Origin of the sequence: Faecalibacterium sp. BCRC 81149 (assembly GCF_022750605.1) — a bacterium.
GTDB classification, from domain to species: Bacteria; Bacillota; Clostridia; order Oscillospirales; family Ruminococcaceae; genus Faecalibacterium; species Faecalibacterium duncaniae.
Window position 1 is genome coordinate 1 of record NZ_QXJA01000005.1, and the last position, 113,059, is coordinate 113,059.

Sequence of the window (113,059 nt, forward strand, 5' to 3'; positions counted from 1 at the left end):
AAACGCTGGAATACTGGCGGCAGACATGGGCGGAGCTATGCAACGCCAAGTTTGCGGAAAAGGAGCTTGACTTTCGTATCGACCACCGAAGCTATGAGCGTCAGGGCGTGGAGCTTCTTCCCACCGTTCACGAGGGTGCAACCGTCCGGGCAATGGAGAAGAAAGGCATATGCACCGAGAAAGGCGAGTTCAATCGCTGGATCAGAGCCACCAATGCCGTTATCCGGGACATCAAGAAGAAAATCGCTCTCCTGTTCGATTGGATTGCCGAAGCAAAAGCAGAGCTTGCCAAGCCGCAGGCACCCGACCTTGTTTCTCTGCTGAACGCCTATTACACCCAGCGCAGAGCCGGGGCGTATTCGCAGAAAGGCAAGGTCAGCAATCTAAAGGAGATGAACGAGACTTTCAATTATCTCCGGGCAAACGGCATTTACTCCCTTGAAGATTTGGAAAGCCGTGTCAGCGAACACAGTGCTGCCACAGAGAGCTTGAAGAAAACGCTGGACGAACAGACTGCCCGAATGAAAGCAATTAAGCAGCTCTATGACAGCTCCGCTGCTTTCCAGAGCTTGAAGCCTGTCTATGACGGCTTGCAGAAAATCAAGTTTGAGAAGCCCAGAGCCAAGTACAAGGCAGAGCATGAAGCGGAACTGATACAGTTCTACGCCGCCAGACGAAAGCTGACCGAGGAGTTCCCGGACGGCAAGGTGGATATGAAAAAGCTGTCCGACAAGTATGACGAGCTGGAACAGGCGCACGAAACCACCTATGGCGAGTTTAAGGCTGTCAGAGACGATTTGCACCGCCTTTGGAAGGTCAAGTCATGTGTAGATACTGCCGCCCGATTTAACGAGCGTACAGAGGAACAAAAGCTCCAAAATCGACCCCGAACACGACAGAAAAAGGAGGATATGACACGATGAAAAAATACGACTGGAAGAACGAGTACAACCCCATCCGCAGAACGGCAAAACGCCTTTTGAGCGGAGAAGCTTTGACCGATGGCAGACCGCTTTCCGACCTGATCGAGCTGGACGAACACACCCGGAAATGCCTTGCCTTTGAAGCCACCCTCACCGACCGCCAGATTGATATGTTGCAGGAGCTGGGCTATCTGCCTGTTATCATGAGACAGTACGGCGAGGAATGTGCGAACTGCCCCTACACGCTGGACGAGCGTGAGCATGGCATTTGCAGACGATGCGCTGTTTTCAAGAAGTAAGGAGGACGCCCATGCAGTACACCCAAGCACAGATCGACCGGGCAAACGCCGTCAGTCTGGAAGATTTTCTCCGCACACAGGGAGAGACGCTTATCAAAAGCGGACGGGAATACCGCTGGAAAGAACATGACAGCCTGACCGTCCGGGGAAACAAGTGGTTTCGCCACAGCCAGAGCAAGGGCGGCTATCCCATTGATTTTGTCATGGAGTTTTACGGCAAGTCCTTTCCCGAAGCTGTCCAGCTCTTAACCGGCGAAAGCGGTGAGGGACAGAGCGAAGCCAGCACAGCACCGCCCACAGCGTTTCACTTGCCCTTGCACAACAGGACAGCCGACAGAGCAATTCAATTTCTTTGCGAAAGCCGAGGTCTCAACAAAACGCTTGTTGAGGCTTTTCTTCTTTCCGGGGATATTTATGAGGACGCAAAGCGCCACAATGTTGTCTTTGTCGGCAGAGACCGAAGCGGCACACCGAGATACGCCCATGTGCGAGGGACGGCAGACACATTCAGACAGGACATTGCCGGGGCTGACAAGTCCTATCCGTTCCGCTATGAGGGAAACGGCAACCATCTCTTTGTCTTTGAAGCACCGATAGACCTGTTATCGTTCATCTGCCTTTATCCGCAGGATTGGCAGACAAGAAATTATCTTGCCCTGGGCGGCGTTTCGGGCAAAGCTCTTGACCGTTTTCTTTCTGAACGCAAGGACACCCGAAAAGTATTCCTCTGCCTTGACAGCGACACCGCAGGAAATGAAGCCTGCACACGACTGGCACAGTCCATTCCCGGCGAGATCGCCGTCATTCGCCTTGTCCCGGCAAGGAAAGACTGGAACGATGTTCTCCGTCAGCAAGCGGATATTCCAAACCGCAAATTCATAGCCGAGACAATCACGCTGCGAGAGCTGCCCACCGCCCAGCCTGTCCCAATGCTCTGTATGGCTGATGTGGAGCTGACGAGCGTGGAATGGCTATGGTTTCCCTATATCCCATTTGGAAAGCTGACAATTATCCAGGGCAATCCCAGCGAGGGCAAGACCTACTTTGCCATGCGCCTTGCGGCGGCTTGCACCAATCGAAAGCCTTTGCCCGGTATGGAGACACTTGAGCCTTTCAATATCATCTACCAGACCGCCGAGGACGGTCTGGGCGATACCGTCAAGCCCCGACTGATAGAAGCAGACGCAGACCTTGAACGAGTGCTTGTCATTGACGATAGAGACACGCCGCTGACCCTTGCCGATGAACGCATCGCAAGGGCAATCCGGGAAAACAACGCAAGGCTGGTTATCATTGACCCGGTACAGGCGTTTCTTGGGGCTGATGTGGATATGAATCGAGCCAATGAAGTTCGTCCCATCTTCCGCAGTCTGGGAGACATTGCACAGGCTACCGGGTGCGCTATCGTGCTGATCGGACACCTGAACAAAGCCGCAGGAACGCAAAGCACCTATCGGGGATTAGGGTCTATCGACATTACGGCGGCAGTCCGCAGTCTGCTTTTTATCGGTAAGCTGAAGGACAGCCCCACAACGAGGGTGCTTATCCATGAGAAAAGCTCCCTTGCGCCGCCCGGACAGTCCCTTGCCTTTTCTCTGGGAGACGAGAAAGGCTTTGAATGGATAGGAGCTTATGACATTACCGCTGACGAGCTTCTTGCCGGGACGGACACCGCCAAGACCGAGAGCAAGACCGCACAGGCGCAAATGCTCATTCTGGAACTGCTTGCGGACGGAAAGCGTATGCCGAGCGCAGAACTGGAAAAGGCAGTCAATGAGCGTGGGATTTCCTCACGCACCATGAGGACGGCAAAGAGCCGTATCGGGGACAGACTTGTGACCGAGAAAGACGGCACAGCATGGGTCTGCTATCTCCGAGACTGACAACAGGAACACGGCAAGCATGGCAAAGACGGCAAGGTTTTTATAGATACCTTAATGTTGCCGCCTTGCCTTGTTCCCTCATACCGACACCGCTCGATGATGAACAGTCACCGGGCATTTTTCATTTACAGGAGGATTTTGAATGAACAATACCGCAACCAACACCGCCACTTGCCCGACTGTCAGAAAGCAGATCGGCAAGACAACCTATATCGTCCGTGTCCATTTCAGCCAGACCGCAAAAGAGACGATGGAGGACAAAATCAAGCGTCTGCTCCGTGAGGAAGTCCGCAAAATGTGACTTCTTTTTGAATTTGATGAAAAAGTCCTTGACTTTTCGTCTCTGGCAAGACGGCAAAAAGCATTTTAATTTCCTGCGGTGCGCGGCTGGCTCCCTTTGACATCCCGCAGCTTCGTGAAGTCATGGCCTATGACGAATTGGAGCTTGACCGCATCGGAGATCGGAAAACGGCGGTATTCTTCATCATTTCCGATACCACGCAGACCTACAACTTTTTAGTGGCGCTTGCATTTTCGCAGATGTTCAACCTCCTGTGTGAACGGGCGGACAATGTTCACGGTGGCCGCCTGCCGCACCATGTACGGGTGTTGTGGGATGAGGCAGCCAACACGGGACAGGTGCCCCAGCTCGAAAAGCTGGTCGCGGTTATCCGCTCCCGTGAGGTGAGTCTTTGCCTGCTGTATCAGCAGTTGGCGCAGTGCAAGGCCATTTACGATAAACACGCCGAGACAATCCTCGGCAACATGGACAGCGTGGTGTTCCTCGGTGGCCGCGAAGCCAGCACCATCAAGGAAATATCCGAGAACTGGCTGGGAAAGGCCACAATCAGTATGCAGACCGACAGCCGCTCCCGTGGTCAGTCGGAAAGCTACAGTCAAAATACCCAGCGGCTGGGCCGGGAACTGATGACCCCAGCCGAACTTGCAACCATGCCGGGAGATAAATGTATTTTGCAGCTTCGGGGCCTACCCCCGTTCTTCTCTCCCAAGTATGATCTGAAACGGCATCCGAACTACCGTTATACGGCGGAGGCCGATAAACAGAAAAACGCTTTTGACCTCGACAGGCTCATTAACCGCCGCAGGCGGCCCGGTCTGAACGAGGCGTGTACGATGTATGAGGTGACTGTGCCGGACGATGCGCTCACAGAAGAGGACGAGGACATCCTCAACTATGATGACATCGACGATCCAGACGCCTTTGCATAAACGCTTCGAGACAAAGTGTCCCGAAGTTTGTAACCTGCCGCCTGCAAGGGCGGCTTTTTTGTTACCGGGAAAATCCCGGAGAAATGGAGGCTTATATGGCATTTTTCTCATCTGCAATCGACACTTTACAGACCCTCGTTATTGCTCTCGGTGCTGGCCTTGGCGTGTGGGGCGTGGTTAATCTGCTGGAGGGCTACGGCTCGGATAACCCGGGCTCCAAGTCCCAGGGCATGAAGCAGCTCATGGCGGGCGGCGGCATCATCGTCATTGGCACCACACTGATCCCTCTGCTGTCTGGCCTGTTTTAAGGTAGGCGCTTATGGATTTTCTCACCGACTGGCTCACAAACTGGCTCAAAGAGCTTCTGATTGGCGGGATCATGGGGAACCTCGAAGGTCTTTTTGATACTGTCAATACCCAAGTCGGAGAGATTGCGGCACAGGTAGGGACTACCCCGGCGGCGTGGCACGCCGGGGTTTTCTCCCTGATCCGACAGCTTTCCGAAACGGTGATCCTGCCGATTGCCGGAATGGTGCTGACCTTTGTTGCCACTTATGAGCTCATACAGATGCTTTTGGAAAAGAACAATATGCACGAGGTTGACGTTGCGAACCTCTATAAATGGATGTTCAAAACAGCCTGTGCAATCCTGATCCTGTCAAACACATTCAATATCGTTATGGCCGTGTTCGATGTCTCGCAGAGCGTCATCGCGCAGGCAGGCGGGCTCATTCAAGGCTCTACCGATGTTTCGGCGGATATGCTTGCTGAACTGGAAACCTCGCTGGAGGCGATGGACTTGGGGCCGCTTTTGGGGCTGTGGCTGCAGTCTGCGCTCATTGGCTTCACAATGAAGGCGATGGGAATTATCATTTTCGTTTTGGTGTATGGCAGGATGCTGGAAATCTATCTGCTGACCAGTCTGGCCCCCATCCCCGTTGCTACGCTTTCCAACCGGGAGCTTGGCGGCACCGGGCAGAACTACATCAAGTCCCTGTTTGCCGTGGGCTTTCAAGGGCTGCTGATCCTTGTATGTGTTGCAATTTACGCAGTGCTCATTCAAGGCATCGCAACAGGCGGCGATCCCATTGGGGCGATTTGGGGAACTGTGGGCTACACGGTTCTGCTTTGCTTCATGCTCTTTAAGACCGGGAGCATTGCCCAGCGTATCTTTGGCGCTCATTAACAGGAGGTGGTGCTTATGCCGAGAAGATACGGGGCAGACGGAACGCGCTTATGGAATGGAAAAACGCCGGAGGAGTTTACTGAGGCAGACGCTTACCGCTTTATGGCGGAAACAGAGGCCGTCCTGCAAAGAAAAGAGTTGATGGACGACCCCGCCCAGCCTGCTCCGGCAAGCGGAAAGGAGGAATTTTATCTGAGTAAGAAAGACGATGTATTGCTGACCCCGGAGCAGATTGCTGCGGAGGAACGGCGCTGGCTGTTTGATGCTCCCATCGCGGAGCTTGCGGAAGTCAAGGGCGTTAGCATTGATGAGGCAGTAAAAATGCGGACAGATGCTGTCTTGCAGGAGGCGGTTGTTCCGATCACGGTATCTGTCCGCCCGATTGAGCCGCAGGGAAAACTGATCGGCTTCGCCAGCGTCAATTTTGGCGGTGTGGTCATCGACGATTTTAAGGTTGTGGACGGGAAAAACGGGATTTTCCTCGGCGCTCCCTCTAAACCCGATCCTGCCAGCCGGACGGGATACCGGGCTACGGTTCGGATTCCTGACCGCGCCACACAGGAGCGGATCAATGCGGCTGGTGTGGAGGCGTATCATGCGGCGGTGGAACAGCTTGTTGCACGGGCCCAGGCGGTACGGCCTGCCCCGATCAAGGAGCAGATGGCCGAGGCCGCGAAACAAGCTGGAAAAGAAAATGCCGCCCGGCCTGCACCTGCCAAAGCAAAGGAGGCCCGCAATGACCGATAGCCGCACTTTGGGACAAAGTGTCCCGAAGGAGGGCTTGTTTCTCATGGACGGCATCGAGGGCCTGCGTTCTTTGCCAAAACATAGCGTGGATATGCTGCTGACTGATCCGCCCTACGGCACAACCCGGAATTATTGGGATGTGCCCCTGCCGCTCCCGGAGCTGTGGGAGGCGGTGAAATGGGCGGTCAAACCGAATGGCGCAGTGCTGTTTTTCGCACAGTGCCCCTTTGACAAGGTGCTGGGCGCATCCAACCTCGCCATGCTCCGCTATGAGTGGATTTGGTACAAGGAGCGCGGAACGGGCTTTCTCAATGCAAACCGGGCTCCACTGAAAAAGTCCGAGAATATCTTGGTGTTTTACCAGAAGTCCCCGGTCTACAATCCGCAGTTTACTTATGGCAAGCCTTATGCCCGCGTACATTCCAGAAGCGGTACAAGCTCCAACTATGGAAAATTTGAACGGCAGGGATCGGAGTCCAACGATGGCCGCCGCTATCCCGGAAATGTACTTTTTGTGCCTACGGTGTCCGGCGGCATCCACCCCACGCAGAAGCCCGTGGAGCTCTGCGAGTATCTGATCCGCACCTATACCCACCCCGGAGAACTGGTCGCGGACATTTGCGTTGGCTCCGGCACAACCGCGATTGCAGCCATCAACACAGAACGCCGCTTTGTATGCTTTGAAACGGCCCCGTCCTTTTATGCCGCCGCCAGTGAGCGCATCCGTGCGGCGCAGGCAGTAAAAAGCTCCGGCGAGAAAGGAGTGTAATTATCCAGCAGTATTCTATCATTTACGCCGATCCCCCTTGGCGCTACTCGGCTAAGAAAGTACAGGGCGCGGCGGAAAATCATTATCCAACTATGAGCATTGAGGATTTATGTGCGTTGCCTGTGGCTGATCTTGCAGCCCCGGACAGCGCACTCTTTTTATGGGCTACTTTCCCGCAGCTCCCGGAGGCGCTCCGGCTGATCGAGGCTTGGGGCTTCACCTACAAAAGCGTTGCTTTCGTCTGGCTGAAAAAGAACAAGAAGGCGGATAGCTGGTTTTACGGCCTTGGCTTCTGGACAAGGGGCAATGCAGAAATCTGCCTGCTGGCAACCAAGGGACATCCAAAGCGGCAGGCTGCCAACATTCATCAATTCATCATTTCCCCGATTGAAGCCCATAGCAAAAAGCCGGACGAGGCCCGCGCCAAAATCATTTCCCTGATGGGCGATCTGCCCCGCGTGGAGCTCTTTGCCAGGCAGACCCCGCCCGGCTGGGCTGTATGGGGAAATGAAGTAACACCAACCATCCCGGACTTTGAGACACATTGTCCCGAAGTACAGAAAGGAGTGTGATCTATGCCCTATGTAAACGTACCAAACGATTTATCCAAAATCAAAACAAAGATGGCTTTCAACCTCACCAAACGCCAGCTTGTCTGCTTCGGCAGCGCGGGCGCAGTGGGGATTCCGGCCTATCTGCTGACCCGTGGCACCCTCGGCAATACCGGGGCGATGTTTCTCATGCTGGGAATTATGCTCCCGGCGTTCCTGCTGGCCATGTATGAAAAGGACGGCTTACCCTTTGAAAAGGTGGTGCGGAACATCATCCGGGCCAAGTTTCTAAGGCCGGGGATCAGGGCCTACCGAACCGAAAACATTTATGCGCCCTTTGCCGGGCCGGGCGCTGGAAAGGAGGATGTGATTGAAAAACACAAAGAAAAAAAACGGAGCCGCCGCCAAGGGTAAAGGCCGGGCGGCCCTGTCTGCCCAACAGACAATCCCGTATCTGTCCATGCACCCGGACGGTGTGTGCAAGCTCCCGGGTGGGCTCTATACAAAAACCGTGGAATATGAGGACATCAATTACTCCGTGGCATCCACCGAGGATCAGACCGCCATATTCAGCGGATGGAGCTCATTTCTTAACTACTTTGACAGTTCGCTGCCGTTCCAGCTTTCCTTTATCAATCGCCGTTCCCATTCCCGCAGCCGCTATCAAGTCAATATCCCGAAAGCGGATGACAACTATAACAGCGTCCGGGACGAGTTTACCGGGATGCTGAAAAATCAGATTGCCAAAAGCAATAACGGCATTGAACGCTCAAAATACATCACCTTTGGCATACCCGCCGAGGGGATTGCGGAGGCTCGGCCCCGTCTGGAGCGTGTGGAGGCTGATGTCATGGGAAACTTTAAGCGGCTGGGCGTTCCCTTGGAGCCTATGGACGGGCGGGCCCGCCTTGCGCTGCTTCATAGCCAGATGCATCCGGGGAGCCGCGAGGCGTTCCGCTTTTCGTGGAAAGACATCCCACAGACCGGGCTTGGCACAAAAGACTTTATTGCCCCGGACAGTCTCGACTTCCGCCAGTCCCGCACATTCCGTATCGGCCAGTATTGGGGCGCGGTGTCCTACTTGCAGATTATGGCATCGGAGCTTTCGGATAAGCTGCTGGCGGAAATCTTGGAGCTGGATGCGGAAATGACCGTGACCATGCACATTCAGACCGTGGATCAGCTCAAGGCAATCAAGACCATCAAGGGGAAAATCTCGGACATTGGGAAAATGAAAGTGGAGGAACAGAGAAAGGCTGTGCGCTCCGGCTATGACCCGGACATTCTTCCCCCTGACCTGATTACATTCAGCAAGGACGCGGCGGAGCTTCTGGCTGATTTGCAATCCCGCAATGAGCGAATGTTTCTGCTGACCTTTACGGTGGTAAACCTTGCCCCTACTCGCCAGCGGCTGGAAAACGATGTGTTTACCGTGGGCGGCATCGCGCAGAAATACAACTGCGCTCTGCGCCGTCTGGACTGGCAACAGGAACAGGGCTTTGTTTCTTCGCTGGCCCTTGGCTACAACGAGGTAGAAATCCAGCGCGGTATGACAACCAGCTCCACAGCCATTTTTATCCCCTTTATGACAAGGGAGCTCCGCATGGCTGGACAGGCCCTCTACTATGGCATGAACGCACTTTCTCACAATGTCATCATGGCTGACCGCAAAAAGCTGAAATCGGCAAACGGGATGTACTTGGGCTCTACGGGCTCCGGAAAGAGCTTTGCCGCAAAGCGCGAGCTCTTGAATGTGTTTCTCACCATCCCGCAGGATCGGATCATCGTGGTTGACCCGATGGGCGAATACGCGCCGCTGGTGCGAAGGCTGGGCGGTCAGGTGATCGAGATTGCCCCGGACAGCCCGCACCATCTCAATCCGATGGATGTGGAGCTCAATATGGCTGCCGGAGAAAGCCCGCTTTCCATGAAGGCGGATTTTCTTTTGTCCCTGTGCGAGCTGGTGGTCGGCGGCAAGGAAGGCTTGCAGCCCATTGAAAAGACGGTCATTGACCGCTGTGTGCGTTTGGTGTACCGGGAGCAGGCGCTCGGACTGGAAACTGCCAAAACGCCGCTGTTGCAGGATTTGTACGAAGAGCTCTTACGCCAGCCGGAGCCCGAGGCCCGGCGCGTGGCAACTGCCTTAGAGCTTTATTGTACAGGCTCCCTCAATCTTTTTAACCATCCTACCAACGTCAAGACGGACAGCCGTGTGGTGTGCATCGTTCTGAAAAACATGGGCGAAAACCTTAGAAAGATTGCAATGCACATCACAAACGAGTTTGTTTCGCAGGCGGTGGATCAGAACTTCCACGAGGGCGCGGCAACTTGGTGCTACTTTGACGAGTTTCACATTCTGCTCCGTGATCCACTGACAGCCAGCTACTTTGTGGCGGTCTGGAAAATGCTGCGTAAAAAAGGATGTGTGCCGTCTGCTTTGACGCAGAACGTCAAAGACCTTTTGGCAAGCCGTGAAATCGAGAACATTCTGGACAACACGGATTTTATGATTCTGCTTTCGCAGGCGCAGAGTGACCGTACCATTCTGGCAAAACAGCTCGGTATTTCCGAGCACCAGCTTTCCTATATCACACACAGCAATTCCGGCGAGGGGCTGTTGTTCTATGGAAATGTGACCATCCCGTTTGTGGATCGGTTCCCTCGCGGAGAAATCTATGACCTGCTGACTACCCGCCCGGAGGATATGAAGAATGAAACGAAAAACGAATAAGGCCAAGGAGGAGGCTTGGTCGCAGACCGCCCACGCCCCTGACGAGGAGCAGTCCGGGCCGGAAGCTTCCGACACTTCGGGACAAAGTGTCCCAAAGTCCAAGTTCCGCAAAAAGAGCCAGCAAGAACAGGCTGCGGCAGCAAAGCTCCGTATGGAGTCCCAAGGCGAAAAGCTGGAACAGGCCCGGGAGAAGCTGGCAAAACAAAAGCCGCCGAAAAAGCCCGGCCCGGTAAAACGCATAGGCCGTGTTGCCAGTGGTTCCGTTCACAGCTTCGTGCATGGCAAGATTTTTGAAGTGGAACAGGAAAATGTCGGCACAGAAGGCGCACACCGTTCTGAGCTTGTGGGAGAAACCGCACTGCGGCATGGCTCCCGCTTTGTGCGCCGTAAAGTCCGGGAACATCCGGCAAAAGTGGTACGCAAGGCCGAGGCCCGCTATACCAAGTACACGGCGGACTACCATTTTCACACCGCCGCACAGGAGCACCCGGAGCTGACGAAAAATGCGCTTACCCGCTACTGGCAGAAGCAACGGCTCCGCAGGCAATATCGCAAGCAGGCAAAGGAGGCTGCAAAGCAGGGCGCGGCTGTGGCGGGGAAAACTGCCACAGCCACAGAACGCCTGACCGCCCGGGCAGTGGAATTTGTCAAAAGTCATCCCGCAGGTGCCGTGGTTGCGGTGCTCTGTGTGTTACTCCTGTTTGCTATGCAGTCCTGTTCCTCTACCATGCTTATGCTGGGGAACGCCGGGGCCGGTGCATTAGGGGCCAGCACCTATCCTTGCGAGGATCGGGATATGCTGGCCGCCGAAGCTGCCTACTGTGCGCTGGAAGATGATTTGCAGCATTATCTGGACACCTATGAAAGCACCCATGACTATGACGAATACCACTTCGATCTGGACGAAATCGAACATGACCCCTATGTGCTGCTTTCTCTTTTGTGTGCGCTCCATGAGGGACAATGGACAATAGACGAAGTCCAGGGAACGCTGCAAATGCTGTTTGACCGCCAGTACATTCTCACGGAGGATGTGGTGGTGGAAACCCGGTATCGCACAGAAACCGACACATGGACGGACGAGGACGGCAACTCCCATACAGACACCTATCAGGTGCCTTACGACTATTACATCTGTACGGTCACGCTGGAGAACTTTGATTTATCCCATGTACCCGTGTATGTCATAGGCGAGGATCAGCTTTCCCGGTATGCCATCTATATGGCAACGCTGGGAAACCGCCCCGATCTGTTCCCGGATTCTCCCTATGTGAACAAGTACATTACCGGGAAACCCGGTGACTACGAAGTGCCCGGAGAATATCTGGACGATGAAACCTTTGCTGCAATGCTTGCTGAAGCGCAGAAGTACATCGGCTATCCCTATGTGTGGGGAGGCAGTTCTCCTGCCACTTCCTTTGATTGCTCTGGCTACGTTTCGTGGGTCATCAATCACTCCGGCTGGAATGTGGGCAGGCTGGGAGCCCAGGGGCTCTATAACATCTGTACGCCGACCAGCTCTCCCAAACCCGGTGATCTGGTGTTCTTCAAAGGCACCTATGATACGCCAGGCGTGAGTCATTGCGGGATTTATGTCGGTGATGGAAAAATGCTGCATTGCGGAGATCCCATCGGCTACGCAAATTTGAATACAAGCTACTGGCAATCTCATTTTTACGCCTACGGGCGTTTACCGTGACAGGAGGTTTTGAAATGGCAACTACCAAAAGCATGAAAATTCAGGCCGAGATTGATAAGGTCAAGGCCAAAATCAGTGAACAGCAGGCCCGGCTCAAGGAGCTGGAGCAGAAAAAGCTGGAGGCGGAAAACAGCGAGATCGTGGACATTGTGCGCGGCATGAGCATTTCCCTTACGGAGCTCCCGCTGCTGTTTGAGAAACTGAAGGACGGCGGCACTTTGGGACAAAGTGTCCCGAAGTCCGAAGAAGAAAAGAAGGAGGAAAACTGAATATGAAACACTTTCGTATGTTGGCGGCGGGGCTTTGCTCCGCCGTTCTTTTATGCGGCTCTGCGATTCCAGCCTACGCCTATTCGGACAGTGGGAATGAGGAACCGCCTGTTGTGGAAGAAACTCCGGCCCCGGAGCCTGCACCTACCATTACCCCGGGCGAGGGCTTTTCGGAGGATGGAAACCTTGTGACCCGCGATCTGCTCTATGATGCTGCAACCAACAAACAGTTCATCACGGTGGAAACCAGCGGCGGCAACACCTTTTACATTGTCATTGATTATGACAAGCCTGTGGACGAGGACGGCGAACAGTATCACACCTACTTTCTGAACATGGTGGATGAAGCCGATCTGCTGGCGGCACTGGAGGCCGCTGGCGGAGAGCTTCCGGTCTGCTCCTGCACAGAAAAATGTGCGCCCGGAGCCATCCATACGGATTGCGAGGTCTGCGCGGTCAACATGACCGAGTGTGCTGGCACAGCTCCCGAACCCGCCCCGGTGACGGAACCTGTGGAGGAGCCGGAACCCGAACCCCAGCAAAAAAGCAATACCGGGACACTTCTGCTGATTTTGGCAGTGGCTGTTCTGGGCAGCGGTGCAGGCTGGTACTTCAAAATCTACCGCCCGAAGCATGAAAAAGCTGCTGTACCCGAAGAGGATTACAGCGAGGAACTGGCCGATTATGACGATCCCGAGGACGATGGGCCGCCTTGGGACGAGGACGATACCGAAAGCGAGGATAATGAATGAGATTTACAAATAACCCCTATGAGGGATTTATGAAAGAAAAAAGCTACTTCAAGGGTGTGCCGCCAAGCCTGCCGCCGAAGGGCTCCCGTTGTGACGGCTGCCCTTACTGGCGCGGGATCGGCTGCGTGTTCTGCTACCGGGAGCAGCTTAAACCACCGGGCAACGGGAGGTGATACTGTGGGCCGAGAACTGACCCGGACAGAAAAAGCGGCAATCCGCAGGCTGGTGTCAAAATGGTGTGCCAACTATGACCGGGACTGCGGTTGCCTGCCGCTGGATTGCGAGTGCTATATGTTTGGAAAATGCTGGACGGGGGCTTATTGCCGCTACTTCCGCGAGGCAGTTCTGCCCCTTGATCCGGCGCTGGAGGCTGCGTTGCTGACAGAGGGGCCAAGGCCGGATTTCAAGGCTTGCCCGGTATGTGGCAGAGCCGTGGCTCCTGATGGACGGCAAACCTATTGTTCGGCGGCCTGTGCAAAGGTGGCACACCGCAGACAGCAGCGGGAATATATGCGAAAAAAGCGGGGCTGATGTGTTGACAATTAGGACACCCAAAACCCGCTTGTGACAAGGCTTTTTAAGGCCCTTTTCTGCGGGAGGCGTATGTTTCTACGTCTGGCCCTGTTTCCGTGAGATGCTGTCAACATTTTAACTGCCGGGGCTTTGGGACAATTTGTCCCAAAGTTCTGGCTTTTGTGGAAGGAGATACTATGCCGAAATATTATCCGATCAACGAAGAAGCCGCAAAGCGGGCAAAAGATATGAACAGCTTTTCCGACTATCAGCCGGGCTCCGCTACGGCGGGCTACCGGGCAATGGTCGATGAAGCGTATGCAGCGGCGGAACGCCAGAAAGCCCGTGTCGATCCCATGTACCACGATAAGATTGACGCTCTGGTGGATCGCTATGCCCGGAAACTTGCGAAAAATCTGAATGAACGCAATGTGATTGATGCCCGGGTGCCCTCTATTCTGATCTCCGGGGGCGGCAATTTCCCTGTGACAAAAAAGCACAAACAGAACGCCGCCCGGGATCGCAACTATGGAGAGTATGCGGAGATTTCAAAGCTGCTTGATAAAATCCGCTCTGTTGGTATGGGTGGGATCAGCGCAGACGATGATCTGGCCGTGGAAAAACTGACAAAAAAGCTGGAGGGGCTGGAGTCCCAGCAAGCCACCATGAAGGCGGTCAATGCGTATTTTCGGAAACACAAAACACTGGACGGCTGCCCGGAGCTTACACCGGAGCAGACAGAAAAGCTCAAAGCAGATATGGCGCAGTCATGGCACTTGGACAAAAGCAAGCCGTACCCCGCCTATCTGCTTTCCAACAACAACGCCAACATCCGCCGTGTACGCCAGCGCATTGAGGAACTGAGCAGCCGCTCCGAGTTTGCTGGCTGGACATTCCCCGGAGGTGAGGCCAAAATCAACGAGGCTGAAAACCGTTTGCAGCTTATTTTCGAGGAAAAGCCCGATGCCGATCAGCGGCAGGAACTGAAAAACAACGGCTTTAAGTGGGCTCCCAGCCAAGGGGCATGGCAGCGGCAGCTCAACCAGAACGCCATCCGTGCTGCGGCCCGGATAGACTTTCTGCGGCCCGAGGACGGTACAAGCCCCTATCAGCTCCAGCCGTTTGTGAAAAGAGAAAACAAAGAAATGTCTCGATGATGGGAGGTGTACTATGGACAAAAATCAAGGCTACTCCATTTTGAAGGCGGTCATGCTGGAAAATGGACGAGGATTTGCATTGGGCGAACATCCCACCGCGCCATCCCGCTATGTCACATGGGCCTGCTATGATGACAAGGACGGCCAGCGGCAGTACGAATGGGGTCACTATGGAAATGACCGTGCCGCGATGGAGCAGGATTTTGCAGACCGGGTGCAGGACTATCAGCGTATTTATAACGTGGGGATCAGGCAGACCGAGGCTCCCGGTCTTTACAAGTATTATTCGACCCAGCGGCCTGTGGACATAGGGACATTCCCGAAGCCGCCCTATAACAAGCCGGATGAAATTTTCAATTACGATCAGCGCGTCCCGGTGGAAAATGGCTCGTTCTTAGCTTGGGGTTATCTTACCTATACCCGCCCCCTGACAGAAAAACAGGCATCCGACTATGAGCTGCGTCCTGCGCCTGATAATCCCGACAGGCCCCGTCCGATTGCCGAGCAGATGAAAAATGCGGCAAAGTTGGCGGAGGCAGATCGCGGCTCGGAGGCTCCGGCTCCCCAGCGTAGGCAGCCTGACCGTGGCGATAGATAAGGAGGTGCGTATATGAAAAAGAAATGTGAACAGGAATTGTCTGTACTGGAGGCGCTGCGCCTGCACCGTGAATTTCATTTGCCGCGCCCCGTTCCGGCAGACGAACAGGAAAAGCCGCTGGATAAGGTAAAGGAGCCGCCCCGCGCTTGCCGCAGCCGGGAGCGTGAGGAGCGATGACAAAGAAACGCCGCCGTCCGATCCATCTTCATGTAATGGTGTCGGAGGAGGAGCAGGCCCTGATTCAAGAACGTATGGCGGAGGCTGGCATCCGTAACATGGGAGCCTATATGCGGAAAATGGCCCTGAGTGGGTATGTGCTTCATGTTGACCTTTCGCCTGTTCGTGAGCTGGTTTCGCTCCAGCGGCGCTGCTCCAACAATCTGAACCAAGTGGCAATTCAAGCCAACACCTACAGCGCAATTTATCCCGAAGAACTCGCGGCCTTGCAGCGGGACTATGCCGCCTTGTGGGGGCCTCTGTCTGATCTCTTGAAACAGCTCTCCGCGCTGGTAGAGCTTTGACCCATCCGGGGAGTGGTTGATACCGCTCCCCGGCTTTTTCTACTTTGGGACAAAGTGTCCCAAAGTAAAAATACTATTTGCCGGAAGGAGGGATTTCTACGGCGACCACCTATATCCGCCCTTATAAAACAGTGGCGGGAAAAAGTGCAATTCAAACGATGGAGGATCGTTTCACCTATGGCCTGAACCCGGAAAAGCTGGGAGCCGTATCTTCCTATCTCTGCGATCCGAACACGGCCCCCGCCGAGTTTCTTCTGGTAAAAAGTCAATACCATGCAGAGACAGGCCGGGCCGTATCTCGCGGGGCCCTGTTCTTTCAGATCCGGCAGGCGTTCCTGCCCGGGGAGGTTACGGCGGAAGAAGCAAACCGTATTGGTTATGAAACGGCGATGCGCTGGACAAAGGGAAAGTATCAGTTCTTCGTCTGTACGCATACCGACAAGGCCCATATCCACAATCACATTTATTTCAATGCGACGGCCTTTGATCGCTCCCGGAAATTTCATAATTTCATCGGTTCGTCCTTTGCCCTGCGGCGGCTCTCTGACCGCGTGTGCATCGAACATGAATTGTCTGTTATCCAAAATCCGTGCCAGCACAGCAAGGGCCGTTTTCTCCACTATGGACAGTGGATCGGAGAAAAGCCACCCTCTGCCAAGCAGCGGGTACGGCTGGCTATTCTCGCGGCTTTGGAGAAAAAGCCAACAGACTTTGCCGACTTTCTTCGTCTCATGGATGAGTCCGGCTTTTCGGTGAAACAGGGACGCGGCGGTGTCATCTCATTCCTTGCGCCCGGGCAGGAAAAACCGACTCGGCTCCGGGCTTCTACACTGGGAGCCGGATTTGACCCGGAGGACATCAAGGCAGTAATTGCCGGGGAACGTCCACTCCCTGAGATGCCAGAGGAGCCCACGGTTCCGCCACGGCGAGTTAATCTCATCATCGACATTCAAGAGCGTATGGCCCAGGGCAAAGGCCCGGCCTATGAACGATGGGCCAAGGTCTACAACCTAAAACAGATGGCTGCCGCGCTCCAGTATTTGCAAGAGCATCATCTGACAGACTATGCGGCGCTGACGGCCCGCACCGAGGCTGCTGTGGATCACTTTCACAAGCTGTCTGACGAGCTCCGCACAACGGAGGAGGCCCTTTCCAAAACCTCGGAGCTGATGGCTGCCACGGTGGACTATGCCAAGACCCGCCCGGTGTTCGATGGGTACAAGGCTGCGCGGTACAGCAAAAAGTATCTGACCCAGCATGAAGCGAAGCTTGCCACTTACCGGGCGGCAAAGGATACCATGAACACCATACTGAACGGCGCAAAGCTCCCTAAGATTGAAGCACTAAAAAAATCCCGCCGTGAGCTGGCGGGACAAAAGAAAGAGCTTTATGCAGAATATCGGGAGGCCCAGCGGCAAATGCGGGAGGCCGTGGCAATAAAAGCGAACATTGATCATCTGCTCGGCATAACGGACGAGCGTGAGAATAAGGCACAGGAACGATAGTGACGGGCCGCAGACTACGGTGCAGCACACCGGGACTTTGGGACAATTTGTCCCGAAGTACAGCGGGTTTGGGGAGCTCCCCAACAAGCATTTTTGCGGGCCCTGCGCCCTGCAAAAATTTCGGAGTGTGGCCACACCCGAATTGCTTGCCAAAACGCGCAACCCGCAACATGACGCAAAAAAACGGAGGTTACGCTTTCTTTTACGTTTCCTCCATTTCTTTCGATGCTTTCATCGCTTGGATTGTAGCTTCAACGATTTTCAATTCTCTTTCGTCCAAGGCGTTCAACATGGCATCAATCCGCTTTCTGCACTCGCTCCCGCTATTTTGGGACGGGTAAAAGTATTGATCCACCGATATATCAAACATTGTGACCATCTGATAAAAGGTGTTGAAGCTTGGATGCTGACCATCATTTTCATTATACATAATGGTACGCGGAGCGCGGTCAACAATATAGGCCAGTTGTTCCTGTGTCATGCCGCTGGCTTCTCTTGCACGCTTGATGGCGAGCCCTATATCGTGAAAATCAAAGCGTCTTTCATCTCGTTCTATCTTCATAACATCACCTGATATGATTTTACATTTCATGTGATATTATTTGAACGACTTTGTATTTCATACTACTGACTATTTAATTTCACCACATTTTATAATTCAACATAAAATCAGATGAGCGCCAGAGTAAACTCTGGCGCTCATTTTACTTTCGTTGTGCGTTTTTTCTGTACTCTAATGGTAACAATCCAGTGCTTTTGCGGAATAATTCTGCAAATCGGCTTGAAGTGGAATAACCTACTGTTTGGGCAACTTGCCCTACTGTCAACTCTGTGTATGCCAGCAGATATTCTGCTTGGCTCATACGCCTCTGCTGAACATACTCTGTGATGGTGCAGTCGTAGTATTTCTTAAAACAGCTTTTAAGCTTTGTTGTTCCCATGCAGGCAATCTGTGTTAGCCGTTCCAGGGGAATATCAAAAGCATAGTGGTCGCTAAGATAAGCGGCAACTATTTGAAGATTTTCAATATCCTGTTGAGAGAGCTTATGGGCTGGTTTATCAGGATGTTTCTTCTGATATTCAACCACCATTGAAACAGCTTCTGCAACTTTACCCTCATAAAAAAGCTTTGCGGCAATCCCTTCCCCGCGATAGTCTTTGATTTCTGTGAGTAACCGTGACATTTCTGGAAAGTCGGAAGTTTGGTCGATCTTCCGAAATGCATCCACAGGATTGATCTGCGCCTCTGGGTACAGTTTTTTCAGGTAGTTTTCATAATATGCCGGTGCAATCTCAATTCCAACCGAACGGATTGGAATATTTTTATGTATCAAAGCCTTGTATGGAGCGTAGCCGCCAATAAATGTTTTGATACAACCGGCAGACAGCCTACGGTATGGAGATAATTCCTCCCCGGAAATAGAGTCATACCGAGTGATACTCAGACATTCCGGCAGGGAGCATTCCAACATGAAATCTTCGTGGAAGGAAAAGTTGTGGATTTTAATATCATATAGGTCTTTCTGTCCATAAGTCCAGTAGGTGCCTTCTCCAACTTCGGGAGAAAGTTTCCAGCAATCACCTAATGCCCCATATTGCTGATTGTCTGGGTCACGGATAAAACCGTGTTCAATCAGCAGAGGCGTATAAAATTGGTCGATAATTTCAGACATAAAACAGACCGCCTCCTTTTTGCAACGATTGGACGAACTTTTGAAAGGAACGGACGAACATCGTCGGAACCCATTGAATGTTGTTCGATAAATGCGTATTGTATTAGAGGATGGTTAGAACTATCTAACCAAAGAATATCACAAACCACTTGTTGAGTCAAGACAACGAAAGGTAGGAGGTCAAAATGAGTAATCAAGTAAATTCTATAAACAGGGGTCTGACAGTGAAAGACCTTGTAACGACAGGTATTTTTACTGCACTGTTATTTGTTTTTGTATTGGTGGGCGGCGTCTTTTTTGCAACGAATCCTGTACTTACTTTTTTCATGCCGGCAGGAGGTGGGCTGCTTGCTGGCCCCATTTATCTTTTGCTGATTGCAAAAGTACATAAGCGTTGGAGCCTTTCTATAATGGGCATTATCATGGGTATTATTTGGTTCGTGACCGGTATGCACTGGGCTTTTGCATTGGGCTACCTGATCATGGCGATTGTCGCTGACTTTGTTGCTGGTGCAGGGCAGTACAAAAGCAAAAAACTCAACAGCCTGTCTTATATCCTGTTCTCTCTCGGCGGCACTGGTTCGTATATCGTGTTCTTTGTTGACCCCAACGGCTGGGCACAGACTATGCTGGGAAACGGAACTGAACAGAGCTACATCGACACCATGCAGGCAACTGCAAATACCGGCATCCTGATTGCCATGTTCGCTGCTGTTATCATTACATCTGCAATCAGCGCTTTTGTAGGCTGCAAAATGCTGAAAAAGCAGTTTGAAAAAGCAGGTATTACAGCATGAGCGGTAAACGCCACAAGAAAGGGCTTTGGCTCGACCCACGGGCCAAGCTCTTTCTTATTCTTATGTGTGTTTTATCGTCCATGTTCGCTCCTTCACTTGCATATCAATTTGTCCTTGTTATGCTGATTGCGATATTGGGTGCTTTCTTTGGAAAGTGGAAATATGTCATTAAGGCTGTATGCTTTTATGCGGTCATCTGTGTCCTGACAGTTTGGATCATGGCAGAAATGACAGGCACGCTGCGGACAATGTTTATTGCCTTTTTAGGATTGTTTCATAAGGTCTATGCGTGCGGAACCTTGGCTGGGATTGTTCTGACTACTACAAAAGTCAATGAGTTCCTGTCTGCTATGAACCGTGTCCACGCACCCAAAAAGTTAGTAATTCCTATGGCAGTTATGCTGCGGTACATTCCAACTATTCAAGAGGACTGGCGATATATCAAGGACGCTATGCGGATGAGAGATGTTTCACCTTCTCTGGCGGGCTTTTTAGCACATCCGGGCATGACGGTTGAGTGTATTTATGTGCCTTTGTTGATGGCAGCTTCAAAAGCAGCGGATGATCTTTCTGTTGCTTCTGTCACTCGTGGAATTGAAAATCCCAATCCACGCACCTGTCTTGTCCAGATAAAATGCGGAGTTGCCGATTGGGGTGTCATGGCCGTTGCCGTAGCTTATCTGATTTTTGAATTATGTGTGCGGGGAGGTGTGATTGGTTGATTGAGTTTGAAAATGTATCGTTTTCCTATACGGGGCAGGAACATGGTGGGCTGCATGACATCAATTTGAAAATTTCGGACGGAGAATGCGTCCTGTTCTGTGGCCGCAGCGGGTGCGGAAAAACAACGATTACAAGGCTGGTGAATGGACTAATCCCTCAGTTTTATCAGGGAGAGCTTCATGGCCGTGTGCTGGTAGATGGTCAGGAAATCAGCAATATCCCTATGTATCAGATTGCCGCTAAGGTTGGCTCCGTTTTCCAAAATCCACGGACGCAGTTTTTCAATGTTGATACAGACAGCGAGATTGCCTTTGGAATTGAAAATGAAGCTCGCCCTCCTAAGAAATTGGCTGAGCGAGTAGAGCAGACAACTGAAGATTTGCGTATTCAAAAGCTACGGAACAGGAATATTTTTGAGTTGTCCGGCGGAGAAAAGCAGAAAATCGCCTTTGCTTCTGTTTATGCCATGAACCCACAGATTTATCTACTGGATGAACCATCATCTAATCTGGATATGACTTCAATCCAAGAACTAAAGGAACATTTGCGGCTGATAAAAAAACAGGGCAAAACAATTTTGATAGCGGAACATCGTCTGTACTACCTGACGGAGTTGGCTGACCGAATTGTTTATCTGGAAAAAGGAGAAATCAAAGGAATATACACCCCGGAAGAATTTCGGCAGCTATCTGAACCTGACCGTGAACACATGGGGCTGCGGGCTGTTGATCTACAGGCGGTATTCCCACCAAAAGCCCACTTGCCTGCGCCTACCCCTGTATTGGAGCTGCGGAATGTGACGCTCCGTTACAAGAAGCAAACCATTTTGCATGACATTGGACTATCCGCCGGAAGGGGCGAAGTGATTGGCGTAGTTGGACATAACGGAGCTGGAAAAACTACATTTTCCCGCGCTCTCTGTGGGCTTCACAAAGACTGTGATGGACAATTCTTGTGGGAAAGAAAGCCGATTGAGCGTAAGGCAAGGCTAAAACGCTCCTACATGGTTATGCAGGATGTGAATTATGAACTTTTCGCTGACAGTGTGGAGGCAGAGTGTTCCTTTGGTATACGCAATCCAGATCAAACACTGGTAAATGCAACTTTGGAGGAATTGGGCCTTGCCCCATACCGGAAGCGCCATCCAAACACGCTTTCCGGCGGTCAAAAGCAACGAGTAGCAGTGGCTGTCAGCATGATTTGTGGGAAAGACTTGCTTGTATTTGATGAACCGACCAGCGGTCTTGACTTTGACAGTATGACGCAGGTGGCGGGACTGATCAGGCGATTATCCGATATGGGAAAAGTCATTTTCATTGTCACCCATGATTTTGAGTTTGTCTGCCGTACCTGTTCTCGTGTCTTGCATTTTGACGAAGGCGAAATGCCCGATGACGTATCAGTTATAATGGAGGCCCTCCCGAAATTGAGAGAGCTTTTCTCTGTTTCAGATGGAAAGGAGAGGTAGTCTATGAAGCAGAAAAAAGAAAACAGTATGGCATTGCTGCTCCATTGGGCCGGAGAACAGAAATTTTGGTTGTTTCTGGCAATCCTGCTGTCCATGTGCAGCGGGCTGTGTATTATTGTCCCATACATTGGGATTTACAGGTTGATGGATGCCACATTCAACAATGCCTGCACAAAAGAACTTGTGGTGCAGACTGTGGCAATGATTGCCGCTGCTGTCACCCTGCGTTTTGTACTGTTCGGATGTTCCGGCGTGGCTGCCCATAAAGGCGCGTATGGTGCACTGTTCAAAGTGCGCTGTATGGTGGCGGAACACATGGCCAGAGCGCCTTTGGGTGCCCTAAATGAACGGCGCACAGGGGATATTAAAACGGTTCTGAATGAAGATATTGAAAAACTGGAACTATTTCTGGCGCATAATCTTCCTGACCTTGTGTGCTATCTGGTTGGGCCGGTGGTCATCTTTATTTATTTGATGACCGTTAATGTTCCACTGGCGTTGATTTCTCTTGTTCCGCTGGTTCTGGCTGTAGTTGTAATGGGGGCGATGTTCCGCAATACCGATGATTTGATGGAACGGGCCAACCAATCCATTACCACACTAAATTCTGTTATGATCGAATATATCGGCGGAATGAAATTGATTAAAGCCTATAACATGGGGAGCAAGTCCTTCCAGAAATTTTCCGGCGCAATCCATGAGGAAAATGCCATGTGGAATGAGACTTCCCGACGTATGGGGCCTCCGTATGCAGCGTTTGTCGTTATCATTGAATGTGGAATGCTGCTGATGGTTCCGATAGGCGGGATGTTTTTCCTGAAAGGTTCACTGACAGCCAGTGCGCTTCTGCTGTTTGTTTATGTCGGTTCTATGTATCTGACGGAAATTCGGCCTTTACAGGAATTGGGTACAAACTTTGCAAATGTACTGAACGCTATTACCAAGACCAAAGAGATACTGAATATTCCGATTTATGAGGGTGGAACAGACTTCCCCCAAAAACATGATATTGAACTTCAGAATGTCCGATTTTCTTATGACGGCAAAACCGATGTACTGCATGGTGTCAACCTCAAAATCAATGATGGTGAGCGCATGGCTCTTGTGGGCCGATCTGGTGCCGGTAAAAGCACTGTGATTGAACTGATTTCCCGGTTCTACGATGTGCAGGAAGGAGAAGTGCTGATTGGCGGCAAAAATGTCAAGGAGCTTGACTACGATACCATTCTGAAAAATATAGCTATCGTATTTCAAAAGACCTTCCTCACCCGTGACAGCGTGCTGGAAAATATCCGTATGGGTAGTAACGCTACTCTGGAAGAAGTGCGGGCTGCCGCAAAAGAGGCACAGATTGATGACTTTATCATGTCCCTGCCGGATGGATATGACACAAAAGTGGGCAGTTTCGGCTCCCGCTTTTCTGGCGGAGAAAAACAGCGGATCGCGATTGCCCGCGCAATTCTGAAAAATGCACCTATCTTGATTTTGGACGAGGCCACAAGTGCCTCTGACCCGGAAAATCAGATGGAGATTGATAAAGCTATTCAAAATCTATGCAAAGGCAAAACAGTCATTGTAGTAGCACACCGTTTGAGTGCTTTGAAAATGTGCAACCGGGTGGCTGTGGTGGAAAACCATACAATTACCAACGTTGGCACCCATGAGGAAGTTCGGAAGACCAACGCCTACTATCGAAAAGCGTGGGATGACTACGAAACAGCCCGGAATATCACTTATCAGTTGGAGGGAGGCGAGCAGTATGAATGAGCACGATGTATTAAAAAAGAACCACAATTTCTATATTGGTGTTGGCGGTACTGTTCTGGAAGGACTTCTCTCCGGCAGCCTATTTATGCTGCTTTACTCTGTTATGCAGTTTTTGTGGTCGGGTCAATTTGACATGAACCGCGTTCTGGCTCTGACCGGTATTATTGCAGTGGTTTTTCTTCTCCGTATCCTGATTTACAGCTACGGTTATACCAAAGCGCAGATTGGCGGTGCGGAGGTCAGTAAGAATATTCGGCTTTTTATGGGTGACCATTTGAAGCGCATCCCACTGTCCCGCTTTACGCAGGGGCAGACCGGCGATTATATCAACACCATTACAAGCGACGTAAACAACTACGAAAAAATCCTGACCCATAAAGTCGGAGATTTCGCAAAGAATTTTGCCCTGTCATTGATGTTGATTGTCTTTGTTATGACGCTCTATGTTCCGGCAGGAATTATCCTGCTGATAGCCGATCTTCTTTTAATCCCCGGCCTATGGCTTTCTTTCCGCATGGTACGGAAATATGGAAAAGCAAAGAACGATATTTGTGCGGAGAACGTCAGCAGCATTGTTGAGTATGTTTCTGGTATTCAGACTTTCCGAGCTTATGGTGTAGGCGGTATGAAGAACAAAACTGTTATCAACGCCATGCGGGAGTTTTCCCGGATCAGCTTTGTGTACGAATCAAAAGTGCTTCCTATTGGTGCGGTCTTTGGTATTTTGAGTTGGCTGTCCTGCCCGCTGGTTATCTTGCTGGCCTATGCACCCTGGGTCGCAGGGACACTGAACACGGTGGACTACCTTTTGATTTGTATGCTGCCCCTGTTCTGTGCAAAGCTGGCTAACTCGATTTTTGTAGACCTTACCAGTTATAAGAACCTGATGATCTCGAAAAACAAAATCTTGAGTGTAATGAATGAGCCGGAGGAAACTGGCAGCATGGAGCCGCTTCACACAGCTACCCATGAAATCACATTTGACAATGTAGATTTTGCATATGTTCCCGGTGAACCGGTACTAAAACACGCCACCTTTACGGTGCCAGATCAAAAGCTCACGGCCATTGTCGGAGACTCTGGCTCCGGCAAATCTACTATTTTGAACCTGATTGCAAAATATTATGAAGCAACGGGCGGGACGATTTCTATTGGCGGTAAACCCATTAACCATGTTGCCGCAGAGCGTGTACTGGAGCAAGTTTCTATGGTAGACCAGGACATATTTCTTTTTGACGATACCATCCGGGATAATATCCGACACGCTCGTCCTAATGCTACGGACACGGAAATCGAGGCTGCCTGCCGGGAGGCTAACTGTGACAGCTTCATCCGTAAGATGGAAAAGGGATACGATACGCCGACTGGCGAGAATGGAAATCTTCTCTCTGGCGGTGAGCGTCAGCGAATTTCAATAGCCCGCGCCATCCTGAAAAATAGCCCCATCCTGCTTTTGGATGAAGCAACAGCATCTCTTGACATTGAAAATGAGCTTGCCGTAAAGCAGGCCATCGCCAATCTGCTAAAAGAAAAAAAGACAGTGGTAATGATTGCTCATACCCTTTCCATTGTCAAAAACGCTGATCAAATCCTTGTAATGGGTGATGGCAGGATTGCTGAATCGGGAACCCATGAAGAATTGCTTGCGAAAGGCGGAAAATATGCTGCTATGTGGAACGCAGAGCAAAAAATATCAGCTTGATAGAAGCTAAAGAAGAATAATTGCATAGCGCATGAACCTGCCCCGACTACGGGGAAAGAAAAAAACCGCTGGCTGGGGCAGGTGATTTTGCGCGCTCATTTTAAGTTATTACCCTAACGGTGGTTTTGAGAAATCAGAGCCGCCGTTTCTTTGCGTTTACACAAACCAATGACGACTTGCAGGGACACGGTAGTCGATGGGAGGTTATTTTACCGTGTCCTTTTCTCTTTTTCGTAGTATCCATGATTTGCACCAGCTAAAAAAAGCGTAGTCCCTCCATCGGAGCAGTCCGGTTTTGAACATGAAATTAAACAGTACATAACCGATAATACTTTTTCGTGCGCTTGTGCGGCCTTGTGTCGCACAGGCGCATTTTGCTTTCCAGACTTCGAGACAAAGTGTCCCGAGGTGCGGTGCCGTTCTCCGCCGTTGCTCCATTTCGTTTCCGACCAACCCCGAACAAACTGAAATGGAGGATTTTACGATGACTACTATCAATTTGAAAGATTTTTATTATTGGTACACGCAGGATCAGCTTATCGAAGTTTCTGACGAGGTGGCCGAGGTATTCAAGGCCGATGCCCGCTATGAAATGGCCTACCAGCGGCGGCTCTCCCGGCACAAGGCGCAGTATTCTCTGGACTGCGATGACGGGATTGAATATTCCGCTTGCCTGCATGAGCCGACCCCGCAGGAGCTCCTTGAACGGATGGAAACCTTTCTTCGTCTGTGGAACGCTCTCAATTCTCTGCCGGAGATCCAGGGCCGCAGAATTGACGCACATATCATTCTTGGCAAGTCGATTAAGGAAATTGCCGAGGCCGAGGGCGTACATGAGGAGTCTATTCGCCAGTCGATCAAGCGTGGCCTTGAACGCATGAAAAAAACTTTTTGATTTTTTCTTCTTAACCCACTTGGAATTGATGAAAAAATGTCTCGGTTTATGAGAGGAGGTTTTCTTCTTAACGCAAGGGAATAACGGCAACCCTGAGTAAGTACGGGGAGCCAAACGGTGGGTGCGCGGTGACATTTCCCAAAAGGGATTGAGCGAACAACACCAACACTGTAAATGGGCCCGGCCATCCCAAGGCCATGATCCGGCGCTGAACAGGTTGGCTGCCTGTTCCTCCGGGCTTGTCGCTTTACTTTCGTTGAGAGCGCCGCACAGAAAATAACGATTGTCTTTGGACAGGCCAAGTAAATATGTGCGGCGCTCTCTAATATTCAAAAACTATAATAAACCTTGAGACAAAGTGTCCCAAGGTGGAGTAAGGCAACAGGCCAGCATCCCGGTGGTGCTGGCCTGTTGCGTTTCCCCACCAAACAGCGGGAGGCGTTCTATCAATCTGCGAAGGAGGTTTACCGTGAAATTAACTACACAGGAACTTGAACAAATGAGAAGCGTTGACATTGGCGCGGTGGCTGCCGAGTCCCTGCCTGATGTGAGCGGTATGACCTTTGACAATGCGCTTTCCCGAAAGGAGCGCATCTCTCGATTTTTGCAGACTGTCAAAAATCCATACTGCTTTTGCATCGGTGGTGTTGGCGTGAAAATTGAATTTGCTGAAAGCGGGCCATCTCTCCAAGATAAGCTGACGGATTTCCTGCTGCGGCAAAGAAGCGGGCTGTAACTTCGGCTACAGCTCGTTTTGCTTCTTCGAGACAAAGTGTCCCGAAGTGGAGGCATCCTTGTTGTCCTCCCCGGACAGAGTTATAATATAAGTGTAATGTGATAGGGAAGGAGGAACAATGGCACGAGCAAAAAACAGAGGGTATCAGCAGAGTTTCTCTCCCTCTTACACAATCCGCCGCTGGCGGCTGGGCATCTATATCCGGCTTTCAAAGGAAGATTTGAAAAAAGGAAAAGACGATAGCAACAGCGTAAAGAACCAGCGTGACCTACTGAACGATTTTTACCGACGCAACATTGACGAGTTTGAAAGCATCACGGAATATGTGGATGATGGTCATACTGGAACGGACGCCAACCGTGAAGATTTTCAACGGCTCTTGGCGGATGTCATGAGTGGTAAAATCAACTGCGTTATAGTAAAAGACCTGTCCCGCTTCGCACGAAATTATAGCGATGCCGGAAGTTTGATCGATAACCTGTTTGTTCAAATGGGTGTTCGCTTTATCAGCCTTGCTGAGAATGTGGACAGCTACAAGAACCCCGACAGCGTTTCAAATATCATCGTTCCCATTACAAACGTGATGAACGATAATTACTGCTATCAGACTTCCAAAAAGATCCGGCAGGTATTTGATTACAAACGGCGCAACGGCCAGTATATCGGAGCATTTGCTCCTTACGGCTATGTAAAGCACCCAAAGGACAAGCACAGGCTGATTGTTGATCCCGATGCTGCTGAAAATGTCAAACTCATTTTCACAATGCTTATTCAAGGGTCATCAAAACGTGCTATCGCGCTGTACCTGAACGAACACGGCGTACCGAGCCCCTCGGCTTACAAGGTACAAAAGGGCTTGCCTGTTTCGACAAGAGGGTATGACGATCCTATGTGGGGAGTCCGCATGATCCACTCCATTCTTACCAATCCGACCTACACCGGGGATTTAGCCCAAGGCCGAAGCCGGGTGAAAAGCTACAAGGTACACCAGATTGAAGCTGTTCCACGCGAGGAATGGGTAGAAGTGGCTGGAACGCATGAGGCCATTATCGACTATGAAACTTTCGACAAGGTACAGGCTCTCTTACAGCGTGATACCCGTACTTCCCCGAAAGGCCGTGAGGTACATTTATTCAGCGGCTTTCTGAAATGTGCCGATTGCGGGCGGGCCATTACCCGATGCGTTGGCAAGAACAACAATGTATATTACTCTTGCTCAACCTACAAGAACCGTTCCCGGACAGCCTGCACCATGCACTCAATCAAGCATGAACGGCTGGAGGCTGCTGTTTTGTTCGCTGTACAGCATCAGGTACATTTGGCTGTTTCCTACTCGGAAATCGTCACGCAGATCAATTCCGCTCCAATCAAAAAAAGCCAGTCTTACCGACTGGACGATCTGATAGCTGCAAAAGAGCGGGAACTGACAAAGATAACACGCTACAAGCAATCTCTTTATCAGGACTGGAAAGACGGTGAAATCACCCAGCAGGAATACCGGGATATGAAGGCTGACTATGAACGGCAGACTTCTGATATTTCCGCGGTGCTTACCCGGCTGAACGCTGAACGCGCAGAACTGGCAAACGGTGTGGACAACGAGCATCCTGCACTGGTAGCCTTTATGAAGTATCAGAACATTGAAGCCCTCAATCGTGAAATCTTGGTTGAACTTGTGGACTATATCAAGGTCTATGAAAACGGTAATATCAGCGTGAAATTCAAATTTGCTGACGAGCTCCGCAAGATTGCCGAGTACATTGAAATCAACACTACGGAAGATAACGCAGTAGCGGGCTAACCCCCGCTACAAACCCCTTTGACAGTGTGTTTTCCTAATAGGCGCTAATCATATGTTAAGGCAACCCCAAAAGATGATTTTCATTGCAGACTGTGATGTTCCGGATGTCAAGAAGAGTTTACAAAGCGGCGATGAATATAAAAACTGGTCTAATAATGTCTATTCTCTGTGCCTTCCGATTCCGAAAATAAGGCAAAAGACACCAGACATCTGCATAGAACATCTTTATAGTGATGAAGAAATAACAAGAGAATGCCATTGTGATGATGGTGAATCTAGAAGACTTTTTATAGGCAATGAGTTTGACGATGCAGGGTTCTCGGTAGGTGAAGAAAAATATTTTTGTGAGAACAGAAATAGTTGTGGTCCAGGCAAAATAAATATTATTGATGGATCCGACAAAAAGAAAGTAATTAAGCCGTGGGATGGAGGAGAAAAAAAGAATTATGCGCTTTCTAAAATGGAATTTGCTAAACGAATATTGAATAAGGAAAAACCATTTGATAATATGGATTTTTCCAACTTTATACCGCTTTTTGAAATTATTAAAAAAGTATTGAATGAACCATATGCTGAAGTTGACAAAAAATGATAAATGTGATACTATCCTGATACTAAAAAATCAGCAAGCCACATCTAGCACAGCAATCTCATGAAAAAGTGAATATTCAAGAATAGCTTTACTAAACAAATTTGTTTAGTAAGAATCCGAACCTACCGAGCTCGAGTAAGCTCTACTCAATCCCATCAAGAACGAGCAGAACCCCTGTCAGTGTGCGCTGACGGGGGTTCTGCGTATATAGGGGCAACTCTTCGGAAATTCCGAAGAGTTCGGAGCAGTTGTTAAGGAATGCTTAATAACTTGGGTGGTCTATCAACTATCCGGGATTTCCGGATGGTTCGAGTTTAGCAGTTGGAACTATTAAGAAAATCTTAATGGTTGGACGTGCCAGAGAAAATAGAATGATATAAAGATATAATTTTAAGTTAAAGCTTCTCGAAAGATACCATGGCAGAAAGAGAGTTTCTCATTTTTGCATGGCGATCTGCGGACAGAGCCTTTTCACGAGAGGTGTCGGCGTAGCCGAGGACAAGGATGTTGACCGGTTCAAGGTTGTCGGGAATCTTAAATTCAGCCTTCAGGATGTCCGGCTTGAAATAGCATACCCATACGCTTCCTAAACCTAAGTAGGTGGCTTCCATCATCATGTGGTCGGTAATGATGCTTGCATCAATATCGGTCAGCTTTTTACCATCAAAGGGACGTGTCCAGACCTTATTTGTATCGCTGCAAACGATAATTGCCAGCGGCGCACCATAGATATTTGTGGCCTTTCCAATTTTACGAAGGCCCTCATCACTCTGCACTACAATCAGGTGTTGAGGTTGGCAATTACCACCCGTGGGTGCAACGTGAGCTGCCTCTAAGATGGCATCCAGCTTTTCCTTCTCAACCTTCTGCTTTGTGTAAGCGCGTACACTATACCGTTTCTTTGCAAGTGTCAAAAAATCCATAATGTGATGGTCCTTTCTGGAAGTGTAAATTTGTGTAGGGTCTTGATAATTCAATCGGCCTATGCTATGATTTTATCAGTCGTTTTCAAAAAAGCAAGAACGCACTTTTTTGTTATATACTACCCAAAAAGATAGTGTAGGGAAGAGAAAAATGAAATGTCCAAGTACCTTTAACTGCCCGGTTGAAGCAACCCTCGATTTGATTGGTGGGAAATATAAAGCACTTATTCTGTGGCATTTGATTGATAATACCTTGCGCTTTAATGAGATAGGAAAGTTGATTCCCAAGGCTACGCCTAAAATGCTGACACAGCAGCTCCGGGAGCTTGAAAATGATAACTTAGTTATTCGGAAAGTTTATCCTGTTGTGCCGCCAAAGGTAGAATATTCGCTCAGCGACTTTGGGAGAAGCATCATTCCTATTTTGGATGCGATGTGTAAATGGGGAGAAAACTATCTGGCAGATGCAAGCAAGAAGTAATCCTTAAAAGACAGTTGCATCCTGAACGTAAATACGTTATAATACTCACAGAGATCCCGCTGGTTGCGTGATACTATCCTGATACTAAAAAATCAGCAAGCCACATCTACTACGGCAATCTCATGGAAAAGTGAACATCCAAAGATAGATACACTAAACAAATTTGCTTAGTAACAATTAAGACTTACCGAGCTCGAGTAATGGATCAAAATGCCGAAAGCCTGTATTCATGCGGGTTTTCGGCATTTGTTTTTATCAATGCATAAATAAAGGGAAGAAGGGATAAGTTATGCTGCCAACAAGAAAAGAAGCGATGACGTTGCTTCGGGATGGTCTATCAAATAATCCGGGGCCTTGGGGAAAACATTGTTTAACAGCAGCGCACTGTGCAGAAAAAATAGCAGCGGCATGTGGAGATATGGATGCGGAGAAGGCCTATGTTTTAGGCCTACTGCATGATATAGGAAGAAAATTTGGCGTAAGACATCTTGGCCATGTTTCCGATGGGTACGCATATATGATGTGCCTTGGATATGATGAGGCGGCAAAAATCTGTTTGACGCATTCTTTTAACAATCACACGATAAATGAATACATTGGAAAATTTGATGTTTCAGATGAAGAAATGAAAATGATTAAGACTGAATTGGCCAGGACAGTATACGATGATTATGACCGGTTGATTCAATTGTGTGATAGTCTGGCAGGAGCGGAAGGGGTTCTGGATATAGAAGATAGAATGAACGATGTAAAGAAACGGTATGGCTTTTATCCGCAAGACAAGTGGGATTCCAATATGAGATTGAAGCAATACTTTGAGAAGAAAATGAAGAAGGACATCTACCTTGTTTGTGAGAAAGACTCATTTGTGCCGGAAGAGATAGGATGATCGAAGGTCTTGTGAATGGGTTTCCTGATTGGAGACTTTATGCTATAATAGGCAGGCAGCGAGGTGAAGTGTATGAAAAAAACAAGAGATCTGTTCTGGACTTTTTTGAAGATCGGTGCGTTCACGTTTGGCGGCGGCTACGCAATGGTGGCCCTGCTGGAACGGGAATTTGTGGAGGACAAGCAGTGGCTGAGCCGGGAGGAATTTCTCGATATGGTCGCCATTGCGGAGTCCACGCCGGGCCCTGTGGCGGTGAACAGCGCCACCTATGTGGGCTATAAGATCGAAGGGGCAGAGGGGGCCGCGGCATCCACACTGGCGGTCTGCCTGCCCTCGTTTGTGGTCATCTACCTGATCTCACTGGTGTTTGACCGGTTCTTGCAGCTGTCGGCAGTGGCAAGCGCGTTCCGGGGCATTCAGGTCTGCGTCATCTATCTGATCCTTTCGGCGGGGATGAAGATGCTGAAAAGCCTGTCCGGCACGGCCTTCAACAGGATCATCGTTGCCGGTGTTGTGGCGGCCATGGTGGGCTGCTCGGTGGCGGCGGTGTCCTTCTCGTCCCTTTACTACATCCTGCTCTGCGGGGCGGCAGGGGTGTTGCTCTACCTGTTAAGAAAGCTGCGGAAGGAGGAGAAAGCATGATCTACCTCCAGCTGTTCCTCAATTTTCTGATGATCGGAGCGCTCTCCTTTGGCGGCGGCTACGGGATGATCTCGCTGGTGCGGGAGACCGTGCTGCGTCATGGCTGGCTGACCGAAGCAGAATTCCTGAGCTTTGTCGCCGTTTCGGAGTCCACGCCGGGCCCGCTGGCAATCAATATGGCAACCTTTATCGGGTCATCACAGGGCGGCTTTCCGGGGGCGCTGATTGCTACGCTGGGTGTGGTGCTGCCCTCGTTCTTCATCATCCTGCTGATCGCGGCGGTGCTGAAAAACCTGATGAAGTATGCGGGCGTGGAAGCCTTTCTCTCCGGCGTGCGGCCCTGCGTGGTGGCCATGATCCTGGCAACTGCACTGAATATGATGCTCTCCACACTGGGCGGCATCAAGACGCTGGCAGATGGATTTGCGCCGGACGTGAGATCGATCCTTGTGTTCGCTGTTTTATGGGCGGTGCATTTTGTCTGGAAGAAGCGGACGCAAAAAGCCCCGTCGCCCATCGGAATGATCCTGTTGGCGGCGGGACTGGGGATCCTGTTCTGGGGCGTATGAGAGATCATCGTCCTTTTTTTGTGGCTCAGTGCTCCACAAATTCGCCGCGCAGGGCGAACATGTGGTCCATGGGGCCGGAGCCTTTGCCCAGATCGAGCATGGCGGACAGGCAGCCTGAAATATATGCCTTGGCCCGCTCAACGGCGGCATCCAGGGGATAGCCCTTTGCCAGATTGGAGGCAATGGCGCTGGACAGGGTGCAGCCGGTGCCGTGGGTGTTGGGGTTGGCGATGCGCTCACCGTGGAACCATTTGCCGCTGCCGTTGCGCCAGAGCAGGTCGTCGGCATCATTTACCTTGTGGCCGCCCTTGCAGAGCACGGCACAGCCATATTTTTCGCTGATGCATTTTGCAGCAGCCTCCATCCCGGCGGCATCGGTGATGGTCATGCCGGATAGGATCTCGGCCTCTGGAATGTTGGGCGTGACCACCTCGGCCATGGGCAGAAGCTGCCCGGTCAGGATCTGGATGGCGCTGTCCTGCAGCAGCTTGGAGCCGGAGGTGGCCACCATCACGGGATCGACCACGATGTGCTTGGCATCGTACTGGCGCAGCTTTTTGGCAATGGTCTCAATGAGCGCAGACGACGACACCATGCCGATCTTGACGGCATCCGGGTAGATATCGGTGAACACCGCATCCAGCTGCTGGGCCAGAAATTCGGGTGTGGTCTCAAAGATGCCGGTCACGCCGGTGGTGTTCTGGGCCGTCAGAGCCGTGATGGCGCTCAGGGCAAACACGCCGTTGGCGGTCATGGTCTTGATGTCGGCCTGAATGCCTGCGCCGCCGCTGGAGTCGCTTCCGGCAATGGTCAATGCTGTTTTCATAAGGAAAATCCCCCTTTTTCCTCTCAGCATAGCACAGTCCGGCGGTATTTGCAAGGAAAACCGACCCGCCCTCTTTTCTGCCGGAGAAAAGCGTGATAAAATAAGGCAAAAACGAAACTGGGGGAGAATACAATGAACATCACGGTATATCTGGGCGCAAACGAGGGCAATGATCCGGCCCTGAAGCAGGCGGTGCAGGAGCTGGGAAGGTGGATCGGGGAGAGCGGGAACGCGCTGGTGTACGGCGGCTCCCGCTGCGGCCTGATGGGAGAAATCGCCGAAAGCACCCTGAACGCCGGGGGCAAAGTGACCGGCGTGGAGCCGGAGTTTTTCGTGCAGGGAGAGCTGCAGCACGAGGGGCTGACGGAGCTGATCGTGACAAAGGATATGACTGAGCGCAAAACGAAGATGATCGCGCTGGGGGACGCGTTTATTGCATTTCCCGGCGGCACCGGCACACTGGAGGAGATCGCCGAGGTAATGTCCAAGGTGTCGCTCAGGCATCTGGATGCGCCCTGCATCCTCTATAACCTGCACGGCTACTACGACGGACTGAAAGCCCTGCTTGCCCGGATGATCGAAAAGGGGCTCTCCTCCCCGGAACGCCAGCAGGGGATCTGTTTTGTAGAGGATCTGGAGCAGATCAAGGAAATTTTGCAGAAATCGTTTTGAAGATCCTGTTTAGGGTCGCTCTCTGCACACCTCCTGCCGCCCTGGCATAGACCGGGAAAAGGGGGAGTGCGATTTGGAACAGATTTTCCTGACGGCGGCGGTATTGCTGCTGCCGATGCTCTGCACCACGGCCGGTGCGGCTGGTGTGTTCCTGCTGCGGAAGACCGGGGAGCCTGCCACCCGGCGGATGCTCTGCGGCATGGCGGCGGGCATCATGCTGGCGGCCAGCGTATGGAGCCTGCTTTTGCCGGCCATTGAACGGGCAGAGCAGGGGCCGCTGCCTGCATGGGTCCCGCCTGCTGTGGGCCTGCTGCTGGGTGCGGTAGGGCTTTTGCGGCTGGAAACGCTGGCGGGCCGCCTATTGAACGCCGGGCCGGGCCGCAGTGGGCGGATGGTGCTGGCAGTCACCCTGCACAACCTGCCCGAGGGTATGGTGGTGGGCCTTGCTGCCGCGCTGGCCCTGCGGGGAGAACCGGATGCCATCAGCGGGGCGCTGGCCCTTGCGCTGGGCATTGGGCTGCAGAATATTCCCGAGGGAGCTGCGGTCAGCCTGCCGCTGGCGCAGGAGGGCAGGTCTAAGTGCCGCGCCTTTGCGGCGGGGGCTGCCTCCGGGCTTGTGGAACCGCTGGGGGGCCTGCTGGCCCTTGCACTGGCCGGGTGGGTCAGTGCGGCCCTGCCCTGGCTGATGAGCCTTGCCGCCGGGTGCATGGTCTGCGTGACGGCACAGGAGATGATCCCGGAAGCCGTGGAGGCAGACGAACCAGCGGGGGTCATCAGCGTGGTGGCAGGGTTTGCCCTGATGATGGCGCTGGATGTTGCCCTGTAACGCAAAAAGGAGACCGCGCGGTGCGGTCTCCTTTTTGTCTGTCAGTGTGCTTCGAGTATTTCGGCCTGCAGGGTATCCAGCTGCTCAAAGCTGTACAGCCGGTTCAGCGCCTCCACCAGCTCCTTTTTGGAGAGCCGGGGCGGCAGGCCCAGCGCGTTGAGCAGCTGGTATTTCCGCTCGGCACTGCCTGGGGTGCCGGAAAGCCCCCAGTTGTACAGGTCGGTGTAGGTGATCTGCCGACCCTCCGGGCGGGCAGGTGCGGCCCCGGCTTCTGCGCCCAGTGCATCCCGCAGGCATTGCAGGACGATGGCATCGTCCACGCCTTCCACGCCCAGCAGGCCTTCTTTGCCGGGCTGGGGCTTCCGCTTTTCCTTGCCATGGATGGCGGGTACATAGGCCTGCACCACGTTTTCTGCCCCCACCAGATTGGTGATGTAGGTGCGGATGCGGAACCCGGCGGCATCAGAATCGGTGAAGAGGATCAGGCCGTTTTTCTTCGCCAGGGCTTTCAGCAGCTGCTGGCGTTTTTTGTCCTTGTAGATGCCAAAGCCGTCTGTCAGCAGGATCATGGCATCGGTCAGGTGGGAAAGGCGGGCGGCATCGTATTTGCCCTCCACCACCAGCACCCGGTCGGTGTGCAGCAGTTCTCGTTCGCTCATCGTCCGCTCCCCGCCAGCGCCAGACGGCAGAGTGCTGCTTCCAGCAGGGTCTGCACATCCACGGGCTGGCTCTTCAAACTTTTATCGAGGTCCAGCAGCACCTGCAGGCAGGTCTCCAGCTGGCCCAGCGTGTAATGTGATGCCGTTTCGGCTGAGCGCTTGAGCCGGTAATCACTGCCCTTGTAGCCAAAATCCTTGAACACGGCGGCGTAGCTCTTCCGTTTGGAAGCTCCCAGCTTGACCCGGTACAGGTCTACATAGCTGCCAATCATTGCGCCGGTGATGGCAATGGGCTCCTGCTGTAAGCGCAGCAGGGTCTGCAGCTTTTTGCAGGCACCGGTGGCGTTCTTGGCGGTGATCATCCGGATCATCTCAAACACATCCGCTTCCAGGCTCACGGTGCCCATCTCAGCCACCATGGCGGCGGTAACGGTCTGGTAGCCGGAAAGGGCACAGAGCTTGTCTACCTCGTTTTCCAGCAGGAAGGGATCCTCGCCGCACCGCTCCAGCAGGGCTGCGGCAGCGCCCTCGGGCAGGGTGGTATCCTGCGCCTTGGCCCGCTCAATCAGCATCATCTTCAGCTCGTAGGGCTTGGGTTTGGAGAGCTCCTCGGCAAAGCCAAGCTTCTTGCATTCGGCGATCAGCTTTTGTGCCCGCTTGCCGGTCTTGAGCTTGCTGCGCTCCAGCTCGAACACGCTGCCCAGCACCACCACGGCATTTTCCAGGCTGGCAAGGGTGCTGCACAGTTCCTCCAGATCCTTGTCGCCGTAGGCGGCGGGGTCAAGCTCGGGCAGCACCACCACGCGCCGGGTGCCAAAGAAGGAGATGGTGCCCGCCGCCATGATGAGCTGCTCGATCTCGGGCGCGGCACCGTCCAGCACGGTGGTCTCCTCATCCGTGTCAGCGCTCAGTATCCGGACGGCGGCAGACACCGCCTGCCGGACAAGATACCGCTCGCTGGAATAGAAATAGTAGACCGGGCAGCCGCGGTCTGCCAGCTGACGCAGTTTGGCTTCCGTTGCCACGGCGGGGCCCCCTTTCAGAAAAGAATACCTTATAAGTGTACCCACCGGGGCGGGAAATGTCAATGCAGGAGGCAGAAGAAAAACACGACAGATGTCTTTTATCGTTTCTGCAAACGTGATATACTGAAAGAAAACGGCCTGCGCCGGAACGGAAAGGGAAAAATACGGATGAAACGAGCCTATTACAACTGCATCCTGCTGGACGGCACCGAACAGATGGAGCCGGCGGCGCACAAGATGGTGCTGGTGGACGGGGAGAAGATCACCGCCATCGTGGAGGATACCGCTCCCTGTGAGGGGTATGAGAAGGTGGACCTCAAGGGCGGCTACCTGATGCCGGGCCTCATCAACCTGCATGTCCATCTGGCGGGCAACGGCAAGCCCAGCGCAAAGCCCCGGGATAACGCCGCACTGGTGCGCAGGATCCTGAGCAATGGCCTGACCCGGGCGGTGGCCTACCGGCTGGTGTGCAGTTACGCCAAGCTGGAACTGCTGGGCGGCGTGACCACCATCCGCACCGTGGGCGGTCTGGCAGATTTCGATACCCGCTGCCGGGACGACGCGGCAAAGGGGAAGATCCTGGCTCCCCGCATCCTTGCCGCCAACGAGGGCATTTCGGTGCCCGGCGGGCACATGGCAGGCTCGGTGGCGGTGGCGGCCCACAACAATGCCGAAGCGCTGGCCCAGCTCCGCAGGGCCGGTGAACAGGGGGTGGATCTGGTCAAGCTGATGATCACGGGTGGCGTGCTGGATGCCACCCAAAAGGGCACCCCCGGCGAGTTGAAGATGAAGCCTGAGATGGTCCGGGCCGTCTGTGATGAAGCCCACAGGCTGGGTTACCCCGTGGCTGCCCACACCGAATCACCCGAGGGCGTGAAGGTGGCGCTGGAAAACGGCGTGGACTCCATCGAGCATGGCGCAAAGATGGATGAGGAGACCATCCGGCTCTACAAGGAGCGGGGTGCTTTCGTCTGCACTACCATCTCCCCGGCGCTGCCCTATGCACTGTTTGATCCGGCCATTTCCGGCGCTTCCGAGAAGGACCAGTACAATGGCAGGATCGTCTTTGACGGCGTGGTGGAAAGTGCCAGAATGGCCCTTGCCAACGGCATTCCGGTGGGTCTGGGCAATGACGTGGGCTGCCCCTACGTCACACAGTATGATTTCTGGCGGGAGCTGTGCTACTTCCACAAATACTGCGGCGTGAGCAATCAGTTTGCTCTCTACACGGCTACCCTGCGCAATGCCCGGCTGGCCGGTGTGGGGGAAGTGACCGGCTCCATTGAAGCGGGGAAGAGCGCTGATTTCATTGTGACCCGGAAGAACCCGCTGGACGACCTGACTGCCCTGCGCCAGCTGGAGCTGGTGGTCTGCCGCGGCCGTGCCGTGCACAAGCCCGCTCCCAAGCGGAACAAAACGGTGGATGCCCTGCTTGACCCGTATCTGGCATAAATGCTATAATATCCTTAAATTCCGTCCGTGCCAGAGCGGGCGCTGAAAGGATGAAACGCTTACGAAACGTCCCAAGCTTACATTGCAGCTGCAATACAATTCGCCGGTGATCCTGACCTTTTTTCTGCTCTCCCTGGGGGCTTTGTTCCTGGGGCAGTGGACAGGCGGCTGGACCACAAAGCACCTGTTCTGCGTCTACCGCGGTTCTCTGAAAGACCCGCTGTTTTACATCCGGCTCTTCGGCCATGTGCTGGGCCATGCCAGCTGGGATCATTTCCTGAACAATATGCTCCTGCTGCTGGTCATCGGCCCGCCGATGGAGGAAAAATACGGCAGCGGCCCCCTGCTCAAGGGCATCCTGCTCACGGCGCTCATCTCGGGTGTTCTGCAGTGTGTGCTCTTCCCCCATACCGCCCTGCTGGGGGCTTCGGGCATCGTGTTCATGCTCATCATGCTGGCATCGCTGTCGGGCTTCTCCGGCGGCATCCCGGTGACCATGCTGCTGGTGGCGGCACTGTATCTGGGCCAGCAGGTGTATGATATCATCTTTGCCCGCGATAATGTGGCGAACTTCATGCACATCGTGGGCGGTGTGTGCGGCACAGCCTTTGGGTATGTGTATGCCATGCTGCCCCGGAAACGCAGGAGGCCGGCTGCCAGAAAAAAGCGATGATCAACAAACGACCCCGGAAAGCTTGACTGCAGCTTTCCGGGGTCGTTTTATGGATTATAATTCGTTCAGGACCCGCCGCGCGGCACGGATGGTCTCCTCGCTGGTCTGCCAGACCTCAAACTCGGAGAAGCCGGGCAGGCCCATGGGAACACCTTCCCGCCGGAAGATCATCCGGCTGTCCAGAACCTGCTTGCCGGACATGTGGAAGGCGTGCGCGCCTGTTTCAGCCGCCAGAGCCGGAAGATTGGCCGGGGTCACGCCCGCTCCCACCAGGATCTCAAGGTCAGGTCCGGCGGCCTCCACCAGCCGACGGAGCAGGGAAGCACCTGCCGGGGCGCTGGCGGCCTGCCCGCTGGTCAGGATGGTGCCAAGGTTCAGCGCTTTGGCCGCTTCCATCGCCGCAAAGGGGGCTTTGCAGACATCAAAGGCACGGTGCAGGGTGCAGACGACCGGACGGCCAGCGGCCTTTGCAGCGGCCCGGGCGGCCGCGTAGATGGGGCGCAGTGCGTCCACGTCCAGTTCCCCCTCCGGGGTCAGCACACCGGTCACAATGCCGTCCGCACCCGCCTGCACCAGCGCGGCGGCGGTCTCGGCCATCTGGGCAAGCTCATAGCGGTCGTAGCAGAAATCACCGAACCGGGGCCGCAGCAGGGCGCGCACCGGCAGGCCGGTCTCGGCCTTGACCTGTCGCACCAGCGCAAGGCTGGGCGTGGTGCCGCCGATGATCAGGTCGGCGCACAGCTCCAGCCGGTCGGCTCCGCCCCGCTTTGCCGCCAGCGCGCTTGCGACACTGTCTACACAAACTTCTAAAGTATAGGGCATAAAAACCTCCCGGGAAGTAGGCCAGCGGGCGATGAAATGGACTGCAACAACAGCGACCGCCGCCAGTGGCGGATGTAGGAAGCTGTTGTTGGGGCCGCGGCCAGCAGGATGCGAGTGCAATTGCACGAAGCAGACGCTGGGAGCCGCAACCCGTACTCACTTGCGTGGGGAATCACCGCCGGCCTGTGGTGGTTACTTTACACTTTCGAGGAACCGCACGAAACCGGCGCGGCCGGCTTCATCCAGCTTGTAGACACCGGCATCTGCCAGCACCTGCGCGAACACCTGGCCTACCTCATCCTGCAGGATCAGGTGGACGCTGTCGCTGTTCAGCTCAGGATGGCGGGCCAGGATCTCCTGTGCCCATGCGGCGTGCTTCTGCAGGGCTTCGGGGTACTGCTCGGCAGGCACCCGGGCCACCAGCATATCTGCCAGATCGAACAGTTCCTGCTTCAGGCGGCTGGGAAGGACTGCCAGACCCATGACCTCGATCAGGCCGATGTTCTCCTTTTTGATGTGGTGGAGCTTTGCGTGGGGATGGTAGACCCCCAGCGGGTGCTCCGGGGTGGTGATGTTGTTGCGCAGGACCAGATCCAGCTGATATCTGCCATCCCGCACCCGGGCAATGGGGGTGATGGTGTTGTGGGGCTCGCCGCCCGTCTCGGCAAAGATGAAGCTTGCCTCGTCGGTATAGCCGCGCCATGCGGTCAGGATCTTGTCTGCCAGCTCCACCAGACGCTCGTCATCCGCACAGGTCAGGCGGATGCAGCTCATGGGCCAGTGGACGATGCCGGCTTCCACATCCTCAAAGCCGGGGAACACCCAGCTCTTCTCGATGGAGGCCTTGGCCATGGCGAACTCGTAGTGACCGCCCTGGAAGTGGTCGTGGCTCAGGATGCTGCCGCCCACAATGGGCAGGTCGGCATTGCTGCCCACGAAATAGTGGGGGAACAGGCCCACGAAATCCAGCAGCTTGCGGAAGGTGGCCCGCTCGATCTTCATGGGGGTGTGCTGGCTGTTGAACACGATGCAGTGCTCGTTGTAGTAGACATAGGGGCTGTACTGCAGATTCCACGCGCTGCCGTTGATGGTCAGCGGGATGATGCGGTGGTTCTCACGGGCGGGGTGGTTCATCCGGCCTGCATAGCCCTCGTTCTCCACGCAGAGCTGGCACTTGGGGTAGGCGCTCTGGGGGGCCAGCTTGGCGGCGGCAATGGCCTTGGGGTCCTTTTCGGGCTTCGAGAGGTTGATGGTGATATCCAGATCGCCGTAGGGGGTCTTGGTGACCCACTTCACGTCCCGCTTGATGCGGTAGCGGCGGATGTAATCGGTATCCTGGCTGAATTCATAGAACCAGTCGGTGGCGGCCTGGGGGCCCTCGCTTTCGTACCGCTCCTCAAAGTTGGCGCGGACAATAGAGGGGCGCGGGGTCAGCACGCCCATCAGTTTGGTGTCAAACAGATCGCGGGCGGTGGAATTGTCCTCACACACGCCCCGGGCCACGGCATCGTCCACCAGCGTTTTCAGGATGCTCTCGAGGTCGGTGTAGCAGACATCTCCCTCAGGCTCGGCAAAGCTGTCCAGCTGCATGGTCATCAGCAGCTGATTGCGGATGTAGATCTCGTCATCGGGCAGGATGAGCCCGGTGTCCAGCCCATAGTTGACGAGCTGTTGAATGGCAGTAGAGATCACAGCACGGCACCTCCTTCCGGACGGATGGAGAGGATGTGGCACTTGCCTGCGCCCAGAATGGCCTCCATCTCAGCCTTGAAGGCATCCAGCTTCTCCAGCGGCACAAAGGCCTGCACGGTGCCGGCAAAGCCGCCGCCGTGAACGCGGACAGCGCCCGCGCCGTTCAGGAAATGCTTTGCGGCGGCAATGGTCACAGCCACTTCCTGATGCTCCTTGTACCCGGCAGGGATGACGTTCTGCAGGTATTCCCAGCTGCTGGTGCCGGATTCGTTGACCAGCTGCAGGAAGGTCTCAAAATCACCGGCGCGCAGGGCGTTTACCTGCCGGGCAACGCGCTGGTTGTCAGCGTAGACGTGGAAAGCCCGGAGCACAGCCCGGTCACCGCACTGTTTGCGGCATGCGGGCAGATTTGCAATAAAGGTCTCAAAGGGCACATCCCGCAGGACTTCGCCGCCGCAGACAGCGGCCACGGCGCGGCACTCGTTGGGAATGGCGGCGTACTCATCGGTCAGGTCGGCGTGGTCTGCACCGGAATCCAGGATGCAGAGGGCAAGGCCTGCCTGAGAAAAATCCACCTGCACTGGCTCCACATCGGGGTGGGCAGGATCGGCAAAGTCGATGGTGATAATGTTGCCCACGCTGGAGGCCATCTGATCCATCAGGCCGCAGGGCTTGCCAAAGTAGACGTTCTCTGCCCACTGGCCGATCTGCGCAATGGCGATGGGGGAGACCTTTTCGGCCATGAAGCGGTCGTTCAGGATGACACCGATCAGCACCTCAAAGGCGGCAGAGGACGAAACGCCGCTGCCCTTGGGCACATTGGAGGAGATGTACACGTCCAGGCCGGAGAGGGCAGCGCCACGCTCCTTGAAGGCCTCGCACTCGCCCCGCAGCAGGGCCATGGTGGTGTTTTCTTCCTCCTTGCGGGCAGCAAGGTCGCCAAGGTCGATGACACAGAGGTCATAGCCCTCGCTCTGCACACGCAGCTGGTTCAAGCCGTTGGGGGCAGCGGCAGCGATCATGTCAATGTTCACGCTGCCGGCCAGCACCCGGCCATGCTGGTGGTCGGTGTGGTTGCCGCCGATCTCGGTGCGGCCCGGGGCACTGTACAGTCCGGCCTCGGTGTGTGCACCAAAGGTAGCTTCCAGCCCGTCCAGCACTGCCGCATAGCGTGCGGCGTGGGCAGCGGTCTGCTCCGGCGAACAGCAGTAGAGGGAGGCCAGCCGGGCGGTATGGGTGCCGCCCGCCAGCTCCTGCTTCCAGACAGAAATAGGCTTCATCATGGCGCGTTCCTCCTTGTATAGGTGAATGATTCTTCAAAGGGCCAGGGCCCGTTCTTCTGATTCTATAATATCGGTTCTGTCGAGAAAAGACCATGTATTATTGTTGCATCTGGATGAAAGGTCAACGCAGTTCCGGCGGTCAGCTCCGGGGCGCGAAATCGCCGCCGGTGAGCCCGTCGAGGTTCAGCATCCCTTCCAGCGCGGCAATGTCGGTGGAAACATCCAGCGCATCGGAGGCAAACAGCTTGTCCAGCTGGTTTTCAAAGGCGGTGATGAGCAGATCCATGCTCCGCTCAATGCTCTGCTTTGCCTCAGTGATGTTGGTGCCCTGCACATCCTGTGCCGAAAGCTGGGCGTAGGTGTTCAGCAGCTTCAGCGCGGTGGGCAGGTAGTAATCCATAAATTTCTGCAGCTGGGCTTTTTTGTCCGGGTCCTTTTTTGCCAGTGCGAAGATGCGGGCGCTGACATCCTCCAGCCGGGAGATCTTGGCCGTCATCACCGGGTCGGGGATGGCATCGTTGGCCTGCCGGAGCTGGCGCTGCAGGGCGGCATACTGATCCTCGGGAGCCGGTGCGGGTGCGGGCTCGGCGGGTCTGGGCGGCTGGGGCGCAGCGCCCCGCACCACCAGCGTGCCGGTGCGGTTGTCGATATAGGCATCGGCCCCGAAATAGCCGTGGTCGATGGCGCGCTCCACGGCGGCGCGGCCCCTGTCGGCATCAATGCCCGCAGCTGCAAAGAGTTCGTCCAGCGGGATATTATCCCGGGTCCCAACGATCTTGTCCAGCTGGCGCTCCAGCTTGCGGGCCTGCTTCATCCGCAGGCCCATGGCCAGCGCAGCGCCGCCGCCAATGGTCTGGGCCAGCGCGGTCAGAAACTCGCCCCAGTCGAACCAGTAGCCCCACATGTCAATGATATCGGCAAGGCCTGCAAGGCCCACCACCAGAAAGATGCCGCCGAACACCGTGCAGAGGCTGGTCAGGGTCTTGTGCCACTTTTTGGCGTTCTGCTGCTCGGCAGTGGGCACATCGTGGCCATAGACTGGTTCAGTGTCCCGGGCCGGCTGACCGGCACCGGTGTCCTGGGGGCGGAAATCGCTGGAATATTCCGCGTTCTCCTGCTCCTTTTTCTCGGCATCCCGGTCGATGGCACGCAGGATGAAGAACAGGATGCCCAGCCAGGGTGACATGGCGAATACTACCAGCAGGGCAATGGTGGGAATGTGGGCAAGAAAATGTTTGCTGCGTCTGGGCTCCATGGGGCAGAATCCTCCTAAAATAAAAAAGCCGTGTTCCACTTTATTATAGCGGAGCACGGCCCTTTTGTTAAGGGGGTAATTTATTTGTGGGAAAGGGAATTACTTCATCAGGCTGCAAACGGCCTCGGCGTAAGCGGCGGGATCATCCACGGGCAGGCCCTCGATCAGCTGTGCCTGTGCATAGAGCAGGCTGCTGTATTTCTTGACCTTGTCGGTATCACCGGCCTCCTGTGCGGCCTTCAGCACGGCGAACACGGGATGGTTGATGTTCAGCTCCAGCACCTTGTCGCTCTTCACGCCCTCGCTGCCGGGCTGCTTGGAGAGCACCTTCTCCATCTCGATGGACAGGGGGCCGTCGGCACTCAGGCAGACAGGGTGATCCTTCAGGCGGGTGGAGACCTTGACCTCCTTGACCTTGCCGTCCAGTGCGTCCTTCATGGCATCGAACAGGGACTTGTTCTCGGCGGTGGCATCCTCAGCGGCCTTTTTCTCGTCCTCGGTCTCAAGGCCCAGATCGCCGCTGTTGACGTTCTTGAACTCCACGGTGCCGTCCTTGCCCTCGGCATCCTTGCGGGGGTAGCTGCGCATGATCTGCAGGCAGAACTCATCCACGTCCTCGGTCAGCAGCAGGACATCATAGCCCTTGTCCAGAACCAGCTCGGCGGCGGGGAGCTTTGCCAGACGATCGGTGGAATCACCGGCGGCAAAGTAGATGAACTTCTGCTCGGCAGGCATCTTGTCCACATACTCCTGCAGGGTGACCATCTTCTGCTCCTTGGCAGACCAGAACAGCAGCAGGTCGCGCAGCAGCTCAGCGTGCATCCCGTAATCAGAGTAAGCGCCGAACTTGATCTGGCGGCCGAATTCCTTCCAGAATGCCTCGTACTTTTCGCGGTCGTTGACCAGCATGGAGTGCAGCTCGTTCTTGATCTTCTTTTCCAGTGCGTTGTGGATCAGCTTGAGCTGGTTGTCCTTCTGCAGCATCTCACGGCTGATGTTCAGGCTCAGATCCTGGCTGTCCACAATGCCCTTGACGAAGCTGAAGTAATCGGGCAGCAGGTCTGCGCACTTTTCCATAATGAGCACGCCGGATGCGTACAGAGCCAGACCCTTCTCATACTCCTTGGTGTAGAAATCATAGGGGCGATGGCTGGGCACGAACAGCAGGGCGTTGTAGTTGGCGGTGCCCTCGGTGCGGCTCACGATGACACGGGCAGGGTCAGAGTAATCGTTGAACTTATCCTTGTAGAAGCTGGCGTATTCCTCATCGGTGACCTCGCTCTTCTGCTTCTTCCAGATGGGTACCATGCTGTTCAGGGTCTCAAGCTCGGTGTAGGTCTCCCACTCCGGCTTATAGTCCTCGGGCTTGGGATCGGGTTCGGGCTTCTGACGGCTCTTTTCCCGCTCCATCTGGATGGGATAGCGCACATAGTCGCTGTACTTTTTGACGATGGCCACGATGCCGTATTCATCGAGGAAGTTCTCGTAATTGTCGGTATCGGTGCTGTCCTTGATGTGCAGGATGATGTCAGTACCGGCGGTTTCCTTCTCAGCGGGGGTCAGCTCGTAGCCGTCAGCACCGCTGGACTCCCACTGCCAGGCCTCGTCCGCACCGTATGCCTTGGAGATGACGGTGACCTTGTCGGCGACCATGAAGGCGGAGTAGAAGCCCACGCCGAACTGACCGATGATGTCGATGTTCTCGTCCTTGTTGTCCTTCTTGAAGTCCAGAGAACCGGAGTGGGCGATGGTGCCCAGGTTCTGCTCCAGCTCTTCTTTGGTCATGCCGATGCCGTTATCGGAGACAGTCAGCAGGCGATTGTCCTTATCGCGGGTGAGCAGGATGCGGAAATCGCCCTTGTTCATGCCCACGGAAGGATCGGTCAGGCTCTTATAATAAAGTTTGTCGATGGCATCCGAAGCGTTGGAGATTAGCTCACGCAGGAAGATCTCCTTGTTGGTGTAGATGGAGTTGATCATCATGTCCATCAGTTTTTTGCTTTCAGCCTGAAATTCTTTCTTCGCCATAATACAAAACCTCTTTTGTACAGTATTCAGATCCGGCCCCTCGCAAAAGGAGCGGCAATGCAGAAGAAGCAGCCGATACTGCATCTTCTTAGCACTCATATCTTTCGAGTGCTAATATACACCGATGCGGGTCAAAAATCAAGGGGTTTCATAAAAAGTTCAGAAATGAACTGGAACAAAATGCCTTTTGTGCGTTGCTACAAAAAATTCATAAAGAAATAGTTGACCTTTCACAATTTTTAGCGTATACTGGTCAGCGGAAACAAACGAGGAAAGAGGAATATGTTATGGCAATGAAGCCGGAGATCTCCGTGAAGAACCTGCTGATGCAGGCATTCCTGACGGGCTGGGAACGCTCGGACAAGAGCATTTCGCAGGATGAATACTTACAGAGCGCCATTCAGGTCATCGAAGTGCTGCAGGTGGAACCTGAAAATGTCTACGCCGAGGAGGGCCTGGGCCTGACCGATGGCGATGAGGTGGATCATCTGGACGACCTGCTGCGGGCGGACGGCCAGTGGCTGTATTACGGCGTGGAGGAGGAGAACTTCTTCCTCATCCAGTGGTACCCGGACAAGGCTTCTGCCGAGGCCAAGCTGGCCGAGCTGGAAGCACTGGGCGACGGCAGGCAGTATCTGGTGGACCTGAGCCTGACCCGCGAAAATCCTTCGGCCGCTGAGAACTTCGGCAGCTCCAACCCGGTTCAGCTGCGGAGCTGAGCTGAGCGTTTCTGACAAAAAGAAAGGGAATTTTCCATGCAGCTTTCACAAACGGAACGGGAGCGCCTGTCCGCTATTCTGGAACAGTACGACCATCACCCCAAGGTGCAGGAAATGCGTGAGTTTATCCAGCACGGTGATGTGACCACCTACCAGCACTGCAAGAATGTGGTCGTGGTCAGCTGCTGGATCAACCACCGCTTCCATTTGGGAGCCGATGAGACCACGCTGGCCGTGGGGGCCTTCCTCCACGATTTCTATCTCTATGACTGGCACAAGCAGGGCTCTTTCCACGGCCTGCGGCATCTGTTTGAGATGCACGGCTTTTCCCACCCGGGGTCTGCCTGTGTGAACGCACAGCGGGTGTTCGGCATTACCAAAAAGGAGCAGAACGTCATTGCAAGCCACATGTGGCCCCTGACCTTCCGCCATATCCCGACCTGCCGCGAGGCGGTCATCGTCTGTCTGGCGGACAAATACTGCGCCATTGTGGAGAGCATGTTCCGCCGCACAAGGGTGGGCGCTGACGAAGAAGAGTGGTAAAGAAGCCGCCGCACTGTTCACATGAAAGAAAGCAAAAGACCAGAGTTGTAACGCCTTTTGGCGAAACAACTCTGGTCTTTTTTGCTGGGGCTTGTGCAACAGCCTCTTTGAAAAAGTGATCTTATTCTGCTCTCAGAGCCTTGACAGGGTCAGAGCGGGAAGCGGTTTTGGCAGGGATGAAGCCGCCCAGAATGGTCAGCACAGTTGCCAGCGCAACCAGCACCACAGCGGCCTTCCAGGGCAGAACGGCCACTACGCTGGTGCCGACGGCGATCTTCTGGATGAGCATGTTGCCCGGAATGAGCAGCAGTCTGCTGAGGCCGATGCCCATGAGGCCCGAGCACAGGCCGATGATGAAGGTCTCGGCGTTGAACACCTCGGAGATGTTCCGCTTGGAAGCACCGATGGCACGCAGGATGCCGATCTCCTTGCGGCGCTCCAGCACGCTGATATAGGTGATGATGCCGATCATAATGGAGGAGACCACCAGCGAGATGGAGACAAAGGCCACCAGCATGTTGGAGATCATGTTGATGATCCTGGTCACGGAGGTCATCAGGGTGCCCACCACATCAGTGTACTGGATCACCTTGTCTTCCGCGCCCTGCTCACGCATGGCGGCATTGTAGCTGTCCAGCACATTGAGGACCTTAGCCTTTTGCTCGAAGTCCAGCGGATAGATGTTGATCTGGCTGGGATCGTCCTCGCTGGCATAACCAAAGGCCTGCAGGTTGCTTTCATAGGTGGCGCTGGTGGACATCATTTTCGACTTCATCAGCTCCGCCAGATCGTCCTCGGTCATGTTGAACCGGATGGCATTCCGGAACGCATCTGCGTCGATCTTCAGCGCGCTTTCCATCTGGCTGCCCAGAGAGGAGAAGCGCTCGGTCATCTGGCTCTGCAGGTTCGTGCTGATCTGGCCCATGGCCTGCTCCATGGCAGCGCCCAGCTGGGCCTGCAATTCGGCGGCGATCTGTTCCGAGAAGTTTGCCATCACGCTGCCCATGACCTGCTGCATGGCGGCAGTAAACTGCTCCTGCAGGGCAGCGGTATCGATGAGGCTGCCCATGGAATCCTTCATCAGCTGCTGGAACTGGTCGCTGGCGAGATACTGGTCAAAACCGATCTTGTCCAGCCCCAGAATGCCGTTGCCGATGATGTAATCCTTGTAGCCGGTCATCACCTTCTGGGCCAGCTGCTGCATTTTGTCGGCGGGGATGGAAATGTCCATGTTGGCGAACACGTCCGTCAGGGCGCTCATGTCGATGTCGGGCGTTTCGGTCAGATCAAATTGGAAGCTGTCCGGGTCAATGAGGGAGGAAAAATCTACGGAACCATCACTCAGGTCGAACGCGCCGCTCAGGTCAAGATCCAGCTTGCCGGGGTCGAACTGGAAGGCGCTCTCGAGCTGGTCGGTGTCAATGGAGAAGAGGGAAGCCATGTCCACGGCAGCGGTCTGCCCGGTGCCGAAGGGCTCACCGTTCAGCACATTGGTCTGCGGGTCGGCGAGCTGGTCCTGCACCAGCCTGCTCTGGGCGGCGGTGTCCATGACGTGCCGGGTCAGGGAGGCGGGATAGGCGATGCCGGAAGAAAGCATGGCGGCGGAGGCGTTTTCCCTGGGCTGCACCACGCCCACGATGGTCATGGTCTCGCTGTTGGCCACAAGCTCCTGCAGGAAGGCCTTGTCGTCCGATTTGTCCACCCAGGTGCTGTGGGCATCGTCGTACTGGTAGCGGTCGGCCGCGTTGACCAGCTTGAAGGTGCGGCCCAGAAAATCGCTGTACCGGTAGGTCTTGAAATCTTCGGGCACATCCACATTCTGGTTCTGGGCGAACTGCTGGATCATCTTGTCCAGCTCGGCGTTGTCCCGCAGGCCCAGCGCGTAGAGGGCATAATCGGTGATGGAACCATCCGCACCCAGCACGGCAACGCATTCGTTGTAGCTTTCGGGCCAGCGGCCTGCCTTGACCTCGTACTGGGAATGATACAGTGCATCGCTGGCGGGCAGCTGGTAGAACACGCTGGTGTTCATCATGCTGGCCATCATGTTGTTGGTCGAGCTGGTGGAGCTGATGCCCAGAGCGGAAAGGGAGGAATCCGGGTTCACCTGCCGGATGCTGCCGTCCGGGTCCTGGCGGTAGATCTGGGGCTGGACATTATAGGAATACTCCACCGAGGAAACGCTCTCCCCGATGCTGCAGGCATCGCTCTCGAGGTAGGCTTTCAGGCTCTTCAGGTCGTTGGAGGTGATGCCGGAAACCATCTGGGTCACGAGCTGGCGCACCGGCACCATCCCTTTGCCGAGGTCGGGGGCGGCGGGCTGGCCGGGCAGGTCGGCGGACAGCAGGCTGGTCAGATCCATGCCGCTGCGCAGGATCTGCACCGGGTACTCGGAAAGGGTGTCCCGCTCCATATCGGCGATATACTGGTTGACACCGGTGGACAGGGAAATGATCAGCGCAATGCCGATGATGCCGATAGAGCCTGCAAAGGCCGTGAGCAGGGTGCGGGTCTTTTTGGTCCAGAGGTTGTTGAAGCTCAGGGTCAGCGAGGTCCACCACGACATGGAGGAGTGGCCCATGTTCTTGTGAACGGCAGGGGCAAGCTGAGCGGTGTCAGGTTTGTAGGGGGCGGTGTCGGAGCGGATGACACCATCCTTCAGGTTCACGATGCGGGTGGCGTACTGTTGGGCCAGCTCCGGGTTGTGGGTGACCATGACCACCAGCCGGTCCTTTGCCACCTCCTTGAGCAGCTCCATGACCTGGATGCTGGTCTCGCTGTCCAACGCGCCGGTGGGCTCGTCCGCCAGCAGGATATCCGGGTTGTTGACCAGCGCACGGGCAATGGCAACGCGCTGCATCTGGCCGCCGGACATCTCGCTGGGGTGCTTGTGCAGCTGATTGCCCAGCCCGACCTTCTGCAGCGCCTCGGTGGCGCGGCGCTTGCGCTCTGCGCCCGAGATGCCGGAAATGGTCAGGGCCAGCTCCACGTTGGCCAGAACGGTCTGATGGGGGATCAGGTTGTAGCTCTGGAACACAAAGCCGATGGTGTGGTTGCGGTAGGAGTCCCAATCGCGGTCGGTGTACTTTTTGGTGGAGATCCCGTTGATGACAAGGTCACCGCTGTCGTACCGGTCCAGCCCGCCGATGATGTTCAGCAGGGTGGTCTTACCGGAGCCGGAGGGGCCCAGGATGGCGACAAATTCGCTGTCGCGCAGATTCAGGCTGACATCATTCAGTGCGGTCTGTACAAGGTCACCGGTCTTGTATTCCTTGCGGATCTTTTTCAGTTGTAGCATAGGCAGGCCTTTCTTATGCGTGCCCGGCGGCGTGTGGGAAATGCCGGGCAAAAAACAAAATAACGTAGATATAGTATCAGATGAATGTGAACAAACCATTGCTTTTCGGGAAAGATGGTGTTATGCTGAAGAAGGTGAAAGAAACAAAAATCGACACTTTATGACGTAAATTACCAGAAATCAAGACGCAAAAAGCCGCCATTCCTGCACGGTTCGACGCATAGTGACGTTTTTTCGGGGATTGAATCTTTCCGCAGGGCCTTATAAAATAGTATCGTACAGTACGCACGGAAGAAAAGTGCGGCAATTTTAAGGCAAAGGGGAAGGTTGGATTGACGGAACGACTCGTTTCAAAGCTGCATGTCGCGCTTTTGAGCTACGACGAGCGGGAGATCCGCGTCCGGAAAAATTATCTGGAGGAGCAGAATCCTGCGATCTGCTGTGTCTGCTTCCACAGCGGCGAGGAGCTGCTGCGGGAGCTGCGCCAGCAGCGCAGTGTGGATATCGTGGTGCTTTCGAGCCAGCTGGAGGATATGGACGGGTATGAGTTCCTCAAGCGGCTCAACAGCCTGCATAACCGCCCGCTGCTGCTGTTGCAGGGGGATGACTGGTACAGCGATGCCACGGCATCGTTCCTGCGGCCGGACGGCAGGCAGTACCTGCCGGAGCGCAGCAGCCTGCTGGATCTGCTGCTGGATCTGCGCAGCTCTACGGACATCGGCATCTTCTGGGTGCTGCCGTTCTGCAAGCAGCTTTATGCGGAGTGGGGCATCCAGCAGCCGGATGTGAACTGTGAATATCTGACCACCGCGCTGCAGGTCGTATGCGGCACGGAGCGGAAGCTGGCCGTGCGCAAGGAGATCCTGCAGACTGTGGCCGAGGAACACCACACCACAGTTGCCGCCGTGGACTGCGGGATACGCCGCCTGATCGACGGGGTGGAAAAATACAACACCGAAGCCTGGCAGAAATTCAAGCAGGATTACGGCCTGATGGGGCATAGCGTTACCCTGGGCAAGCTGATCTATGCGGGCCGCCAAAAATTGATCGACAGCGGAACGCAGGGACGGAAGGCCGGACGATGAGAAAAAAGAGAGAGAACGGAATGGCAAAAGAGAGCGGGATGGGGGATTTCCCCCGCAAACAATTTGAGAGCGTGCTGCTGCACTCCCTGCGCATCATGGACCAGAACCGGGAATACCTGCAGATGCATCTGGCCCGGACCGGAGACGAAAGGACCCGGCAGGCGCTGGAGGATATGGGGCAGGAGAGCATCCGCCTGGAGCGCACCCTGCGGGAGATGATGGGCCTGCTGGAAGTGGAGATGAACGACAAGCCGTCCATGAAGCCGGTAGACCTGTGCTGGATCCTGATGGAGGCCGCCCAGATAGCCCCGGAGATCGAGAAGCAGCTGGGCATCCGGCTGACCGTGGATCACAGCCCGTTCCGGCGCTGCTATGTCAAGGCGGATGCCCAGGAGGCCGAGCAGCTGCTGTTTCATCTGCTTTCCAATGCCCTGCGGGCCGTAAGCCCCGGCGGGCAGATCAAGATCCGGCTCACCCGGGACGACGAGGATCTGTACCTGATCGTGGAGGACGACGGCTGCGGCCTGCCCACCGGTGAAAACTGGATGGAGAACCGCCGCCGGTTCCTGGGCGGTGTGCAGGCAGGGCTGCTGCTCTGCCGCCGCTACTGCGCCCACATGGGGTGGGTGCTTTCCCTCACGCCGCGCGGTGCCGGAAGCGGCACCCGGGCAGAGGTGCGCATCCCGCTGGCCGGAACGATGTTTCCCATTGAGGGCAGTGTGGAACTGCACACCATCCATCCGGCACTCACCACAGCTGATGGCCTGCGCTGGCAGATCCTGCGGGAGCTTGCTCTGTTGTCCGATAAAATGGAATGATATGATATTCAGCGCCCTGCTCCGGGCTTTTCCGGGGCAGGGCGTTTTTGTGTAAAAATCACTCTGAGTAAAGAATCTTAACCGGAATGTAGAAAAACAGGGGAGCTGTATTCGTGAATTTAACAAAATGTTTAACTTTTTGAGCGGAAAATACTATTTTTTGCGTGTAAAATATGATGACTGGATTGATTGTATCCCGATTTTTGAGTATAATACAACTGTATTTTTATATTGTTCCTCAGGAGGAAAAGCAAGTGAGAGTAGGTCTTGACATCGGAAGCACCACCATCAAGTGCGCGGTGCTGGACGAACATGATGCGCTGATTTATTCAACATACGAGCGTCATTACAGCCATATTCTGGAAAAGGCGCAGGAGCTGCTGCGCCGTATCGATGCAGAGCACCTGCACGGAAACAAGGCACTGCTGAGCATCTCCGGTTCTGCCGGCATGGGTCTGGCCGACAGCTGCGGCGTGCCCTTTGTGCAGGAGGTGTTCTCCACCCGTGTGGCAGTCAAGCGGTTTGTGCCCGCCACCGACTGCGTGATCGAGCTGGGCGGCGAGGACGCAAAGATCCTGTTCCTGACCAACGGTACCGAGGTCCGCATGAACGGCAGTTGTGCCGGCGGCACCGGTGCCTTTATTGACCAGATGGCCACCCTGCTGAAGATGAGTGCCGACGAGATGAACAAGGCCGCGGAAAAGGCCGAGCGCACCTATACCATCGCGTCCCGCTGCGGCGTGTTTGCCAAAAGTGACGTGCAGCCCCTCATCAATCAGGGCGCGCGCACGGAGGATATCGCCGCCAGCATCTACAAGGCGGTGGTCAACCAGACCATTGCCGGTCTGGCACAGGGCCGCCCCATCAAGGGCAATATCCTGTATCTGGGCGGGCCGCTGACCTTCAGCAGCGTGCTGCGCAAGAGCTTTGATGAGGCGCTGGGGGTCACCGGAACCTGCCCCGAGAACAGCCTGCTCTATGTGGCACTGGGTGCCGCCCTCTATGCGGACAAGGAGTTCGACCTCTCCGCAGTGGCCGACGCGCTGGACCAGTACGCCGCCACCGCTACTTATGCCAGTGAGCCTCCGCTCTTTGCCAACAAGCAGGAGTACGAGGAATTCCATGCCCGGCACATGTCCCACAGTGTGCCTCATGTGCCCTTCAGCGCCCAGTGCGGCCCGGTGCATATCGGCATCGACTCCGGCTCCACCACCGTCAAGCTGGTGGTGGTGGACGAGAAGAGCCAGATCCTGTACACCAATTACCAGCCCAACCTTGGCAACCCGCTGCCCCTGATCCGGGAACAGCTGATCAAGATCTACCGGGAACACCCCGGCCTGCAGGTGGCCAGCGTGACCACCACCGGCTACGGTGAGGAACTGGTCAAGAACGCCTTCCGCTGTGATTATGGTCTGGTGGAAACGGTGGCTCATTTCACCGCAGCCAAATACTTTATGCCCGATGTGGATTTCATCATCGATATCGGCGGTCAGGACATGAAGTGCTTCAAGATCGAGGATGGTGCCATCAGCAACATCTTCCTGAACGAGGCCTGCTCCTCCGGCTGCGGCAGCTTTTTGCAGACCTTTGCTCAGGCATTGGGCTATGATGTCAAGAAGTTCGCCGCTCTCGGCCTGTTCGCAGACCGCCCCGTGGATCTGGGCAGCCGCTGTACCGTGTTTATGAACAGCTCGGTCAAGCAGGCCCAGAAGGACGGTGCTTCCATCGAGAACATTTCCGCCGGTCTGTCCATCAGTGTGGTCAAGAACGCGCTGTACAAGGTCATCCGCGCATCCAGCCCTGAGGAGCTGGGCCGCAAGATCGTGGTGCAGGGCGGTACTTTCTACAATGAAGCTGTTCTCCGCGCCTTTGAAAAAGAGATGGGCGTGGAGGTCATCCGCCCCGACATCGCGGGCCTGATGGGTGCTTACGGCGCGGCCCTGTTCGGCCTGCGCCAGAGCCATAAGAACCACCAGGAGACCTCCGCCATGATGAATCTGGCCGAGTTGGAAGCCTTCGACCAGAAGGTGGTCAGCGTCAAGTGCGGCGGCTGCGGCAACCACTGCCAGCTCACCATCAACACTTTTGCCGATGGCCGCAAGTTCATCTCCGGCAACCGCTGCGATAAGCCCGTGACCGGTAAGAGCGAGGACGACAGCCTGAATCTGTACGCCTACAAGCAGCAGCTGCTGGCCGGTTACAAGCCCGTGCCCGGCAAGCGCGGCTCCATTGGCATTCCGCTCTGCCTGAATATGTACGAGCTGCTGCCCTTCTGGTACACCTTCTGGACCAGGCTGGGCTTTGCCGTGCACACCAGCCCGGTGTCCAGCCGGGGGCTGTATCTGGCCGGTCAGGCCACCATCCCCAGCGATACCGCCTGCTTCCCGGCCAAGCTGAGCCACGGCCACATCAAGGCCCTGAGCCAGATGCACCTGGATGCCATCTTCTACCCCTGCCTGACTTACAACGTTGACGAAGGACTGGGCGACAACCACTATAACTGCCCGGTGGTGGCCTATTACCCTGAAGTTCTGGCAGGCAACTGCCCCGAGCTGGAGGGCCAGAAGTTTATCTATGACTATGTGGGCATCCACCGCCCCAAGGACTTTGTCCGCAAGATGGCAAAGGAAGTCCTGCCCAAATACTTCGGCGGCATTTCCGAAAAGGAAGTGCAGGCCGCTGCCGATGCTGCCTACGCCGAGCACGAGGCCCACATGGCCCAGATCCGGGTCAAGGGCAGCGAGATCATTGATGAGGCACGCCGTCAGGGCAAGCGCATCATCGTGCTGGCTGGCCGCCCCTACCACGTTGACCCTGAGATCAACCATGGCATCGACCACCTCATCACCCGCCACGGCGCGGCTGTTGTCACCGAGGACAGCATCTCCAACCGGGTGGAAAAGTTCCCCACCAGTGTGCTGAACCAGTGGACCTACCACAGCCGCCTGTATGCGGCGGCCAAGTACTGCACCACCCAGAAGGATATGGATCTGGTGCAGCTGGTCTCCTTTGGCTGCGGCGTGGATGCCATTACCACCGATGAGACCCGCGAGATCCTGCAGGCAGGCAGCAAGCTCTACACCCAGCTCAAGATCGATGAGATCACCAATCTGGGTGCGGTCAACATCCGTCTGCGCAGCCTGTTCGCCGCTCTGGAGGAGCGCGACGAGGCGGCAGAGGAAAAGGCCGCCCCCAAGGCAGAAGCCTGATACATAGGAGGAACCTATGGAATACAATTATCCCAAATTTACCCCGGAGATGAAGCAGACCCACACCATCCTCATCCCCAACATGGCCATTACTCAGTTCCGGCTGCTGGAATACGCCCTGCGCTACGACGGCTACAAGTGCGAGATCCTGGGCAACTGCGGCAGCGCCGTGGCACAGCTGGGCCTGAAATACGTCCACAACGACACCTGCTATCCGGCCCTGCTGGTCATCGGCCAGTTTCTGGACGCCCTGAACAGCGGCAAGTATGACCTGGATCACACGGCCCTGCTCATCACCCAGACCGGCGGCGGCTGCCGTGCTTCCAACTACATCCACCTGCTCCGCAAGGCTCTGGTCAAGGCGGGCTATCCCCAGATCCCCGTTGCCAGCCTGAACTTCTCCGGTCTGGAAAAAGACAGCGGCTTCCAGATGACCCTGCCGCTGGCCCGCCGCGCGCTGGCCTGCATTTTCTACGGCGATATGCTCTGTGCCCTGCGCAATCAGGTGGCCCCTTACGAGAACGAAAAGGGAGCCGCTGACCGGATGGTCGATCTGTGGGTCGAGCGTCTGGGACGCGTTCTGCTGGCCGGCAAGGGCTTTACTGCCCGGGAAATGAAGCACACCTTCCCGCTCATTGCAAAGGATTTTGCGGCCATCCCCGTGACCCGGGTGCCCAAGGTCAAGGTGGGCGTAGTCGGCGAGATCTACGTTAAATACAGCCCCCTGGGCAACAACGACCTGCAGAAGTTCCTGGAGAGCCAGGACTGTGAGGTGAACTTCCCGGGCCTGATGGGCTTTGTGCAGTACTGCATCTTCAATATGGGCGAGGATCATGTCCTCTACGGCGGCAAGCTGGCCGTCAAGATGGGCACGGATCAATTGCTCAACTGGCTGGACAGCGTGGAGCGTGCCATGCTCAAGGCCACAGCCGATGCCGGGTTCTACGCCCCCGGCCCCTTCAAGGAGCTGGTGGAAAAGCCCCACGGCATCATTTCGCTGGGGGCCAAGATGGGCGAGGGCTGGCTGCTGACCGCCGAGATGATCGAGCTGGTGCAGGGCGGCTACGGCAACATCGTCTGTGCCCAGCCCTTCGGCTGCCTGCCCAACCATATCGTGGGCAAGGGCATGGTGAACAAGATCCGCGCCCTGTATCCCAGCGCCAACATCACCCCCATCGATTACGACCCCAGCGCCACCCGGGTCAACCAGGAAAACCGCATCAAGCTGATGCTGGCAGTCGCCAAGGAGCGCCTGAACGCCCCGGCGCAGGCTGCCCCCCTGACGGCAGAAGAGATCGCCGGTGGGGCTCCCCGGGTCGAGACCACGGTATAATTCTTTCTAAACAGCAACACTCCCCTTCGGGCAGGACCGTGTGCCGCACGGCTCCACCCGAAGGGGAGTGTTTTTTGTCTCAACTGCAGAGATACCGCCGCTCGAACTCCTCAGCCGGGATGGCCTTGGAGAACCAGAAGCCCTGCGCGCCGTCGCAGTCCAGCGAGCGGAGGAGCTGCACCTGCTCCTCGGTCTCGATGCCCTCGCAGATGACGTTGTAGCCCAGCCGTTTGACCAGATGTACGATCTCCCGCAGAAAATCGGTGCCCCGCGCGTTGGAACTGCACCGGGTCAGAAAGAGCTTGTCCAGTTTGATGGTGTTCACGGGGATATCCACCATGTTGTTCAGCAGGGAACCGCCCGCGCCGAAATCGTCCAGCGAGGTCTGCATTCCATCGCTCTGGAAGGAGGAAAGCAGGCGCTTCACCCGGTCGTACTCCGAGACCATCGCAGTCTCGGTCAGTTCGATCTCCAGCATCCGGGCGCTGATGTTGTGCTTTTCCAGAATCTCGCTGTACTCCTGGGTGGGGGCATCCTCCCGGGCCAGTACCGCCGAGACGTTCACCGCAATGGGCAGCAGCCGATGTCCGGCCTGTGCATTGCGCTGCAGGAACCGGGCCACCTGCTCGAAGATGTACAGATCCAACTCCACGATGTGGCCCGTGGATTCCAGAATGGGAATGAACTGGTCGGGGTAGACCACGGTGCCGTCCGGCTTGATCCAGCGGGTCAGCTCGAACAGTTCAAAGGCGGTGGAGATCAGGTCGTTGTGCAGGTAGCGTGCATCGATATCGGCTGTTTCTGGGGCGGCAGGAACAGCCTGGGCATAGCGCCGCAGATTATCGCAGAACACATACTGGTTGCGGCCGTTCTGCTTGGCCTGATACAGGGCCCAGTCCGCGTTTTCGAACAGCTGGTCAAAGGAATAGCCCGCTGTGTTTTCAGGCAGGAAGCAGGCACCGATGCTGCAGGTCATCTGGTAATCGTTTTCCCAGAACTTCACCTGCTGCACGGATTCCGAAAGCTGGCGGGTCTTCTGAAGCAGGGTGGTGTTGGGAATATCCTTCAGAAACACCACGAATTCATCGCCGCCGAACCGCACCAGAATGTCGCTGGAGCGGAACAGGGTGCGCAGCATCCGGGCAAACTCCTGCAGGACCTTGTCGCCGAACAGATGCCCGTAGCGGTCGTTGACATTCTTGAAAAAATCAAGGTCGATGACCAGCATTCCGCAGGAGGCATAGGGATCTTTGGCCTGCAGATAGCGGTCAATGAGCTCCTTGCCGGTGCGGTTGTTATACAGCTGGGTCAGGGAATCGTGGCGGGCCTGCTCCAGCAGCTCCTGGGTCTGATTCTTCTGGTCGGTGATGTCCTTAGCGTAGCCCACATAGAGTGTGCCGCGGGCGGGGTCTTCGACTGGGCGGGCATCCACCTCCCGGGAATAATACACCCCATCCGGCGAGACAAAGCGCATCTCCAGCGGGCCGAACAGCTCACCGGTGAGCAGGGCGCGCATCTTCCAGCGGTCCTCCGCGAAGATCGTGGCGTGCTCCGGCTTCTCGGAGCCAAGGTAGGCATCCAGCGTTTCCAGCGTGCGGCTCCGGGTATCGTAGACCCGCAGCTGATCCAAACGGGGGTCATATTCCAACAGAAAAAACTACCGATGCACAAGAAACTGCATCAGCAGGGGATTGTTGATGATCGAATCGATAAACCGAACAGGGACATCCATGGACGACTCCCCACTTTCCACTTTTTAACCAGTATAACAAAATATGGAAGATGCATCAAGGCAAAACACAAAAGTTTCATGGAAAGTGAAAGAAATTTTACCGAAAGTTCTGTCGGGAACGGTTTCGGTGTTCCCGCTCAGGCCGGAACGCCCCACAGCTCGATCGTGGCACCGGCGGCAAGCCGGACGTTGGTGTCCACGGTCAGGGTCAGCCTGCCGAGCTTCTGGCTGGCATCCACATTCTGGCCGCTGCTTCCGGCAGGCAGAACGACCGAAGGCGGTGCACCCGTGGTGCCGGATGCGGCAAAACAGAGATACTGCCCGAAGCAGGGAAGTGCCTGAAAGCTGGCAAAGGTGCGGGTGGGCGGGCTGGACATCGAGCTGCTGGCAGCACAGGGGGCAGAAGCACTGAGCAGCTGGGTACCATCGCTGGTGCTGCAAACCCAGTGCAGCGTGCCCTTGGATTGGCTGCTGCCTGCCTGAAACAGCACCTTCAGCGCCTGCAGTTCGGTGGGAAAGGTGCGCTCAAAGCTGGCAGTGGCGGCGTTCAGGGACACCTTTTCCAGCAGCTCCCACTGGCCGGGATCGCTGGGGTCACCCTTGGGGCCTTGGGGGCCAGGTTCTCCCTGCGGGCCTTGCGGGCCGGGCTCTCCTTTGGGGCCGGTGGGTCCTGCGGCACCGGGCTCTCCCTGCGGTCCGGGTTCCCCCTTTTCGCCCCGGAATGCACCGCTTTCCACAGCGGTTTTCAGCCGTTCCAGCAGGGCCTGCCAGGCGGGCGTGCCGGGCTGGGGCAGGGTGCTGTCCTCCGTGCCGGAATTTTCGGCCACGCAGTAGCACACGTCCGCGCTGGTCAGGGTGCGGGTGCCATCGGTGCCCTCAAAGGTGATGCGCCCCTCCCCGGGCACAGCCGTGATGAGGGCGGGCACCTCCACAAGGCCGTCTGCCACCAGCGTGGAGGGGGCAGCGTTCCCGCCCGGCAGGTGCCAGAAGGCCCGCAGGGTCATGCCCTGCCACTCGCCGTCGGCTTCCACCCGCAGGGCGTAGATGCCCCGGTTTTTGGTGTAGCCGAAGCGGAGCAGGCCGTCGTACCCCTGCAAAGCAGCCCCGCCGCCCGAGGATAAATGGATCTGACGTTCGATCATACAGTTTCACTCCTTTTGTCGTGGTTTTCGCGTTCAAAAAGCTTGACTTTGGTTAGAGTTTCCGGTAAGATTGTGAAAAGACCGCAGAAGGTTTGGTGGATAAAATCTAACCAAAATCAGCTTGTGAGGCTATAATATCTGATTAAATTCAGAAAGTCAAGGGAAAATCTGAATCCGGTTAGAAAACTGGCGTTCTGCACAAGAAGGAGTGCAAAATTTGTGTTTTATGACTGCTACACGGCCCTGTGTCAGGCCAGAGGCATCAGCCGCAGCCGGGCAGCGCAGGAGATGGGCTTGAGCAACTCCACAGTGACCAAATGGAAAAACACCGGAGCGACCCCCTCGGGCGAGACGCTGGCCAGAGTATCTGCCTATTTTGGCGTGCCGGTGGGGGAACTGCTGGGCGAAGCCGTCCCGTCGGTGCAGGAGGAGCGGAAGCTGCCCGAAGGGGCTGTCCCGTTCGATCCCGCCCTCACGGCTCCGCTGCTAGGCACGGTGCGTGCAGGCCTGCCCATGTATGCGGAAGAAAACATTGAGGGCTACATCCCCATCACCCGGAAGGACGGGGCACGGTACTTCTGGCTCCGTGTCCGGGGCGACAGCATGAACGCCGTGGGCATTTCGGAAAACGATGAGATCCTGGTGCGGGAGCAGCCGGAGGTGGAAAACGGCCAGCTTGCCGTGGTGATGGTCAACGGCGATGAAGCCACCGTGAAATATTTCCGTCAGGAGGGGAGCCTTGTGGTCCTGACCCCCAAAAGCTTCAACCCCGTGCACCAGCCCCAGATCTATGATCTGAAACGGGTGCAGGTGCGGGTGGTCGGCCTTGTGGTGGAGTGCCGCAAGGTGTTCTGAAAAAAAGAAGATGGCCCCTGCGGGGCAGAATAGGAGACTCGCTATGAAATGGAGGTCCGTTCTGTGCACAGCGCTGTTTTTGTGCGGTACCGTGCTGCTTTCTGCCTGCGGCGGGGGAGAGATGCCCGCGCCTGCGGAACCGCCCGCTTCCAGTGAGGTACCGGCTCCCTCTCAGCCGGAGGAAGTGCCCGCCCCCTCGGAATCGGCTTCTTCCAGTGAACCGGAGCCACTTCCGGAACCGGAACCGCCCAAACCGTGGGATGGTATGGTCGTTCCGACTGGTTGTAAGGCGGAGTGGTCAGAGCAACAGGGAAAAATCGTTTTAACTCACTATGAGTATAAAGATGGTGTGAATTTGCACCTTCCAACGGGAAGGGCATATAGCATTGGCTCCAATTGCTTTAAAAATGATTGGAAGCTCAAGTCTGTTGTAATTCCGGAGGATGTAATCGAGATTCGGCAATCTGCGTTTCAGGAGTCTGGATTGTTACAGGTTACTGTACCGATGAATGTCAGGGTGCTTGGAAATGATGTGTTTGCAGACTGTCATTATCTGACACAGGCAGAGATTGAAGGTACAGAAAAGACAGGAGAAAGGGTATTTGCACGCTGTGAATCTCTGCAAAAAGTGAAACTCGGCTATGGAGTGATACGAATAGAAGAAGGCGCTTTTGAGCATACGGGGCTGGTAGAGATTGAATTGCCGACGACATTGGGACAGATTGATAAGCTGGCTTTTAGTTATTGTAAATTGAAGGAGATTATTTATGATGGAGATTGGGAGGCAAAACGATCAGAGTTAGAGAACAACAAAAACATCGGGAAAGAAAATGACCTGTTGCTTGCTGCAAAGCAAAAATAAGCAACTGAACCAAACGCCGTCTCTTGTGCAAAAAGGCAAGAGACGGCGTTTTTGCGTGGAAAAGCAGAAGTGAAAAATCAGCGATGAATAGCTTGTTTATCAATTTGACCGGAATTTGTGCAACAAAAAACCTATAAACCTATTGACATTCTGGGAAAATGGGTATATCATACGGCCAACGGAAACAAACATCCGCAAGATCAGGAGAAAAGGAGGGGAACAGACATGGACTGGAATGTGATGGCGCAATATCTGCCGCAGTATGAAAAAGCGGCCTGGCTCACCCTGCGTCTGGGCGTGGCCGGTATCTTCTGGGCCATCCTTGTGGGCCTTGTCTGCGCCGTGCTCCAGTACGAAAAAGTGCCGGTGCTGCGCCGTATCGTGGGCGCTTATATCCGGCTCAGCCGGAACACGCCGCTGCTGGTCCAGCTGTTCTTTCTTTATTACGGCCTGCCCAAGATCGGCATCAAGACCAACGCCGAGCTCTGCGGCATTGCGGGGCTTGCCTTTCTGGGCGGCAGCTACATGGCCGAGGCCTTCCGCAGCGGGCTGGAAGCCATTGAACCCATCCAGACAGAAAGTGCCCTGAGCCTTGGCATGAGACGGCGGCGGTCATTGTGTTCGTGCTCTGGGGCACGGCCGAGATGAGCGACCTCGTCCGCGGTGCCCTCATCGCCATCCCGAAGCATCAGTACGAGAGCAGCGAGGCGCTGGGCATGAGCCGGGTGCAGACCTATTGGTACATCATCATCCCCCAGACGGTGCGGCGGCTCATCCCGCTGTCCATCAACCTCATCACCCGCATGATCAAGACCACCAGCCTGGTGTTGATGATCGGTGTGGTGGAGGTGCTCAAGGTGGCCCAGCAGATCATTGAGGCCAACCGCACCGCCAGCCCCAACGCGGCGTTTGGCATCTACCTCACCGTGTTTATCCTGTATTTTCTGGCCTGCTGGCCGGTTACCTCGAAAAGAAATGGAAGTGACTGTTATGGCAGAGCCGATCCTGACTGTAGACCATCTGGTAAAAAGCTACGATGGCAAGACCAATGTTCTGGATAATGTCAGCTTTGCCGTCAAGCCCGGTGAGGTCATCGTTGTGGTGGGGCCTTCCGGCTGCGGCAAAAGCACCCTGCTGCGCTGTCTGAACGGTCTGGAGCCGGTGCAGGCGGGCCGGGTGAAGCTGGGCAGTGAGACGGTCGCCTACGGCGGCAAGAATCTGGCGGCCCTGCGCCAGCGCATCCTCCTCTTCTGCCGCTTCCGGCTCTGCCGCAGCTGCCGGCAGTGACGTGTTCCGCACGCTGGATGAGATCAAGGCAGACGGCACCGTGAACATCGGCGTTTTCTCCGACAAGAACCCGTTCGGCTATGTGGATGAGAACGGCGAGTATCAGGGCTATGATGTCTACTTCGCCCGCCGCCTGGCCGAGGATCTGGGCGTGGAAGCAAACTTCGTCTCCACGGAAGCCGCCAACCGCATTGAGTACCTGCAGACCGGCAAGGTTGATATCATTCTAGCAAACTTCACCGTCACGCCCGAGCGCGCTGAGGAGGTGGACTTTGCACTGCCCTACATGAACGTTGCACTGGGTGTCATCTCTCCCGACAGCAATGTCATCACCAGCCTGGACAACTGGAACGCCGACGATCAGATGATCGTCATTTCCGGCACCACCGCCGAGACCTACCTGACCAAGGAATATCCCGACATTCCCCTGCAGAAGTATGATTCCTATGCAACCGCCAAGAACGCCTTGGAAAACGGCAATGGCGTAGCATGGGCCAACGACAACACCGAGGTCATCGCTTTTGCAAAGCAGAACTCCGGCTACACAGTCGGCATCCCCTCTCTGGGCAGCCAGGATACCATCGCCCCCGCTGTGAGCAAGGGCAACACCACCCTGCTGGACTGGATCAACGATGAGATCAAGAGCCTGGGCGAGGAAAGCTTCTTCCACAAGGATTACGAGGAGACGCTGGTGGATACCTACGGCCTTGACTATGAGGATGAGCTGGTCGTTGAGGGCGGCGAGACCAACGCATGAATCTGAATTTTAAGATGCAGTAATGAGAAACACCCCGTGCAGAAATGTACAGGGTGTTTCTTTTGTGCAAATCTGTGCAACGATGTATTGACAATGTTGCACGATATGAATATAATAAAAGTGACAAAGGAGCGTGAGAGTATGACGACGGTAAGTGTCCGGATGGATGAGAATCTGAAGCGGGATTTTGATGAGATCTGCAATGAACTGGGCCTTTCGATGTCAACAGCCATCACTATGCTGGCCAAGAAGATGACGCGTGAAAAACGCATTCCGTTTGAAGTCTCGATGGATCCCTTTTATAGTGCATCCAATATGGCCGCCCTGAATGACAGCATTGAGGAAATGCGTCAGGGAAAGACTGTAACGAGAACGCTGGAAGAGCTTGAGGCTATGGAACATGAGTAAGATCACCTTCACGGAGCGGGCCTTTGCGGAATATCTGTATTGGCAGTCTCAGGATAAAAAGACGCTGAAACGGATCAACGCATTGCTCAAGGATATTTCGCGCAGCCCGTATGAAGGCATTGGAAAACCGGAAGGGCTGAAAGAAAATCTCAGCGGGTATTGGAGCCGCCGGATCGATGATGTGAACCGGCTGGTCTATCGCATTGAAAATGATCTGATCGAAGTGTATCAGTGCAAGGGACATTACGACGATTGAAGCAAAAAAACGAGGACAGCCAATGGCTGTCCTCGTTTTGCTGTATCTGGGGGATTATACTTCCTCGGTCTCCTCGTCCTCGTCGTCATCTTCGTCGGCGAGAGCTTCTGCATGGATGCGCTGGCGCAGGCGGGTGCGGAACTCCTCGGCGGGGATGCCGCTTTGGTTGGGGGTCAGGTCCGGGGCGGGCTTGCCGTCAGGCAGGTGGGCACCAAAGGCCGGCACAAAGAAGAACTTGCGCACGACAAAGATCAACGCAATGGCACCCACGCTGATGAGGTTGTCCAGAGCCGATTCGTGGCCGACCACCATGTGGCGGGCAATGGCGTAGAGCAGCACTTCCAGGCTGCTGCCGGGGCTGTGCTTGGCCAGCATCTTGATGAACTCCACGCCGATGACAATGTCCAGCGCCCGCTCAAGGAAGCCGCGGATCTCTACATCGTTGCCATCAAACAGCAGGCCCGGCATCCACTTGAGCAGGGGGATGAAGCTGAGCAGCAGGCCGATGAGCACCAGCCCGGACAGCACGATCTCCAGCAGGGTGGCGGCCTGAATGATGTAGCTGCGCAGTGCCTTGCGGCTGCGGCTCTCAACATGGGCGGAGTGCGGGGTGTCGGAAGGATGGGACATGATGCGGCATCTCCTTTGCTCAAGATCGTGAAACGAAAAAAGCTGACAAACTTTTCTTAAGTTTAGCAAAGGATTTGAGCAAAGTCAATGAAATGTGCCGAATTTTCTGGGAATTACTGGACGGCTACATAGCCGGAGTGCTCAATGCAGGAACGGCCTGCATCGGTGGAGAGCCATTCGTAGATCCTACGCTCCGGGCTGTCGGCAGCGGAATCCTGCAGGATGGCGGCATAGAATTCGTTGCATAGCGGGTAGCTCTGGTCGGCGATCGTCTCGTTGGAAGGGGTCACGCCATCCACGGCCAGCAGCCGCAGACCGGGCTTGGAGTACATCTGGTCGATGTAGTAGTAGACCGAGAACCCGATGGCGTTGGCAGAGTTGTTATACTCTGCAATGCTGTCCACCAGCTCACCCATGGCGGTGGGGGCCAGCTCGGTGGGGGCCTCCATCAGCGGGCCGCCCTGGATCAGTAGCTTCTGGAACAGGGTCTGGCTGCCGGAGTCCGCCCGCCGCTGGAAGGCAATGATCTCCTGATCCTTGCCGCCCACATCCTTCCAATTGGTGATCGTTCCGGCGTAGATGTCCTTGAGCTGCTGCCGGGTCAGGCTCTGCACGGGGTTGTCCTCGTTGACGATGAACACCAGCGCGTCCCGGCCAATGGCCTTTTGCTCCAGCGGGTCACCGTCTGCCTTCAGCTCCTCCTTGACGGATTCCGGGGCTTCGTAGGCGATGATGAGCTTGACCGAATCGCCGTAATTGTTGCCGTACAGGCCCAGGTTGCGCCAGGCCTGGGCCGTGGTGTTGGTGGTCACGGCGCTCCGGGCGGTCTCCAGATCCAGCCCGGTGGTGTCGGCCATGATCTGCGCGATCAGTGGGATGCAGGCCGTGCTGCCATCCGTAATGGGGAATTCATCCACGCTCAGGATGGGCTGTGCGGGCATTTCACTGGCGGCAGAAGAGGCAGGGGCCTCAGAATCCGGCTGAGACGGTGCCGCCCCCGAATCAGAGGAGGCAGGCACGGTGTTGCAGGCGGAGAGCAGGGCGGCGGTGGATGCCAGACCCAGACCGGTCAGGAACGCGCGGCGGGAAATTTTGACAGTACGCATGGAAAAACCTCCTTAGAAGAAACCGTTGTCCATTTCATCGTTGCTGGAAGCGAAGATGCTCTCGGCGTAGAGCCACTGGCCGGTCAGGTCCATCCAGCCGCTGTCAAAGCCCTTGACGGCGGCGAACACGCCCTCGGGCAGGCCGTTGACGCTGTTGGCGTAGTACCCGGCACAAGTGCGCAGACCGCTTACCACCACATCGCCGTCGCTGTCCAGAACATCGTAGAGCCAGCTGCTGCCAGGGCCGTTGTAGCAGCCGTAGAAGTAGATGCCGTCCTCAGTGGAGAGCAGGGGCGAGTAGTAGTTGTAGGTCTCATTCAGCTTGGCCGGGTCGAGGGTCTTGTGGATACCGTCCGGCCCGCAGATGTGGATAGCAGCTGCGTCATAGTTGTCATTGTCATCCTGCTGGACCCAGGCCCAGCCGTTCCCCTCGGGGTAAATATGGGCGCGCACCTGATGATCCACCGGGTCGATGGTGGTATCGGTCAGCAGAACACCGGTCTGCAGGTCGAACACCCGCACGGTGCCGTCTACGGCATAGATGGCCAACGTGGCATCATCCGTATTGGCATCGTAGAGATCCTTCTCCTCGCCGGTGAGCAGGTCGTGGAACAGATACCGCCCCGCCATTTCGGGGGTGAAGGCATCCGGTTCCGTGATCGCTACGCCGGGCGCATAGTACCGGATGGGCTGGTCATATTCGCAGAGCACGGCGCTTTGCTCCGTGCTGACCAGATCCACCAGCTGGTATCTGCCGTTGTTGTACAGGCTGACCGTGCCTGCACCGGTGTACTGCTGGTAACCGGTCAGCTCCTCGCCGGTGGTGGGGTTGTACAGGCTGTCGGCACCCGTCGTGCCATCCTCGTTGTAGTGGCTCACCACCAGCCAGTCGGTGGGGGCAGAGCTGTCGCTGCTGCTGGCGTAGAAGTTGGAAAGGGCAGACAGCTCTGCCTGATAGACCACCCCGCCCTGCCGATCCTGCACCTGTACAGCGCAGTAGAGGGGCAGGTCATCGCCCCATTCGTTTTCCTGCACATAGTCTGCCGGGACATTGCAGACTTCAAAGGCCAGATAGCTGCCTGCTGCGCTGCATCCGTAGGCGTTTTCGGGCACAGCCAGCTCCTCGCCCGTGGCAAGATCGATCACCCGGCAATCGCCCTCGGCGTGGTTGTTGCAGGGGGCATAGGCCATCTGTTCCGGTGCGGTCAGAACCAGCAGACTGCCGGTCAGGGCGGCATCGTAGGCACGGTCAAAGGTCAGGATCTCCTTGCCGCTGCGGTCGCACAGGGCGGTTGCCCGCCCGGTGGGGGTGCCGGGGTCCGACCACTGCCGCAGATAGTACCGCACGGTGCCGGTCAGGGTATCCGGCACCAGATACACGGTCTCACTGCTGGCGGCCTGATACAACACGGTATTGCCGCAGAGCACGGTATTGCCGCCGTTGGAGCCGTTGCTGTACAGGATGCGCAGCTTGCCGTCGTCCAGTGAAGCTGCAGCGGGGCCGGGCGCTTCCTCAGCCTGCGCGGGCTTGGAATCGGGCAGGGGCGAGGCCGGAGGCAGCAGGGAGCAGGAGGCCAGCAGCCCTGCCGCGGCAGACAGGCTGAGCACTGCACAGCCGATGCGGAGAACAGAACGTTTCATAAGCGTACCTCACAGGTTTGGCAGAATTTAACTTTCCTATCCTGATTATAATACGAATAAACCGGACGTTCAATTGCAATCGAACGTCCGGTCATGGTTACAGTTTTGTTACAGGGTCAGCTCAGACCTCGGCAGCCTCGGCTTCGTCCATCCGCACCAGCTGACGCAGGAAGGGGAAGAGGAAGGGCACGGTGACAAAGAAGGTCAGCACATCAGCAATGGGCTGGCAGATCTCAACACCCAGCAGCCCAAAAGCCCGGGGCAGGGTGAGGATGAGCGGGATGAAGAACACGCCCTGACGGCAGCAGGCCAGAAAGGTGGCCCGGCCCGATTTGCCGATGGACTGGAACAGCATGTTGCCCGCCACGATCACGGGCTGCAGAAGCATGGCAAAGCACTGGAAGCGGAAGGCGGGCAGGGCCACGGCGGTGACTTCGGGATCATCACGGAAAAGGCGGATGAGGGTCTCGGCATTGAACCAGCAGGCGGTGAGAATGACAGAGAGAAAGCAGAAGCTGGCTGCCATGGTGAACAGGCAGGCCTGCTGCACCCGGCGGTACTTTCTGGCACCATAGTTGAAGCCTGCCACCGGCTGAAAACCCTGACCGGTGCCGATGGCCACCGAGATGATGAACATGAAGATGCGGGAAACGATGCTCATGCCGGCCACGGCAGCGTCACCATAGCCGCGGGCGGCGATGTTCAGCAGCATTCCGCCAATGCTGTTCAGGCCCTGACGGCCAAAGCTGGGCATACCGGTCATCAGGATGGTGCCGAACTCCGCCGGGCTGCGGGTGACTGCCGTGATCCGGAACTGGCTGACCGTTTTGCCCTGCAGGAACATGGACAGCAGGATGCAGAAGCTGATGGTCTGGCTCAGGGCCGTGGCAAGGCCCGCACCGGCGGTGCCCATGCCCAGCCCAAAGATGAACAGCGGGTCCAGCGCAATGTTCAGCAGGCCGCCGGTGACCAGGCCGATCATGGCAAAGCTGGCCTTGCCCTCATAGCGCAGGATATTGTTCATCACCAGACTGGACATCATAATGGGAGCGGCCAGCAGGATGTACCGCGCGTAGGCGCAGGCATGGGGCAGGATGGTCTCAGTGCTGCCCAGCAGCATCATAAAATCGGGCAGGGTGAGCAGGCCTGCCGCTGTGATGATGCCGCCGAACACCAGCGCTGTGAAGAAGCTGGTGGAAGCAAACCGGGTGGCGGCATCGGTGTTCTGGCTGCCCAGGCTGCGGCTGATGATGCTGCCGGAGCCGTGGCCCAGCATGAAGCCCAGCGCCTGGAGAATGGCCATCAGGCTGGAAACGATGCCCACCGCGCCGGATGCGCTGGTGGAGATCTGGCCCACAAAAAAGGTATCGGCCAGATTGTAGATGCTGGTGATGAGCATGCTCAATATCGTGGGAGCCGCCAGGCTCAGGATCAATTTCGGGATGGGGGTCTCCGTCATTTTGCGGAACTGCTCCGCGCTGCGGTCGGCATTTGCCATGAAAAAACCTCGCTTTCTCTTTGACACGATCTTTCAATAAAAACAATCCACTCCAGTATACCGCAGGATCTGTTTTGTATCAACCAATTCCTTGCCGGGGTTATTGCAGCAAAAGACCGCCCTGCCCGGCGGCAGAGCGGTCTTGGGTCATGGAAAGAAAGCAGAACGTTACAGAGTCTTGCAGAACTCCTTCAGGTAGGCACGGAAAGCCTCGCCGATCTCGGGGTGCTGCAATGCCAGCTCCACCTGAGCCTCCACCACGCGGAGCTTGTTGCCCATGTCGTAGTGGGTGCCGGTGAACTCCACGGCGGTCATGCCGCCGCAGTTGCGGGCATACTCGGCCATGGCATCGGTCAACTGGATCTCGCCGCCTGCACCGGGCTTGGTGTGGGCGAGGATATCGTAGATCTCAGGGGTCAGCAGCACCCGGCCCAGAATGGAGTAGTTGCTGAACTCCTGGCCCTTTTTGGGCTTCTCGATCATGTCATCCACAAAGAAATAGTTGTCGTGGATGGGGGTGGTCTTCAGGCTGCAGTAGCGGCTCACGTCCTCCCAGGGCACAGCGGAGACACCGGCGGCCGGGCGGCCGAACTCCTCATAGGCGCGGATGAGCTGGGCGCAGACAGGGTCCTCGCCCCAGATCACGTCGTCGCCGTAGATGACCACGAACGGGTCGTCACCGGTAAAGGCCTTTGCCATGCTCACGGCGTGGCCCAGGCCCAGCGTCTGCTTCTGGCGCACAAAGAAGATGTTGGCAAGGTTCGAGATGCCCAGGCACTCCTCCAGCATCTTTTCCTTGCCGGGGGCGGCCAGCTTTTCTTCCAGCTCGGGGCTGCGGTCAAAGTGATCCTCGATGATGCTCTGGCTGCGGCCCAGAATGATCAGAATGTCCGTGATGCCGGACTTGACGGCTTCCTCCACCAGATACTGGATGGCGGGCTTATCCACGATGGGGAGCATCCCCTTGGGCATGGCCTTGGTGGCGGGCAGCACACGGGTGCCCAGACCAGCGGCAGGGATGACAGCCTTCGTAACTTTTTTCATGGTTCGGAACTCCTTCATCATATCATTTCAGGCTGAACGCTCAGCCGTAGACCAGATGGATCAGGGCATCCACATTGGGGCCAAGCAGCAGGGTGAACGCGCTGCCGATGACCATGAGCAGGACCAGACAGCCGAGCACGGCGGCCCAGCTGGTGCCGCCCTGCGCGCAGAGCACGGCTTTGCGCTGTGCCGCGTCCGGGAACTCTGCGCGGATGCGGCGGATCTTCTCGGCGGCACTCTGGCGGTAGAGCCACTTGCCATACAGGCCGCGCACGATCATCAGCAGAAAGCTGAGCACCGAGCAGACCCGGGAAAGGGTGAGCAGGGTGGAGGTGGAAAGTCCCGGGGCCAGGCTGCTGTCCGTGATCTGCAAAAGGTCAATGAAGGTGGGCAGGGCCAGCACCAGCTCGGCGGCCAGAAAGGCGAACGCGGGCTTCCACGCCTTGCGGTAGAAGAAATAGAACGGGCCGAACAGCATGGCCGAAAAGCTCATGGAGGTCTTGGTGTGGGACAGCTGCATCCGGCAGTAGGCACTCAGGTAGGCAGGGGAAGCCGGGCCGATGAAATCCGCCCAGTCCTTGCAGGGGATGCCGTCCATGACCTCTTCCTTGCCAAAAGCCGCCTGATAGGTCTGGCGCAGCGGGTCTACCTGCGGGGCCCCGGTCTCCTGGAACTGGCGGTAAAAGGTGGAGTAATCAAACTCCTCGCTGTGCTCATCCGAATCGGCACGGTCGGCGGGCTCCTGTGCCCCCTCCGGGGGCAGGGCCGCACCGCAGCAGCGGCAGACAGATTCACTGCGCAGGGTGCGCTCGCCGCAGGCAGGGCAGGTGCACAGCTCACTTTCCTGATAAGGGAACTTCCACTCGTATCCGGCGGCGTGGGCCGGGGCATGGATGCAGCGGCCGAGCTTTTCGTAACAATCGCGGTGATAAGGCGCGCCGCAGTCGGGGCAGACAACGATGTCGTCCTGCAGTGTCAGCGGCTTGCCGCAGCCCTCACAGGGGCAGCCATAATATTTGGACATAAGATCCTCCCGGTATGCTAGTTGAACTTATTATACTCCCTTAAAAGAGAAAAGAAAAGGCAAAAATCTTCAAAATTCCAGTAGGTTGAGTATTTTTCCTCTTTACTTTATCATGGATTCTGGGTATACTAATGAAGTATCTGTGTATAAACTGTATCTTTTGAGGGATTCTTAAAATATGATTACTACTGACGAACTGAAAGTGCAGCTGGCCGATTACGGCACCGCTGTGAAGGACCTGGAGGAAGCGCTGGCCATCGACGCTTCCCGCAAGCGCGTGCAGGAGCTGGAGCACACCATGAGCCGCCCCGGCTTCTACGATGACGCTGAGCTGAGCAAGAAGGTCTTTGATGAAGTGGGCGACCTGAAGGGCAAGCTGAACCGCTTTGAAAAGCTGCAGGGCCTGTACGATGATGCCGAGACCATGCTGGTGATGCTGGACGAGGAGTACGACCCCGATATGGTGCCCGAGGCAGAGGAAGCCGTGAACGCTGTGGGCAAGGCCGTGGACGAGCTGCAGCTGATGACCATGCTGAATGGTGAGTACGACCACAGCAACGCTATCCTGACCTTCCACGCCGGTACCGGCGGCACCGAGGCACAGGACTGGGCCGAGATGCTCTACCGTATGTACAACAAGTGGGCACAGGCACACGGCATGACCGTGGAGGTGCTGGATTATCAGGATGGCGATGAGGCCGGCATGAAGAGCGCTTCCATGATGGTCAAGGGTGCCAACGCCTACGGTCTGCTCAAGAGCGAGAACGGCGTGCACCGTCTGGTCCGCGTGTCTCCTTTTGATGCCAACGCCCGCCGCCAGACCAGTTTTGCTTCTCTGGAAGTGATGCCTGAGCTGGACAACACCATTCAGGTGGACATCCGCCCTGAGGACATCGAGATGCAGGTGTTCCGCTCCTCCGGTGCAGGCGGCCAGCACATCAACAAGACCTCTTCCGCTGTCCGTCTGATCCACAAGCCCACCGGCGTCGTGGTCAGCTGCCAGACCCAGCGCAGCCAGTTCCAGAACCGTGACTACGCCATGGAGATGCTGAAGGCAAAGCTGTATCAGATCGCAAAGCAGCAGCACATGGACAAGATCGACGACATCAAGGGCGTGCAGAATGAGATCGCCTGGGGCCACCAGATCCGCAGCTATGTGTTCATGCCCTACACCATGGTCAAGGATCACCGTACCAACTACGAGACCGGCAATGTCGATGCCGTGATGGATGGTGATCTGGACGGCTTTATCTTTGCTTACCTCAAGGCCGCCAGCCGCGGGGAACTGCAGGATACCTGATAAAATAGAATTCGATTTTTTGTTTGCAGCCAGAAAAGGCCAGTGCGCTTTTTCTGGCTGTTTTTGCTTGTCTCTGCGTGAAATGTCCTGAAATTTGCATGAATAGCAAGTTTCAGGGATTGATAGGCGGTTTTTTAGGTGGTATAATTTTATTACGATAAAACTGCACGACACTTGAGCAGAGACAGGAGGAAGAATGATGAGAAAGAAAATTGCAGCGTTGTTTTGTACGTTGGCAGTTCTATGCGCATGTTTGTGTGGAACAGCATTTGCGGCAAAGAAACCGAGCATAGAGCTAATGGGCTTATATGCCATATGGGATGAGCCTATGGTATCGAAACCGATTATATATTTTCGAGTTAATTCCAGTAAAGCGATTAAATACGCAGATTGGTATGTATCAGCATATAATCGTGTAGGTGATAAAGCCTCGATGTTTCCAACGAAAAAATTGACAATGGTAGGGCCGTTGGAGCCGTTCAGCCTTGGAAAAAATGTAGATTTTGAATGGATGGTTCAAAGCAATGCAAGAGAGGATAGCCCGTTTCGGCATTATAAAATAGTTCCGTATGCGATTGCTGCAGCCGATGGCATTCAGTTCGTATATCAGGATGCACACGGTAATCTCTTTGTAAAACCAGATGAAAACAATCCTGAAAGCTATACTTATTTGAGCGAAGATGAAATCCAGAACGCGATGTTTGACTACAGTGGTTGTGAATTTTCTGACGTATGGTGGAGAGACTGGTCGATTGATTATCTTGCAGTGGATAAAGTCGTCATAACTTACATGGACGGAAGCGCAGAGACGGTCACAAATGTGAACTCAAAGTATCGTGGTATGACTTTGCAAAACCCTCCGTTTGCTCAGCAGCTTGCGCAATATGATGCTGTCTACAACTATCAGGATTATTTGCGTCTCAACCCCGACCTTGCGGATATAATCGGCACAAACCAGAAAGCACTTTTTGAACACTTTATTTCCAGCGGCATGAAAGAAGGCCGACAGGGAAGCATGGGATTCAACCTAAGCGCCTATAAGGCGAACAACCCTGATTTGGTGGCAGTGTTTGGCGATGACAACGTAAAATACTACGAGCATTATATTTCGCAGGGCAGGGCTGAAGGTCGAGTTGCAGTCTGATACAAAAAAGTATAATTATAACCCCTGGGAAGAACAGAGGCGCAAAAGGCTGTTCTTTCCGGGGGTCTTTTTACTCACGAGAAAACGCGACCCCACCTTGCAATCGCTTCACAGCTATGCTATACTTCAGTTAGCTTTATATAACTCGTACTCAGCTCTGCGGAAAAGCCCGGGTGCAGGGAGAAATGAGGAGGAAGTTTATGCTGGTAAAAGAGATCAGTGAGCAGCACATCCAGGACATTGGCCACGCCTTTGGCTATTATGATTACGGCGAAGAAAAGGGCATGGCCAGCTGGTTCCGTGACAAGGAAGCGGTTGTGACCTACATCTGCGGCTTTGTGCGGTGCGTGCTGACAGACGACTTTCTGCACACCACCAGTGAGCGTGGCGAGGGCTACATAGCCTACAAGCTGCCGGGGCAGAAGGTCAGTTTCAAGGCGGCGCGGATCCTGCTGCGGGGGATGCTGCAATCCATGAGCCTGGGGGAGCTGTTTCACTTTGCACGGATGCTCTCCAAGGCCGGGCCCTCGTTGGAAGATGTGCTGAATAAGGAGAGAAAGCCCTGCATCTATGTGGGCATGGTCTGCGTGCGGGAAGCTTATCAGGGGCAGGGCTATATGCGCAAGGTCATGGATCTTGCCTTTGTCGAAGGCGACCGGCTGGGCATTCCCGTGGTGCTGGACACCGATGCAAAATCCAAGTGCGATAAGTATGTCCACCTGGGCATGAAACTTTACGGTACGCGCGACCTGGGGCCGGGCGGCACGCTGTATGACCTCGTCCGCTACCCGAAAAAGGCAGAATAAAATAGTAAGAGGGAGAGCTCCTTGCGGGGCTCTCCCTCTTGGTTTACAGGTGCAGATATTTTCCGGTGATGCTGGCGGGATCGGCGGCCACCTGCTCCGGTGTGCCGCAGGCCACGATGCGTCCGCCGCTCTCGCCGCCGCCGGGGCCAAGGTCCACGAGATAGTCGGCGTTGCGGATCACATCCAGATCGTGCTCAATGACCACCACAGTGGCCCCGCTGTCAATGAGACGCTGGAATACGCCCAGCAGAGTGCGCACGTCCAGCGGGTGCAGGCCGATGGTGGGCTCGTCGAATACAAACACGGTGTCGGCCTGCCCTTTGCCCATCTCGCTGGCGAGCTTGAGCCGCTGGGCCTCCCCGCCCGAAAGGCTGGGCGTGGCCTCGCCCAGAGTCAGGTAGCCCAGCCCCAGGTTGGAAAGGGTCTGCAGCCGGCTGGCCACCAGCTTGAGGTCGGCACAGGCGGCAAGGGCTTCGTCCACGCTCATCTCCATCAGGCGGGGCAGGCTCTCGGCCTGGGTGCCGTCCTTCCGGGTGCGGTAGAGGGCGGCGGCATCCTTCTGGTAGCGGGAGCCGCCGCAGTCCGGGCAGGTGATCTCCACATCCGGCAGGAACTGGATGTCCAGGCTGATGGTGCCGGTGCCGTCGCAGCCGGGACAGCGCAGGCGGCCCGTGTTGTAGGAAAAATCGCCCGCCTTGTAGCCCTTCTCCCTGGCAAGGGGGGAGCGGGCGTAGATCTTGCGCAGCTCATCGTGGACATTGGCATAGGTGGCCACCGTGGACCGCACATTGATGCCGATGGGCGTTGCGTCAATGAGCTTGACCTGCGCAATGCCCGGTGCAGTGATGCTTTCCACATGGGCGGGCAGCGCTTCGCCCTTGGCGGCGGCTTCCAGCGCGGGGATCAGGCTTTCCAGCACCAGCGTGGTCTTGCCGGAACCGGACACGCCGGTCACTGCAATGAGCCGCCCCTTGGGCAGCCGGACTTCCAGCGGCTTGACGGTGTGGATGGCCCGGGTGCGCAGGGTGATGGTGCCCAGCGCAAAGAGCTCCGCCTCCGGGGTGCGGGTGCGGGCTGAAAGGGTGTGCAGGTCGGCAAGGAAGGGCCCGATGCGGGAGGCCGGGCTTTGGGCCACCTGCTCCACAGTGCCCTGTGTCAGGATGGTGCCGCCGTTTTCACCGGCACCGGGGCCCATCTCAATGAGCCAGTCGGCATCCCGCAGGATCTCAGTGTCGTGATCCACCAGCACGATGGAGTTGCCGTCCGCGATCAGGTCGTGCATCACGCCCCGCAGGCCCTCGATGTTGGAGGGGTGCAGGCCGATGGAGGGCTCGTCCAGCACATAGAGCACGCCGGTGGTGCGGTTGCGCACCGAGCGGGCCAGCTGCACCCGCTGGCGCTCCCCTGTGGAAAGGGTGGCGGCCTCCCGGTCAAGGGAGAGGTAGCCCAGCCCCAGATCCAGCAGGCGGGCAGCGGTGGTCTGAAAGGATTCGCAGATGCTCTCAGCCATGGGGCGCATCTCCACGGGCAGGGAGGCGGGCACCCCCTCCACCCACTGAACCAGCGTGTCCAGCGTCATGCGGCAGGCATCGGCCAGCCCGATGCCCCGCAGCCGGGGAGCCCGGGCTGCGGCGTTCAGGCGGGAGCCGCCGCAGGCGGGGCAGGGGCCCTGCTTCAGAAATCGCTCCACCCGCTTCATGCCCTTTTCATCCGTCACCTTGGCAAGAGCGTTCTCTACGGTATAAACGGCGTTGAAGTAGGTGAAATCCATTTCACCCGCCGCGCCGGTCTTGCTGTTCTGGTAGAGCAGGTGCACCTTTTTGGCGGGGCCGTGGAATACCATATCGCGCTCTTCCGGGGTCAGCTCCCGGAAGGGAACGTTGGTGCGCACGCCCATCTTTTCGGCGATCTCCTTCATCAGCGACCACATCAGGGTCTGCCAGGGCAGCACCGCGCCCTCGTTGATGGAAAGGCTCTCGTCCGGCACCAGAGTGGATTCGTCCACCACCCGCACGATGCCGGTGCCCTCGCAGTCTGGGCAGGCTCCGGTGCTGTTAAAGGCGAACTGCTCCGCGCCCAGCACCGGCACCTGCGCGCCGCACCGGGGGCAGTAGAGCGGGATCTCGGCCGCAATGTTCAGGCTGGGCGGCACCATGCAGCCGCAGGCGGGGCAGGGGTAGTGGGAGAGCCGGGAGAACATCAGGCGCAGGCTGTTCAAAAGCTCGGTCATGGTGCCAAAGGTGGAGCGCATCCCGGGCACGCCGGGCCGCTGGTGGAGGGCCAGTGCGGCGGGAACATAGCGGATCTCGTCCACCTGCGCCTTTTCGGCCTGGGTCATCCGGCGGCGGGTATAGGTGGAAAGGGCCTCCAGATAGCGGCGGGAGCCCTCGGCGTAGAGGACACCCAGCGCCAGCGAGGACTTGCCGGAACCGGACACGCCCGCAATGCCGACGATCTTGTGGAGCGGCACATCTATGTCGATGTTCTTCAGGTTGTGCACCCGCGCGCCCCGCACCCGGATGGCGGCGGGGAGAGCGGAACTGGATTCGTGGTTCATCGTGTCTCCTTTCTCTGAATGGGGTCACAAAAGGCTCCCCCGCAGGGGAGCCGGAAAGATCATAAACCGAGGGGATCAAACCGCTGGTGTTCGAGCTGGTCGATCACCGCCTGCGCTGCCGGTGCAATGGGGGCGGGCACTGCGGCGGGGCGGCTGAGGTAGTAGCCCTGCAGCAGGTCCACGCCCAGACCGATGACGGTGCGCAGCTGGGCCTCGGTCTCAATGCCCTCGGCGATGAGCTGCATACTGCGGGCGTGGGCGTAAGCCACAATGTTGGAGACGATCTGCTGCTTATCACGGTCGGTGTCGATCCCGCGCACAATGGAAATGTCGATCTTGATATACCGGGGCGAGAGCTCCAGCAGGTTCAGCTCGTTGCTGTAGCCGCTGCCGTAGTCATCCAGCGCAAAGGAGCCGGAGAAGCCCGGAACGTTCCGCTTCCGCTCCAGACATGCGCGGTCCAGATCCTTCTGTTCGGTGATCTCCACCACCAGCCGCTTGAGCAGCTCGGGGTAGCGCTGAGCATATTCCTCCACATCCTCATTCGTCAGGCTGACATTGGCGATGGAGTTGATGAAGAGCAGGGCATCGCTTTGGAACAGGCCCTGTGCCTGCATACGCTGGAAGATCGCGCTGGAATGGAACACAGTGATCCGTTCGATCTCATACAGGCGGCCCGTCTCATGGGCCAGCTGCATGACCTGAGCGGGGGAGTGCAGGGTAGGCAGATCCACCCGCATGAGGGCCTCGTAGGCTGCGATCCGGCCGGTACGGGCAGAGCAGATGGGCTGGAAGTGGTAGGTCACCAGTTCCTCCCGCAGCAGGAGCTCAAAGTCCTGCTGGGTCTGGGCGGCGTATGCCTCCTGATGGTAGCTGCCGATATCAAAATCACACATGCGGCCCTTGTGGGAATGCTTGACCTGATACATGGCAAAGTCGGCATATTTTTTCAGGGTGAGCAGGTCGTGGCCGTCCGTGGGGTACCAGGCAATGCCGCCCGAGATGCTGATGTGCAGCTGCTTGCCGTTGGGCAGGATGGACACGCTGCGCTGCAGGGCGGCACTCAGCAGCTCCAGCTGGGCGCGGAGCTGTGCCTGATCCTGGTAGCCATAGAAGAAGATCAGAAACTCATCGCCCGAAAGGCGGGAGCAGATGGTGTTGGCGGGCGTATTGGCCGCAAAGCACTGGCCGGTCTGGCGGATGTACTGGTCGCCCCAGTCGTGGCCGTAGGTGTCGTTGATCTGCTTGAGGTTGTCCAGATCCATCATCAGCAGGGCGGCACAGCCCAGCTTTTCGGGCTGCTGGAACAGCGCTTCACAGGCGCGGTCAAAGGCACGGCGGCGGTACAGGCCGGTCAGGGTATCGTAATCGCGCTCGTGCTCAATGCGCTGCTGCTCCAGCACCGTGGTGGTCATATCCTCAGCCAGACCCACCTCGGAGACGCTTTCGCCCAGGATATGGGTGACACGCAGGGTGATGTAGTGGGTGCTGCCGTCGGGCTGGGGGATGGCAAAGACCTTGTTGTTGGCCGGGGACAGGCGGTAGAACCACCGCTGCTCCAGTGTGCCCATCAGGGCGCGGAAAGCCTTTGGCGTGAGCGGATCGGGCTGCTCCTGTGCAAGGCCCAGCATGGAGAAGAAGTTGTCGGTCACATAAACGCTGTCATCGCGCAGCTCATAGCCGCCCAGCTCCGCACTGGCCAATTTCATAATGCGCAAAAAGCGGGTGGAGGAGTCCAGCACGTCTTTGCTCAGCTGGGTAAAGGCGGAGGAGAACTGATCCAGCTCCCTGATGCCGGTGGCGGACAGATGCGGGATGGCGGAGGAATCCGCTTCGGCAGCGGCTACCTCAGCCGAGAGCTTGGCTACGGGCCGGGCCAGCCGCCTGCTGATCAGCCAGCTGCAAACAAAGCCGACGGCCAGCGTGATCAGAATGATGAAGGAGAACAGCTGCTGCAGCCGCTGGGCAAAAGCAAAGAGCTGCACTGCGGGAACAGAGCCCACGAGAAGCCAGTGCTCGCCCGAGAAAGGGGCGTTCCGGCTGTAGAGGTTCAAGGGGGAGACCGAGGCAATGTAGAGGGAATCGTTGAAGCGGTAGCGGCGGGTCTGGGCACTGTGGAGGCGCAGCGTAAGGCTTTCGTCCGCAGAACCCGGCTGCCCGTCGCAGTGGGAACGGAGCACCGGACGCAGCTGCAGTTCAGCGGCAGAGAGTTCCTCCGTACCGGTCACGGCAAGGAAATAGGTGCCGTTGTTCTGCAGCTCAGAGCAGGGCAGATTCTCCCACAGGTAGTCGGCCAGCAGCTCCACGCCGATCACGCCGTAAACGGTGCCGTCTGGCAGGATCAGGGGCTGGCTGTAGGCAATGGCCTCGTGGGTGTCCCCGGGCACCAGATAGGATTGTGAGGTCCAGTGGCCATAATCGGAGGCGGCAAGGCTGGCTCCGTCTTTATAGGCAGCCTGGAAAGGGGGATAAAGGAAGCCGCGGTTTCCCAGTGCCCGGTAGCGGATGGTGGGGGACCAGCTGTTGTCCGTGGCAATGGAGAGGGACTGCACCAGCTGGGCCGGTGCCCGCACAAAGGTCAGGTCGGCGTTGCGCTGGGAGGGAGCGGCATCCGGGTCAAGATCCCGCAGGTAGATGGCGGGCAGCCGACTGTCCTGCTTCTGCTTGTCCAGATCATGGGTGTTCAGGATAAGAAACACGCCGGTCACCGACTTGATGCGCAGGGTGCTGATGAGCTCCGGCGCGGCGGCTTCCAGCAGGGGATAGGCCGCGTCGCTGCTGCTGTCCAGCGTGCTCAGGCTGATCTCTCCCTCGTCCAGAAGCTGCTGGGTCAGGCCATTGATGGTATCGGAAAGGCTGGTCAGCTCCTGCGCATCATGGAAGATGGACTGAAGATACCGGCTGCGGTTGTCCACCTGCATGGCAAGGATATCCTCGGCGTTCTGGTTCAGCTGGGGGCCAAGCCGGGTGGCGTGGGCGGCAAAGGTCAGCAGCAGGATCTCCACCGCCAGCACAGCCAGCAGGGAGAAAAGGATGGTGCCGAAGATAGAATGGCCCGTCTGAGGGGCCTTCTGACTGTGCGGCTTGCGGTTCTGCATCTGAGGGTCTCTCCTTTTGTGGTTGTTCCAAGGGCATCTCAGCCCGCAAAGGCGCTGAGAGCGGCCAGAGTCTGGTCGTACCAGGCATCAAAATAGGCATCGGTCAGGAACTCGGCTTCGGCTTCCTCGGGGGTCTGCCCGGCAGCCAGCCGCTCCAGCACCGTGGCACGGTCGGCAGTGACACGGTCCTCCAGCGCGTACTGCAGGGTATTGCGGGCGCGCAGGGCATCCGGGAAGGCATGGGTGGTGTAGAGCTTGCTGCGATCGATGGCATCAATGGACAGGCTCAGCACCTTGTGGATGCGCTCGGAGACCGTCAGGCCGCTGTTCTCAAGGGCGGACATGCTGTTGGCGGCATAGGTCACGGGCATATAGCCGGACTGCACCGAGAACTGCAGGTTGTTTTCCGGCTGGGTGAACCATTTCAGGAAGGCAACGCAGGCGCTGATCTCGTCCTCGGTGCCCGGGATGACTACCATGCCGGCCCCCTGCTGGACGGCCACCGGCTCACAGCCTGCAAAGCTGGGGCAGGGCAGCGCGGCCATCTGGATGCCGTGGCTCTCGGTGTCGCTGGTCAGCACCTGGGTGGGGAAGAAGGAAGCGCTGGAGGAGGAACCGACATAGGCCAGCAGGCTGCCGGTTTTGATATCGTCGCTGCGGAACTTGCCGCTGGCACTGCACCAGCCCTTGATGTAGGGGACATAGTAGTTATCCCACAGCTTGCGGAGGGTCGGCTTGTCAAAGTGCAGGGTCATCACGCCGTTCTCTGCATCAAAGATGGTCGTACCCAGTTCCTGTGCGCCGCAGAGCAGGTAATTGGTCAGCGCGTCGCGGCCATACAGGGCCTTGCCGTCGTTGGGTGCAGCCGTCTGGGCATCGGTCCAGTCGTAGTATTTGTGTGCGGCCTCGTTCAGCCCCTCCACAGTGGAAAGATCCGCATAGGTCACGCCCGTGGCCTCGGCAAAGGGGACAAAGTCGGTGACGTTCAGGTAGAGCAGCTCGGTGGACTTTGCTATGGGAAAGACCTTGAGCTCCCCGTTGTTCATCAGGTCGCCCTCTTCGAGAAACCCGGCGATATAGGCAGACTTCTCTTTTTCGGTCAGGTAGGGGCTCAGGTCAACGGCAAGGCCCATCTGATCCAGCGTAAAGGCGGTGTCCGCGTAGGAGGAGACGATGTTGGGGAGTTTTTCGGCACCCACCTTGCCCTCGGCGGCGGCCAGCACGCTGGTCTCCAGGTCGTTCACGCTGCCCTGACTGGAGCTTTCGACCCGGATGTTCTTCTCTTTGCCCACGGTGGAGTTGAACTGCTCCACCAGCTGGTTGAAGCATTCCAGCTGGTCGCCGTTGTAATAGGTCCAGATCGTGATGGTGGTGGGCAGCTTGCTTCGGCCGCAGGCAGTGCCGCCCAGCGCCACGGCGGCGCACAGCAGCAGACTGACGGCAGAACGAAGGATTCGTTTCATTACCTTATCTCTCCCATTCCGACAAAAACGGCTCACGGAAAAACGGCGCGTCCTGTCGTTTCTGAAATGATACCAGACGAAAATATTGTAACACTTTTTCGGGGCGGGGGCTACTGATTTTTGAAAAAACACCCGAAAGCAGACGAAAAAAGAAAGAATCTCTGGCCAGCGCTTCCATTTTTCGTAAAGTCCGGATATAATACAAGCATAAAACATAAACGAAAAGAACGGGAGAGCTTATGGCGCAGAAGAAGGACGAGGGCCTGAACGGCAACGAGAAGATCGAACAGGCGGTTTACCAGTTACAGCAGGAGCCCACACAGGAGCAGCTGGCGCATACCCTGACCGTGATCCGGCGGCGGATGCGGGAAAACGGACAGGTCGTGGTGGCGGTGGAGCCGAACCCGGCCAGTGAGCAGATGCAGCTGCGGGCCCTCCGCACGGCCGATGGGGCCAGCTGGTGGTATGCCTTTACCAGCTTTGAAGAGGAGATGAAGGGCGCGGAAGCGGTGCAGTCCACCTTTCTGGTGGAGCTTGAAAAGCTGTTGGATGCCGCACTGCAGGTGCCGGAGATCCAGGGCATCATCCTGAACCCCTGGAACCGCACCATCCAGCTGGACAAGACCCTGCTCCGGATCATCAAGGGATAAGCACGAAAGGACCCGCCTGCCGCATTTTGGTGTGCGCAGACGGGCCCTTTTTATATGGTAAAGGAAGAAGGAGAATGGCAGATCAGACTGCGTCGGTGCGGTTCTTCTTGAGCAGGCTCAGGATCACGGCACCCACCACGCTGCCAGCGGCCAGAGCCACGCAGTAGAGCAGGGCATGATCGACCACGGGGAACACGAAGATGCCGCCGTGGGGAGCGCGCAGGGCGCAGCCGAAGGTCATGGAGAGGGCACCGGCCAGCGCGGCACCGGCCACACAGCTGGGCAGGACGCGCAGCGGGTCGGCGGCGGCGTAGGGGATGGCACCCTCGGTGACGAAGCACAGGCCCATGACGTAGTTCACGATGCCGTTGCGGCGCTCGTCAGGGGTCCACTTCTTGGGGCAGAAGGTGGTGGAGAGGGCGATCGCGATGGGAGGAACCATGCCGCCCACCATGACAGCAGCCATGACCTCGTAGTTGCCGGAGGCCAGCGCGGCAGTGCCAAAGACGTAGGCTGCCTTGTTGAAGGGGCCGCCCATGTCAATGCTCATCATACCGGCAACGATGGCACCCAGCAGGACTTTGGAGGTGCCACCCATGGCGTTGAGGCAGTTGGTCATGGCGGTGTTGATCATGCCCATGACTGGGTTGATGCCGCACATCACGGCACCGATGATGAGGATGCCGCCCAGCGGGTAGATCAGCATGGGACGGATGCCGTTCAGGCTGGCGGGGAGCTTTTCGGTGATCTTTTTCAGGAACTCGACCACATAACCGGCCACGAAACCGGCCAGCAGAGCGGCCAGGAAGCCGCCGGAGATGCCGGTGGTCTCACCGTTGGCAAGGCCTGCAAAGTTGGTGCCGTTCATGGCCAGCACGCCGCCCGCAAAGCCCACGGCCAGGCCGGGACGGTCGGCGATGGACATGGCGATGAAGCCTGCCAGAATGGGAAGCATGTAGCCAAAGGCGGCGCTGCCCACCGTCTTGAAGAAGGCGGCGATGGGGGTGTTCATGCCGAAGTTGGAGGGGTCGATGGTGTAATCGTCCAGCAGGAAGGCCAGCGCGATCATAATGCCGCCGCCCACCACAAAGGGCAGCATGTGAGACACGCCGTTCATCAGGTCTTTGTACACCTTGCGGCCAAAGCTGTCGCCGGAGGTCTCCTCCTCGGCAGCGGTGGCACCGCCCTTGGCGTGATACACGGGAACTTCACCGTGGGCTACCTTTTTCAGCAGCTCTTCGGGCTTGTGGATGCCGTCATCCACCCGGGCAAACAGCACGGGCTTGCCGTCAAAGCGGGCGGTCTCCACATTCTTGTCTGCAGCCACGATGATGCCGTCACAGGCTGCAATCTCGGCGCGGGTCAGCACGTTTTTGGCACCATCGGAGCCGTTGGTCTCCACCTTGGTGGGCAGGCCCAGCTTGTCACCGGCCTTGGCCAGCGCCTCGGCGGCCATGTAGGTGTGGGCAATGCCGTTGGGGCAGGCGGTCACGGCCAGAATGCGGTAGCCGCTCTGGGGGATGGCCTGCTGGGTGAAGCTCTCCTCACCGAACTGGGTCTCCTCCTGTGCGTCGATGAGGGCAAGGAATTCGGCGGGGGTCTTGGCGGCCTTCAGCTTTTCCACAAAGTCCTCGTTCATCAGCATCTGCATCATGCGGGCCAGCATATCCACATGCAGGCTGCCGTTTTCGGGGGCTGCAATGGCAAAGAGCAGGTCGGTCTTGCCGTCATCTTCGGCGTTGTACTGCACCGGGGTGCTCAGACGCAGGGCGGCCAGGCTGGGCCGGGTGACCACATTCGTCTTGGCGTGGGGAACGGTGATGCCGTTGTCCACGTAGGTGGAGGCCTCATCCTCCCGGGCGTAGAGCGCTTTCTTGTAGGCTTCTGTGTCGGTGATATTGCCGTGGGTGGCCTGCAGTTCCACCAGCCGGGAGAGGATCTCGTCCCGGTTGGAGGCCGCAGAATCCAGCTCGATGGACTTTGCGGTGAATAATTCCGTAATGCGCATAAGGGTTCTCCTTTCTCTCTCTGTGCAACCCTCTCAGCTGCGGTCTGCGCCGCAGACCGCAAAGAGGGCTCTGCTTCAAATTTCCTGCATCAGTTCGGCGATTTTTTCTTTCGTTGCCAGCCCAAGGCTGAACGCGGTGGCACTGCCGCAGGCGGTGCCCAGCCGGAGGGCCTGCTCATAGCTGCCGCTTTGCAGATAACCTGCCACAAAACCGGCCACCATGCTGTCGCCTGCGCCTACGCTGTTCACGACCTTGCCCTTGGGGCAGCCGATGCGGTGCACCTCGCCGTGCTCATCCACCAGCAGAGCGCCGTTCCCGGCCATGCTCACCAGCACGTTCCGGGCACCCTTTTCCTGCAGGGCGCGGGCGGCGGCGGTGATCTCTTCGTCCGTGTTCAGCTCCCGGCCCACGATCTCGCCCAGCTCGTGATCGTTGGGCTTGATCAGGAAGGGGTGATAGGGGAGGACGTTGACCAGCAGATCCTGGGTGGCATCCACCACGGCCCGCACGCCGTGGCCCTCCAGCCCTGCCAGCAGCCGCTCGTAGGTGCTCTGGGAAAGGCTCTTGGGGATGCTGCCCGCCAGAATGAGGATGTCGTCAGGCTGCAGGGTGTCCAGCTGGGCTTCCAGCTGCTGCATGGCGCTTTCCGGGATGCTGGGGCCTGCGCCGTTCAGCTCAGTCTCGGTGCCCGCCTTGATCTTGACGTTGATGCGGGTCATGCCCTCGGCCAGATGGATGAAATCGGTCCGGAGCCCCTGCGCGGCCAGACCACGTTCCAGCCAGGCACCGGTCTCACCGGCCACAAAGCCCAGAGCCACGCTCTCACAGCCCAGCTCCCGGAGCACGCCGGAAACATTGATGCCCTTGCCGCCCAGCACGCAGTCCTCCCCGGCAGCGCGGTTCACCTCGCCCACCTCAAGAGGTCTGTCGAGACGGACGACATAATCAATGGCAGGATTGAACGTTACAGTGTAGATCATACCTCGGTCTCCTTTATCAGAGTGTATTGCCGGTATTTGGGGTTGGGGCACCGGTTCGTCAGGATGGCACCGCTGTGCAGATCACAGATGGCGGCGGGGTAGACCTGCGCAAATTTGGTGTCGTCCACCAGGAACCACGTCTCCCGCGCCCGGTGGATGGCCGCAGCCTTGACGGCGGCCTCCTCGGGATCTGGGGTAGTGAAGCCGGAATCCAGCGCCACGCCATTGGCTCCCATGAAGGCTTTGGTGAAATTGTACTGCTGGATGGCAGTCAGCGCAGCCGCCCCGATGATGGCCTCGGTCTGGGGCCGCAGCAGCCCGCCGGGCAGGAACACCCGGCAGCCTTTCTGGGCCAGCAGGCGGGCGTGGGCCACGCCGTTGGTCACATAGCTGGCGTTCAGGGCCGGGCCGCTCAGCGCCCGTGCCAGAGCCAGTGTGCTGGAGCCTGCATCCAGATAGATGAAATCTTCCGGCAGGATCAGTTCTGCCGCCGCTTGGGCGATGCTCTGCTTCTGACTGACGGCCAGCTCTTCCTTGGCGGCCATGGTGGGCTCGTCGGTGCGGAAGGGGCTGTCCGGCAGGGTGGCCCCGCCGTGCACCTTGTTCAGTTTGCCCTGCTTGTCCAGCTCGTTCAGGTCGCGCCGGATGGTGGATTCGCTTGCGTTCAACGCCTCGCACAACTCCTGTACGGTGGCGGTGCGCTGCCGCGCCAGCAGATCCAGAATCAGGCTGAATCGTTCTTCTGCCAGCATCGGGAACATTCCCCCTTGTTCGATTTATATGATTGATTTTGATTGACATTGGCGGATTCCGACCGCCTTGCCCCCTTATTATAGCAAAATCTCAGTCAAAATCAATCAGATTCCGCCAAGTTTGAGTGACAAAATATTGCTCTGTTTTTTGGGCAGGATGCATAAAGAGTGGGATACATTTGAAAAAACGCCCCCTTCGTGCTATAATTTTCCCATAAAACAGCTGGAACCCAGAGGATAAGCCCTGGCTGTCCGGCAACCGGAGGGAAGGCATATGAATAAACCGAAGATCATCTTTTTTGATGTGGATGGAACACTGGTGCCGCTGAAGGGTGCTGCCCGGCCCCGCACGCTGGAAGCCTTGCGGCGGCGTGGAGTTGAAGATCGCTGAGGATTTTGAGGAGATGGCAAAGGGAGAAATTTTCCAGGTGCTCATGGGTGGCCGGGAAGAGGAGTACCCAGCTATTTTGAAGGATGTACCCCATGCAAAGATCGCGGCGTGGTGGAATCGGGCTGTGGACATCATTCCGGCCAGCGGCGGCAAGGGGATTGCCGTGGAAAAGGTGTTGGAGTTCTATGGCATCTCCAAAGCCGATAGCATGGCGTTCGGAGATGGCAACAATGATTTGGAGATGTTTGGGGCTGTGGGCACCGGTGTGGCTATGGGCAATGCCTCTGAGAAGCTGAAGGCTGCTGCTGCCGCACACTGCCGTACCGTGATGGAGGATGGCATCTATTGGTACTGTCTGGAACAGGGCCTCATAACGACTTAAAAATATAGTGATGCACAAAAAACAGGTGCACCGTTCAGGTGCACCTGTTTTTTTATGGAGAAGGGAAGTGTTCCTTACTTATTCTGGATGTACTCGTCCATGGCCTTGGCAGCTGCCTTACCGGCACCCATGGCCTTGATGACGGTGGCGGCACCGGTCACGGCATCGCCGCCGGCGTACACGCCCTCACGGCTGGTCTTGCCCTCGTCACCCTCGGTGACGATGCAGCCATGCTTGTTGGTCTCCAGGCCGGGAGTGGTGGAGCGGATCAGGGGGTTGGGGCTGGTGCCCAGGCTCATGATCACGGTATCCACATCCAGCTCAAACTCGCTGCCCTTCTTTTCAATGGGACGGCGGCGGCCGGAAGCATCGGGCTCACCCAGCTCCATCTCAATGCAGGTGATGGACTTGACGAAGCCTTCGTCGTTGGCGTGGATCTCCACGGGGTTGCACAGGGTCTTGAAGATGATGCCCTCTTCCTCGGCGTGCTCGACCTCCTCCTTACGGGCAGGCAGCTCGGCCATGCCGCGGCGGTAGACGATGTACACGGTCTCGGCACCCAGACGCAGGGCGCTGCGGGCAGCATCCATGGCCACGTTGCCGCCGCCCACAACGGCCACCTTTTTGCCAGTGCGGATGGGGGTCTTGCTGGTGGGCAGGTAGGCCTTCATCAGGTTGGAGCGGGTCAGGAACTCGTTGGCAGAGTACACGCCCTTCAGGCTCTCGCCGGGGATGCCCATGAAGCGGGGCAGACCGGCACCGGAGCCAACGAACACGGCCTCGTAGCCGTACTCGTCCATCAGCTCGTCGATGGTCAGCACCTTGCCGATGACCATGTTGCACTCAAAATCCACACCCATCTTCTTCAGGCCGTCGATCTCCTGCTGCACGATGGCCTTGGGCAGACGGAACTCGGGGATGCCGTACATCAGCACGCCGCCGGCCACATGCAGGGCCTCGTAGACGGTGACCTTATAGCCCAGCTTGGCCAGATCGCCTGCGGCGGTCAGACCGGCAGGGCCTGCACCGATGATGGCAACCTTGTGGCCGTTCCATGCGGGCACGATGGGGGCGGTGTGGACGTTTTCACGGTGCCAGTCGGCCACAAAGCGCTCCAGGCGGCCGATGCCCACGGGCTCGTTCTTGATGCCGCGGGTGCACTTGCCCTCGCACTGGCTCTCCTGGGGGCAGACACGGCCGCAGACGGCGGGCAGGGAGGAGGAGCGGGCAATGACCTGATAGGCGGCTTCAAAGTCGCCCTCGGCCACATGACCGATGAACTCGGGGATATCGATGCCCACGGGGCAGCCGGTCTGGCAGGGCTTGTTCTTGCAGTGGATGCAGCGCTTTGCCTCGTTCACGGCCATCTCTTCGGTATAGCCCAGTGCAACTTCCTCAAAGTTCTTGTTGCGGACGTTGGGGTCCTGGGTGGGCATGGGGCACTTTTTGGGATCCATATTGAAAGCCATCTTACTTTGCCTCCTCAGTCTTGAACAGATTGCAGGCCTTCTCGCGGGCCATTGCCTCAAAGGGGCGGTACATGGTGCCGCGGGCCATGGCTTCGTCGAAATCGACGAGGTCACCGTCAAAGTCAGGGCCGTCCACGCAGGCAAACTTGGTCTCGCCGCCCACGGTCAGGCGGCAGCCGCCGCACATGCCGGTGCCGTCGATCATAATGGGGTTCATGGAGACGATGCTCTTCAGGCCGTGCTTCTGGCAGGTCTTGACGACGAATTTCATCATGATCAGCGGGCCGATGGTGATGACCAGATCGTACTGGTTGCCGGCGGCCACCAGCTCGTCCAGAGCGGCAGTGACCACACCCTTGGTGCCGTAGCTGCCGTCATCGGTCATAATGCGCAGCTCGTCACTGCAGGCGTTGAACTCGTCCTCGAGGATGAGCAGATCCTTATTGCGGAAGCCGATGACGCTGTGGACGGTGCAGCCCTGGTCGTGCAGCTCCTTGGCAATGGGCAGGGCGATGGCGCAGCCCACGCCGCCGCCCACAACACAGACCTTTTTCAGGCCCTCGGTCTCGGTGGCGCGGCCCAAGGGGCCCACAAAGTCATGGACGCTGTCGCCTGCGTTCAGGCTGTTCAGCTCCATGGTGGTGCCGCCAACGATCTGGAAGATGATATCCACAGTGCCCTTTTCACGGTCGTAACCGGCCACGGTCAGGGGGATGCGCTCGCTGTCCTCAAACGGGCGCACAATGATGAACTGGCCCGGCTTTGCCTTTTTGGCAATGAGCGGGGCTTCAATGACCATCTTTGTCACGGTGGGGTTCAGCGCGACCTTTTCAGTGATCTTGTACATTGCGGTTGCTCCTTTTTCTGGCAAAATCTCGGCACAAAAACACGTCTGCCCGCCCGCGCGGCACAGCAGACGTGTTTTTGTGCAACTTTTTGACAAGTTTATTATAACCTCTTTAAGAAGGGAAAGCAACCGAATTTTCTTTGTGTCTGCCGCCGCAAAGCTGAAACATTTCGGTTTCATTCCGGTTTCGGCTTTGTTTTTGAAAAACAGGCGCAGACAGGCGTGTTTTGCAAAAAGTCTGATTTTTTGGAAATTTGTTGTTGACAAAGCCTGTGTTTTACGCTATAATAGCCAACGTCGCCGGGAGCGAAACCCCGGCAGACCACATGAAATGTGCGGCCGTAGCTCATCTGGTAGAGCGCCACCTTGCCAAGGTGGAGGTAGCGAGTTCGAGCCTCGTCGGCCGCTCCATTTTGTGGAAGTTTAGCTCAGCTGGGAGAGCATCTGCCTTACAAGCAGAGGGTCAGCGGTTCGAGCCCGTTAACTTCCACCATGTGGCCCGGTAGCTCAGTTGGTTAGAGCACCAGCCTGTCACGCTGGGGGTCGTCGGTTCGAGCCCGATCCGGGTCGCTGCTGCTTCTCTGGAAGCAGCTTATATGCCTCTGTAGCTCAGTCGGTAGAGCAGGGGACTGAAAATCCCCGTGTCATTGGTTCGATTCCGATCGGAGGCACTTTATATGCGGCCGTAGCTCATCTGGTAGAGCGCCACCTTGCCAAGGTGGAGGTAGCGAGTTCGAGCCTCGTCGGCCGCTCCAGACAAACAAGCCACTGCAAAACATGATTCGTCGTGTGATGCAGCGGCTTTTTTGTACGTTGAAAGCTTTTTTGGAATTGGAAAAGGAGGGAAAAACGCAGTGATATTCGGCAAGTACATCAACCGGTATTACCTCAAGCATGCTCCCGTACTGCTGCTGGGCCTTGCCGCCCTGCTGACGGTGGATTACATCCAGCTTTTGATCCCGCAGCTCTACCGGCTGGTCATCAACGGAGTGAACCTTGGCCAGGTGGTGGTGAACGGTGAGACGCTGCTCTTTACCAAAGAGGTGCTGCTGCAGCACATCTGCCTGCCCATGATCTGGATCGTGGTGCTGATGGTCATTGGGCGCTTTTTGTGGCGCATCTGTTTCTTCGGCTCGGCGGTGCGGGTCGCGGCAGACCTGCGGGAGCGGATGTTCGACCACAGCCGCAGGCTGTCCCAGCAGTACTATCAGGTGAACAAGGTCGGCAACCTGATGAGCCTGTACACCAACGACCTGGACACCATTCAGGAGTGCTTCGGCGACGGCGTGCTGATGTTCTTCGACGCGCTGACCCTGGGTCTGCTGGCTCTTTATAAGATGTGGACCATGGACGTGCGGCTGACCCTGCTGGCCCTGATCCCGGCGCTTATCATGTTTGCCATCGGCACCCAGATGAGCAAGGTGATGACCCGGCGCTGGGAGGAGCGGCAGGAGGCCTTCTCCGGCCTTTCCGATTTTGCGCAGGAGAACTTTTCTGGCATTGCGGTCATCAAGGCCTTTGTCAAGGAGTACAAGGAACTGCAGGCCTTCCGGAAGCTGAACAAGGAAAACGAGGAGATCAACGTGACCTACACGAAGATCGCCACCCTGCTGGAGGTGCTGGTGACCCTGTTCGTGGAGTCCGTGATCTGCATCATTCTGGGCTACGGCGGTTATCTGGTCTATCAGGGCCGGTTCAACGCCGGCCAGCTGGTGGAGTACATCGGCTACTTTGAGGCCATCGTCTGGCCCATCATGGCTGTGTCCATGCTGATCGAAAAGACCAGCCGCGGCAAGGCCTCCCTGAACCGCATCACCGAGCTGCTGGATGCCCCCATCGACGTGGCCGACCGCCCCGGCGTGGCCGACCTGACCGACCCCAAAGGCGGCATCGAGTTCCGCCACCTGAACTTCCGCTACCCGGACGGCGAGTACGATGTGCTGCGGGATATCTCCTTTACCATTGCGCCCGGCGAGAGCGTGGGCATCGTTGGCAAGACCGGTGCGGGCAAGACCGCGCTGGTGGACCTGCTGCTGCGCACCTATAATGTGCCGGACGGAACCCTGTTCGTGGACGGCAGGGATGTGAACAGCCTCTCCATCCACTCGGTGCGCAATGCCTGTGCCTACGTTCCGCAGGATAATTTCCTGTTCTCGGATACCATCGCCCACAACATTGCCTTTGGTGTGGACGATGCCACCCCCGAGGACATCGAGCGGGCGGCAAGCATGGCCGATGTGCGGGATAATATCGTGGATTTCAAGGACGGCTACGAGACCGTTCTGGGCGAACGCGGCGTGACGGTGTCCGGTGGTCAGAAGCAGCGCATCTCCATCGCCCGCGCCCTGCTCAAGGACGCACCCATCCTGATCCTGGATGACTCTGTCTCGGCGGTGGATACCAGCACCGAGAAGATCATTCTGGACAACCTCAAGAACAGCCGGGCAGGCAAGACCACCCTGCTCATTGCCCACCGCATTTCCACGGTGGAGCGGCTGGATAAGATCATCTTCCTCAACGAGGGCCGGGTGGAAGCCGTCGGCCCCCACGACCAGCTGTATGCTTCCTGCCTGGAGTACCGCCGGATGGTCGATCTGCAGCGGCTGGAGGATGAGACGAAGGGAGGCGAAAACGCATGATGCATCTGAATCCGTTGGTTCTGGTGGGCGCTGTCATCGGCGTGATCACCGCCCTGCTGGTGGCAGCTTATGCCGCCGTCAAGGACAAAAAGACCGCCATGGGCTTTGAGCGCAACATGGAGGACGGCGAGATCATGCGCCGCCTTGCCCGCTATGCCCGGCCCTACCTGAGCAAATTCCTCATTGTGGGCCTGCTGATGCTCTTCTCCATTGCCTACGATATCATTTCACCCCTCATCGTGGGCCGCATCGAGGAGCTGGTGGCCGGGGAGTTTGAACTCCGCGCCCTCTTCCTGGGCGTGTCAGTGTATGCAGGCGTGCTGGTGTTCTCTATGGGCAGTACCTACCTGCAGGCCGTGATTTTGCAGCGGGTGGGCCAGCGCATCATCTCCGATCTGCGCGAGGATCTGTTCAGCCACATTGAATCTTTGGCACACGAGCAGCTCAACGAGATCCCGGTGGGCAAGCTGGTCACCCGAGTGACCAACGATACCAACGCCATCTCCATGATGTTCACCAACCTCTTGGTCCAGCTGACCAAGAACAGCTTTGTCATTCTGGGCATTCTGGTGGCCATGCTCTGCCTGAACTACGAGCTGACCCTGATGGTGCTCTGCTTTGTGCCCTTCATCGTGATCTTCACGGTCATCTTCCGCAAGTTCTCCCGCCGCGCCAACCGCAAGCTCAAGAACGCGACCACCGATATCAATACCTATCTGTCCGAAAACCTGTCCGGCATCAAGGTCACCCAGATCTTTGGCCGAGAGGACGAGAAGATGGAGGACTTCCGCCAGAAGAGCCAGAAGCTGGCCCGGGCCAATCAGGAGCAGATCTTCGTGTTCAGCGTGTTCCGTCCGCTGGTGTATATGCTCTATGTCAGCTCGATCCTGTGCCTGTTCTATCTGGGCGGCATGGGTCACCTGAACAACGTCAGCTTTCTGGGTCAGACCATTTCCAGCGGCACCATCGTCACCTTTTATATGTATATCTCCAAGTTCTTCACCCCCATCCAGAACCTGGCCGAGCAGTTCAATTGGCTGCAGTCGGCGCTGGCATCGGCAGAAAAGGTGTTCTCCATCATGGACATCCAGCCCAGGATGCAGGATGCCCCCGATGCCATTGAGCTGGACGAGGTGAAGGGCGAGATCGAGTTCCGGGACGTGTGGTTCAGCTACGTTCCCGGCGAGTGGGTGCTGCAGGGCGTTTCCTTCCATGTGGATGCCCGCCAGACGGTGGCCTTTGTGGGTTCCACCGGCTCCGGCAAGAGCACCATCCTCTCCCTGATCTGCCGGAACTACGAGTTCCAGAAGGGCCAGATCCTGATCGACGGTATCGACATCCGCAAGATCAGGATCTCCTCCCTGCGCAGGCACTTCGGCCAGATGCTGCAGGACGTGTTCCTGTTCTCGGGCACCATCCGCTCCAACATCGTTCTGCGGGAAGAGGGTATCCCCGACAGCGAGATCATGGAGGTCTGCCGCTACGTCAACGCTGACAAGTTCATCAACAAGCTGGACCACGGGCTGGACGAAGAGGTGCGTGAGCGCGGCAACAACTTCTCCGCCGGACAGCGGCAGCTGCTCAGCTTTGCCCGCACCATCATCCATAAGCCCAGCGTGATGATCCTGGATGAAGCTACCGCCAACATCGACACCGAGACCGAGCTGCTCATTCAGGATTCGCTGGAAAAGATGCGCACCGTGGGCACCATGCTCATTGTGGCCCACCGGCTGTCCACCATCCAGCATGCGGACAACATCATCGTGCTGTCCCACGGTAAAATTCTGGAGCAGGGCACCCACCAGCAGCTGCTGGCCCGGCATGGCCGCTACTACCAACTGTATACCCTGCAATACCACAAGGCGCAGCTGAACGCAGCCGAATAAGCGCATACAGAAAGGCCGCTGACCTGAGATGGGTCAGCGGCCTTTCTGCCTGCACCGGGGGTGGAGTCGTCCGCTTCCGGATCGTTGAGGGAACGCAATTAACACTTGCAAAACAGGTGCATCGCTCGTATAATAGAATACGGAAAAATAATAAAAAAGAAGAGGAACGGAAAGGAGAGGCTGCAGGATGCAGTGGATCGATGCGATCGGCTACGAAGAAGTGATGACCTTTCTGCGCAGTACACCGGCGAACCTCTTTTTCAAGGATACGGAATGCCGTTATCTTTTTATTTCGGACGTTAGGACTTTCTTCCCCTACGGAGAAGGGCAGGAAGAGGATGTGCTGGGCAAGACAGATCTGGAGATCTGGAGCAGCGAGGAACAGGCCCGCTTTTATTATGAGCAGGACCAGAAGGTGCTTGCCACCGGCAAGGGAACCGGCTATATCACCGAGGTGCCCCGGAAGGATGGGACGGCATACTATCAGATCAAAAAGAACCCCGTTGTGCTGGAGGGAAAGATCATTGGCATCGTGGGGCTTATTGGTGATATCACCGAACGGGTGCGGCTGGAAAAGCAGGCCGAGAATTGGGCCATCCACGATGAACTGACCGGTCTGTATAACCGCAACTACCTGAAGATAAAGGGCGCAGAGCAGTTGAAGAAAACCACCATGCCCGTCACGATCATTATGGGCGATTGTAACTACCTGAAGCGTGTGAATGATGCCTACGGACACGAGTACGGCGACCTGCTGCTCAAGCGGGTGGGCCGGGTGATCCGGGAAAACCTGCCGCCGGAAAGCGTGGCCCTGCGGATGGGCGGCGATGAATTCCTCATTGCCTGCAACCACTTCTCTGCAGAAGAGGCCGAACAGCTGATCGAGAGGCTGCACGGGGAGCTGGCCCGCCAGAGCGATGACCGCCTCAAGCTGGATGTTGCCTTTGGATACCACACTGTGACAGAAGGCCCCTTTGATTATATCGCAGTCTACCATGCTGCCGACCGGGATATGTACCGGAACAAGCGCAAAAACCGCTGAAAATGCGGATGAAAAAAGCCTCAGCCCGATCTCCAAGGGCTGAGGCTTTTTTGGCAATCTGTTACATCAGGGCAGTGAGCACCAGCGCGCAGAGAGGGAAAACGCCATCTGCGGCGGCTTACAGGATCACATTTTTGATGAGCAGGGAAACGCTGCCGTCCGGATCGTGGAGGAACTCCAGCTCGGAATCGGAGTTCAGCAGCTCGGTGGGGATCTTGACCTCGATGCCGTTGGCGGTGCGGATGCTCCGGCTCTCCATCCGGCGGATGCGGGCGGGAGTCACGGTGACAGGAGCAGCGGCCTCTTCCAGCACCTCGCTCTTCTCCACATAGTCATCAAAGGGCACAGCGGCCAGTGGGTATTCCTCGGCCAGCTGCTGGCGCACCTGCTCCACCGATACCTGATTGTCGTTGTCGGCAGCCTGGTTGGCAATGAGCATGGCCACCTGCGCGTCGGCATGGGGCTCGTCCTCATAGGCATCCTTCACAGCCTGTGCGGCGGCCTCCTGAATGGCCTGCAGCTTCTTTTTCTCGGGCTCGGCCTGGGTATACTGGAACACAACAGAGGAGAGGTAGAACTCCTTGTGGCCGTCGATGTCGTATTTCTTTTCCAGCAGGCGCATGGAATAGTCCGTCAGGTTGACGAGCGCACCCTCCTCCACCTTGCCGCTCTGGGTGGGCAGGCAGGCCCGCTGCTGGATGATGGAGTTGACCGGGGCACCCTCCACGGTCTCGGTGTAGTGGGTGTAGCCGTTTTTATAGTTCAGCTTGAGGATGCCCAGCCAGGGCGCGCCGTCCCGGGTGAAATCCACCACGGCCAGGTCCGCCCCGGGGATGGTGGTGTGGGCGTGCATGTAATCGAACAGCACCCCCGCAATGCGGCAGGACAGATCAATGAAATCCTGATTGTGTTCCAGCTCGTTCCGGAAAGCCGAATCCGGCAGGGGGCGGCACTGGCGGATCTCATCGCTGGCCAGCAGCTTTTCGATATGATTCTGTAAGTAGGCGGTCTTTTCGGCAGTCAGCTCCATGCCGCCGCCGCTGAGCACCGGCGCGTCCAGCGTGGTGTCCAGCACATGCAAAATTGCCTGATGGATGATGATCTCCATGGGTCAAAACCTCATTTCCCGGGTGATTGTGATGTTCCTGCCCAGTATAGCACATCCGGAACAAAAAGGCGAGAGGGAGCGCAAAGGCTTGTCAACCGCCGCCCGAGATGCTACAATGGGGCTGACCAAACATCCGGACAAGCCGAAAGGGGAGTGTGTTATGGAATTTCGGGACAAGCCGATGCAGAACCTCATCCGCATCAAGGAAAAGGAGATCTGCAAAAATGTGCAGGAGCTGCTGCTGGACGGTGAGCAGATCGTGGGGGCTTACAAGACCGTGCGCGATCAGGCTGTGTTCACCACCCACCGCATTTTTATGGTGGATATGCAGGGGATGACCGGTACCCGGCAGGAGATCTTTGTGCTGCCCTACCGCAAGATCCTGCATTACGGCATCAAGACGGCAGGCTTCGGTGACCCGCTGCAGACCTCAGAGCTGACGGTCTGCTTTGCGGATGAGCACGAGGCAAAGTTCGGCTTCATCGGGCAGGATGAGCTGCTGGCGGTGGCACGGGCCATCAGCCGGTGCATCCTGTAACAGAACAAACGTAAAACGCCCGTTCCGGCTTCTGACCCCGGAGCGGGCGTTTTACATTGCTGTAATATGCGAAAAAAGGAGAATGTCGAAGGGTCAGCAGGCGGCGCGATCTCTGCGGCCGGCCTCGAGCATGTAGTGCAGGAAGCCGGTGACATCAGCAGGGTCGGTGACAGAGATGTCAAAGCCCTTGGAGGGAGCGTCCATCATCTGGAACAGCTCGGTGGCGGCGTTGTCCTTTTTCAGGTCGCAGGTCTCGCCATTGTCCAGGTGCAGGAGCACACTGCCGCGGCTGACGGCTACCTGATGCATGAAACGGTCTTTATCAAGATACTGGATGCGAAGCATAAAAATACCTCCCACAAAGAAATGTTTTATTCTGGAAGAGTCCCTCGGGCCAGGCTGCCCGTGGGGAACGCTTCTCGGGAACCGGATCAAGCCGCGCCGGGGGTTGTTTTCCGCCCCCTGCGGTGTTATACTGTGCTTGCTGGTTCTGATGAAATAATACCACGAAACTGGCACGATAGATAGAATAAAAACACCCGATTTGTACAACAAAATCGGCTTTGATAAAAAATATTCAAAGTATTGCGGAAAGGAATTGTTCAATATGGCGTTTCAGACGAGCTGTGTCACTGGTGCCAATATCGTTACCGGGCTGACCTGCCAGCAGGATGTTATGGCCGATGCCGAGGGGCGGGAACTGGTCCAGCATGGCAGCGCCCTGTTTCCCATTGCCTGCTACGCGGAGAACCTGAAAAGCTATTCGGTGGCCTGGCACTGGCACGAGGAGTTTGAGTACATACTGGCCATGAAGGGCCCCCTGACGGTGGACGTGAACAAGACCCGGGTGACCCTGCAGACGAATCAGGGCGTGTTCCTGAACTCCGGCATCCTCCACGCGGTGGAGCAGGCGGAAAAAGGGGAGGCCCTGCTTCACTCGGGTGTGTTCCATCCCCGGCTGGTGGGCGGAATGGACACCATCTTCTGGCAGAAGCTCATCCGACCCATGCTCCAGCCGGATGCCCCGGCGTTTTTTCTGCTGGATGGGGCTGTGCCCTGGCAGGCGCAGGTGCTTGCCTGCCTGCGGGAAGCCTGGCAGGCGGTTGCCGTGGAGCCCTTTGATTACGAGAACCGGGTGCGTTATTATCTCTCTGCGGCACTGCGGCTGTTGAGCACCCAGTGCGTGGGCGGCAAGACCAAGGTCTCACAGCAGGAGCAGATCGCCGCCGAGCGGATGAAGCAGATGCTCCGCTTTGTGGAGGAGCACTATGCCGAGGAGCTGACTGTGGAACGCATCGCGGCCAGCGTGGCCCTGAGCGAGAGCGCCTGCCTGCGCAGCTTCCGGCAGATGCTGGGCATCACGCCCATCCAGTATGTCAAGCAGTTCCGGGTGGAAAAGGCCGCCGAGCTGCTCCGCTCCACCCGGCTCAAGACGGGCGAGATCGGGATGGAGTGCGGCTTTGCAGATGGCAGCTACTTCATTAAGACCTTCCGGGAGATCAAGCACTGCACACCCAAGGAATACCGCGCAAAATTCTGCTGAAATGTCTGAGATAGGAATAGGAGAAAATAATCCCCATGCAGCACAGTCTGACCCAAGGACCCATTACAAAGAATATCCTGCTGTTTGCCCTGCCGCTGATGTTCGGCAACCTGCTGCAGCAGATGTACAACATTGCCGACACCTGGGTGGTGGGCCGCTTCCTCGGCGCGGATGCGCTGGCGGCGGTGGGTTCCTCCTACACCCTGATGACCTTCCTGACCTCGATCCTGCTGGGCCTGTGCATGGGCAGCGGCGCGGCTGTGTCCATGCAGTACGGCAGCGGCGAGACCGAGAAGATGCGGCAGAGCGTGTTCCAGTCCTTCCTGCTCATTGCGGGCATCGCCCTGGTGCTCAACCTGCTGGTCTATCTGGGGCTGAACGGCATTCTGTGGGTGCTGCGGGTGCCCGCAGAGCTTTGTCCGCTGATGAAGGACTACCTGCTCATCATCTTTCTGGGCATTGCGGCCACCTTTTTGTATAACTATTTCGCAAACCTTCTGCGGGCCATCGGCAATTCCGTGGTGCCGCTGGCATTCCTGGCTGTATCAGCCATCCTGAACGTGATCTTGGATCTGGTCTGTGTCCTTGTGCTTGACTGGGGCGTGAAGGGTGCCGCCGTGGCAACTGTCTTTTCCCAGTATGTGTCCGGGGTGGGCATCGGCTTGTACACCCTGAAAAAGTTCCCGCAGCTCTGCCCGAAACGGACAGACTGCAGGTGGGACCGGAAGAACCTTGCCAATATCCTGAATCTCTCGGTGATGACCAGCGTTCAGCAGTCCATTATGAATTTTGGCATCCTGATGGTGCAGGGTCTGGTCAACAGCTTCGGCACGGTTATCATGGCGGCCTTTGCGGCGGCGGTGAAGATCGATTCCTTTGCCTATATGCCGGTGCAGGATTTTGGCAACGCATTCTCGACCTATGTGGCCCAGAATTACGGGGCAGGCCAGCCGGACCGCATCAAAAAAGGGATCCGCAGTGCCGGGCTGACAAGCGCGGTGTTCTGCATCGTCATCAGCGTGCTGGTCTGCGCCTTTGCCGCCCCGCTCATGGGGATTTTCATCGACCCGGCTCAGACCGGGATCATCGCGGCGGGCGTGCAATACCTCCGCATCGAGGGCGCGTGCTACATCGGCATTGGCGTGCTCTTTCTGCTCTACGGCTACTACCGGGCGGTCAACCAGCCGGGGATGTCGGTCATTCTGACCATTGCTTCCCTTGGCACCCGTGTGGCGCTGGCCTACCTGCTTTCTGCCACGCCGCTGGGTGTTACCGGCATCTGGCTCAGTGTGCCCATCGGCTGGGCACTGGCAGATGCCATCGGCATTGGGTATTATTTGAAAAAGAGAACATAAAATATCCCCCGCTGCAAAACGTGTTCTGGCACGTCTGCAGCGGGGGATCGTGTTTTTTCTGGGGTTCGAAGGGATTCGGGCAGAGGCTTATTCCCCCACGGCGGGGACGTTCTGCATCGTCCAGAGGAGCTTCTGGACATCTATGCTGCCCATGTGGGTGGGTTCCTCACCCAGACGGAGGAGATCGGTCTGCTGGGCGGTAACAGTCTGCCACTGGGGCAGGTCTGCGCCGTTGGGGTCGCCGGTCTTGGCAAAGTTGGTCAGGTAATCCACCATCTGAGCGCTGAGGGCGGTGTCCCTCTCAGTGAAGGGCCGCCAGCAGTGAGCCAGCGTGCCGAACCAGTACCACAGGTCGCTGGAATGCCAGGCACCACGGTCATCACCGGGGAGCTGGCGGTCGAAGAACCAGCCATAGCTGTCGGCGTTCCGGGCGCACCAGTCCTGAGCCATCTGGTAGAGGTAGGGCGGAACGATATCCTCACTGGTGAAGCCAATGAGGTAAGGGATATGGTGCTGTTCGTCGGCAGCCAGCGTCTCGGGGCCGGTCTTGACCTGGAAACGGCCATCCACCACAGGCTCGCAGCCCAGACCCTTGAACTGGGGCTGGGTGCGGACGGCATCCCAGGCTGCAAACAGTCTGGCGGGGGCGAGGGCACGGAACTCAGCCAGCGTGCTGCACCCGGCGGCTTCCATGACCTGCTTCCAGAACGGGTAGTGGGCCGCGGCAGGCTTGGCCGTCAGCATCTGGCTCACGCCGCCGCCGCTGCTCATCACGGCCTTGGAGAACAGCCCCCTGGTGATGGGGGAGAGGACAAGCTGCTGGACGCTCATGGCACCGGCACTCTGGCCCATGATGGTGATGTTGTTGGCATCACCGCCAAAGGCAGCGATGTTGGCGCGCACCCACTGCAGGGCCGCCAGCTGATCCAGAAGGGCGTAGTTGCCGGTGGACCCGGCCTCATCGGCCAGCTCGGGCAGGCAGACAAAGCCCATGGGACCGAGCCGGTAGTTGATGGTCACAGCCACGCAGCCTTTGGTGGGCCAGACGGGGCCGTCGAAGTGCTTCTCGTGGCCGCAGCCGCCGGTAAAGCCGCCGCCGTGAATGTAGAAGATGACCGGCAGTCTGTCCCCGGGAGCTGCATCAGCAGGGGTCCAGATGTTCAGGAACAGGCAGTCCTCGCTGTAAGTGTAAGTCTCGCCCTTGCGGAACTCGTTGTAGTAGAAGGCTTTTCCGGGTGCAGCGGCTTCGTCATAGAAGGCGCGGGGCTGGTAGCAGCAGGCACCGTATTGGGTGGCATCGTAGACACCGTCCCAGTGGGTGACGGGGATGGGGGACTCCCACCGCCCGGCGGTGGCGTAGCGGATGCCCTTGTAAGCGGTGATACCCGGCCACTGGCAGGCCGTGCCGGAGATCACGCCGCAGGGCGTGGTGCGCTCAAAGCTCATGGGGAAACCTCCTTATCTTACTCTGCCGCTTTCAGGCCCCGGATGTCCTCGCCCGCAAACAGGCAGGGGACAAAGGAGGAAAGGCGGCTGGAGATCTTTTCGGTGTATCGCTTTTCCAGCAGGGAGCCATCCGCAATGTTGGTGGTGACGATGGTGGGCAGACCGGCTCCCAGGCGGTTATTCAGCAGGCTGTAAAAAGTGGTGATGAAGTAGGGGGTGACGAACTCGGTGCCCAGATCGTCCAGGATCAGCAGGTCGGCGGCAGAGGCGGTGCGCAGCAGGGTCTCGGCATCCTCGGAGGAGTCGAAGCGAGCGTTTTCCAGCTTGCCGAAGAAGTCTGGGCTGGAAACGTAGATCACGTCAAAATCCTTTTGCAGTACGATGCCCGCAATGGCAAGGGCGGCGTGGGTCTTGCCCAGCCCCGCGTTGCCAAAAAGCATCAGGCTCTCGCTGTTGTGGTCGAATTCCTCAGCGTAGCTGCGCAGGTCCTCCAGCAGGCCGCCCATGTAGGTGCGGACAGGCTCACCCAGCTTCTCGTCCATGGTGTTGGGGTAGTACCGCAGCTCCATGGTGTCAAAACTGGAAATGGACAGGCTGGACAGCGCCTCGATCTCCTCCCGCCGCAGACCCTGCATCAGCTTGTGAACGCAGGTGCAGGTGCGGCCCTGCACGCTGCCGGTATCCTGGCACAGCTTGCAGGTGAATTTGGGCTCCAGCGCATCCGCAGGGCGACCGCTGGCGGCCAGCAGGGCGGTGAGCTCCTGCCGGGCTTTGCTCAGTGCGGCGGCGGCTTCGGTGCGGTCTTTTCCGGCAGCGCCTGCCAGCGCGCAGCGGATGCCCCGCACCCGCACCTCGTCCTCAGCGTGGCGCAGGGCCGGGATGGCGGCCTCCGCCTCCAGCCGGGCATCCTCGGCATTGGCGCGGGCGGTCTGCCGCCGCAGAGCCACCGTGCGCAGGGCGGCTTGATAAAGTTCCTGTTTGGTACGCATAAAAGCTCCTTATTCTGCAGGCGTGTCCGTTTTTTTGCGGAGCGGACGGCGGCGGGCAGCGTTCTTGAGAAAATCGTTTCCGCTGGGTTCGGCGCGGTCCACCCGGAGGTTCCGGCTGGCACCCATCCCGGCCACCGGGCCCCGCACATCGTGGACGGTGCGCAGGCCCTTGGCGTTCCAGGTCTTGAGGATGCTGTTCCAGTACCAGAGATCCCGCTTGGGTCCGGCCTGTACGGCGGCTTCCTGCACCATGGCATCATCGTAGCCGTAGACCTCATACCAGCGGGCAATGGCCTTGCGCCCGCCAAGGGTCAGCTCGGTGTCAGCAATGCCCAGCAGGCCGCTGACGTACTGCTCCCGCTGGGCGCGCAGGGCCAGCAGCTGGAGGTGTGCATCGGCCTGTTCGCCGGTCTCCACACCCTCGGCCCGCCAGACTTTCAATTCGTGGCTGACGGCACCCATCGTCCGCTTGCCCCGGCTGGCCACATAGGCCACGCAGAGCATGACGGTCTCGGGTGCAAAGGCCTCCTGCACATAGAAGTTTACCAGCTTTTCCATTTCGGGGTGGGTCAGCGGGCGGGCAAAGCTGGTCTGGGCGCAGTCGATGAGGGAGGAGATCATGGGGTCGGTGCGGCTGGCCGCAGCGATCTCGCTCCAGGTCATGGGGGCAGGGGCTGTGGGCTCCTCGCCCGGGGCGGCGTTCTCCTCGTACCGTTCCAGCAGACCCGCACCGGCCCAGAAGGACAGTGCACTCTCGGCGGTCATCTTGCTGCGGAGCTTTAAGTCGGCGCAGAGCTTCTCCGGGTCAGTGATGCCGGTGGCCAGCACATACAGAGCCACCCGGACGTTATATTCCTCCGCAATGCCCAGCTTGGAAAAGACCAGCTGCGGCACCGGGATGGTGTCACCCTTGAATTCTTTCAGTCGATAGATCATGGTGCACCTCAGTGTTGTGTTTCGGCATCCGGTTCCGGTGCGGGCGGTGTCCAGGGTTCGCAGTCCAGGATGGACGGGTGGGCGCTCCAGCGTTCCGGTTCGGCGTTGTAGGCATCGTTCAGATATTGGGCGACTGCGGTGCGGCCCTCCTCGGTCATCGGGAAGATCTCCCGCCGCCGCAGGGCCGGGTCGGTCTTGTCCAGCGTCCACGGCTCGGGCCAGAGATCTACCGTGAGGATGGCTTCTTCTTTTTTGGCCTCCTCGCCGCCGTCCGGGTCGGGGACAGAGCGCTTGCCCGGGGTGATGAGGTAGCGCATCCCGTCCTCGTTGCCGCTGAATGAGTTCTTGTTCTGCAGGTAGTGCAGCATGGGCACAAAGATCATGTAGAATTCCTTCCGTTGTGATAATCTATCTTTCATTATAAAGCAACTGGCGCAAAAAGCAAGTTTTTTCCGCCTGCCGCGTTCCGACAGAAAAAACTGTTGACAAAACCGCTGCACTTTGCTACACTAATGGAGCAGTCCTGCAGGGTTAGCTCATCCGGTAGAGCGACTGCTTCCCAAGCAGTAGGCGGCGGGTTCGAGTCCCGTATCCTGCTCCAAAAAATAGCGCTCCAACGTGTGGTAAAGAACATGTTGGGGCGCTTTGCATTTTGATGTACTTTTGGCGGGCGGCTTGTGCTTTGCCGGAAAATATGGTTCAATAGAGGAAAACAGACGGGAACGCACAGCGACCAAGACAAAACGAGGTGGACACAATGAATCTGAAAGAAGCATTCCGCTATCAGAACAAGCTGCAGGCCCTTTTGGACGAGGCCCAGGGCATTCTGGACTGCGATTCCAACGTTACCAAGGTGGCAAATACCTATCTGCGCCACAAGGTCATGGCAGAGGCTGAGGACGAGACGATCCTGGACCTGCCCCAGACTGAATACGCCCAGCAGATCACCGATATTGCCCGGTTTATGCTCTATCTGCTGGAGGAGAAGGGCCGCCTGTTCGCTGCCATCCGCAAGGCAAAGGATGCGCTGGACATGGATATGGACAGCGAGGTCAGTTTGAACGCTGCGCGGCAGAGCGTGGCGCGCACTTTCAAGCGAATGAATGACCTGCGCAGCTCCGAGCAGCTGCTTTCCGGCGGCGGTACCGGCTACCGTTTCAATGCGGAGGGAAACCAGATCGCCTACCGCTGTGATGTGAAGCGGGTGACCACCATCAACTACGACCGCAAGGTCATCCATGCTGCTCTGGGCAAGCTGAACCGGCAGGCGGACGAGACCTCCAACCGGATCGACCTGTGCCTTGTGACCTCCCGGGTGGACTATGCAGTCCCCTTTGATGTGAACGCCAGCTTTGCCGAAGCATTTGAGACCTATCTGGAAAGCACTAATGCCTGAATGAACGCTCCACCGGCCATTTTGGGTGCGGCAAGCGCCAGGTGCGCGGCTGCCGGTTCAGGTGCAGATGAACGATAACGCTGCACAGTTCCGCAAGGAAGTTTCGGTCCGGTTCACCTTACGAGCCAGCATAATTGAAAAAATCTTGCGTTCGGCTTTTCCGCCACCGCCAGACGCTTTTCCGCCGAAACCGTCCCTTGCTCTTTCCCGCATTCCTGCTACCGTGCTTACGTCTCCATGGGCAGGCAGGCAAGCCACCCTTTCTGAATTTGCCCCGCAGACTGCTGCGGGAGCATTTTTCCGCCTGCGGGGCGGGTGCACTGCATCCCCCATTTTGCAGGCAGAGCAAATGGCAGAAGCTGCCCTGGATGCTTGCCGTATCCAAAATGGCCGGTGCAAAACCGGAGGGATAAGCGATGAAGTGCTGCAGCCCCGGCGGTAAAAAAACTGCCGGGGCTGCAATTCTTGGAGGGAGTCGTTCGTATTCCAGACAAAGCAACTGAATTTAGACAAAGACGAGGTATGATCATGTCAACCAAACCGATTCGTCCCGCTGCCGCAAATTGCATTGACCTGAGTGCAGCAGCACTTCATCTCATTGCCATGGCGCTGATGCTGATGGATCACCTGTGGGCGACCCTTCTGCCGGCGCAGGACTGGCTGACCTGTGCCGGGCGGCTGGCGTTCCCTATCTTTGCGTTTATGACAGTGGAAGGCTACTTTCATACCCGAAATCTGAAGCGTTATGTCCTGAGGCTGCTGTTGTTTGCACTGCTTTCGGAAGTGCCCTTTGATCTGATGTACGGCGGCACTTGGTTTTACCCGGTGCACCAGAATGTCATCTGGACGCTGCTGCTGGGGCTTCTGGGGGTGCATCTGATGGAAACGGTGCGCAAAAAGCAGAAAACAGGACTGTACCTGCTGGTGGCTGCCCTTGTGGTGGTGGCGGGCGCGGTACTAGGCACGCTGGGCATGGTGGATTACTACGGTGCCGGTGTGCTGACCGTGTTCATCTTCTACTTTTTCCACGGACGCAAGTGGTGGTGTCTGCTGGGGCAGCTGGCGGCGCTGTATTGGGTCAACGTGGTGCTTCTGGGCGGGCTGATGTACCCCATCCGGCTGTTCGGCATGGAGTTTGAGCTGTGTCAGCAGGGGCTTGCGCTGCTGGCGCTGGTGCCCATCTGGCTGTATCGCGGGCGGCAGGGCTGCCACAGCAAACCGTTCCAGTATGCCTGCTACGCCTTTTACCCGGTACACATGCTGCTGCTCGTGCTGGCGCTGAATTTCGTGAACCGATAAGAACGCAACTGTATCCCTGTGGGCATGGATGCCTGCAATCTGATGGTATCCCGGGGGGATCTATTCTGCACTTTCCTGAGTCTGCTCTGTGGGCTTGATGGTCTTGACCTGCAAGGTGAAATACAGAAGATGGCAGACCCACACCACGATAATGCAGATCCTGCCGATGGGAGCATTTTTCATACAAAGAAAACCGATCGCCATGACAGCGGTGACCATTGCAATGATCTTGCATTTTGTTCCTGCTGTCATGGCTTTTTTCTGCACAAAGCTGTCAAGAAGCATTTTGTGTGCGCTTTTCTGCGGAACGAAAGCGTGGTATACTGAATGGAACACCCGCAGGAGGTAAAATGCCCCATGAAAAAAGATAGATCGTTCCGCCCGGACCGGGTCCTCTCCTATTTCAGGGCGGAGTGGTTCCCGCTGCTCCTTGTGACCCTTTCGGGCCTTGTCTATAACATCGGTTTGCTGGCCGCGCCGTGGTTCGAGGGCCGGTTGGCCCAGTGTCTGGCGGATATCCTGGGCGGCAGTGAGGCCGCTGCCCAAATGGCGCTGCTGGTGCTGGCCTACATTGCAGTCACACTGCTGGTGCAGGCGGCGCGCTTCATCAAACGCTTTTATGTGCGCCGCTTTGCCAACAACATCAACCGCCGGATGAAGGGCATCCTGTACGCCAATCTGGTGCGGCAGAGCCGGGCAGCGCTGGAAAAAGAGGGGGCCGGTGAACTGATGACCAAAGCCATCTCCGATGTGGACGACTGTGTGGAGGGAATGCGCAAGTTCACCACGGAGGTGTTCGACACCGGTGTGGCGCTGGCGGGCTATGCGGTCATGCTGCTGGTATACGATTGGCGGCTGGCGATCTTGGGCCTGCTTTTTACTCCGGTGTCCTATGTCTGCGCGGCAGGAATGAAAAAACCGGTGCAGCGCGCCGGTGCAGCTTATAAAAAGGCCGCCGGTGCCCTGAGCAGTGCCACGCTGGACCGTGCCCGGAATGCCGTGACCTACCGCATCTACGGCTGCGAGGAGGCCCGGATGGAAAAATACGAGGAGGCCCTGAGCCTTTATGAAAAGACTGCCGTGCGGAACAACGTGTGGCAGTCCGCGCTGCCGCCGCTTTATCTGGCGGCATCCGAGGCAGGGACCCTCTTCATCCTGTGGTTCGGCGCAAAGAATGTGCTGGGTACTGGCTGGAACCACTGGGATATCGCCGCCTTCACCACCTTCCTTTCCTGTTTCACAAAGCTGGTGGTCAAATCCTCCAAGGTGGCCAAGCTCTTCAACGCGGTGCAAAAGGCGGAGGTCTCCTGGAAGCGCATCAGACCCCTGATGAAAACACCCGAGCAGCTGGATGCCCTGCAGATCCCGGCGGCACAGGATGTGACGCTGAAAGAACTCGCCTTCTCCTATGGCGAAGAGCCTGTCTTTTCCGGCCTGAGCCTGACGGCCCATCCCGGCGATATCATCGGCATCACCGGCCCGGTCGCCTGTGGAAAATCCACCCTTGGCCGCGTGTTTCTTTGTGAAGCACCCTATCAAGGCTCGGTCTGCTTTGGCGGCAGGGAACTTTCCACCCTGACCCCGCGCCAGATCGCCGCCACGGTCGGGTATCTGGGCCATGACCCGGAACTGAGTGCCGACACCGTGCAGAATAATGTCCTCTGCGGCAGCGAACAGGATGCCATGCCGTGGCTTGCAGCCGCTGCCCTGAAGGAGGAAGTGCTGGCCATGGAAAAGGGTACGGAGACGGTCATCGGCAGCGGCGGCACCCGCCTTTCCGGCGGGCAGGCACAGCGTCTGGCATTGGCCCGGACGCTGGCCCATCCCCGCCCGGTGCTGGTGCTGGATGACCCCTTCTCGGCACTGGACCGCAGCACCGAGGATGCGATCTTTGCCGAGCTGCAGGCGTATGCCAGGGATAAGGTGGTGTTCCTGATCTCCCACCGGCTGTACCATTTTCCGCAGATGCAGCAGATCATCTTTATGGAGGGCGGCAGAACCACCGTTGGCACCCACGAGGAGCTGATGGAAGCGGTTCCGGTCTACCACCAACTGTATGAAAGCCAGACCGGCCTGAAAGGGGGAGAGGGCGCATGAAAAAGAAAAATGATCACGGCGTGTTTGCTGCCGTCCGGATGGCAGCGGCTTCGCACCGCCTTCTCACGGTGAGCACGGTGCTGTGTGTGGCAGCTTCGGTGGCGGCATCCCTGCTGCCGCCCCTGCTGCTGGCCCGGGTCATCGACCGTCTGACCGCGGGCCTCCCGCTGCCCTTTCTGGCCGTGCTGCTCTACTTCGGCAGCCTTGCACTGGAAGGTGTGCTCACCTCGGCGCAGGAAAGTCTGTTGGTGCTCTTTGGCCAGAGGATGACCCATGCCCTGCGCTCGGAGATGTCCCGGAAGCTGAGCCGCCTGCCCGCCGGTACACTGGCAGAGCAGAACCCCGGCGAGGTGGCTGCCCGCTTTTCGGGCGATGTGGACACGGTGGAAGCCCTGTTCACTTCCGGCATCATCAGCATGGCAGCAGATGCCTGCCGCATCGTCTCCATCATGGGGGTCATTGCGGTGAAAAACACCGGCCTTGCGCTGATCCTGCTGCTGGTGCTGCCGCTGTTTGCCGTGTTCACCCGTTATGTCCAGAAGCGGATGCTGGCCGCGCAGCTGGACAACCGCCGCGCGGTCGCCGCGGTCTCCGGGCAGGTGCCCGAGACTCTGCACAACATCCGCACCATCCGGGCGCTGGGTCTGGAGGATTACATGGAGCGCCGGTATGACCGGTGCATCGGTGACAGCTATGCCGCCATGGAGCGCACCAATTTTTATGATGCCGTCTATTCGCCGGTGGTGCTGCTGCTGAATGCCGCTGTGGTCGGCATCGTGATGCTGCTCTCCGCTTCGGGGAACGCACAGCTCCTGACCCTGTTCGGTATGTCGGTGGGCACTTCGGTGGCCGTCATCAACTACATCTCCCGCATCTTCGCCCCCATCGAAAGCCTGGGCATGGAGATCCAGACCATCCAGTCGGCCATGGCGGGTGTCAGGCGCATCGATGCCTTTCTCGACCAGCCGGAGCGCAGGATCCCTTCCGCGCGCAGAGAGGCTGCCCGGGGCGATGTGGAATTTGCACACGTCACTTTCGGCTATGGGAAACGGCACGTTCTGAAGGATTTTTCCATGACCGTGAAACAGGGGGAGCAGGTCACGCTGGTGGGCCGCACCGGTGCGGGCAAGAGCACCGTGTTCAAGCTCCTGCTGGGCCTGTATCAGCCGGAGACCGGTACGGTGACCATCGGCGGCGTGAAGGTGGGGGACATCACCGACCGGGAGCGCCGCACCTGCATCGGCTGTGTGGAACAGCATTTCTCCCGCGTGCCGGGCACCGTGCTGGAACAGATCACGCTGGGAGACCCGCAGATCACCGGGGAAATGGCAAGGGATGCCGCCGCACTGGCCGGGATCGATGCTGCCATCCGTGCCCTGCCGGAGGGCTATGACACCGTCTGTACCGAGGGCATCTTCTCGCAGGGCGAGTGGCAGCTGCTGTCCATTGCCCGTGCCGCCGCCGCAGACCCCGCCGTGCTGCTGCTGGATGAGATCACCGCCAATCTGGATGCCGAAACGGAGGCCCGCGTGCTGGAGGCTCTGCGCCGTGCCTCCGCGGGCCGCACGGTGCTCTCTGTCTCCCACCGCGTCTATGAAAATCTTGGCGGCAGAACGATCGAGATCAGGACCCAGGAATGACGTATGATAAAAAACGCCCCCTGTGCGCCGCAGCAGGCACACAGGGGGCGTTCTGGTATGCTCAATTCTTTTCGATGTAGACGCTGGTGGAGGGGAAAGCGAAGTCCACGCCGTCTGCCTGCATCACGTCCATGATGTTCAGGTTCAGATCATTCTGCTGCTGCAGGAAGGTGGCATAGACGTTGGTGGTCAGGTAGGCCGAGATGAGGATGTTGATGCTGGAATCGCCAAAGCTGGTCAGCCGGACGATGTTGGTGCCCTTGTTGGTGTAAGGGCTGTTGTCCAGCATGGCCTGCAGGTCAGCCATCAGTTTTTCCAGCTGGGCACGGGTGGTGCCGTAGGTGACACCCAGCGTGAACTTATAGGGCCGCATGGTGCGCAGGGCTGTGTTCTGGACAGTGGAGGCGCAGATCTGGCTGTTGGTGATAATGACCACGCTGTGGTCCATGGAGCGGATGCGGGTGGAGCGGAAGTTGATGTCGATGACCTCGCCCTCCACGTTGCCCACGGTGATCCAATCGCCGATGGAAAAGGGTTTGTCCAGCAGGATGACGATGCCGCTGAACAGGTTGCTGGCGCTTTCCTGCGCGGCCAGCGAGATGGTCAGGCCCACAAGACCGGCACCGGCTACGATGCTGCCGATGGGGAAGCCGACGATCTGCGCGCAGGTGGCAACACCCAGAATGATGACCAGCACTTTGTAGGTGGTGTCCAGCAGGGAGCGCAGGGTCTTGTTGCTCCGGATCTCCGGGCTGCAGGAGGCCAGCAGCAGGTCGGCTACCTCAGAAGCGTTGTACAGGCCCTGGCAGAACAGGAGGGTCGTTGCAATCTTATAGGCCGTGAACAGAAACTTTGTCAGGCCCGGAATAGCCCACGGCAGGCTGGTCAGGGCCAGGTACAGGCCGCTGTAAAAAGCCATCCGCTCCAAAGGGCTCTGTAAGCTGCGCAGGAGGATGGGCGTGGCGGCAAAGTGCCAGCTGCGGGCCTGCAGGGCGGGAAAAATCTTCCGGCGCAGCAGCCAGCCGAGCAGAAGCCCCGTAAAAACGATGACAGCGGCGCAGACAGCCCGGGCAGCCAGCGCCCACCAGCCCTCCAGCAAAAAAGGCCCGATCTCGAACCCGAGGTCACGAACGGTAAAAATCATGGCAAAAAGCTCCTTGTATCAGAAATTGTAACATCCTGTCCCACAGTATACCATATCCGGCCCGTGCAGGGCAAATAAAAAAGGGGTTGACAAGGCGGAGCAGCCGCGTTATACTCTTGGCCAGAAAGTTCGTTTCAGGGCGGGGTGAGATTCCCCACTGGCGGTACAGCCCGCGACCACCCGCAAGGGTGCTGACCCGGTGAGACTCCGGGGCCAACGGTATAGTCCGGATGCAAGAAACGGCAGGCAATACGATTTGTCTACGCGCCCTGTTGCAGTGTTTGCTGCGGCAGGGCGCGTTTTTGATTGTCTTCCCGGTTCCGAACCATGCGAAAGGGGCTTTCCAATCTACGATTTGGGGCAAAACGCCCCGGGAGGATATTACCATGAAGAAAAACACGACCCACAACCTGACCGTTGCCGCCATGCTCAGCGCGGTGGCCTTTATCCTGATGTTCATCGAGTTCCCGCTCCCGATGCTCATCCCGTCCTTTGTCAAGATGGACTTCTCCGACCTGCCTGCCCTGCTGGGTGCCTTTGCCCTTGGCCCGGTGTACGGTGTGATCATCAGCTTTATGAAGAACCTGCTCCATGTGGTCATCAAGGGCACTTCTACCGCACTGGTGGGTGAGCTGTGCAACTTCATGCTGGGTGCGGTGTTCTCCGCATTGGCCGGTTACCTCTACAAGCACCACAAGAGCCGCAAGAACGCCATCATCGGTGCCGTGGCCGGTGCCGTGGCCATGGCCCTGTTCAGTGTGCCGTCCAACTACTTCATCACCTACCCGGCCTACGTCAAGTTCTACCACATGCCGCTGGAAGCCATCCTGGGTATGTATCAGGCCATTCTGCCCTCTGCCAACAGCCTTATCAAGTGCCTGGTCATCTTCAATATGCCCTTCACTCTGGTCAAGGGCCTGCTGGATGCCCTGCTCTGCATGTTGATCTATAAGCCGCTCTCTCCCATCCTGCATGGCCGGAAGTGAGTGATAAAAAAGAAAGGACGCGAGAGCGTCCTTTCTTTTTTGCTTTTATCGATTTGATTTAAGACAGTGCGCCCTTTTCCAGCCACTTGCCCCGGGCAAGGCGGAGGAGGAACAGCAGGCCCCGGATGCTCAGTTCGCAGCACATGGCACCCCAAACGCCCATCAGGCCCAGCCGGGGAGCCAGCAGGAACGCCAGTGTCAGCCGGATGCACCACATACTGAATATGTTCAGCACAAAACAGGAGGTGCTGTCGCCCGCACCCTGCATGGCACCGCTGGCCACGATGGAGGCACCGAACATGGGCTCGGCCCAGGCTTCGATGCGCAAAACCTGAGCGCCCAGAGCGATGACAGCCGCATCGGTGGTGAAAAGGCTCATCAGGGCCGGGGCAAAGATCCACAGGCCAACGCCGGAAAGGGCCATGACACCCATGCCAAGGCCGGTGCACAGCCAGGCAAACCGCTTGGCCATATCCTTCCGGTTGGCACCCACGGCCTGGCCGATGAGGGTGACAGCTGCGCTCTGGATGCCGTAGCCCGCCATGTAGCACAGACCCTCGGCGTTGACAGCCAGGCTGTTGGCGGCAATGGCCACGGTACCCAGGCCGGCCACGATGCGCACTAGCACCACCTGCGCCAGAGAGATGGCGGCGCGCTCTCCCGCCAGAGGGCCGCCCACCCACAGCAGGTTCCGCAGGCAGGAGCGGGTGATCTTCCAGGGGGCAGGCTTCCGGATGCAGAGGGGGCCTGCCCGCAGCAGCAGGATGGCCAAAGCCAGCAGGCCGCCCACCACAGTGGCCAGGGCGGTGCCCAAGGCTGCGCCGGGCACACCCAGCCCGGCACCCCAGACGGTGATGCCCCACAGCGTCCGGGTGGGGTTGATGAGGAAGAAGTTGAAGATGGCATCCAGCACGCAGACCAACACGCTGATGAGGCTGGCGGTCAGGGCGTTGCCTGCCGCCCGGAGGATGGAGAGGTACAAGCCCATGGCCATGGTGAAGGGCAGCGCCGCTGACCAGATGGCAAAGTAGGCTGTGGAGTTTGCCCGCAGGGAGGGATCAGCTCCCAGCCACCCCGGCAGAAAGGGGCTGATGCCCAGGCCGAAGAGAGCGGCACCCACGCCCAGGATCACATTGAAAAGCATGGCCTGCCGCAGTACGCTGCGGGCATCATCCTGCCGGTCGGCCCCCAGATACTGGGCGATCTGGATGGAGAGGGCAGTGTACAGGCCCACCAGAACACCGTGGAGCAGCCAGGTGCTGGAGCTGACGATGCCGATGGAAGCAGTAGCTTCTGCACCGATGTGGCCCACCATGGCAGCGTCGATGTATCCCATGGCAGTGACCACCAGCTGCTCCAGAATGGAGGGGATGCTCAGCGCCAGAGCCACCTGGGCCGTCTGGCGGGAGGGGATGGTTTCACCCTGCCGCATCCGGGCCGAAAGCTGTTCAAGTGAAAGTTTCATGTCTTCTCCTTTTTCTCCGATTTTCCTGTGAGACAAAAAAATACCCTCGAAAGGGCGTTTGTTCATTCATTATAGACAGGGGGGCGAAAAATGTCAACCCATCAGCCCATGGGGGAACCATTGCCCCAGAGATTGATTTTTTGGCCCGGGCGTGATACACTTCATCTGTATCCAGCAGTGAAAGAACAGGAACGGTCTCTGCCGCTCCGGGAAAGAGGAAAAAAAACTATGCTTCAACTGCTTTCTGGCAA

Annotated in this window: 105 protein-coding genes, 6 tRNA genes, 2 pseudogenes and 1 riboswitch (1 of these 114 cut by a window edge); of the genes and pseudogenes, 76 read left to right on the top strand and 37 right to left on the bottom strand. The window is 57.0% G+C overall.

What is annotated here, in order from left to right:
* The 22 genes and pseudogenes from D3F01_RS07185 to D3F01_RS07290 form a co-directional block, all read left to right on the top strand.
* Window positions 1-923, top strand: a 923-nt coding sequence (locus tag D3F01_RS07185; RefSeq protein ID WP_242887477.1) for a MobA/MobL family protein, incomplete at its 5' end; no start/stop codon positions are given.
* Complete coding sequence (locus tag D3F01_RS07190) at window positions 920-1,222, top strand: hypothetical protein (RefSeq protein WP_024729653.1); 303 nt, start codon at window positions 920-922, stop codon at window positions 1,220-1,222. The genes D3F01_RS07185 and D3F01_RS07190, both read left to right, overlap by 4 nt.
* A gap of 11 nt (window positions 1,223-1,233) precedes the next feature.
* A complete protein-coding gene (locus D3F01_RS07195; protein WP_242887478.1) occupies window positions 1,234-3,105 on the top strand; it encodes an AAA family ATPase in 1,872 nt (623 codons plus the stop codon).
* A gap of 142 nt (window positions 3,106-3,247) precedes the next feature.
* Window positions 3,248-3,406 carry a transposon-encoded TnpW family protein gene (locus D3F01_RS07200; RefSeq protein ID WP_006428300.1) on the top strand — a complete coding sequence of 53 codons (159 nt, stop codon included), beginning with the start codon at window positions 3,248-3,250 and terminating at the stop codon, window positions 3,404-3,406.
* Between the two features lie 41 nt (window positions 3,407-3,447).
* Window positions 3,448-4,335: pseudogene (locus tag D3F01_RS07205) on the top strand (TraG/TraD/VirD4 family protein); the annotation flags it as partial.
* A 95-nt stretch (window positions 4,336-4,430) separates the two neighbouring features.
* Window positions 4,431-4,643, top strand: a complete 213-nt coding sequence (locus D3F01_RS07210; protein WP_044963257.1) for a Maff2 family mobile element protein — start codon at window positions 4,431-4,433, stop codon at window positions 4,641-4,643.
* An 11-nt stretch (window positions 4,644-4,654) separates the two neighbouring features.
* A complete protein-coding gene (locus D3F01_RS07215; RefSeq protein WP_055228200.1) occupies window positions 4,655-5,521 on the top strand; it encodes a VirB6/TrbL-like conjugal transfer protein, CD1112 family in 867 nt (288 codons plus the stop codon).
* A 15-nt stretch (window positions 5,522-5,536) separates the two neighbouring features.
* Complete coding sequence (locus D3F01_RS07220) at window positions 5,537-6,268, top strand: septation protein SpoVG family protein (protein WP_003020333.1); 732 nt, start codon at window positions 5,537-5,539, stop codon at window positions 6,266-6,268.
* Entirely contained in the window at window positions 6,258-7,037 is a 780-nt protein-coding gene (locus tag D3F01_RS07225) for a site-specific DNA-methyltransferase (RefSeq protein ID WP_110104195.1), read from the top strand. Before D3F01_RS07220 ends, D3F01_RS07225 begins: the two co-directional genes overlap by 11 nt.
* A gap of 2 nt (window positions 7,038-7,039) precedes the next feature.
* Entirely contained in the window at window positions 7,040-7,609 is a 570-nt protein-coding gene (locus tag D3F01_RS07230; RefSeq protein WP_330595807.1) for an MT-A70 family methyltransferase, read from the top strand.
* A gap of 3 nt (window positions 7,610-7,612) precedes the next feature.
* Window positions 7,613-8,002 carry a PrgI family protein gene (locus D3F01_RS07235; RefSeq protein ID WP_097786401.1) on the top strand — a complete coding sequence of 130 codons (390 nt, stop codon included), beginning with the start codon at window positions 7,613-7,615 and terminating at the stop codon, window positions 8,000-8,002.
* A gap of 46 nt (window positions 8,003-8,048) precedes the next feature.
* Complete coding sequence (locus D3F01_RS07240; RefSeq protein ID WP_110104197.1) at window positions 8,049-10,319, top strand: VirB4-like conjugal transfer ATPase, CD1110 family; 2,271 nt, start codon at window positions 8,049-8,051, stop codon at window positions 10,317-10,319.
* On the top strand, window positions 10,300-12,018 hold the full coding sequence (locus tag D3F01_RS07245) for a C40 family peptidase (protein ID WP_110104194.1): 1,719 nt from the start codon (window positions 10,300-10,302) through the stop codon (window positions 12,016-12,018). Before D3F01_RS07240 ends, D3F01_RS07245 begins: the two co-directional genes overlap by 20 nt.
* A gap of 14 nt (window positions 12,019-12,032) precedes the next feature.
* Window positions 12,033-12,287 (top strand): DUF4315 family protein, encoded by a 255-nt coding sequence (locus D3F01_RS07250; protein WP_014080213.1) that lies wholly within the window; start codon window positions 12,033-12,035, stop codon window positions 12,285-12,287.
* Window positions 12,288-12,289: 2 nt separating this feature from the next.
* On the top strand, window positions 12,290-13,039 hold the full coding sequence (locus D3F01_RS07255; RefSeq protein WP_110104193.1) for a DUF4366 domain-containing protein: 750 nt from the start codon (window positions 12,290-12,292) through the stop codon (window positions 13,037-13,039).
* Entirely contained in the window at window positions 13,036-13,212 is a 177-nt protein-coding gene (locus D3F01_RS07260; RefSeq protein ID WP_014080211.1) for a hypothetical protein, read from the top strand. The genes D3F01_RS07255 and D3F01_RS07260 overlap by 4 nt, the downstream gene beginning before the upstream one ends.
* A gap of 4 nt (window positions 13,213-13,216) precedes the next feature.
* Window positions 13,217-13,570, top strand: a complete 354-nt coding sequence (locus tag D3F01_RS07265) for a cysteine-rich VLP domain-containing protein (protein ID WP_110104192.1) — start codon at window positions 13,217-13,219, stop codon at window positions 13,568-13,570.
* Window positions 13,571-13,749: 179 nt separating this feature from the next.
* On the top strand, window positions 13,750-14,709 hold the full coding sequence (locus tag D3F01_RS07270; protein WP_110104191.1) for a hypothetical protein: 960 nt from the start codon (window positions 13,750-13,752) through the stop codon (window positions 14,707-14,709).
* A gap of 13 nt (window positions 14,710-14,722) precedes the next feature.
* The gene (locus D3F01_RS07275) at window positions 14,723-15,307 is read left to right on the top strand and encodes a hypothetical protein (protein ID WP_110104190.1); all 585 of its coding nucleotides are present in this window, start codon (window positions 14,723-14,725) and stop codon (window positions 15,305-15,307) included.
* A gap of 12 nt (window positions 15,308-15,319) precedes the next feature.
* Window positions 15,320-15,484, top strand: coding sequence for a hypothetical protein (locus D3F01_RS07280; RefSeq protein WP_186867747.1), 165 nt, complete (start codon window positions 15,320-15,322; stop codon window positions 15,482-15,484).
* Window positions 15,481-15,828: a plasmid mobilization relaxosome protein MobC gene (locus D3F01_RS07285; RefSeq protein WP_110104189.1), complete on the top strand. Its 348-nt coding sequence runs from the start codon at window positions 15,481-15,483 to the stop codon at window positions 15,826-15,828. Before D3F01_RS07280 ends, D3F01_RS07285 begins: the two co-directional genes overlap by 4 nt.
* 158 nt (window positions 15,829-15,986) lie before the next feature.
* Window positions 15,987-17,333, top strand: a complete 1,347-nt coding sequence (locus D3F01_RS07290) for a relaxase/mobilization nuclease domain-containing protein (RefSeq protein WP_199579983.1) — start codon at window positions 15,987-15,989, stop codon at window positions 17,331-17,333.
* Window positions 17,334-17,535: 202 nt separating this feature from the next.
* On the opposite strand, the gene D3F01_RS07295 is transcribed toward D3F01_RS07290, so the two are convergent.
* Together D3F01_RS07295 and D3F01_RS07300 are read right to left on the bottom strand one after the other, a co-directional pair.
* The gene (locus tag D3F01_RS07295; protein ID WP_015563845.1) at window positions 17,536-17,895 is read right to left on the bottom strand and encodes a helix-turn-helix domain-containing protein; all 360 of its coding nucleotides are present in this window, start codon (window positions 17,893-17,895) and stop codon (window positions 17,536-17,538) included.
* A 142-nt stretch (window positions 17,896-18,037) separates the two neighbouring features.
* Window positions 18,038-19,006, bottom strand: a complete 969-nt coding sequence (locus tag D3F01_RS07300) for an AraC family transcriptional regulator (protein WP_110104187.1) — start codon at window positions 19,004-19,006, stop codon at window positions 18,038-18,040.
* A gap of 185 nt (window positions 19,007-19,191) precedes the next feature.
* Between D3F01_RS07300 and D3F01_RS07305 the strand changes: the two genes are divergently transcribed.
* The 9 genes from D3F01_RS07305 (at window position 19,192) to D3F01_RS07345 (ending at window position 29,487) form a co-directional block, all read left to right on the top strand.
* The gene (locus tag D3F01_RS07305) at window positions 19,192-19,803 is read left to right on the top strand and encodes an MptD family putative ECF transporter S component (RefSeq protein ID WP_025653863.1); all 612 of its coding nucleotides are present in this window, start codon (window positions 19,192-19,194) and stop codon (window positions 19,801-19,803) included.
* Complete coding sequence (locus D3F01_RS07310; protein ID WP_110104186.1) at window positions 19,800-20,525, top strand: energy-coupling factor transporter transmembrane component T; 726 nt, start codon at window positions 19,800-19,802, stop codon at window positions 20,523-20,525. Before D3F01_RS07305 ends, D3F01_RS07310 begins: the two co-directional genes overlap by 4 nt.
* Window positions 20,522-21,994: an energy-coupling factor ABC transporter ATP-binding protein gene (locus D3F01_RS07315; protein WP_097786408.1), complete on the top strand. Its 1,473-nt coding sequence runs from the start codon at window positions 20,522-20,524 to the stop codon at window positions 21,992-21,994. The genes D3F01_RS07310 and D3F01_RS07315 overlap by 4 nt, the downstream gene beginning before the upstream one ends.
* Before the next feature lie 3 nt (window positions 21,995-21,997).
* Window positions 21,998-23,761: an ABC transporter ATP-binding protein gene (locus D3F01_RS07320; RefSeq protein WP_067532736.1), complete on the top strand. Its 1,764-nt coding sequence runs from the start codon at window positions 21,998-22,000 to the stop codon at window positions 23,759-23,761.
* The gene (locus tag D3F01_RS07325) at window positions 23,754-25,463 is read left to right on the top strand and encodes an ABC transporter ATP-binding protein (RefSeq protein WP_110104184.1); all 1,710 of its coding nucleotides are present in this window, start codon (window positions 23,754-23,756) and stop codon (window positions 25,461-25,463) included. Before D3F01_RS07320 ends, D3F01_RS07325 begins: the two co-directional genes overlap by 8 nt.
* 484 nt (window positions 25,464-25,947) lie before the next feature.
* Window positions 25,948-26,358 (top strand): sigma-70 family RNA polymerase sigma factor, encoded by a 411-nt coding sequence (locus D3F01_RS07330; protein ID WP_014080198.1) that lies wholly within the window; start codon window positions 25,948-25,950, stop codon window positions 26,356-26,358.
* Window positions 26,359-26,827: 469 nt separating this feature from the next.
* Window positions 26,828-27,094, top strand: a complete 267-nt coding sequence (locus D3F01_RS07335; protein ID WP_007884026.1) for a DUF6870 family protein — start codon at window positions 26,828-26,830, stop codon at window positions 27,092-27,094.
* A gap of 118 nt (window positions 27,095-27,212) precedes the next feature.
* A complete protein-coding gene (locus tag D3F01_RS07340) occupies window positions 27,213-28,895 on the top strand; it encodes a recombinase family protein (RefSeq protein WP_242887481.1) in 1,683 nt (560 codons plus the stop codon).
* 73 nt (window positions 28,896-28,968) lie between these two features.
* The gene (locus D3F01_RS07345) at window positions 28,969-29,487 is read left to right on the top strand and encodes a hypothetical protein (RefSeq protein WP_242887484.1); all 519 of its coding nucleotides are present in this window, start codon (window positions 28,969-28,971) and stop codon (window positions 29,485-29,487) included.
* Between the two features lie 395 nt (window positions 29,488-29,882).
* Here the strand turns inward: D3F01_RS07345 and D3F01_RS07350 are convergent, their stop codons facing one another.
* The gene (locus D3F01_RS07350; RefSeq protein WP_097770289.1) at window positions 29,883-30,410 is read right to left on the bottom strand and encodes a nitroreductase family protein; all 528 of its coding nucleotides are present in this window, start codon (window positions 30,408-30,410) and stop codon (window positions 29,883-29,885) included.
* A gap of 151 nt (window positions 30,411-30,561) precedes the next feature.
* Here D3F01_RS07350 and D3F01_RS07355 point away from each other — a divergent pair, with 151 nt between their 5' ends.
* From D3F01_RS07355 to D3F01_RS07370, 4 genes are all read left to right on the top strand, one after another.
* Window positions 30,562-30,891 carry a helix-turn-helix domain-containing protein gene (locus D3F01_RS07355; RefSeq protein ID WP_117476890.1) on the top strand — a complete coding sequence of 110 codons (330 nt, stop codon included), beginning with the start codon at window positions 30,562-30,564 and terminating at the stop codon, window positions 30,889-30,891.
* A gap of 289 nt (window positions 30,892-31,180) precedes the next feature.
* On the top strand, window positions 31,181-31,780 hold the full coding sequence (locus tag D3F01_RS07360) for an HD domain-containing protein (protein WP_242887487.1): 600 nt from the start codon (window positions 31,181-31,183) through the stop codon (window positions 31,778-31,780).
* 72 nt (window positions 31,781-31,852) lie between these two features.
* Window positions 31,853-32,422 (top strand): chromate transporter, encoded by a 570-nt coding sequence (locus tag D3F01_RS07365; RefSeq protein WP_005930530.1) that lies wholly within the window; start codon window positions 31,853-31,855, stop codon window positions 32,420-32,422.
* The gene (locus D3F01_RS07370; RefSeq protein WP_242887490.1) at window positions 32,419-32,991 is read left to right on the top strand and encodes a chromate transporter; all 573 of its coding nucleotides are present in this window, start codon (window positions 32,419-32,421) and stop codon (window positions 32,989-32,991) included. The genes D3F01_RS07365 and D3F01_RS07370 overlap by 4 nt, the downstream gene beginning before the upstream one ends.
* A 25-nt stretch (window positions 32,992-33,016) precedes the next feature.
* Here the strand turns inward: D3F01_RS07370 and thiD are convergent, their stop codons facing one another.
* Window positions 33,017-33,817: a bifunctional hydroxymethylpyrimidine kinase/phosphomethylpyrimidine kinase gene (gene thiD, locus D3F01_RS07375; protein WP_242887505.1), complete on the bottom strand. Its 801-nt coding sequence runs from the start codon at window positions 33,815-33,817 to the stop codon at window positions 33,017-33,019.
* Between the two features lie 132 nt (window positions 33,818-33,949).
* On the opposite strand from thiD, the gene D3F01_RS07380 reads away from it, so the two are divergent.
* Both D3F01_RS07380 and D3F01_RS07385 read left to right on the top strand, forming a co-directional pair.
* The gene (locus tag D3F01_RS07380) at window positions 33,950-34,489 is read left to right on the top strand and encodes a TIGR00730 family Rossman fold protein (RefSeq protein WP_242887508.1); all 540 of its coding nucleotides are present in this window, start codon (window positions 33,950-33,952) and stop codon (window positions 34,487-34,489) included.
* A 73-nt stretch (window positions 34,490-34,562) separates the two neighbouring features.
* Window positions 34,563-35,315 (top strand): ZIP family metal transporter, encoded by a 753-nt coding sequence (locus D3F01_RS07385; protein WP_227622120.1) that lies wholly within the window; start codon window positions 34,563-34,565, stop codon window positions 35,313-35,315.
* Between the two features lie 41 nt (window positions 35,316-35,356).
* On the opposite strand, the gene D3F01_RS07390 is transcribed toward D3F01_RS07385, so the two are convergent.
* Window positions 35,357-35,974, bottom strand: coding sequence for a DUF4093 domain-containing protein (locus D3F01_RS07390; RefSeq protein ID WP_098924954.1), 618 nt, complete (start codon window positions 35,972-35,974; stop codon window positions 35,357-35,359).
* A complete protein-coding gene (gene holA / locus D3F01_RS07395; protein ID WP_156058306.1) occupies window positions 35,971-36,999 on the bottom strand; it encodes a DNA polymerase III subunit delta in 1,029 nt (342 codons plus the stop codon). Before holA ends, D3F01_RS07390 begins: the two co-directional genes overlap by 4 nt.
* Window positions 37,000-37,167: 168 nt before the next feature.
* Here holA and D3F01_RS07400 point away from each other — a divergent pair, with 168 nt between their 5' ends.
* Complete coding sequence (locus tag D3F01_RS07400) at window positions 37,168-38,451, top strand: amidohydrolase family protein (RefSeq protein ID WP_242887510.1); 1,284 nt, start codon at window positions 37,168-37,170, stop codon at window positions 38,449-38,451.
* Between the two features lie 82 nt (window positions 38,452-38,533).
* Window positions 38,534-39,124: a rhomboid family intramembrane serine protease gene (locus D3F01_RS07405; RefSeq protein ID WP_186851428.1), complete on the top strand. Its 591-nt coding sequence runs from the start codon at window positions 38,534-38,536 to the stop codon at window positions 39,122-39,124.
* 54 nt (window positions 39,125-39,178) lie between these two features.
* Here D3F01_RS07405 and D3F01_RS07410 read toward each other — a convergent pair whose 3' ends face one another.
* The 5 genes from D3F01_RS07410 to htpG form a co-directional block, all read right to left on the bottom strand.
* Window positions 39,179-39,946, bottom strand: a complete 768-nt coding sequence (locus D3F01_RS07410; protein WP_242887513.1) for a copper homeostasis protein CutC — start codon at window positions 39,944-39,946, stop codon at window positions 39,179-39,181.
* 192 nt (window positions 39,947-40,138) lie between these two features.
* A complete protein-coding gene (gene galT, locus D3F01_RS07415) occupies window positions 40,139-41,638 on the bottom strand; it encodes a UDP-glucose--hexose-1-phosphate uridylyltransferase (RefSeq protein WP_242887516.1) in 1,500 nt (499 codons plus the stop codon).
* Window positions 41,635-42,921: a galactokinase family protein gene (locus D3F01_RS07420; RefSeq protein WP_117533303.1), complete on the bottom strand. Its 1,287-nt coding sequence runs from the start codon at window positions 42,919-42,921 to the stop codon at window positions 41,635-41,637. The genes galT and D3F01_RS07420 overlap by 4 nt, the downstream gene beginning before the upstream one ends.
* A 139-nt stretch (window positions 42,922-43,060) precedes the next feature.
* Window positions 43,061-44,176: a 5-bromo-4-chloroindolyl phosphate hydrolysis family protein gene (locus D3F01_RS07425; protein WP_097770276.1), complete on the bottom strand. Its 1,116-nt coding sequence runs from the start codon at window positions 44,174-44,176 to the stop codon at window positions 43,061-43,063.
* A gap of 99 nt (window positions 44,177-44,275) precedes the next feature.
* Window positions 44,276-46,204 carry a molecular chaperone HtpG gene (gene htpG, locus D3F01_RS07430; RefSeq protein WP_242887519.1) on the bottom strand — a complete coding sequence of 643 codons (1,929 nt, stop codon included), beginning with the start codon at window positions 46,202-46,204 and terminating at the stop codon, window positions 44,276-44,278.
* Between the two features lie 287 nt (window positions 46,205-46,491).
* Here htpG and D3F01_RS07435 point away from each other — a divergent pair, with 287 nt between their 5' ends.
* Both D3F01_RS07435 and D3F01_RS07440 read left to right on the top strand, forming a co-directional pair.
* Window positions 46,492-46,923 carry a hypothetical protein gene (locus tag D3F01_RS07435; RefSeq protein ID WP_035393585.1) on the top strand — a complete coding sequence of 144 codons (432 nt, stop codon included), beginning with the start codon at window positions 46,492-46,494 and terminating at the stop codon, window positions 46,921-46,923.
* Between the two features lie 36 nt (window positions 46,924-46,959).
* The gene (locus D3F01_RS07440) at window positions 46,960-47,466 is read left to right on the top strand and encodes an HD domain-containing protein (protein ID WP_005930482.1); all 507 of its coding nucleotides are present in this window, start codon (window positions 46,960-46,962) and stop codon (window positions 47,464-47,466) included.
* Between the two features lie 121 nt (window positions 47,467-47,587).
* Here the strand turns inward: D3F01_RS07440 and D3F01_RS07445 are convergent, their stop codons facing one another.
* Entirely contained in the window at window positions 47,588-50,764 is a 3,177-nt protein-coding gene (locus D3F01_RS07445) for an ABC transporter ATP-binding protein/permease (RefSeq protein WP_242887522.1), read from the bottom strand.
* Between the two features lie 332 nt (window positions 50,765-51,096).
* Between D3F01_RS07445 and D3F01_RS07450 the strand changes: the two genes are divergently transcribed.
* The 4 genes from D3F01_RS07450 (at window position 51,097) to D3F01_RS07465 (ending at window position 57,209) form a co-directional block, all read left to right on the top strand.
* Window positions 51,097-51,849: a response regulator gene (locus D3F01_RS07450; RefSeq protein WP_242887525.1), complete on the top strand. Its 753-nt coding sequence runs from the start codon at window positions 51,097-51,099 to the stop codon at window positions 51,847-51,849.
* A 20-nt stretch (window positions 51,850-51,869) separates the two neighbouring features.
* Window positions 51,870-52,667 carry a HAMP domain-containing sensor histidine kinase gene (locus tag D3F01_RS07455; protein ID WP_156070674.1) on the top strand — a complete coding sequence of 266 codons (798 nt, stop codon included), beginning with the start codon at window positions 51,870-51,872 and terminating at the stop codon, window positions 52,665-52,667.
* Between the two features lie 254 nt (window positions 52,668-52,921).
* Entirely contained in the window at window positions 52,922-55,876 is a 2,955-nt protein-coding gene (locus D3F01_RS07460) for an acyl-CoA dehydratase activase (protein ID WP_347567995.1), read from the top strand.
* Between the two features lie 16 nt (window positions 55,877-55,892).
* Entirely contained in the window at window positions 55,893-57,209 is a 1,317-nt protein-coding gene (locus D3F01_RS07465) for a 2-hydroxyacyl-CoA dehydratase (RefSeq protein ID WP_005930465.1), read from the top strand.
* Window positions 57,210-57,288: 79 nt separating this feature from the next.
* Here D3F01_RS07465 and D3F01_RS07470 read toward each other — a convergent pair whose 3' ends face one another.
* Entirely contained in the window at window positions 57,289-58,857 is a 1,569-nt protein-coding gene (locus D3F01_RS07470; protein ID WP_242887528.1) for an EAL domain-containing protein, read from the bottom strand.
* 221 nt (window positions 58,858-59,078) lie between these two features.
* The gene (locus tag D3F01_RS15930; RefSeq protein ID WP_278252016.1) at window positions 59,079-60,083 is read right to left on the bottom strand and encodes a collagen-like protein; all 1,005 of its coding nucleotides are present in this window, start codon (window positions 60,081-60,083) and stop codon (window positions 59,079-59,081) included.
* A gap of 219 nt (window positions 60,084-60,302) precedes the next feature.
* On the opposite strand from D3F01_RS15930, the gene D3F01_RS07480 reads away from it, so the two are divergent.
* The 8 genes and pseudogenes from D3F01_RS07480 to D3F01_RS07510 all read left to right on the top strand — a co-directional run bounded on the left by D3F01_RS07480 (window position 60,303) and on the right by D3F01_RS07510 (window position 64,508).
* Entirely contained in the window at window positions 60,303-60,938 is a 636-nt protein-coding gene (locus D3F01_RS07480; protein ID WP_005930458.1) for a LexA family transcriptional regulator, read from the top strand.
* 43 nt (window positions 60,939-60,981) lie between these two features.
* A complete protein-coding gene (locus D3F01_RS07485) occupies window positions 60,982-61,800 on the top strand; it encodes a leucine-rich repeat domain-containing protein (RefSeq protein ID WP_227612903.1) in 819 nt (272 codons plus the stop codon).
* Between the two features lie 225 nt (window positions 61,801-62,025).
* A pseudogene (locus D3F01_RS15935) lies at window positions 62,026-62,418 on the top strand (ABC transporter permease subunit); the annotation flags it as partial.
* Window positions 62,418-62,861, top strand: coding sequence for an ABC transporter permease subunit (locus D3F01_RS15940; RefSeq protein WP_347567996.1), 444 nt, complete (start codon window positions 62,418-62,420; stop codon window positions 62,859-62,861). The pseudogene D3F01_RS15935 and the gene D3F01_RS15940, both read left to right, overlap by 1 nt.
* Window positions 62,791-63,087, top strand: coding sequence for an ATP-binding cassette domain-containing protein (locus D3F01_RS15945; RefSeq protein ID WP_278252017.1), 297 nt, complete (start codon window positions 62,791-62,793; stop codon window positions 63,085-63,087). The genes D3F01_RS15940 and D3F01_RS15945 overlap by 71 nt, the downstream gene beginning before the upstream one ends.
* Window positions 62,990-63,844, top strand: a complete 855-nt coding sequence (locus tag D3F01_RS07500; protein ID WP_347567997.1) for a transporter substrate-binding domain-containing protein — start codon at window positions 62,990-62,992, stop codon at window positions 63,842-63,844. Before D3F01_RS15945 ends, D3F01_RS07500 begins: the two co-directional genes overlap by 98 nt.
* Window positions 63,845-63,985: 141 nt before the next feature.
* Window positions 63,986-64,252 (top strand): type II toxin-antitoxin system RelB/DinJ family antitoxin, encoded by a 267-nt coding sequence (locus tag D3F01_RS07505; RefSeq protein ID WP_242887531.1) that lies wholly within the window; start codon window positions 63,986-63,988, stop codon window positions 64,250-64,252.
* On the top strand, window positions 64,245-64,508 hold the full coding sequence (locus tag D3F01_RS07510) for a Txe/YoeB family addiction module toxin (protein WP_097770265.1): 264 nt from the start codon (window positions 64,245-64,247) through the stop codon (window positions 64,506-64,508). The genes D3F01_RS07505 and D3F01_RS07510 overlap by 8 nt, the downstream gene beginning before the upstream one ends.
* Window positions 64,509-64,562: 54 nt before the next feature.
* On the opposite strand, the gene D3F01_RS07515 is transcribed toward D3F01_RS07510, so the two are convergent.
* The 6 genes from D3F01_RS07515 to D3F01_RS07540 all read right to left on the bottom strand — a co-directional run bounded on the left by D3F01_RS07515 (window position 64,563) and on the right by D3F01_RS07540 (window position 71,451).
* A complete protein-coding gene (locus D3F01_RS07515) occupies window positions 64,563-65,138 on the bottom strand; it encodes a transporter (protein WP_097770264.1) in 576 nt (191 codons plus the stop codon).
* A gap of 113 nt (window positions 65,139-65,251) precedes the next feature.
* Complete coding sequence (locus D3F01_RS07520) at window positions 65,252-66,244, bottom strand: substrate-binding domain-containing protein (RefSeq protein ID WP_223454583.1); 993 nt, start codon at window positions 66,242-66,244, stop codon at window positions 65,252-65,254.
* Window positions 66,245-66,256: 12 nt separating this feature from the next.
* Window positions 66,257-67,885, bottom strand: a complete 1,629-nt coding sequence (locus tag D3F01_RS07525; RefSeq protein WP_242887534.1) for a DUF5046 domain-containing protein — start codon at window positions 67,883-67,885, stop codon at window positions 66,257-66,259.
* Between the two features lie 121 nt (window positions 67,886-68,006).
* The gene (locus D3F01_RS07530; protein ID WP_242887537.1) at window positions 68,007-69,383 is read right to left on the bottom strand and encodes an MATE family efflux transporter; all 1,377 of its coding nucleotides are present in this window, start codon (window positions 69,381-69,383) and stop codon (window positions 68,007-68,009) included.
* Window positions 69,384-69,551: 168 nt separating this feature from the next.
* Entirely contained in the window at window positions 69,552-70,427 is an 876-nt protein-coding gene (locus tag D3F01_RS07535) for a UTP--glucose-1-phosphate uridylyltransferase (protein ID WP_242887540.1), read from the bottom strand.
* A 40-nt stretch (window positions 70,428-70,467) separates the two neighbouring features.
* Window positions 70,468-71,451 carry an RING finger protein gene (locus D3F01_RS07540; protein ID WP_242887542.1) on the bottom strand — a complete coding sequence of 328 codons (984 nt, stop codon included), beginning with the start codon at window positions 71,449-71,451 and terminating at the stop codon, window positions 70,468-70,470.
* A 178-nt stretch (window positions 71,452-71,629) separates the two neighbouring features.
* Here D3F01_RS07540 and prfB point away from each other — a divergent pair, with 178 nt between their 5' ends.
* From prfB to D3F01_RS07555, 3 genes are all read left to right on the top strand, one after another.
* On the top strand, window positions 71,630-72,751 hold the full coding sequence (prfB, locus tag D3F01_RS07545; protein WP_005930411.1) for a peptide chain release factor 2: 1,122 nt from the start codon (window positions 71,630-71,632) through the stop codon (window positions 72,749-72,751).
* Window positions 72,752-72,947: 196 nt separating this feature from the next.
* Window positions 72,948-73,895, top strand: a complete 948-nt coding sequence (locus tag D3F01_RS07550) for a hypothetical protein (protein ID WP_242887545.1) — start codon at window positions 72,948-72,950, stop codon at window positions 73,893-73,895.
* Window positions 73,896-74,095: 200 nt separating this feature from the next.
* The gene (locus D3F01_RS07555; RefSeq protein ID WP_242887548.1) at window positions 74,096-74,701 is read left to right on the top strand and encodes an N-acetyltransferase; all 606 of its coding nucleotides are present in this window, start codon (window positions 74,096-74,098) and stop codon (window positions 74,699-74,701) included.
* Between the two features lie 43 nt (window positions 74,702-74,744).
* Here D3F01_RS07555 and D3F01_RS07560 read toward each other — a convergent pair whose 3' ends face one another.
* The 3 genes from D3F01_RS07560 to D3F01_RS07570 are packed head-to-tail and all read right to left on the bottom strand — an operon-like array spanning window position 74,745 to window position 81,819.
* Window positions 74,745-77,258, bottom strand: coding sequence for an excinuclease ABC subunit UvrA (locus D3F01_RS07560; RefSeq protein ID WP_242887551.1), 2,514 nt, complete (start codon window positions 77,256-77,258; stop codon window positions 74,745-74,747).
* A gap of 59 nt (window positions 77,259-77,317) precedes the next feature.
* Window positions 77,318-80,356 (bottom strand): bifunctional diguanylate cyclase/phosphodiesterase, encoded by a 3,039-nt coding sequence (locus tag D3F01_RS07565; protein ID WP_242887554.1) that lies wholly within the window; start codon window positions 80,354-80,356, stop codon window positions 77,318-77,320.
* A gap of 38 nt (window positions 80,357-80,394) precedes the next feature.
* Window positions 80,395-81,819 carry an extracellular solute-binding protein gene (locus tag D3F01_RS07570; RefSeq protein WP_242887557.1) on the bottom strand — a complete coding sequence of 475 codons (1,425 nt, stop codon included), beginning with the start codon at window positions 81,817-81,819 and terminating at the stop codon, window positions 80,395-80,397.
* Between the two features lie 239 nt (window positions 81,820-82,058).
* On the opposite strand from D3F01_RS07570, the gene D3F01_RS07575 reads away from it, so the two are divergent.
* Complete coding sequence (locus D3F01_RS07575) at window positions 82,059-82,469, top strand: SseB family protein (protein ID WP_156070646.1); 411 nt, start codon at window positions 82,059-82,061, stop codon at window positions 82,467-82,469.
* An 82-nt stretch (window positions 82,470-82,551) separates the two neighbouring features.
* Here D3F01_RS07575 and D3F01_RS07580 read toward each other — a convergent pair whose 3' ends face one another.
* The 3 genes from D3F01_RS07580 to D3F01_RS07590 form a co-directional block, all read right to left on the bottom strand.
* Window positions 82,552-84,477 carry a fructose-specific PTS transporter subunit EIIC gene (locus D3F01_RS07580; RefSeq protein ID WP_242887560.1) on the bottom strand — a complete coding sequence of 642 codons (1,926 nt, stop codon included), beginning with the start codon at window positions 84,475-84,477 and terminating at the stop codon, window positions 82,552-82,554.
* A gap of 75 nt (window positions 84,478-84,552) precedes the next feature.
* Complete coding sequence (gene pfkB / locus D3F01_RS07585) at window positions 84,553-85,458, bottom strand: 1-phosphofructokinase (RefSeq protein ID WP_242887563.1); 906 nt, start codon at window positions 85,456-85,458, stop codon at window positions 84,553-84,555.
* Window positions 85,455-86,210, bottom strand: coding sequence for a DeoR/GlpR family DNA-binding transcription regulator (locus D3F01_RS07590; protein ID WP_117533280.1), 756 nt, complete (start codon window positions 86,208-86,210; stop codon window positions 85,455-85,457). The genes pfkB and D3F01_RS07590 overlap by 4 nt, the downstream gene beginning before the upstream one ends.
* A 371-nt stretch (window positions 86,211-86,581) precedes the next feature.
* Between D3F01_RS07590 and D3F01_RS07595 the strand changes: the two genes are divergently transcribed.
* A complete protein-coding gene (locus D3F01_RS07595; RefSeq protein ID WP_242887567.1) occupies window positions 86,582-86,983 on the top strand; it encodes an HAD-IIB family hydrolase in 402 nt (133 codons plus the stop codon).
* A 74-nt stretch (window positions 86,984-87,057) separates the two neighbouring features.
* Here D3F01_RS07595 and gltA read toward each other — a convergent pair whose 3' ends face one another.
* Entirely contained in the window at window positions 87,058-88,452 is a 1,395-nt protein-coding gene (gene gltA / locus D3F01_RS07600; protein WP_098925046.1) for an NADPH-dependent glutamate synthase, read from the bottom strand.
* A gap of 1 nt (window position 88,453) precedes the next feature.
* Entirely contained in the window at window positions 88,454-89,299 is an 846-nt protein-coding gene (locus D3F01_RS07605) for a sulfide/dihydroorotate dehydrogenase-like FAD/NAD-binding protein (protein ID WP_242887570.1), read from the bottom strand.
* Window positions 89,300-89,634: 335 nt separating this feature from the next.
* Between D3F01_RS07605 and D3F01_RS07610 the strand changes: the two genes are divergently transcribed.
* The 8 genes from D3F01_RS07610 (at window position 89,635) to D3F01_RS07645 (ending at window position 94,866) form a co-directional block, all read left to right on the top strand.
* Window positions 89,635-89,710 (top strand) — tRNA-Gly (locus tag D3F01_RS07610).
* A 6-nt stretch (window positions 89,711-89,716) separates the two neighbouring features.
* Window positions 89,717-89,792 (top strand) — tRNA-Val (locus D3F01_RS07615).
* 3 nt (window positions 89,793-89,795) lie between these two features.
* Window positions 89,796-89,869, top strand: a tRNA-Asp gene (locus D3F01_RS07620).
* Between the two features lie 28 nt (window positions 89,870-89,897).
* Window positions 89,898-89,970: transfer RNA gene (locus D3F01_RS07625), tRNA-Phe, on the top strand.
* 8 nt (window positions 89,971-89,978) lie between these two features.
* Window positions 89,979-90,054: transfer RNA gene (locus tag D3F01_RS07630), tRNA-Gly, on the top strand.
* Between the two features lie 99 nt (window positions 90,055-90,153).
* Window positions 90,154-91,938, top strand: a complete 1,785-nt coding sequence (locus D3F01_RS07635; RefSeq protein ID WP_242887587.1) for an ABC transporter ATP-binding protein — start codon at window positions 90,154-90,156, stop codon at window positions 91,936-91,938.
* Window positions 91,935-93,824: an ABC transporter ATP-binding protein gene (locus D3F01_RS07640; protein WP_097770574.1), complete on the top strand. Its 1,890-nt coding sequence runs from the start codon at window positions 91,935-91,937 to the stop codon at window positions 93,822-93,824. Before D3F01_RS07635 ends, D3F01_RS07640 begins: the two co-directional genes overlap by 4 nt.
* 187 nt (window positions 93,825-94,011) lie before the next feature.
* Window positions 94,012-94,866 (top strand): GGDEF domain-containing protein, encoded by an 855-nt coding sequence (locus D3F01_RS07645; protein ID WP_223383946.1) that lies wholly within the window; start codon window positions 94,012-94,014, stop codon window positions 94,864-94,866.
* A gap of 118 nt (window positions 94,867-94,984) precedes the next feature.
* Here D3F01_RS07645 and D3F01_RS07650 read toward each other — a convergent pair whose 3' ends face one another.
* Window positions 94,985-95,974 (bottom strand): nucleoid-associated protein, encoded by a 990-nt coding sequence (locus D3F01_RS07650; protein ID WP_005932044.1) that lies wholly within the window; start codon window positions 95,972-95,974, stop codon window positions 94,985-94,987.
* Window positions 95,975-96,134: 160 nt separating this feature from the next.
* Here D3F01_RS07650 and D3F01_RS07655 point away from each other — a divergent pair, with 160 nt between their 5' ends.
* Window positions 96,135-96,512 (top strand): PH domain-containing protein, encoded by a 378-nt coding sequence (locus D3F01_RS07655; protein WP_035393789.1) that lies wholly within the window; start codon window positions 96,135-96,137, stop codon window positions 96,510-96,512.
* Window positions 96,513-96,605: 93 nt separating this feature from the next.
* Here D3F01_RS07655 and D3F01_RS07660 read toward each other — a convergent pair whose 3' ends face one another.
* Window positions 96,606-96,857 carry a hypothetical protein gene (locus D3F01_RS07660; protein ID WP_242887589.1) on the bottom strand — a complete coding sequence of 84 codons (252 nt, stop codon included), beginning with the start codon at window positions 96,855-96,857 and terminating at the stop codon, window positions 96,606-96,608.
* A 262-nt stretch (window positions 96,858-97,119) separates the two neighbouring features.
* Between D3F01_RS07660 and D3F01_RS07665 the strand changes: the two genes are divergently transcribed.
* Both D3F01_RS07665 and D3F01_RS07670 read left to right on the top strand, forming a co-directional pair.
* Window positions 97,120-98,055 (top strand): AraC family transcriptional regulator, encoded by a 936-nt coding sequence (locus D3F01_RS07665; RefSeq protein WP_242887592.1) that lies wholly within the window; start codon window positions 97,120-97,122, stop codon window positions 98,053-98,055.
* Window positions 98,056-98,090: 35 nt separating this feature from the next.
* Window positions 98,091-99,410: an MATE family efflux transporter gene (locus D3F01_RS07670; RefSeq protein WP_242887595.1), complete on the top strand. Its 1,320-nt coding sequence runs from the start codon at window positions 98,091-98,093 to the stop codon at window positions 99,408-99,410.
* An 87-nt stretch (window positions 99,411-99,497) separates the two neighbouring features.
* On the opposite strand, the gene D3F01_RS07675 is transcribed toward D3F01_RS07670, so the two are convergent.
* From D3F01_RS07675 to D3F01_RS07690, 4 genes are read right to left on the bottom strand one after another with little or no spacing between them, the layout of a single operon-like run.
* Entirely contained in the window at window positions 99,498-100,856 is a 1,359-nt protein-coding gene (locus D3F01_RS07675; RefSeq protein WP_242887598.1) for a carboxylesterase family protein, read from the bottom strand.
* Between the two features lie 17 nt (window positions 100,857-100,873).
* Window positions 100,874-101,845: an ATP-binding protein gene (locus D3F01_RS07680; RefSeq protein ID WP_005932028.1), complete on the bottom strand. Its 972-nt coding sequence runs from the start codon at window positions 101,843-101,845 to the stop codon at window positions 100,874-100,876.
* A gap of 9 nt (window positions 101,846-101,854) precedes the next feature.
* Window positions 101,855-102,781, bottom strand: a complete 927-nt coding sequence (locus tag D3F01_RS07685; protein ID WP_097770565.1) for a DnaD domain protein — start codon at window positions 102,779-102,781, stop codon at window positions 101,855-101,857.
* Window positions 102,782-102,789: 8 nt separating this feature from the next.
* A complete protein-coding gene (locus D3F01_RS07690; RefSeq protein WP_097770564.1) occupies window positions 102,790-103,164 on the bottom strand; it encodes a hypothetical protein in 375 nt (124 codons plus the stop codon).
* A 142-nt stretch (window positions 103,165-103,306) separates the two neighbouring features.
* Between D3F01_RS07690 and D3F01_RS07695 the strand changes: the two genes are divergently transcribed.
* From D3F01_RS07695 to D3F01_RS07705, 3 genes are all read left to right on the top strand, one after another.
* Window positions 103,307-103,382: transfer RNA gene (locus tag D3F01_RS07695), tRNA-Gly, on the top strand.
* Window positions 103,383-103,538: 156 nt separating this feature from the next.
* Window positions 103,539-104,177 carry a hypothetical protein gene (locus D3F01_RS07700; protein WP_156070210.1) on the top strand — a complete coding sequence of 213 codons (639 nt, stop codon included), beginning with the start codon at window positions 103,539-103,541 and terminating at the stop codon, window positions 104,175-104,177.
* Window positions 104,178-104,705: 528 nt separating this feature from the next.
* A complete protein-coding gene (locus tag D3F01_RS07705) occupies window positions 104,706-105,476 on the top strand; it encodes a TraX family protein (RefSeq protein WP_242887601.1) in 771 nt (256 codons plus the stop codon).
* A gap of 60 nt (window positions 105,477-105,536) precedes the next feature.
* On the opposite strand, the gene D3F01_RS07710 is transcribed toward D3F01_RS07705, so the two are convergent.
* On the bottom strand, window positions 105,537-105,728 hold the full coding sequence (locus D3F01_RS07710) for a hypothetical protein (RefSeq protein ID WP_242887604.1): 192 nt from the start codon (window positions 105,726-105,728) through the stop codon (window positions 105,537-105,539).
* A 105-nt stretch (window positions 105,729-105,833) separates the two neighbouring features.
* Between D3F01_RS07710 and D3F01_RS07715 the strand changes: the two genes are divergently transcribed.
* Window positions 105,834-107,573: an ABC transporter ATP-binding protein gene (locus D3F01_RS07715; protein ID WP_242887607.1), complete on the top strand. Its 1,740-nt coding sequence runs from the start codon at window positions 105,834-105,836 to the stop codon at window positions 107,571-107,573.
* On the top strand, window positions 107,570-109,213 hold the full coding sequence (locus D3F01_RS07720) for an ABC transporter ATP-binding protein (RefSeq protein ID WP_242887610.1): 1,644 nt from the start codon (window positions 107,570-107,572) through the stop codon (window positions 109,211-109,213). The genes D3F01_RS07715 and D3F01_RS07720 overlap by 4 nt, the downstream gene beginning before the upstream one ends.
* Window positions 109,214-109,274: 61 nt before the next feature.
* Here D3F01_RS07720 and D3F01_RS07725 read toward each other — a convergent pair whose 3' ends face one another.
* Window positions 109,275-110,357, bottom strand: a complete 1,083-nt coding sequence (locus tag D3F01_RS07725; protein ID WP_242887613.1) for a mechanosensitive ion channel family protein — start codon at window positions 110,355-110,357, stop codon at window positions 109,275-109,277.
* A gap of 126 nt (window positions 110,358-110,483) precedes the next feature.
* A riboswitch (FMN riboswitch) is annotated at window positions 110,484-110,603 on the top strand.
* Between the two features lie 140 nt (window positions 110,604-110,743).
* Here D3F01_RS07725 and D3F01_RS07730 point away from each other — a divergent pair.
* Window positions 110,744-111,343 (top strand): ECF transporter S component, encoded by a 600-nt coding sequence (locus D3F01_RS07730; RefSeq protein ID WP_242887626.1) that lies wholly within the window; start codon window positions 110,744-110,746, stop codon window positions 111,341-111,343.
* 58 nt (window positions 111,344-111,401) lie between these two features.
* On the opposite strand, the gene D3F01_RS07735 is transcribed toward D3F01_RS07730, so the two are convergent.
* The gene (locus D3F01_RS07735; RefSeq protein WP_242887629.1) at window positions 111,402-112,808 is read right to left on the bottom strand and encodes an MATE family efflux transporter; all 1,407 of its coding nucleotides are present in this window, start codon (window positions 112,806-112,808) and stop codon (window positions 111,402-111,404) included.
* Window positions 112,809-113,036: 228 nt separating this feature from the next.
* Between D3F01_RS07735 and D3F01_RS07740 the strand changes: the two genes are divergently transcribed.
* On the top strand, window positions 113,037-113,059 hold the 5' portion of the coding sequence (locus D3F01_RS07740) for a phospho-N-acetylmuramoyl-pentapeptide-transferase (protein WP_005931988.1). Its footprint extends 922 nt past the window's final position; only the first 23 of its 945 coding nucleotides appear in the window; it begins with the start codon at window positions 113,037-113,039; its stop codon lies off the right edge, out of view.

Excerpts from the sequence above, each read along its gene's own strand:
- D3F01_RS07190 (WP_024729653.1), top strand. The coding sequence starts at position 920 with ATGAAAAAATACGACTGGAAGAACGAGTACAACCCCATCCGCAGAACG.
- D3F01_RS07195 (WP_242887478.1), top strand. The coding sequence starts at position 1,234 with ATGCAGTACACCCAAGCACAGATCGACCGGGCAAACGCCGTCAGTCTG.
- D3F01_RS07200 (WP_006428300.1), top strand. The coding sequence starts at position 3,248 with ATGAACAATACCGCAACCAACACCGCCACTTGCCCGACTGTCAGAAAG.
- D3F01_RS07210 (WP_044963257.1), top strand. The coding sequence starts at position 4,431 with ATGGCATTTTTCTCATCTGCAATCGACACTTTACAGACCCTCGTTATT.
- D3F01_RS07215 (WP_055228200.1), top strand. The coding sequence starts at position 4,655 with ATGGATTTTCTCACCGACTGGCTCACAAACTGGCTCAAAGAGCTTCTG.
- D3F01_RS07220 (WP_003020333.1), top strand. The coding sequence starts at position 5,537 with ATGCCGAGAAGATACGGGGCAGACGGAACGCGCTTATGGAATGGAAAA.
- D3F01_RS07225 (WP_110104195.1), top strand. The coding sequence starts at position 6,258 with ATGACCGATAGCCGCACTTTGGGACAAAGTGTCCCGAAGGAGGGCTTG.
- D3F01_RS07235 (WP_097786401.1), top strand. The coding sequence starts at position 7,613 with ATGCCCTATGTAAACGTACCAAACGATTTATCCAAAATCAAAACAAAG.
- D3F01_RS07240 (WP_110104197.1), top strand. The coding sequence starts at position 8,049 with ATGCACCCGGACGGTGTGTGCAAGCTCCCGGGTGGGCTCTATACAAAA.
- D3F01_RS07245 (WP_110104194.1), top strand. The coding sequence starts at position 10,300 with ATGAAACGAAAAACGAATAAGGCCAAGGAGGAGGCTTGGTCGCAGACC.
- D3F01_RS07250 (WP_014080213.1), top strand. The coding sequence starts at position 12,033 with ATGGCAACTACCAAAAGCATGAAAATTCAGGCCGAGATTGATAAGGTC.
- D3F01_RS07255 (WP_110104193.1), top strand. The coding sequence starts at position 12,290 with ATGAAACACTTTCGTATGTTGGCGGCGGGGCTTTGCTCCGCCGTTCTT.
- D3F01_RS07260 (WP_014080211.1), top strand. The coding sequence starts at position 13,036 with ATGAGATTTACAAATAACCCCTATGAGGGATTTATGAAAGAAAAAAGC.
- D3F01_RS07270 (WP_110104191.1), top strand. The coding sequence starts at position 13,750 with ATGCCGAAATATTATCCGATCAACGAAGAAGCCGCAAAGCGGGCAAAA.
- D3F01_RS07275 (WP_110104190.1), top strand. The coding sequence starts at position 14,723 with ATGGACAAAAATCAAGGCTACTCCATTTTGAAGGCGGTCATGCTGGAA.
- D3F01_RS07280 (WP_186867747.1), top strand. The coding sequence starts at position 15,320 with ATGAAAAAGAAATGTGAACAGGAATTGTCTGTACTGGAGGCGCTGCGC.
- D3F01_RS07285 (WP_110104189.1), top strand. The coding sequence starts at position 15,481 with ATGACAAAGAAACGCCGCCGTCCGATCCATCTTCATGTAATGGTGTCG.
- D3F01_RS07290 (WP_199579983.1), top strand. The coding sequence starts at position 15,987 with ATGGAGGATCGTTTCACCTATGGCCTGAACCCGGAAAAGCTGGGAGCC.
- D3F01_RS07295 (WP_015563845.1), bottom strand. The coding sequence starts at position 17,895 with ATGAAGATAGAACGAGATGAAAGACGCTTTGATTTTCACGATATAGGG.
- D3F01_RS07300 (WP_110104187.1), bottom strand. The coding sequence starts at position 19,006 with ATGTCTGAAATTATCGACCAATTTTATACGCCTCTGCTGATTGAACAC.
- D3F01_RS07305 (WP_025653863.1), top strand. The coding sequence starts at position 19,192 with ATGAGTAATCAAGTAAATTCTATAAACAGGGGTCTGACAGTGAAAGAC.
- D3F01_RS07310 (WP_110104186.1), top strand. The coding sequence starts at position 19,800 with ATGAGCGGTAAACGCCACAAGAAAGGGCTTTGGCTCGACCCACGGGCC.
- D3F01_RS07320 (WP_067532736.1), top strand. The coding sequence starts at position 21,998 with ATGAAGCAGAAAAAAGAAAACAGTATGGCATTGCTGCTCCATTGGGCC.
- D3F01_RS07325 (WP_110104184.1), top strand. The coding sequence starts at position 23,754 with ATGAATGAGCACGATGTATTAAAAAAGAACCACAATTTCTATATTGGT.
- D3F01_RS07330 (WP_014080198.1), top strand. The coding sequence starts at position 25,948 with ATGACTACTATCAATTTGAAAGATTTTTATTATTGGTACACGCAGGAT.
- D3F01_RS07340 (WP_242887481.1), top strand. The coding sequence starts at position 27,213 with ATGGCACGAGCAAAAAACAGAGGGTATCAGCAGAGTTTCTCTCCCTCT.
- D3F01_RS07345 (WP_242887484.1), top strand. The coding sequence starts at position 28,969 with ATGATTTTCATTGCAGACTGTGATGTTCCGGATGTCAAGAAGAGTTTA.
- D3F01_RS07350 (WP_097770289.1), bottom strand. The coding sequence starts at position 30,410 with ATGGATTTTTTGACACTTGCAAAGAAACGGTATAGTGTACGCGCTTAC.
- D3F01_RS07355 (WP_117476890.1), top strand. The coding sequence starts at position 30,562 with ATGAAATGTCCAAGTACCTTTAACTGCCCGGTTGAAGCAACCCTCGAT.
- D3F01_RS07360 (WP_242887487.1), top strand. The coding sequence starts at position 31,181 with ATGCTGCCAACAAGAAAAGAAGCGATGACGTTGCTTCGGGATGGTCTA.
- D3F01_RS07365 (WP_005930530.1), top strand. The coding sequence starts at position 31,853 with ATGAAAAAAACAAGAGATCTGTTCTGGACTTTTTTGAAGATCGGTGCG.
- D3F01_RS07370 (WP_242887490.1), top strand. The coding sequence starts at position 32,419 with ATGATCTACCTCCAGCTGTTCCTCAATTTTCTGATGATCGGAGCGCTC.
- thiD (WP_242887505.1), bottom strand. The coding sequence starts at position 33,817 with ATGAAAACAGCATTGACCATTGCCGGAAGCGACTCCAGCGGCGGCGCA.
- D3F01_RS07380 (WP_242887508.1), top strand. The coding sequence starts at position 33,950 with ATGAACATCACGGTATATCTGGGCGCAAACGAGGGCAATGATCCGGCC.
- D3F01_RS07390 (WP_098924954.1), bottom strand. The coding sequence starts at position 35,974 with ATGAGCGAACGAGAACTGCTGCACACCGACCGGGTGCTGGTGGTGGAG.
- D3F01_RS07400 (WP_242887510.1), top strand. The coding sequence starts at position 37,168 with ATGAAACGAGCCTATTACAACTGCATCCTGCTGGACGGCACCGAACAG.
- D3F01_RS07410 (WP_242887513.1), bottom strand. The coding sequence starts at position 39,946 with ATGCCCTATACTTTAGAAGTTTGTGTAGACAGTGTCGCAAGCGCGCTG.
- D3F01_RS07420 (WP_117533303.1), bottom strand. The coding sequence starts at position 42,921 with ATGATGAAGCCTATTTCTGTCTGGAAGCAGGAGCTGGCGGGCGGCACC.
- D3F01_RS07425 (WP_097770276.1), bottom strand. The coding sequence starts at position 44,176 with ATGGAGCCCAGACGCAGCAAACATTTTCTTGCCCACATTCCCACCATT.
- htpG (WP_242887519.1), bottom strand. The coding sequence starts at position 46,204 with ATGGCGAAGAAAGAATTTCAGGCTGAAAGCAAAAAACTGATGGACATG.
- D3F01_RS07435 (WP_035393585.1), top strand. The coding sequence starts at position 46,492 with ATGGCAATGAAGCCGGAGATCTCCGTGAAGAACCTGCTGATGCAGGCA.
- D3F01_RS07440 (WP_005930482.1), top strand. The coding sequence starts at position 46,960 with ATGCAGCTTTCACAAACGGAACGGGAGCGCCTGTCCGCTATTCTGGAA.
- D3F01_RS07445 (WP_242887522.1), bottom strand. The coding sequence starts at position 50,764 with ATGCTACAACTGAAAAAGATCCGCAAGGAATACAAGACCGGTGACCTT.
- D3F01_RS07455 (WP_156070674.1), top strand. The coding sequence starts at position 51,870 with ATGGCAAAAGAGAGCGGGATGGGGGATTTCCCCCGCAAACAATTTGAG.
- D3F01_RS07465 (WP_005930465.1), top strand. The coding sequence starts at position 55,893 with ATGGAATACAATTATCCCAAATTTACCCCGGAGATGAAGCAGACCCAC.
- D3F01_RS15930 (WP_278252016.1), bottom strand. The coding sequence starts at position 60,083 with ATGATCGAACGTCAGATCCATTTATCCTCGGGCGGCGGGGCTGCTTTG.
- D3F01_RS07485 (WP_227612903.1), top strand. The coding sequence starts at position 60,982 with ATGAAATGGAGGTCCGTTCTGTGCACAGCGCTGTTTTTGTGCGGTACC.
- D3F01_RS15945 (WP_278252017.1), top strand. The coding sequence starts at position 62,791 with ATGGCAGAGCCGATCCTGACTGTAGACCATCTGGTAAAAAGCTACGAT.
- D3F01_RS07505 (WP_242887531.1), top strand. The coding sequence starts at position 63,986 with ATGACGACGGTAAGTGTCCGGATGGATGAGAATCTGAAGCGGGATTTT.
- D3F01_RS07510 (WP_097770265.1), top strand. The coding sequence starts at position 64,245 with ATGAGTAAGATCACCTTCACGGAGCGGGCCTTTGCGGAATATCTGTAT.
- D3F01_RS07515 (WP_097770264.1), bottom strand. The coding sequence starts at position 65,138 with ATGTCCCATCCTTCCGACACCCCGCACTCCGCCCATGTTGAGAGCCGC.
- D3F01_RS07520 (WP_223454583.1), bottom strand. The coding sequence starts at position 66,244 with ATGCGTACTGTCAAAATTTCCCGCCGCGCGTTCCTGACCGGTCTGGGT.
- D3F01_RS07525 (WP_242887534.1), bottom strand. The coding sequence starts at position 67,885 with ATGAAACGTTCTGTTCTCCGCATCGGCTGTGCAGTGCTCAGCCTGTCT.
- D3F01_RS07530 (WP_242887537.1), bottom strand. The coding sequence starts at position 69,383 with ATGGCAAATGCCGACCGCAGCGCGGAGCAGTTCCGCAAAATGACGGAG.
- D3F01_RS07535 (WP_242887540.1), bottom strand. The coding sequence starts at position 70,427 with ATGAAAAAAGTTACGAAGGCTGTCATCCCTGCCGCTGGTCTGGGCACC.
- D3F01_RS07540 (WP_242887542.1), bottom strand. The coding sequence starts at position 71,451 with ATGTCCAAATATTATGGCTGCCCCTGTGAGGGCTGCGGCAAGCCGCTG.
- prfB (WP_005930411.1), top strand. The coding sequence starts at position 71,630 with ATGATTACTACTGACGAACTGAAAGTGCAGCTGGCCGATTACGGCACC.
- D3F01_RS07550 (WP_242887545.1), top strand. The coding sequence starts at position 72,948 with ATGATGAGAAAGAAAATTGCAGCGTTGTTTTGTACGTTGGCAGTTCTA.
- D3F01_RS07555 (WP_242887548.1), top strand. The coding sequence starts at position 74,096 with ATGCTGGTAAAAGAGATCAGTGAGCAGCACATCCAGGACATTGGCCAC.
- D3F01_RS07560 (WP_242887551.1), bottom strand. The coding sequence starts at position 77,258 with ATGAACCACGAATCCAGTTCCGCTCTCCCCGCCGCCATCCGGGTGCGG.
- D3F01_RS07565 (WP_242887554.1), bottom strand. The coding sequence starts at position 80,356 with ATGCAGAACCGCAAGCCGCACAGTCAGAAGGCCCCTCAGACGGGCCAT.
- D3F01_RS07570 (WP_242887557.1), bottom strand. The coding sequence starts at position 81,819 with ATGAAACGAATCCTTCGTTCTGCCGTCAGTCTGCTGCTGTGCGCCGCC.
- D3F01_RS07575 (WP_156070646.1), top strand. The coding sequence starts at position 82,059 with ATGGCGCAGAAGAAGGACGAGGGCCTGAACGGCAACGAGAAGATCGAA.
- D3F01_RS07580 (WP_242887560.1), bottom strand. The coding sequence starts at position 84,477 with ATGCGCATTACGGAATTATTCACCGCAAAGTCCATCGAGCTGGATTCT.
- pfkB (WP_242887563.1), bottom strand. The coding sequence starts at position 85,458 with ATGATCTACACTGTAACGTTCAATCCTGCCATTGATTATGTCGTCCGT.
- D3F01_RS07590 (WP_117533280.1), bottom strand. The coding sequence starts at position 86,210 with ATGCTGGCAGAAGAACGATTCAGCCTGATTCTGGATCTGCTGGCGCGG.
- gltA (WP_098925046.1), bottom strand. The coding sequence starts at position 88,452 with ATGGCTTTCAATATGGATCCCAAAAAGTGCCCCATGCCCACCCAGGAC.
- D3F01_RS07605 (WP_242887570.1), bottom strand. The coding sequence starts at position 89,299 with ATGTACAAGATCACTGAAAAGGTCGCGCTGAACCCCACCGTGACAAAG.
- D3F01_RS07640 (WP_097770574.1), top strand. The coding sequence starts at position 91,935 with ATGATGCATCTGAATCCGTTGGTTCTGGTGGGCGCTGTCATCGGCGTG.
- D3F01_RS07645 (WP_223383946.1), top strand. The coding sequence starts at position 94,012 with ATGCAGTGGATCGATGCGATCGGCTACGAAGAAGTGATGACCTTTCTG.
- D3F01_RS07650 (WP_005932044.1), bottom strand. The coding sequence starts at position 95,974 with ATGGAGATCATCATCCATCAGGCAATTTTGCATGTGCTGGACACCACG.
- D3F01_RS07655 (WP_035393789.1), top strand. The coding sequence starts at position 96,135 with ATGGAATTTCGGGACAAGCCGATGCAGAACCTCATCCGCATCAAGGAA.
- D3F01_RS07660 (WP_242887589.1), bottom strand. The coding sequence starts at position 96,857 with ATGCTTCGCATCCAGTATCTTGATAAAGACCGTTTCATGCATCAGGTA.
- D3F01_RS07665 (WP_242887592.1), top strand. The coding sequence starts at position 97,120 with ATGGCGTTTCAGACGAGCTGTGTCACTGGTGCCAATATCGTTACCGGG.
- D3F01_RS07670 (WP_242887595.1), top strand. The coding sequence starts at position 98,091 with ATGCAGCACAGTCTGACCCAAGGACCCATTACAAAGAATATCCTGCTG.
- D3F01_RS07675 (WP_242887598.1), bottom strand. The coding sequence starts at position 100,856 with ATGAGCTTTGAGCGCACCACGCCCTGCGGCGTGATCTCCGGCACGGCC.
- D3F01_RS07680 (WP_005932028.1), bottom strand. The coding sequence starts at position 101,845 with ATGCGTACCAAACAGGAACTTTATCAAGCCGCCCTGCGCACGGTGGCT.
- D3F01_RS07685 (WP_097770565.1), bottom strand. The coding sequence starts at position 102,781 with ATGATCTATCGACTGAAAGAATTCAAGGGTGACACCATCCCGGTGCCG.
- D3F01_RS07690 (WP_097770564.1), bottom strand. The coding sequence starts at position 103,164 with ATGATCTTTGTGCCCATGCTGCACTACCTGCAGAACAAGAACTCATTC.
- D3F01_RS07700 (WP_156070210.1), top strand. The coding sequence starts at position 103,539 with ATGAATCTGAAAGAAGCATTCCGCTATCAGAACAAGCTGCAGGCCCTT.
- D3F01_RS07705 (WP_242887601.1), top strand. The coding sequence starts at position 104,706 with ATGTCAACCAAACCGATTCGTCCCGCTGCCGCAAATTGCATTGACCTG.
- D3F01_RS07710 (WP_242887604.1), bottom strand. The coding sequence starts at position 105,728 with ATGACAGCAGGAACAAAATGCAAGATCATTGCAATGGTCACCGCTGTC.
- D3F01_RS07715 (WP_242887607.1), top strand. The coding sequence starts at position 105,834 with ATGAAAAAAGATAGATCGTTCCGCCCGGACCGGGTCCTCTCCTATTTC.
- D3F01_RS07720 (WP_242887610.1), top strand. The coding sequence starts at position 107,570 with ATGAAAAAGAAAAATGATCACGGCGTGTTTGCTGCCGTCCGGATGGCA.
- D3F01_RS07725 (WP_242887613.1), bottom strand. The coding sequence starts at position 110,357 with ATGATTTTTACCGTTCGTGACCTCGGGTTCGAGATCGGGCCTTTTTTG.
- D3F01_RS07730 (WP_242887626.1), top strand. The coding sequence starts at position 110,744 with ATGAAGAAAAACACGACCCACAACCTGACCGTTGCCGCCATGCTCAGC.
- D3F01_RS07735 (WP_242887629.1), bottom strand. The coding sequence starts at position 112,808 with ATGAAACTTTCACTTGAACAGCTTTCGGCCCGGATGCGGCAGGGTGAA.